Raw genomic sequence first — 115,343 nt, forward strand, 5'->3', positions numbered from 1 at the left:
AGCAGCGGCAAGAGGAAGTTCGGCTGCCATTCGAGCGATCAAGAAATCAGCAAACCACGGAATCTGATCCCGAGTCGTATCGAATCGAGGCCGTTTCCGTGGTTTGCCTGAGTATCGTTCACCCGGCTTTCGCTAGCGAGCCTAAGTGCGATATTCCGAATTGAATTTCACGTATTCCACCGTCAGGTCGCTCGACCAGTAGCGGAACTTCGTATCACCCTCGGTGAATCGCAGCGTCACGTCGGTTTCGAAGCTGTCTTTGATCGACTGGCTAACGGTCTTCTCGTCGAACTTCACCGGCGTACCCTTCTGGTACAACAGGTGACCATTGACGATCAGTTCCATCCCCATCGGATCGAAGTTCACGCCGGAGTAACCCGCCGCCGAAACGATTCGCCCCCAGTTCGGGTCGCCACCGGTGATTGCCGTTTTCACCAGAGCGCTATCGGCCACGGTCTTGGCAATTCGGAAGGCATCTTCCCGGTTGGCACACCCTTCGATGTTGATCTCGATCAGGTGGGTCGAACCTTCGCCGTCGGCCGGAATCTGCTTGGCCAGGTCTTCGCAAAGCTGCGTCAGTTCTGCCTTGAAGCTTTCCAGGGCAACTCCCGACAGTTCGCCGGTGCCTGCCTTACCACTGGCCAGCAGCAGTAGCGTATCGTTCGTACTGCGATGCCCATCGACGGTAATGCAGTTGAACGTGTCGTTGGCGACTTCCACCAGCAACTGCTTGGCCTGCTCGGGCGACAAAGTTGCATCGGTCAGTACGACTGACAACATGGTCGCCATATTCGGGGCGATCATGCCGGCACCTTTGCACATGCCAACCAGTTTGACCGGCTGTCCGTTCACTTCGCACTGACGCGAAGCGATCTTCTTGCCTTTGTCGGTCGTCATGATCCCGCGCGCCGCGGCATCGAAATGGGCGTCGTCGGTGCCAAGCCGTTGAAAGACTTCGTCCAAACCGGAACGAACCTTTTCCATGGGCAAGTGATGGCCGATGATGCCGGTCGACATGGTCAGCACCTGATCGGCCGAAACGCCGACCTTCTCAGCGACGATGCCCGCCATCTCGGCATTGTCTTTCACGCCTTGTTCCCCGGTGCACGCATTGGCGTTGCCCGAGTTCGTGATGACGGCGCGGATCTTGTTGGAAGGGGTACGCTCGCGATCCCAAACCACTGGGGCGGCAACCACCAGGTTCGTCGTATAGACGCCAGCGGCTACCGTATCTTCGTCACATACGATCAGCGAGAGATCTTCCTTGTTCGGATTTCGCTTGAGGCCACAGTGGAAGCCACCGAGTCGAAAACCAGCGGGAATGGGAGAAGTCATCCTTCGTCGTCCTTCAACATCCAATCAAAGCAAAGCGGTTGTTTCCGCGAATCCGTACATCAAATTGAAGTTCTGTACGGCCGCACCGGAGGCACCCTTAATCAGGTTATCAATACACGAAATCGTCAGCACGCGATCCTTCACACGACGCACAGTGATGTCGCAGAAGTTAGTTCCAGCCACGTGCTTGGTCGCTGGCAGGTCGGAACGGACACGCACGAATGGTTCATTGGCGTAGGTCTCTTCCAACAAGGCCAGCAACTCCTTTTCCGACGCGTCTTTATCCGGGATCGCGTAACAGGTACTCAAGATCCCGCGATCCATCGGCACCAGGTGGGGCGTGAAGATCACGCTGGCCGCCTTGCCGGAATAGACGCTCAGGTTTTGTTCGATCTCTGGCATATGACGATGCGTCCCAACGCCGTACGCCGCGAAGCTTTCGTTACATTCAGGATACAAGGTGCCAAGCTTTGGCGTGCGTCCTGCCCCGCTGACACCACTCTTGCAGTCGGCGATGATGCCATCGGGACGGATGAAACCATTCTTCAGCAGCGGCGCCAACGACAACGAAACACCGGTCGGATAGCAACCAGGGTTGGCAACCAGTTGGGCTTCGGCGATCCCTTCACGAAACAGTTCCGGCAGACCATAGATGGTGGTCTTCATTCGTTCCGCATCGGGATGATCGGCACCGTACCACTGAGCATAGACGGCGGGATCGTTGAGGCGGTAGTCCGCGCTCAGATCGACCACCTTCATGCCAGCTTCCAGCATTTCCGGAATCACCGAGGCAGAAGCGGCATGCGGCAAGCAGCCAAACACGCAGTCGCATCGCTCGGCCAGTTCGCTTGGCCCCAGATTCTCGAGATGCAGATCCAGCACCTTGTGGAACTGAGGATGCACGGAACTCACATGCGGACGATCTTCCTGCCGGGTCGTCAGCGCGGTGACTTCGACTTCAGGATGGTGAACGAGGATTTTCAGTAATTCCAGAGCCGTGTAACCCGTGGCTCCAAGAATGCCGACACGTACCGTCATGGCAATCAGCCCATTGTTTGGCGACAGAAATAGAGATCCGATCGGTTAGTATAAAGGACCACCCGCCTGCGAACATAGGGAGGTCCCACCGGTCGAGCTATCTCGGGGAACTGTTTCGAGTTGCAAGATGCATGCCCAACTTCGCGGAAGCATGCTTGATTGCGATTATTCGGCCGAACCGAGGACTTCCCCCAATTCGACCAACATACGGAGAGTGGCACCCCACACGCGCTGCCCAGAAACACTCAAATGAGGGGCAGAGAATTGAACGCGGCGGCGAGTGACCTGATGCATGCCGAAATTCCCAGGGTTCATCAAATGGCTGAGGGGGAGAAACAGTAAGCCAGCGACCTCTTTGGGGTCTGGGCTCCAGACTGGTATAGAGTGCTGCAAGGCGACAAAGGTTCGCACTTGATGGTTACTGGCCCACACATGCGTTGGAGGCAGCTCGCCGAGAACCTGTTTTTCAGCCACACGGTGACCGGTTTCTTCCCAAAACTCTCGTAAGGCGGTCTCGCGCGCCGTTTCGCCTGGCTCGCGTCGACCTCCTGGCAGTGCGATCTCGCCGGCATGGATTCCTTCGGTCTCGGCCCGAATCATCAGCGGTATCGTCCAGCGGCCTGCGTTATCCGGAAAAAGCAGAATCAAATTCGCGGCACGACGGGCACGTGATAAAGCAGGTCCTTTGTGGCGACCATACGACAGATTCGGTGACGAGTGCTTCAAGTGGGGAAAGTTACCACTTGGCATCGACAATGCCTGACGAAGCTTCTTCGCCCAGGCAATCGATCGTCGGTCTTTAAGGAGTGACTTCATAAACTTCGTAACTTGCCGTCTGGTCGTCGCCGGCAGGAAAGATCTTGGGGAAAGTCCAATCGAGGACTTTTCCATCTTTGCGGGCCAGGGCCTGATCGACAATCACATAGCGTACCTGATATTTGTCGGCGAGCTCGCGAATGTCGGCTTCGGTGAGCCCGGCCAGGCTCAAGGTTTCTTCGTTGTGAAAGCTTCGCCAGTGGACATCTCCGCGACGGGCTCGCCACTCGAGCAAATTTAAATCGTCTTGAGGGACATCCTTCGTCGTGACGACTTCTGCCCGTTGGGCATACCATTTGAACGATGACTGCAATCGCGGTGTCAAACAAATCGCATCGGCCGGCGTGTTATCGCGGACCCAATAACAGGTCGTTTCCCAGGCCGCCGGATCGCTGACCAACGAGCTTCGATCGGAAGGACTTGCCGTCGCGGTCCATCGATCGGTCGTACGAACCGCCATTCCGACCACTACTAACAATCCCATGCCGACCAGTACGCTTCGACTGATCACCGGGAACCGCTCGCGGTTGAGGTGGCACCACAACACCATGTTTACGGCCAGGGCCAACGGCACCATCACGTCAGCGATGCGATACCAATAGAGCCGCAAAAACTTGGCACCTGTTAACCAATCTTGCAGCACGATGAAGTACATCTGATCGATCACCACACCGATGACCACCAGGACAACGCTTCCCAGCACGACACCATTGAGGATTCGTGCCTTGTCGTGCGATCGTACCAGCCAGGCCGTCAATCCCCAGGCCAGAATGGCCAGCGTGAAGCGTACCTTGAACTCTGCTTGGAACGTATGCACCACGAGGTGATGCGAGAGCCGTTCGTAAACGTAGTAATAGCTGGCCCAATCCTTTTCCGCCGGCGAGGCATCCAGGTTCAGCAGTAAGAGCGGGACAACACCGATCGCCGAAATGGCTCCGCCAATGATCAGCCCAGGCAGAATAGAAACCAGCGTCGGGCGCAGTCGCGGGGTAACCAGCCAGCAAATCATCAGGCAAACGACCATCCAGCCGCCGACCAATACATGGAAGGCACTGGCGATGCCGAGCCAGATCCACGCTCGATTCCAGCGGTTGGAAAGAGCGTCGCCAATTCCCCAGAAGGCAAACGCATAGGCAATGCACTTCGCCTCGACGCCACCAACAAGCCATTCGCCGGCCATGTGCAGGTAATGAATCCCCATCAGGCCCGAGGCGATCGTGAGCAAACCGAACCAGGGGCGGCCGTCGATCTTGTTGATCATCCGCTGCCAAGCCAAGGCAATCGCTCCCCAGCAAAGGAAGCGACCAATCCATGCCGCCACCGGAAACGAAACCAGTGTCGTGACCCAGCCGAAACTCCAATAGAACACGCCATGCGCGTCAGCCGAGTTTAAGAAGTGATCGTCAGGACACCACGCCGGGTTCCAGTAGTGACGAGCCTTCGACAGATAGTGCGGCTCGTTGACCTCAGGTGTGAGCGGCCCCACGAACAGAAAGAACAACAGCACCACGAGTGCCCACTCTAGCCACCGAATCGAAGGCATTGACGACGAATCGGCGGCGTCGGTTGGCGAAGGCGTGGATGTCAGGTTCATACAAAGTCGACAGGTGCTGGTTCAAGAAAGCTAGTCCGCTTTCAATTTACCATATCGCACGCCGGTCGCTTGGGTCGGACGACGATAAATTCCGCCGCCACAGGTCGCATAAAACGTATCGAGCTTAGGACCGGCCAGAACGACATTCGTCATGAATGCCTGGGAAGGCTTGTGAATCACACCACTGATCCGAGCCGTCGAATCGAACATTTGCAGTCCGAGGTTCGTCGCCACATACAAACGACCAGCCGAATCGACCGTCATTCCATCCGCCTTGCTCGGCGTATCCTTCTCTTTCACGCGGCAGGTATAGACTGGGGCACCATAGATGAGCGTGCCGTCGTTCTCGACGCGATAGGCGAACAAGTTCTGCCCGGCCGAATCGGCAACGACGAGCGTTCCTTCACCCGGCCACAGGATGATCCCGTTCGGCGTCGTGATCCCGTCGGCAACGACTTGCTTCTGCCCATCGGGTCGAACGAGCCAAACCTTGTGCTGCGGAGAATCGGTGCAATAGATGTTGCCATTGCTGGCGACCACTAAATCGTTGGCTCCCAGATCGTCGGCAAGCACTTCCACCTTGCCGGCCGAATCGAACACGACGATGCGGCGATTCCCGTACTGACTTCCGTACAGCTTGCCATCCGGGCCAAACATCAAGCCGCTGGTGCCTCCCTGCCCTTCCGAGAACGTCGAAACATTCCCGGTGGCATGATCGATTTTCAGCACCCGTTGCTGGGCGACGTCCGAGAAGTAGACGTTCCCTTCCAGGTCCACCGCCGGACCATCGGCAAACTTGTAACCATCGGCGACCAGTTCCCAGTCCTGGCCATCGATCAACACGTCGGACAATGGCATGTCTTGCGACCACGCCAGTTGGCAACATGCCAGAAGCAAACACGTAGCAATCCAAATCCGCATGATGGCGTTCCTCAACGAAAGTGTGGTAATTGGAAAAGCGGGAGTTCGTCGAACCTTAGTTCTGGCTGACGACATCGCTCCATAACCAACGCATCGTGTCGGGGAAGATCGCTCCGCCGTGACGACCACTATGCTTGCCAACGCCATACTCGAACTTGTAGTCGTAGCCGGTGAACTTCAAAGCGGCAGCCATCTGCTGATTGGCCAGCGGCCAGTTGCCGTGCAGATTGTCGAGATCGTTTTCACCATCCTGCAGGAAGACCTTGATCGGCTTCTTTTCGGTCTTGCGAATGATGGCTGGATAAACGTGTCCACCCCGGATGTTGGTGAAGCTGCCAATGTGGCTGACCACTTTGCCGAACTGATCGGGGCGTTCCCAGGCTGCCGTGAACGCACAGATGCCACCGGAACTGTTCCCACAAATCGCCCTGTGCTTCGGATCGCTGCTAATGTCGTACGACTTGCCTACCTCGGCCAGAATCTCTTCGGTCAGAAAGCGGACGTACTGATCGCTGAGTGTGTCGTACTCGAAGCTACGATTCTTGCGTGGGTTCTGTCCTTCTTTCGCGGGCGGAATCACGCCTGGCTGAATGAACACACCGATCGTTACCGGCATCTCGCCTGCGTGGATCAGATTATCGAACACAATCGGCACGCGGGTATGCCCCTTGTCGGCAACGAACCCGGCCCCGTCTTGAAACACCATCAAGCAGGCAGGCTGCCCCTTCTGATATTGCTTCGGCACGTAAACCCAATAGTCACGCACGGTCCCTGGGTAGATCTCACTCTTATCCCAAACGTGCTTCGTGACGGTTCCCTGAGGAACGCCTTCTTTGCGTTCGGCATCGGGACCAGGCTGGTATTGTTCGTCTTGAGCGAACGAAACCGAGGCAAACAGACAGAACAACAGCGACAACGGGGCGAACGTTCGCAGCATGACAATGGTCACTTGTGCAGGGAGGATGGGATGGGGAAGGAGGCCAGACGTGCCCCATCAGCCTAATCGGTTCCCGCGCGCGACTCAAGCCAGCCGGCGTTACTTGGGGAACTCGACTTCGAGCTCCAGTTCCAGCATCCCACGCATGATACGCACCGGAATCTTTTCGCCCAGCGGGGCAGCCCGAACGATATCGCGCAGACGTTCGATCGATTGCACTTTCTGGCCGGCCCAACTCAGCAGCAAATCGCCACCACGCAGGCCGGCCACTTCGGCGACGCCTCCTTTGGTGACTTGAACGATTGGCAAACCACTGGTCGTCGGATCGCCGACGTTCACACCCAGGGCGCGACGTGTTTGTTCGGGGTCTTTCTTCTCGCCACCAGGCTTACCAAGCCCCAGCCCGCCCAGATAGATATCGAGCATCGAGCCTTCCGAGCCCACCACAGGATGGATCTCGTCGACAATCAAATGCTTGAGGATATCGATATTCATCGCCACGATCTTGCGAATGCCGGGCACATTGATGTGCTCGATATCGTCGCTGGGGCGATGGTACTGCGAATGGAACCCGGTGAAGTCATGCATGACCGGAATGCCGCGACCGTAGAACGAAGCATGATCGCTTGGCCCATACCCACCAGGAACCTTGGCCAAGGTGATTCCTTGTTTCTCAGCGGCCGCATCAACCCAGCCTTCGAATTCTTTGGCCGTATCGAAGCCGTAAAGTGTCAGCTTCTCTTTTCGTAGGCGACCCACCATGTCGTAGTTGAGCATCGCCTTGGTATTCTCGATGTCGAACAGCGGATGCCGCACATAATATTCGCTGCCGATCAAACCTTGTTCTTCCGCGGCGAATGCGATGAAGAGCATCGTTCGCTGGTCAGGGCCATCGAAGGCGACGCATTGCCGCACCGTTTCCAGCAGCGCGACCGTGCCGGAGGCGTTGTCGTCGGCACCGTTATGAATGTCTTTCGTCCAGGGAGCAAGCGAGCCTGAGCCACCACGGCCAAGGTGATCGTAGTGGGCACCGACAACGACCACTTCCGAGGCCAACTTCCCTCGGCCAGGCAACACGCCTAACACGTTCTTTTGCGTACGCTTGGAAGTTTCGACATCGATCTCGCCCCGGACTTGGACGCCAGCCAGGTCGAACGAGTCAGGCTTCAGATCTTGATCGACCTTCCGTTCCCACTCTGCCAGCGAAGGCTTACCGGCCTGCTTTAGCATGGCGTCGATCATCGAACGTTTGATATGCACCACCGGGATCTTCGACTCGAAATCGAGTGGCATCCGAATTTGAAACGACAGCAGCTTATCATCCCCACTTCCAGGTTTGCTCAGTGCGGCCTCGTCGGTCACGATCAAGATTGCCGCGGCATCGTGCTCGATCGCGTTGACGATCTTGGTCGACAGATAGGCAAATTTCGAGTTGCCGCTGCCAGCGAACTTTTGCGTCTTACCGGTTTGGTCTGGCTCGTGCCGCAGGACGACGACCGCCTTCCCTTTGGCATCGAAATTGGCGAAGTCGTCGTAGCCATCGCGCGGTGAAGTGATTCCGTAGCCGGCGAATGCCAGTGGCAAGTCGAACGTGCCAGTCGTGGTTGGCGAAAGAGGCTGATAGTCGCTCTGCGGAACTTCGATCGTTGTTCCATCCGCGGCGACAAGCTGCAATTGGTTTTGTTCGCCGAGATTGACTCGATCCCGTTTCGAGAAGACCTGAAACGGCTTGCCTTCGATCAAACGCGTATTCAGTCCGGCCAGTTCAAACTGTTCGGCAATGTACTGCGAAGCCTCTTCGAGGCCGTCGGAATAGGGGCCGCGACCTTCGCGTTCGTCCGACGCCAGGTAATCAAGATCGTCCGCAATGCGGGACTCGACCGCGGCATTGGCGACGTCGAAATGAACCGCCGGGCGAGGCTTCTCGACTGGTGCCGTTTCCGCAGAAGGAGCAGCGGCAGTTCGATCGGCGGCGGAGGTCTCTTGCTGCTGGCAACCGGTCAGGCAAGGAATCAGACCGAGGAGAAGCAGAAGCAAGTTCGCCGCAGAGATTTTCATCGTTTGAAAGCCTTCGACCAGTCGGTCTCGGTTAGAAACATTACGGCGCACAGCGGAAGATATCGACACGAATCAATCGGGCGTCGTCTTCGTCGCAATTAAAGTATGCCGTCGCCTTGGCACTAACGCCCCACGGTCCCAAATTAAACCCGCCGAGAGACTTCACGACACTTTCGACACCGATCGTGGCCTGGGTTCGGACGGCGAAGTAGTTTCCATTAACGCCACTTCCAATTTCAACCCAAGATTGTCCGTTATTTCCAGCAGAAGATGTGGGCGGGCAAGGTAGATCCATGATTGGCAGTTCGTGAGGAACAACATGTCGAAGGCCAAGTGCGTCCAATACTGGCCCCGCGTTATCGCGTTCCTCGGCTCGCTTTCGGCACTGGCCAGATGCTCCACCCGTAGTGTCGTCGATTAATGTCCCAACCTCAGGGTTCGAGGTATCGCCGTTGTAATAGACACGAATTTCGGCGATTCCCGCCAACCCGTCGCCATCGACTTGAGATGAACTTCCTAAACTAGCGCTTACAGCGGCACCAAAACGAAATCGCTCGCCGGGCTTCAATGCATCAACACCATCACTCCCTTGGAATTCCATTCGGAGAATATGATAAGGATTAGGTGGGGTGCCGGGGGTAATAGTGGCATGGTCATACGAGTAATTGACCACGACACTGCGGGACACAAAGGTCCCTCCGGAAGCCGAGGCGTAGAAGAAGTTATCGGGCTGCGTCAACGGAAGCGAACCGCCACTGTAAGTGATGGCATAGTTTCCAGTCGTCGCATTTGAAGTCTGTGCCGTGTTAAGCGGAAAGACGTATCCAGTCGATGAAACACCGTCATACCAGAGGGAAGGATCGACATCGATTTCGATCATAGTAATCCGCCGATTTCCGGAGATTGAGGATGCTGTCGCCCGATAAGAAATCCCCCATTGATTGCTATTACCACTCTTCAACTGACCACTACCAGAAGCATCGACGAGCACGCTTCCGTTGGAACAACTCGGCTCGACACCGGCGTTAAAGGTAACGGTATTTGGCGCCCCATCTAAGTTAGTAATCGCCCCGAAGACCATCACGCCAGGCTGTTCGAAGTCGTCGTAGTCGCTGATATCCGTGCAGTAGAAATTGTCGTTGATGTTGGCGGCGTTGTAATTGAGTTGATTTGTGCCGTTGGTGAACGCACTGTTCAAGGTCATGTCGGTCAGGCTCACCGGCACTCCGCGCACGGGATTATTGATCGAGAATTGATTTCCGAACTGTCGTGCGGCCAAAGTATCGCCACCACCAGTCTCCGCCCAGCGCTTCACAGCGGCCAGCGCATTCGCTTCGAGGCTTTGTTCCAGTTCCAAGCGAGCCAACCAGATGTTGCCGATTTCGACAGCGAACACCAGGAACAACAGCAATGCGGGAAAGGCGATCAGCAGCCACAACAACGAAACGCCACGGCGGGCGCGTTGCGAAAGAAAGCTGAGTCGTCGCTCGAAGTTCATCATGGGAGGTGGTTGGCTCAAGGAGTTTATCGCGACTCGACTGGTCCGTGCTCAGCCAGTGTTTTCAAAATATCAGGATGCTTGGCGGCCACATCGGTCTGCTCTTGCGGATCGTCCGGCAGATAGAACAACTGCGTGGTCGGCCCCATCACCACCTTCCATGGTCCCTGGCGAATGGCCACATGCTTCGGGTCACTCGGGTTCGACCAGCGAAAGACCCGTTGCGTTTGAATCGGCTCGCCATCCATCCATTTCAAAAGCGAGTGTCCATCGTTTCGAGGAACACGACTGCTGTCGACCGCATCACCCAGGGTCGGCAAGATATCGATCAGCCCAACTGGGGCATCGATGCTGGCGACGCCCTTGTGATGCGAGCGGTAGATCATCAAAGGAACTTGCAGGTTGTCTTCGGTGAGGGCCAACTGATCTTCAACTGGCGAAGCGTTGGCCGCAGGAAGCCCCACGACGACCATCATCATCTGGCGGCCATTGCGGGCTTCGTCCAAGGCATGGAAGAGTCGCCCGACCAGGCGATCGATCTCGGCAACCTCGGCGGCACGCTGCTTTTCATCCTTCGCCGTCAGCGTGAAATGGAACTCGATGAAGGTTGGCCGCTTGGAAGGTGTGTTGGCCAACAGTTCGCGGGCCTGTCCGAGCAGAAGCTTTGCGGCAGAAACGTCATCATTAGGGTCGTCATTCAGATTGGTGACAATCTTCGCTTCAGCACCATTAAAGCTGAGTTTCTCGGGCAGGCCACTTTCCGGATTCAGGGCCAGTTGGACCTGCTCGTCATAGTAAGGGAGATCCTGGACACTTAGCCAATCACTGCCATCCATCAACAAAGCTCGATAGCCCGAATTCCACATCATTTCAGCAATCAGGTTATTGCGGCTTCTTCCTGCGCTAAAACTGCTGCCGGAAAGAAGCATGTGTTGCGCGATTTCAGCGGTGGGTCCGGCGTAGCATGACTGAAAGACAGTTCCCTGTTCAGCGAGAGCTTCCAGGAGAGGGGTCTTTCCAGATTGCGCATAAAAACCGACGTCCTCCTTGGTTGCGCCTTCCAAAACCACCATCATGATCAGCGGCGAATTTTGGCCTGGGACACGCATCTGTCGATTCGCATTTCGAAGTGCACTGCGGATTTCGGACTTGATCCCCGAGAGACGTCGGTCGGCATCGACCAGTTGATCTCGCAGTCCACCTTCGGCGTCCTTAAAGACCTCGCCGTGCGAAGCGAGCATGCCATCGAGCGACCGTGTAAGACTGTTCTGCATGTTGGAGACATGCACGTCATCGTCACCAGAGAAGTCGTCGTCCGAACTGCCCAAACCGGTCGGATCGATTTGCAAATCGCCTTCGCCCGGTCCCGTCGCTTTCGCGGAAGTACCAGAGTCGGAACGTGCGAGATTCGACCAGAAGAATGCCCCGACAATGACGAGCACCGCAACCAGGACGATCGATCTACCTATCCAATACATCTGTATGAATTCTTCCGCTATTCGTTCGCTCTAAGGCACTAATTCGTGACGAAATAGGCTGGTTTCCGAGACGTATCGAGAAGAGAAGTCAACGCCGAAAGGAGCCATAGTATTCGGGGTTAAACGCGTTGCCGGCAAGCAAACGGTGACTTGAACAAACTGAGCGGTCAGGGTCGGCGGGGTCGGTGGATCACAACCCGTTCCGACAGAAGCAATGCCAGCGACATCCATCCCGGCGCCGTTGTCATAGACCAGGTATCTCAGGTGCACCGCACCGACTCCCTGGATCGTTTCGCCACTGTCGATCAAACCACTTTCTTGCAAAACTTCGTTGATCGCGGCGAGCACTTCCGGGGGTGGATCCGTATCACTAGGGTTGATGACTAATTCCGTCGCGGCGAGGGCGCCGGCGCGGCTGGCCATCTTCAGCGTTTGCTGATTTGCTTGCAGCAGCCCGAACTGAACCACGGCAAACAGTAAGATCAACAGCACAGGCAGCCCAAGGATAATTTCCAAGAGACTGGCGGCTCGTCGCTTCATTTTGCGCGTCTGCACCATTGAAGAATCCATTTCCCCCTAAGAACACGTGATTGAATACCTATAATTGCCAATCGCGCGTTTTCAAAACGAATTCCGGCATGAAGAGTGACGCCGGAACCTCTTTCCCAGATGCCCTATTTAGCGAAATCGCTCAGGCTGGTTCATTTTTTTCAAAATACCAGGGTTAGCCAGTTGAAACAAGGTTTTCCGCTTTTAAACTGAGACCTGTTCCATTCGTGTCGGTTAATCAGATTAATCTAACGCATTTGGGATCGTCTTGGGACTTTATGGGGATTTTTCTCAAGCCCCATCGGCAAACGTAACCTAAGACGGGCAGCAACCCTTCATGGCAGTAGGATCAACCATGAGTTGGATCAAACAAAAAATTCGGCAGCTGGCGGGCGATTGTCGGGGAAGTGTATTCGTCGAATACCTGCTCCTGCTCACGATTGTGGGGATCGGCGTTATCGCCGGATTGGCGACCGTTCGTGGATCGTTGTTGAACGAGCTTCTCGAACTTGCGGAAGCCATCACCAACTTGTCTCCGTAAGTCTTGCTTCAGCAAGACCTACAGATGAACGGTTTTCAGTCGTTTCGGGGGAGCGTACTGGTGCAGTCCTATCCACAATCCGGGCTCAAACAGCGCAGATCGGGCATCCAAGTGCTCGAAGTGTTGCTGCTGTTCCCTGTGTTGCTGATTGCCACACTCTCTTTCTTCGTGCTTGGCCCGACGGTAACCATCCGTCAGGCGGTTCAACATGCGGCTGAGGAAGCAGCTCGCGAAGTTGCCAAGAAGACCGGAACTCAGACGACCGACTTCATCGCCACCGACGTGGTGAACGAGAGTCTCTCTGTCCATGGCCTGGTGCTCGGTACAAACACTGGCGTCCTGGTCGTCGTAGAGGAAGACAATCTTGTGACCACCGTCGGAGATACCTCCCTGGCAACGGCACCCGCAGCGGTTCCTTTTGCCAACCCAGATCAGGTGATCGTGACGGTATATGTCTCGGTGGATGATGCACCGATTCCGAACGAGCTCAGCAATATGGGCTTCGATATTTCCGGTCGCCAGATCTCACACCGAACCACTGCCTTCCGGGACAGTTAAGCGTTCAAGCCAAGCCAGATTCGCACGGATTCGCGAATCCTTTCCTAGCACGGATGCCATCAGCAACCCACCTTGTTGTCTGTCGGCGCCTTGTCCACATTACGCGAAACAACCATCGATACCGACCAATATGAGCTGGAATCCCTGCTCAGTGATCGGTTCGTGCTCTCTTGGCGACAAATGTCCGTCGTCGGAGTGGTTTGCGCGTTGTTCTTGTTGATCAGCTTCACGCCTCTCACCTCGCACACGACTTGGTCGCTGGCGACGCGTGGCGAAGCGATCCTGGCAACCGGCTCGCTGCCAACAACCGATGTGACCCAGTCGCTGTCGCAAGGGTTGCCGGTTCATGAAACGGCCTGGCTGAGCTCGATCTTCTGGGCAATCATCGCTCGCCAATCGTTTGAGGCCATTACCTGGGCCACAACGATCCTGGCTTCGATCTCCTTAATCACGATCGCTGTATCCCTTTGGATGCGAACCCGCAACTCACTGTTCACCGGAACCGGGACCCTGTGGTTCGCGATTTTTGCCTGGGGATCGCTCGGACTCGGAAGTGCCACTTTGCTGGTACTGCCACTCTGGATCTCCTTAATCCTGCTCACCCTGAAGGATCGCTGGGCACCGTCGATCATGACCGCAATCGTCCAGGTCGCCGTGATCGTCTTATGGGCGAACTTCGACGCGTCGGTCTTCGTAGGTGTCGGTTTCCTGGTGTGTGTCGCGATTGGCAATGCAGTGCAATTGCTGGTCGAACATCACTTTCAGTCGAAGCCCCTGCTGACCGATCGCCGCTTCCAAATCAGTCTTATCACGGCCGAAACCGCCATCGTGGCGACACTGTTCACGCCACTGGGTACCGGTCTTTGGACCGACCTGTGGCAGAATTTCTCGGTGATGGGCACTCTGCTCGACTTCGTCACCCCTGTTGGTGTTTGCTGGGTCGTCTTGTTCGTCACGATCGGTATTTTGATCGCGAAACGAACGGACAATCGCGTGCTGGTCGAAGCTGGCGTGGTCGCAGTTTTCGGTCTTCTCGCACTGCTGGCGGCCGACATGATTGTTTGGCTCGGCCCGCTGACGGCGTTGGTTTTGATTCCTCGCCTGCAACAAGCATTGTCGATCGGGGTCGATCCAATCATTGCTCCGGCGATGGAAGAAGCGGATGGCAAGCCACCCGTTTTGCGATTCGCTTACAGCCTGGGTGCCGTGCTGCTGATCTGGATTGTCTTCGCCTTGTCTCCCCTCAGCGGTTCGCTGTTGGGTCGAGAACCACGGGCCATCGGCAATCTGTTCAAGCAAGAAGTGCCCCTCGCGGCGACCGCTTATCTCCGAAAGAATCCGGTGGAAGGACGCGTCTTCGCACCAGCGATTTGGGGCGACCTCCTTCGCAGCGATTATGGTGGCCAGGCCGATGTCTTCGCGACCAGCTCGATGAAAAACCTGCCGCAGCAGGCCAAGTACGACTACAACCGCATCACGCGAGGCGAATCGATCTGGCAGGAAGCATCGCAGCGATACAACATCGATGCACTGGTCGTCGACAAAACCACGCAAACCGCGATGCTCGAGACCGTTCGCGAACCGAACGAGAACTGGCACGTCGGCTTCGAAGATGACCGTTCCCTCGTACTACGGAGGAACGGTTCCTAATGTCGAACGCCCAACCAAAGCATGGCATGGCGAACGCCGTTTGGCTGTTCGCCCTTTCGCAGTTGTTGCTGATCACCGGCATTGGTGTGACGGCGGTTTATTCGCTGCCGACCGAACCAGTCAAGCTGCCGGAATTTCAGAACGAGCCGCGCAATGTCGTGCTGAAGTACGATTGGCCGCAGGTCATCACCGACGAGCAGTTGACCGCGACGATCACCAAGCTTCGTCCGCAATTGCGTCAGCCGCGTCCCAAGATCAACTATGTCGATCACGCACTTCGCTGCTGGGGTGTGAGTGCCACGTTCGAGGATCCGAATTGCCTGAGCGGCGCCGAGATGTTGGCGATACTGACCGATCAGAACGCCTTCCAAGAGACCTGGGGGGGCGAAACGGCTCCGCTGCTGCTGGAAGGCGAATTCGGTCCTGGCTTCCGTACTCGCGATGGCAATGCGACTTCCAGTCACGTCGACCACACGCTCGGTACGCTGGCCGAAATCGGCATCACGCTTGATGCCCTGATCGTTCTGGGCAAAGACTCGCGGAACTACACCGTTCGCGATTTGCTGGAAGCAGCGATGCTCGACTTCCGGATCAACCAGCAAGAGTACGAGTGGACCACGGTCGCCGCGGCGTCGTATGCCACCGGCCCGACCTCTTGGATTTCGCAAGATGGCGAACAGGTCACCTTCGACATTCTGGCTCGCCGCTTGATGCGACAACACTGGAATGAAGGCGTTTGCTACGGCAACCACCGGCTGTATTCGCTGGCGATGCTGCTGCAATTCGACGACCAGGTCGGACTGTTCCAAAACGAAGAAACCCGCGACCTGATTGTCGCGCACTTGAACGAAGCCACGACCCGTTTAATCCGCAGCCAATCGACTGAAGGCTATTGGGATCAAAACTGGCCAGATGCATCGATTCCTGCTCGAGAAGCGGAATTCGGCGACGTCACGATGCGTCGAACCCTGGCCACTGGCCATGCCCTGGAATGGTGGGCGATTGCTCCGGCCGAGGTCTTGCCACCTCGCGAAGTCATCGTTCGAGCAGCTCAGTGGCTGGTTGTGGAAGTCGATCAAATGGAGCCCAAGTCGGTGGACGAGAACTTCACGTTTCTCACCCACGTCTGCCGGGCCCTGTGCTTGTGGCGTGGCAAGTTCCCGCACGAGCTAACTCCCCTCGCAAGTCCATCCACCGGCGCGGAAGGATAACCGCCGGAACTTGATATTGAGATATAGGTAAAACCTCATGTTGAACGTGATGAAGAAACTTTGGAATGACGAACGTGGTTTCGTCAATTCCACAGAACTGATCCTGATCGCCACCTTGGCGGTGCTCGGCCTGATTGTTGGTCTGGCGTCGCTGCGTGACTCGGTCGTTCAGGAATTGGGTGATTCGGCAGCCGCCGTGGGTCAGGTCAATCAGTCCTACAGCGTCTTCGTCGACAGCAATGGCGCCGTAAGCGGCCCCATCATCACTGCCGCTGGTGCGAACGGCTTCGTGACCGTCGAACGCGACTTCACGATCAACGGTCAGCCCGGCGTCTCGGTGACCTCCCGTTTCCGCAACTATCAGTACACCGATCGCCGCGATATTGGTGATGGCCAAGATACCGCAGGCAACCCACCTCCGACGATCGTCAGCATCGGGCCGGATGCTCAAGAAGAGGGCGAAGCCCTGGGAGGCCCATAAATATGAACAGGAATCGCAACGCTAATTCGATTCGATCTCGGAACCTTAGAAAACGTCGTGGTAGTGCGAGCGTGATGGGCATCATTTTTATGATCGCACTCCTCGCGATTGGTGTCATCGTGGGAGCCGCTTCCCTACGTGACTCCATCGTCCAAGAGTTCGGCGACATCTCCGTGGCCCTGGACCGTTTGAACCAGACCTACAGCTATCGCATTGAACTCGATCCGGACGGTAACGGCCCAGCCGCTCCGCAAACCATCTGGTTCGCCAATTACACCGACCCGCTTCCAACCTTGGAAGACAATGTTGATGAACCACCCGCAGGGATAACCTTTGTCGAGCCTACCGGCGGCGAATCGCCGGTGACTCTCCCTGTTGGTTCGGTTCCATAACCAAATCACTTTTTGTTTGGAGTGAACCTTCTCGCCAAACCGGCAGCAAACGAATCGAGGCGGTCGATTCGGGGACACGTCAGCAGGTGAGAAGAACATTTTTTCGTGTGTGTTTTTTCCCTAGGAGAATGAGCTAATGAGCCTCATTAAGCGTTTGTGGAATGACGAAGCTGGTTTCGTCGTTTCCGCTGAATTGATCCTGATCTCGACCATCGCCGTTATCGGTCTGATCGTTGGTCTGGACTCGGTCCGTAATGCCGTCACCAGCGAACTGGCTGACGTTGCCGGCGCTATCCAGAACGTCAACCAGTCGTACGTCTGGAACTCGGTCACCGGTCACGCTTCGGCAGTTTCCGGTTCGGACTTCATCGACCAGACCGACTTCTGTGACGAAGGCGAAGACACCGCCACTTCGGACCTGGCTTGCATCGCCCACACCGTCGGTGCCTTCGAAGAAGGTGCTACTCAGGCTGTGCCAGTTCCTTAATTGCGACTTTGACATCGCATGACAAACTCGTCGTTGGCGATCGCAACATTGCCAACGACAACAACAAGGTGATGTTACTTGCCGGCTTGACGATTGGTTCAGGCCGGCAGTTTCACCTTGCCCCAGATTTGGCCTTAGGAATAACCGCCATTCCTTAGGTCAGCCTGTGTTGGACCCTTAAGAGATTTACATCACGGAGACTTAGCGTCGAACACAGCCTGACTTAAGGCGTGTGAAACGTCCGAATGTTATTTTTCGAGCATCCCAATTCCATGATTCCACAACTAATCGTCCTGCTTTGTGTCGCCGCGTATACCCTGATGGGCTGCGCGTGGGACCTGAAAACAAGACGCCTCCCCAACTGGTTAACCGTGACGTCTTTCTTCGCCGGATTGGTTTTCCACGGCGTAGTCGGCGCACTGTCTGACCAGGGTTTCCTGGGAGGGTTATTGTTTTCGCTGGCAGGTTTCGGCATGGGATTTGGCATTCTGTTCGTCATGTTCGCCATCGGCGGCGGAGCTGGCGGAGACGTCAAATTCATGGGAGCGCTCGGAGCATGGGTTGGCTGGAAAGCCATCCTGGTCATTTTCATCGGCAGCGGTCTGGTCGCAGCGATCAGTCTGGTTGTCGTGGCTGTTTGGGGACTGGCTTTCGGTTCACCAGAACCTAAAGAGGGGGAAAAGCGAGGTTCGACCCTCGCTAACCGCGTGGTCCCTTACGCAATTCCGGCAACCATTTCAGCCTGGCTCGTGCTGGGTGGGTTATTCACCTTGAAATGGGTAGCGATGTCGGGAACCCCAATTACACTGGAAAACTAAATCAAGAATTGTTGCGAGTGATTCGCACATACTCGGAGTAGACGAGAACATGAGGGTAAGTCCGGGAACACTGCTTTTGGGCGTCGTCGCAGTCATGTTTGGACTGTTAGGAGCGTACATCGTCCAGAAGAATATGCAGAAGCCACAAGTGGTGGCTGTGGATAACACAGTCAAAACTTACATCGTGCCGCGGTCCAGCATGGACCTGAAGGCAGGCCGCGAAATCACTTTGGGCGACATCGTCATTCATCAAATGACATCCAAGCAAATTCAGGATGCTGGTCTGCCACCGATGTTCATGGGTGATACCAGCAACATCATCGGCCGCACTCTGCGAGTCGATCTGCCACGCGGGTCGTCGTTCGATACGCATCTCTTCTTCCCAGAAGGGACCGGCCCGAGCATTGTCGAATCGCTCGATCCAGGCATGCGAGCCGTGACGATCAAGGTTGCCGCCGACGAAGCGGTTGAAGGCTTTGCTACGCCAGGTACCTGGGTCGACGTGCTCTTCCGCAGCGAAGAAGACGACGCAGCCGATCTGCCAGAAATGACTGTCAGCCTGTTGGAAGGCGTCAAGGTTCTGGCTGTGAACAGCACCACCACCGAAATGCGAACCATCCGTGGTCAACGTCAGGCCATGGATCGCACCTCGGTCACCTTGGCCGTTTCGCCAGACCAGGCCGTCGCTCTGCGAGTGGTGGAAGGTCGCGGCACGATGGCTTTGGCCCTGCGTCATCCAGACGACGTGAACCCAGACGGCCAGTTGGCAGGCATGACGATGGATCGCCTGTTGAACCGACCGATCTCGCGGGAACGCATCGAAGTCTATCGTGGTCACAACATTTCGCAGGTCGAGTTCCGTGAACGATTCCGTCACAACTTCGACCCGCAGCAACTAGCCAACCAGAATGTCAACAAGCAGGCCAAAGCCGATCCTCCGGCCGACGCCAATCGTGCGGACGCGGTGAAATAAGCTCCGCCGCCCTGTCGGTAGCCGCGGGTCCTTTTCGACGCGCGGCTTCGCTTCTCAAAGAATGGAATTGGCCCGGTTATGATTCGTTTCAAATCTGCTGCTAAGACGGAAGATTCGCCGCTGAGCGAAATTGAGTTCCAGCGTCTGAAGTCCGACATTCACGAGCAACTGGTCGAATCGCTCGACTTGTCGCTGGTCGCGCGGATCGACGACGAGCGGATGCGTAGCAACGTCCAGAACCTGGCCCAGGAAGTTATTCGCGATTATCGTCCGAAAGTCGCAAAAGACCTGCACGAGCGTCTACTGCATGAACTGCAGGACGAGGTCTTCGGCTTGGGTCCGCTCGAACCATTGATGAGCGATTCCACCATCAGCGATATCCTGGTGAACAATGCCCATGAAGTCTTCCTGGAACGTCATGGCCGTCTGGAAAAGTCGGACATCGTCTTCGCCGACGACGCTCACCTGGTGCGAATCATTCAACGAGTTGTGGCCCGCGTCGGTCGTCGCATCGACGAAGTAAGCCCAATGGTCGATGCTCGCCTTCCCGATGGTTCGCGTATCAATGCCGTGGTTCCGCCATTGGCTCTCAACGGACCGAAGCTTTCCATTCGTCGCTTTGGTGTCGAACATCTGCAGCTCGAGAAACTGCTTGAGAACGGATCGATCAGCCAGCCGATGGTTTCCTTCCTGGAAGCCGCGGTCCAAGGCCGAGTCAGCTTCATGATCTCGGGCGGTACCGGTGCCGGTAAGACGACTTTGCTCAATGCCCTCAGCAAGTCGATTCCGGACGACGAACGTATCGTCACGATCGAGGACTCGGCAGAACTGATGCTGCAACATGCTCACGTGGTTGGCATGGAAACCCGTCCTTCCAACTCCGAAGGCAACGGTGCTGTGACGCCTCGCGACCTGGTTCGCAACAGTCTGCGTATGCGACCTGACCGCATCCTGGTCGGTGAAGTTCGTGGTGCGGAAGCACTCGATATGCTGCAGGCCATGAACACCGGTCACGAAGGTTCGCTCACCACAATTCACGCCAACGACGCCGTCGACGCCCTGCACCGTTTGGAAATGATGGTCGCGATGGCTGGCTTTGAATTGCCGATCAGCGTGATTCGTCGCTACGTCGCCAGTGGTATCCGCGTGATCGTTCACGTTGCCCGTTTGAAGGGTGGTGTCCGTAAGGTGACGCGTATCGCCGAAATCGTCGGCACGGCCGATGGCGAATACCAACTACACGACATCTTCCGGTTCGAGCACCAGGGCCTCGACGAAAATGGCAACGCCAAGGGTCGCTTCGTGACGACCGGTTACCGTCCACGCTGCGTCGATCGTTTCCTGGAATCTGGCGTCGAAATCGACACGAACATTTTCCAGGCCGACGCCTAGTCGCCCCGATCAGAAAGAGTTCCCCCCGTGGATCAACTTGCTTTAGCCCTGAATGCCAACTCGCTGCCGATCTTCGTGTTCGGTGGGATTGCCGCGGCTTTGGGCGCGATGCTGATGGGCTTTCGCGATCTGTTCTCGTCGCGTGACTCGCGATTGATGGCATCGCCTATCCTGAAGAAACTGCCTGCCCGAATCGAAGCTGCTGACGAAACAGCGGTTGGCCGTTTCGATGTCTGGCTTGAACGTGCCGTCTATATGACTGGCATGAACACCAGCGTCACAATGGCATCGCTGTTGTTCCTGCTGATTGGTTCGACGCTCGGCATGGCGGTGTTTGTCTTCACCGAAGAAGTCAGCTACAGCGTGATCGCCGCCGTGATCGGAATCGTACTTTGCTTCGTCATCTTATCGATCACCTATCAACGGGTCATGAAGCAGTTTGAAGATCAGTTCCCAGGCGCACTCGACCTGTTGGCTCGTGCGGTTCGTGCTGGCGAAAGCCTCGATCAGGCGTTGGTCATGATCGGTGGCTCGGTCAACGATCCTGTCGCCGGAGAATTCCGCCGTATCGCCAAGCACCTGGAAATGGGCCTTTCCCTTTCCGCCGCGATGAAGAGCTTCGCGTACCGCGTCCCTACGATGGACGTTCGCATCTTTGCCTCGGCACTGAGCGTGCACCGCGAAGCAGGTGGTAACTTGCCGAAAACCCTGGAACGTCTCGCTGGCGTGATTCGCGACCGGATGAGCTATCAACGTCAATTGAAAACTGTCACCGGAGCAGGTCGCATCACCGCGACCATCATCTCGGCGCTCGGTCCACTGCTGTTCGTTTACCTGTTTGTCTTCCAGCCGGAATACAGCAGCAAGCTTTGGAACGACCCGACCGGGCGTATTGTTCTGATTGCCGCCGCCATCTCGCAAGTGATCGGCCTGGTGATCGTTTCCCGCATGCTCCGCAGCCGTTATTAAGCGAAAAGTAATCTCATGGATTTGAGCCTGGAAGTTGTCGGCGCGTTTCTCGGAATCAGCATCCTGCTGTTTCTCGGTGGCAGCCTGTTGCTGTGGCTGGGCAGGAACCGCGCGGAAGACTACCTCGAAGCATCCAGCGGTCGCTCGCTCGGTATTTTCACGAAGCTGTTCGCCTACATGGTTCCGATTGCCAACGAGAGTCGCGACAAGCTGCAAACCGAATTGGTTCAAGCCGGTCACTATGGCCGTTATGCCGCAGAAGACTATTTGGCATTGCGTAATGCCGCCGTTTTCGCCTGGCTGATCTTTATGGCAGTAGCCGCGGTGTTGACCATCGACGATGGTGCCGCCACGCAGCAAACCTACCTAATTGCGGGTGGGATCGTTTTGGCCATGATCTGGGGTCTTCCGCGTGTGATCCTGTCGACCACCGCTTCGGCCCGCGTGCGACGCATTCGCTACGGCCTGCCAGACGCGCTCGACATGATTACGATGACCGTTTCGGCAGGTATGCCGCTGCAGCGTGCCATCAAACATGTTAGCCGAGAGCTACATTCTTCGCATAACGATCTGGCCTGTGAACTGACCATCCTGGAAGGTCAAGCTTCGGCACGTTCGCTTGACTATGCCCTGAAAGAATTCGCCAAACGGGTCGACGAACCCGATGTGACTGCGTTGTCGACGCTGATTCATCACGCCGAGCGTCTGGGTGGAAATGTTGCCGCGGCGTTCCATGAGTTCGCCGACAGCATCCGCGAATCGCGACGTCAGCGTGCCGAAGAAGAAGGCAACCGCACCTCGGTCAAGCTGCTGTTCCCGGTGATCTTCTTTCTCACCCCGCCGATCTATGTCCTGCTGCTCGGTCCGGCACTGATGGAACTGCGAGACTTCTCGATGCGAGAAACGGCCCCAGGTGGTGCTTTGAATCAGACCGCAGCCGACGAAGCGGTTTCCGCAATGCGTGGCACTCCGTCAGCAACGGAACCAAGGCCGTAACTAAGCTTACTGCTGCGATGAAGCGGCAGTCTGCAAAGCACTGAGAACCTGGTTCGAGAAGTTCTGAGCGGAAGCGGAAGGGGTCGCGCCGATCGAGCTGGCGGCAGCTGCTGGCTTCTGAACGTTGCTGGCCGTTGGCTGATCCGAGATCTGGTAAACAGCCGGTGCCGTACCCAAGCTCTGCGTTGGAATCTTCAAGCCGCTAGACGGCTGCGAAAGCGTAGCCGAAGTCGCTGGCAAAGCCGAGCGTGTGTCCGCACTGTATTGCACCTGCTGAACACCCTGATTCGACGACTCGCTGAAACGCGAAGCGGACCGAAGTGGATTATTGCTCGAAGCAGTTTCCGCTGCCACGGTTGCAGGGGCCGGTGTGGCCGATGCCAGTGGCGACTGGTTCGCAATCATGCTGGCCGCGGTTGGAATCGTCGTTTGTGGAGCCGGCGATGCTTCGGCGACCAACTCAGGCTGAGCTTGTGGTTCGGCCGAAGGAATCACGTGTGGACGAACTTCCGGACGGTTCGAGACTTCGCCGGTGACCTGAGCAATCTGAACCAAGGCCTCGGCTGCTGGACGTAACCGCTTGTCGATGTCCAACGCACGAATGTAGTTCTTTTCGGCCAGTTCGATGTCGCCTCGTTGGCTTTGGATGTAAGCCAGGTTCGAGTACGCTTCCGCTTCGCTCGATACACGACGGAAGTGGTTCAACGCGACGTCGTACTGTCCCAACTCTGCGTACACGATACCCAGGTTCGATCGGGCCGCTTTGTAGTCCGGATCGGTCGCCAACGCTTTTTCAAGTGTGGCTTGGGCGAGTTCCTGGTTGTCTTGCAGATAGTAAACGTAACCCAGGTCCGACAGAAGCTCGGCCGAAGGATCACCGATAGTCGAAGCTTTGGTCAAATACTCAACCGAGGTTTCGTATTCCCCTTCGCGACCGGCAATCACCCCCATGCGATGCAGCGCCAATTGATGATTGGGCTGCTCGGCCAACACGTGGCGATAGAGCTTTTTCGCCGTCGGATAGGCACCATTGCGTTCCGAAAGACGAGCCAGGCTGATCTCCTGGGCGAATTGATTCTTCGGAGCGGACTCCGATTTGGCGAACATGGACCCTGCGCCGTTGCCGGTCGTGGCACATCCGATGGAGGCCAGACAGGTGGTGATCATGACGATGGAAAGAACAGTTCGGCAGTTCATTCGGCTCATCTTCTTCAAAGGGGGGCGCAAGATCCACTGATTACCGCGAGGGCGACTCTTCTTTAGAAGAAGCCGCCGCCAAATCCACCACCGTAGCCGCCGCCACCGAAACCACCGCCGCCATAGCCGCCCTGGCTTCCGTAACGCATGCCACGCTGATAAGCCGCAGCAGCTTCCGATCCGGACAAACCTTCCGAGAAGGCCGGAGCGACAACGACTCGCGATTCCGCATCGGCAACACCCATGGCCGTCAAAGCAGCCACGATGCAGCGACGTCGCTTTTCGTCCAGTTCGTCGTTGAAGTGAACCGGGTATTGGTGATCCTTGCCAGGTTCTGGCGAGGTCTGGCTGCGTTCGACAACCACCGGCAGTTCGTCGCCTCGCAGCAGGTTCGCTGCGATTTGCTTGACGTGATCTTCGCCGTAGTCGTTCAGCTTCCAGGCATTCTTCTCGCCCTTGCCTTCGATGAAGTTAGGCTCGAATTCATGCTGATAGATGACGTACTTGGCAGCTTCCGCATTCAGTTCCTGAGTGCGGTTCATCTCGTCGATCGACGCCCCAAGCGTGGTCGGAGGAGCCGGTTCGATTCGGCCGCCACTTTGGCATCCAACCAGGCCAGCCGTCACCAGGGCGAGCGTCAGGCCTCCAGCAGTACGATTGAATAGGGTCATCTTGGCTATCCTCAATGTGTTTTCGTCGCGGGAACGAAGTATGGGCTGGTCTGAACCACTGGGGTCGAGTTAGTTGGAAAAACCTTGCGGTCCAGAGATGTAGTAGTCTTCGCACTCGTGATAGTGCCGGCTTGCCTTGTGAGCATGCCGCTGGGCCTTCAGGACTTCATGGTTTTCCCGGTGGATCTGACGGCTCATTTGAGGCCAGACCGTGCTGCGGTAGTCGTAGCCAGGGCGACCTTCGATCTGCTGATGCCAGAAGAACTCTTTGTTGGTCGGGTCGGTAACTTCCTGGCCCGGCAGAAAGAGTGGCAACTGTTCGCGTTCCATTGGGTGGACCAGTTCAGGGCTCACCAGGACGACCAGTTCGGTTTCGACGCGGGTCGTGCTTTGACGACCGAAGGCGGCACCGACCAGAGGAATATCCCCCAGGCCAGGCAGGCGAACGCGGCTACCGGTCTGTTCGTCTTGGATCAAACCAGCGACAGCCAGCCATTGGCCTTCTCGCAGGTCGACCGTGGTTGTCACACCGCGAATGTCCAGACCTGGGATACCGTCAACCGAGTTGTTGTTGTTGATCGAGCTGAACGATGGAGCGACCTGCAGACGAATCTTGTCTTTGTCCAAGACGGTCGGCGTAAAGGCCAGCTGCGTACCGAATCCGCGGAAGGTGGTCGAGACCGCACCGATACCGCCGACACCGACAGCCGTTGGCACCGCGAATTCACCACCCGCGATGAAGTTGGCCGACTTGCCGCTGATGGTCACCAGGGTTGGTTCGGCCAAGATCTTGGCCATACCGTTGGCACTGGTGGCCTGCAGGAACAGTTCCACGTCACCACCATCGAGGATCGCGGACAGATTGCCTGCCCCGGCCCCGATGATGTGCGAGATGTCGTAGTTGTCGCCGCTGACGCTGAAGTCGAAACCAAGGTTACGAGCCGCATCGCGTTGCAGTTCCGCAATCCGAACTTTCAGCATCACTTGCTGTTCGCCAGGAACGTGCAGCAAGTCGATGACGCTGGTCGTTCGCAAGTCTTCCGCACCCGGAAGCATCGCGGCAGAGCCAAGGCTGGCCCCTAGCGAGAGGTTACCAGCCTGGTCGACCGACTGGCCACCAAGGACGGCGATGATTTGGGCAGCTTCATGAGCGTCGCGAGCCTGGCCGCGGACAATCAGCTTGTCGGCGATGGGAATCAGCTGAACGATGCTGTTTGGGAACAGCTCGTTAATGCGTGCTTCCAGTTTGCCGTATTCGATTTCCGCACGGCGTTGTTCTTCGCTGTTGGCAGCGACCTTCACCAGGTAACGCAGAACGGTGGTCGTTCCATCGGGAGCAGCGAACCAGATGGTCATCGTGGTTTCGCCAGCTTTCAAACCGATGACTTCGACTTCGGTCGTGCTGAACTCGTTGATTTCCACGATGTCAGGACTGGTAATCGCGACCCGGGTCATCGGCAGCTTGGTCCGAAGAATCTTCGAGCGCGAAGGTTCGACCCGGAAGATCAGTTCCGGTTCGAGCACCTCTTGAATCAGGCTCGATTCCTTCATCAGGACCGAGTCGCTCGGTTTTTCGATTCGCTGTTCGGCACGTGGGCTTGGCAGATCAGCGGCGATCTGGGCATCGGCAGTGGCGGGAATCATCGCCAGCATTCCGGCCATGGCCGCGGCAAGTGCCGAACGACCGCCATAAAGAACGGTGAGTTGGAAGAAGCTTTTCATGGATTATCTACCACCACATTCGCTGGTTGGGAACGGTCGTGATCGGCAAGATTGAATCGAAGTGAAGTCATTAGGTTCAGTGGGATCTCGCGATCGCACCGCCTGCGGATCATTTAAGGTTTCGGATATTCCGATTGTGTTAGTTGAGCCGTATTTGATCGTGGTCCTATTTGTTTCGGAATTGCCCCCCATCGTTAGTGACTACTACTTTTCCAACAGGGTGCGTGAGGGGTGTATATATAATGGTCAAATCCGGAACAGATTCATCACAATGGGCAATCTACATAAAGTCAGCCGGTGAAAACGATATTTTCGGAGATGTCCCCCTGAATTGGTCGACCTAACATCAGACGCAGCAATGTCTGCCCCAAACCCAACCAGAATTCCTCAAACCTCTCTCAAAGGTTGAGCCGACTATGACCAGCGTATTTGTGATTGCCGCGGTATTTCTCGGTGCCGAAGGCGAAAGCCTGCAACTCAAACAGCCCGTGATCGCACAACAGGCAGCTCCTGCCGTGGTCGTTCTCGATTCCTTGCGAGAAGAGGAAGCTTCGCCATCGGTCACGGGTGGGCTGATCAAACCAGTCGCTTACCAGTCGAAGCCATCGAAGGTGAACCTGGCCCCGGTCGCTAGCAAGGCGAGCTACTCCGTTCTACAGGACGAGTCCCCTTCAGACGCCATGCCGCAGCCAATGCAGGCCATGCCAACCCCACCGAAACCAGTCATGCCATCGGAAATTGGTGGGGCTGACCTGGGCGAACCTTACGTTGCTTCGGCCGACTACTCGCTAAGCTCGTGCGGTGCTACGACGGAAGGTGATTCATGCGGTTGCGAAAGTGCCCATGGATGCAACCTCGGTTGTGGTTGCGGCCACGGCGGATGTGGTCATGGTGGTTGTGGCTGCGGTCACGGTCATGGTGGCTTCTACGCTCACCACTGCCTGCCATCGCCATGGCATGCCCCCGGCAACATGGCACCACACCGCATGTACGACGCTCTCCCAAAGACGTACTACTACTTCCGTCCGTACAACATGCTGATGATTCCTGACCAGCAAGCTCAGGCCGCTGCCTGGGTCGAAAACCCACACCTGCCTTATTCCAACGGCGTCTTCCAGAAGGTCTACGCCGAACTGGAACCGGTTCTGAACGCTCCCGGCGAAATCATCTCGGCACCTCCGATCAACTAACGATCGTCGAGAACACCGAACAAAAAGGCTCGCTGCCAATCAGGTAGCGGGCCTTTTTTTGTTTCGAATCGCCCGAACCGTTGTTTGCTCGATTCGTGCTCCGCGATGGGCTAGAATGGCGACACACCACTCGTCATCCCCATTCCATCCATCCCTCCGCCGAAGAAGTTGCCCCATGCGAAACACGCTTTTGCTGGCCGTTGCGCTGGCCTGCTACGTTCCGTCGCCCCTGATGGCCGACGCCCCCAAGCAGCCGAACATTTTGTTCATCGCCATCGACGACCAGAACGACTGGATTGGTTGCCTCGGTGGACATCCTCAAGCGAAGACGCCCCATATCGATCGAATCGCCGAGCGTGGCACCGTGTTCCTGAATGCCCACTGCCAGGCCCCGCTTTGCAATCCTTCGCGAACGAGCCTGATGACAGGGCGTCGTCCATCGTCGACCGGCATCTATGGTTTGTCGCCCTGGTTTCGCGATGTTCCGGAACTCGCCAACCTGGTGACGTTGCCGCAACATCTCTCGGCCGGCGGCTACACGAACTATTCCACCGGCAAGATCTATCACGGCGGCTATGGCCGGAAGAAGAACGATGCGGAGTTCCAACATCTGGGACCACCAGCCGGCGTCGGAGCACGTCCAGCGAAGAAGTTGGTCAACACGCCCGCCGCGCATCCGCTGGTCGACTGGGGCGTGTTTCCTCATAAGGACGAAGACAAAGGAGACTACCAGGTCGCCTCTTGGGCGGTCGATACATTGAACAACAAGCCGCAAGAACCGTTCTGTTTGTCGGTCGGTTTCTTCCTGCCGCATGTCCCTTGCTATGCCACGCAGAAGTGGTTCGACCTTTATCCAGAAGACGAACTGCAACTGCCGGAGATCATCGAGAACGATCGTGACGACACCCCGCGATTCAGTTGGAATCTGCACTGGAAGCTGCCGGAACCTCGCTTGAAGTTCTTGAAGGATGACCACCAGTGGAAGAACCTCACCCGTAGCTACCTGGCATGCACCAGCTTTGTCGATGCCCAGATCGGCCGCGTGATGGACGCCTTAGAGAAGAACGGTTACGCCGACAACACGGTGATCGTGATCTGGTCGGATCATGGTTGGCACATCGGCGAAAAGGAAATCACCGGCAAGAACACCTTATGGGACGATGGTACCCGCGTGCCGCTGATCTTCGCTGGACCAGGGATCACCGGTGGTCAACGCTGCACGCAGCCGGCCGAACTACTTGACCTTTACCCGACCCTCAGCGACCTGGCTCAGCTCGAGCAGCCCGCAGGCTTGGAAGGTCATTCGTTGATTCCGCAGCTTCGCGATGCCAAGTCAAAGCGGGAGTTCCCGGCGATCACGACCCACAACCATGACAACCACGGCATCCGCACCGAGCGTTGGCGATTCATTCAGTACGCCGACGGTTCGCAAGAGCTGTACGACATGCAGGCCGATCCGAACGAATGGACGAACCTCGCGTCGAAGTCCGAGTATGCCGACGTAATCGAACGCCTGGCGAAGTTTCTTCCGGCCAAGAGTAAGATGCCGGCCCCCGGCAGTGCCCATCGTGTGTTGACGTACACCGATGGCGTTGCGATCTGGGAAGGAGAAGAGATCGATCCGAACGGACCGATCCCTGAGATTGACTAGTGCGGAAGTGACCGGGCCGAGTCAGTCCTCGGCCCGACTTCCATCACCGCACATTTTGACGATCTTCGGATCGAACTGCCCAACGATGTCGACCAGATCACTCTGAGCCGCCATCACTTCGTGGATGTCTTTGTAGACTCCTGGCACTTCGTCCGAACCGGCCGACAAGATGTGAACGCCTTGAGCCTTCAGTTCCTGTCGCGTGTTTTGAATGCGGAACGTATCGTTCGCCTTCTTACGCGACATGCACCGTCCGGCACCATGCGATGCCGAATCGAGGCTGCTGGCATTTCCCTTCCCGCGAACCACGAATCCCGGCGTTCCCATCGAACCTGGGATCACTCCCAGCACACCTTCGCCAGCCGGGGTCGCCCCCTTACGGTGCACGATCATCTCGCGACCATCGTGCGTTTCCTTCCAGGCGAAGTTATGGTGGTTCTCGACACCAGCAACGATTTCGCCGCCGACCAGGTCGCTTACCAGGCGATGGATCACTTCGTGATTCGCCGCCGCGTAGCGTCCCATCAAGTTCATCGCTTCCCAGTACTCTTGCCCTTCCTCGCTATCAAGCGACAACCAGGCCAGGTACTTGAGTTGCTCGTACTTCTTCGGCAACTTGGTGCGAGCGATATTGCTGTAGGTACTGCACACGGCAGCCCCGGGGCCACGGCTTCCGCTATGGCTTAACAGCGCAACGTATTCGCCCGGTGCCAGCGAGAACTTCTCGTCCGTCTTGTCTTCCTCGCGGATCGTCAACAAACCGAACTCGACGAAATGGTTCCCGGAACCAGACGTACCCAACTGTTGCCACGCCTTGTCTTTCGACTGACGCGTCACCTTGGTGATGTTCCAGTTCTCGTCCATCACGTCGTGCTGCTGTGGCTTCTGATGCGTCGAGCCAACACCGAATCGCGTACCCTTTTCCAGGGCACGACAACAAACGTCGAACTTCGACTCCAAAGCATCCAGCGGCAAATCGAGCACGCTTAGCTTCATACGGCAAGCGATATCCACGCCCACCGCATAAGGCACAACGACACCTTCCGTCGCCAACACGCCGCCGATCGGCAGCCCATATCCCACGTGCGCATCAGGCATCAACGCCGCACCCGAAGCGTTGGGCAGCTTGCAGGCCTCACGCATTTGCGAATGAGCCCCTTCGTCGATATCGCTTCCCCAGGTCTGGTACGTAACGTTCTCTTGCAGCGGCGGCAGCGTCTGATCTTCCATCAACGTTGCCGCGAACGCACCGAAGCAGACATCGTCAACGAACTGCCCTGGCGATTCCACGACTTGCTTAACCTGACGCTTCAAATCAGCACCGCGCATTCCATGCGTCGTCGCAGCACTCGAAACAGCCTTTACCGCTTCGACGAGTGCGTATTCTGGAACACCTAATTGCGTCAACTGACGACGATTCATTACTTCTCTCACTTATCTTTCGTTCTTATCGATCTATGAACGAAATAGTCCCATCCCAAGCAGGAAGGTTCGCCATCACGATGCTAAAACGTCGGCGGCCTGAGAAGCAATATGATTGCCAATGTTTAACGAAGAAGTCGCAGCCGGGCTCGGGGCATTCAAGACATGGATGAAATTGCCTTCCTTCTGGATAACAAAATCATCGACCAGGCTGCCATCCTTGCGCAGCGCTTGCGCACGCACGCCAGCCGGCGCAGGAATCAGATCTTTCCCTTGGACTGCCGGGATCAACCGCTGCAGGGACTTTAGGAATGCCGAGCGAAAATAAGATCGCCGCATTTCTCCAAGACCGACACGCCAGTACTTGGCGGCCATTCGCTGAAATCCACGATAGCCGACCGAGTCCCATAAGTCGGAGAAATCGATCGTCCACTTGGTGTACCCTTCGCGTGCGAATGCCAGCACTGCGTTCGGTCCGCATTCGACTGCGCCGCCGATCATCCGTGTGAAATGGACGCCGAGAAATGGAAAGGCCGGGTCTGGGACCGGGTAGATCAAATTGCGGCAAAGATGCTGGGCCGAGTCGGACAGCTCGAAGTACTCGCCCCGAAACGGAACGATCTTCACTTCTGGCTCATGCCCGCAAAGGGCTGCCACGCGGTCCGATTGCAGACCGGCACAGTTGATCAGCAGCGAAGTGCGGAGAGTTCCGGTCGTTGTCTCGACGATGATTTCATCCGAACGCTTGATCACTCCGGTCAGCCGGGTTGAAGTTCGGACTTCGCCCCCGAGGTCTTGGATCAATTCGCATAGCCGAAAGCAAACACGTCGATAGTCGACGATGCCCGCCTCTTTGACATGCACCGCTGCGATTCCATTGCAGTAGGGCTCGAGCGATCGCAGTTTGTCGGCATCGAGCTTCTCGCAGGCAACGTTGTTTTCGAGCCCGCGTCGATAGATATCGTCGAGCCGACCGAGTTCGTCTTCCCGCGTGGCGACAATTACTTTGCCGCAGATGTCGTGCGGAATTTCGTTCTCTTGGCAGAAGGCGACCATCGCAGTGCGACCTTCGCGGCAGTTGATCGCCTTGAGCGAGCCGGGTCGATAATAGATGCCCGAGTGCAACACGCCGGAATTATGCCCCGACTGATGCTGGGCGAGGACCTGTTCTTTCTCGAGAACGACAACCTGGCGATCGGGATAGCGCAGCGAGATCTGATAGGCGGCCGCCAATCCGACAATCCCGCCACCAATCACGACTACGTCGACTTCTGGAGAATCCTCGCCGAAAGACATCTTCTCTAAGGAGCTTTCTGATCAGGTCCAGCGTCCGAATCGATCGTCTTCAAAGGAACATCCACCTTGGTCAACACGCTGCTGACCTTGGACTCGAGTCTTCCCTGGTAACCTTTGCGATAGTCTAGCTTGGCCGTGCAGGTCACGCGGTCGCAATCTTTGGCCATCGCTTCCAGGCACTTCTGCAGAACCGCTAGCACCTGCTCGATCTCGCCTTCGATGATCGTTCCCATCGCATGCAAGCGGTAATCGAGGCCGCTAGCGGCAATGATTTTCAGGCTTCGAGCCACATATTCGCTGACAGAATCCCCTTTATTCAGCGGGGACATACTGAATTCCAACAGAACCATCTCGACCTTTTTCGTGTCTTGAATTACCGGCAACGGCTAATAGTTCACCAGTGCACTATTTTGATAAAAACTGATATTGGGTCCGACTACCGACGTCGCTACACTTCGCCGTCATCCTCGGTGCCCGATTATGCCGATAAGCATGATTATCGCGGATGTAACAAACAAAATGCTATCAGGTACTCCCCGCCTTGCGATGATACGACACGTTTGGACTGCTGCCCTGGTTCTCGTTGGTTGTCTTGCACTGCCGTTCACGGCGAGTGCCCAGACAGGCATGGGTTGGCCAGATCCAGCAAATATGTTCCCAGGTCAACGGCCACAATACCAACAGCCAATCCTGGATTTCCCCACCGACGAACCTTTGCCGGGCATGGCCGATGTTCGCGCGGTGGACTACCAGAGTCCGCTTGGTCAGCCATCGTTTCAAAACGACCTGACCGTCATGAGCCCGAGCGATCAAGTCGAATGGATCGAGCCTGACTACAACGCTCAGGTTCGCACTTATCGCGAACCTATCTACGATCGCCCCCTGACGAACGTTCCGAACGACGAACCATACGAATGGACCATGCTTCCCCAGGGAATGGTCTATAAATCGTATCTCGCCGGGCCCAAAGAATCGCGTCTGGCCGCTAACCTGATGAAAATTACCGACGATAACTGGATGCTCGACGGCACCCTGGGTGGTCGCTTCGGGGTGATGCGTTATGGTCGCGACTCGACGTTTCTTTCCGACGGTATCCAGTGGGATGTCGAAGGTGCGGCCCAAGTTCGTCTCGACATTCCAGAAGATGTTGACGTTCGCTCGGTCGACTTCCGTGCCGGTACGCAGCTTACCTGGAGCTATGCCTCGAACCCAAGACATCGCTCGAGATTCGGTTACTATCACCTCAGTTCGCACCTGGGTGATGAATTCCTGCTGAAGAACCCGACTTATCCTCGTTTAAACTATGCCCACGATGTGATCATTTTCGGTCACTCGTACTACTTTACCTCGCGACTGCGTGTTTACGGCGAAGTGGGCTGGGCATTCTACAATCTGGAATCGGATCCATGGGAATTCCAGTTTGGTATCGAATGGGCTCCGAACGAAAAGACCGGTTTCTGGGGCGAGCCGTTCCTGGCGATCGGTGCCCACCTGCGAGAAGAAGTGAATTATGGCGGTAGCTTCGTCGTGCAGACCGGCTGGGCCTGGGTTGGGGACGTTCCTGGCCGCACGCTCCGTGTTGGCTTACATTACCACAACGGCGATAGCACCCAGAATTCGTTCTACGACAACTGGGAGCAGCAGATTGGTTTCGGGATCTGGTACGACTTCTAATCGTCACCAGTTTCGATCCTTCAATTGCCGCAGATTTCTGGGGGTTCTATAATTTCCCCAGACCCATTCCTCGCGTCGGTTAATGGCCGACGCTTCGAGGAACCCGATTATCGCTCTTACGGAGGATCGATTTCCATGCCTTGGAAATATTCCGGAATCTACGCATTCGTGCTGCTGTTGCTTGTTTCTCACACCTTGGCAGCCGCGGAAGTTTCCCAAGGCGACGATCCTACCGATCCAGACAACGTCTACGCGAACGTCGACGAAGAGTACGTCGAACTGATCCAGCTCTTCGCCGACACCCTCGATCAGGTCGACCGCAACTACGTGAAAGACGTTGATCGGCGAGAGCTGATGGAAGCCGCCATTCGCGGGGTGATCTCGAAGCTTGATCCCTACTCGAATTACATCGCCCCGCAGGACCTGGAACAGTTCAAAACAGGCGTCGAAAGCGAATTCGGCGGCATTGGTATCCAGGTTTCGACTCGCGATGGCAACCTGGTCGTGACGAGTCCGCTGATCGATACCCCGGCCTACAAGGCTGGTATTATCGCTGGGGATCGTATCACCCACATTGAAGGGGAAAAGACCCAGGGCCTGTCGATCGACGATGCCATCAAGAAACTGAAAGGCCCGGTCGGCACCACGGTGACGATGACCGTTTACCACCCCAGCACTTTCAGCAGCGAAGAGGTCACCGTCCAACGCGAGATCGTCCAGATCGAAACGGTGATGGGGGACGAACGCCTGGAAGGGGGCGACTGGGACTACATGCTCGACCACGCCAACAAGATTGGTTACGTCCGCATTTCCGCCTTCAGCCGCCATACAGCCGACGACTTGCATCAGGCAATCACACGTCTGCTGGACGATGGCATGAAGGCCTTGATCCTTGATCTGCGATCCAACCCAGGTGGCCTGCTAACCTCGGCTGTCGAAATCTGCGATATGTTTATCGACGAAGGAAAGATCGTCAGCACCGAAGGCCGGAACTCGCCGAAGCGGGTCTGGACCGCCGAGAAAGAAGGCACACTGCCTGACTTCCCGATGGTGGTGCTGATCGACCATTACAGTGCCAGCGCGAGCGAGATTTTGTCGGCCTGCCTGCAAGATCATCAGCGAGCCACAATCGTCGGCGAACGAAGCTGGGGCAAGGGAAGCGTCCAGAACATCATTGAACTGGAAGAAGGAAAGAGCGCCCTGAAGCTGACTACCGCTGGCTACCAGCGACCAAGCGGCGAGAAAATCCACCGCTTTGAAGGGGACACCGAGAAAGACAAGTGGGGTGTCAGCCCCGACGACGGAATGGATGTGAGCATGTCGCGCGAGCAGAAAGTGGCTTACCACTCCTACCGTCGACGCCGAGATCAGGATACGATCATCCCACACCCGCCTGCCCCCCAAGAGGAGCTCTCGGAGATTGATCCGGTGCTGAGCAAGGGTCTCGAACACCTCAAGGCAGAGCTTTCTTCCTCCTGATCTGCACACCCAGCCGATGAAAATCCTTACGATCGAATCGACCTGCGACGAAACCGCCGCGGCCGTCATCACGGATGATCTGGAAGTCCTATCCTCTGTCGTCGCTTCGCAGGATGAACTGCACCAGCGTTTCGCGGGCGTCGTCCCTGAGATCGCTGCCCGGGCTCACCTCGAACGCTGTCTGCCGGTGATTGACGAAGCCGTTCGTAAAGCAGGAATCGAGCTCAGCGATATCGACGCCGTGGCCGTGGCGAACATGCCTGGCTTGGCCGGATCACTGCTGGTGGGCGTTACCGCAGCCAAATCATTGGCCTGGCTGCTGGATAAACCACTGATTGGCATCAATCACCTGCAGGGGCACATCTATGCCTGCCAGGTTGCCTTCCAAAAGCCGATCTTTCCCTGCATTGGCTTGATCATCAGTGGTGGCCACTCGACGATCTATCACTGCAAGAGTCCGTTCGAATTCGAGCCGCTGGGTGGCACGATTGACGATGCCGCCGGCGAATCGTTCGACAAGGTCGCCTCGATGCTGGGCCTGCCCTACCCTGGCGGTCCTTCGCTGTCGAAGTGTGCCCTGAACGGCGATCCTAAGAAGTTCGCCTTCCCGCGTCCATTTCTGAACGATCAGTCGCGTCTCGACTTCAGCTTCGCCGGCCTGAAAACGGCCGTGCGCTACGAGATCGCCGGTCCAGGTGCGGTCGACTTCAAGTCGCTGGTAATCGATGATCAGCGTAAGGCGGACATCGCCGCGAGCTTCGAGCAAGCAGTGGTCGATTGCCTGGTGGGCAAGACGATGCAGGCGATGAAGAAGACCGGCATCGAGCGGATCTGTGTTGGCGGCGGTGTCGCGGCCAATCGTCGTTTCCGTACAGCCCTGGAAGAACAAGTGGCTGCGGCTGGAGGCGAACTGATGATCGCCCCGATGCACCTTTGCACCGACAACGCGGTATTAGGTGCGATCGCGATTGAAAAAATAAAAGCGGGGCTGGTCGACGATCTTTCGCTCGACGCCGTGCCCGGCTTGATTCGTTCGTAACACGGTCCGTTGGTTTGAACGGACCGCGTTCTCTGTTTGCTTAAGCTTCCAACCGGTTAGTTGATACCGGTGTTGGTGCCCGTGGTGCCCGTCGTACCGGTGTTCGTACCCGAGAAGGTGTACGAGGTCACTTCGCCGATCGCCGAGAACAACGGCGTACCGTTGAAGCGGACGTAACGACGGTCAGCCGAGATCACCGCGAATGCCGAGAAGTTGGTACCTTCTGGCAGGGTCGTGATCACCGGGCGGTAACCCACCGAGTTGCGAACACGGCGAACAAAGTCGTCCGAACCGTTATTCACGCCGGTGACGTATTCTTCCGTGGCGGTCGAACCTTCTGAGGCGGAGCTGATCTTCGAGGCAACTAGTTCGCGGCCCATGGCAACCTGGGTTTCAACAGCAACTTTGACCTGCTGCTCGTCCAGGCTTTCGGTACGACGACCTTCTGGCACGGTGAAGGTGATGAAAGCACCATCCTTACCGAGATCCAACTGTTCACGTTCGTGACGCTGATCCTGGGTACCGTAGTTGGTGAAGATGTCGACCGTGATCTTGCCAGCGGTCACATCGCCCCAAACCTTGCGGACCAGCATCTTGTAGTCACCCTTGAACCCCTTAGGCACCACATAGACTTCGTAAGCACCGTCGGTGCCGGCATCGCCCAGCGACGAAGCTGCGTCACCCAGAAAGACACCGCCCGAGATGGTACGCGGGTTGTGCTGCGAGCAAACGCTGCCGCTCGGTTCTTCGACGATCAGATCGAGATCCGATTCGCCCGACCAGGTCACCTTCACGATGGCATCGCGAACGAGCGCTTCACGGATCTGGTCGTTGAAAGCCTTGGCATCGTCACTGCGGTTTTCAGCCATCAGTCGCTGCAGTTCCGCCTTGGCGGTGGTGAAGGCTTCGGTACGAATGTCGAGGCGATCCTTTGGCCATTCCTGCGACAGGATACCGACGCAAGCCCAGCGGATGGCTTCTTCATCGTCCAGACGCTTGGCCACGGCCAGACCCATCGAGTATGGTTCTGGGCGAAGTGGTTCGATTTGGGCGACGTCCTGATAGAGCTTCAAGGCTCGGTTATCGAGACCCATCTTCGACATCAGCAGGGCGACCATCAGGCGATGGTTTGGACCGGTGGTGAAGTCGACGGCACTCATCAGCGAGCGTTCGATGTCGGCTTTCGGTGCGTGATCGAGTTCCATCGACAACGCCATGGCTTCGTACATCCAAGGCTGCAGGTAACCATAACGGAGCGACATTTGGATCATGTCGGTCACGTCGCTGTAACGCTTGGCAGCCATCGAACGGCGAATTTCGGTTCGCAGAGCAGCGGCTGGAATACCTTCTTCATTCTGGAAAGCACGTTCCCAAGCTTGCAGACGGGTTTCGCCTTCGTTCACTTGTAGAACGTAAGGCTTGCCTTCTTCTTCCTGAGCCGACTGAGCGTCTTCTGCAGGAGCTTGAGCTGGGGCAGCGTCTTCGATCTTCGAGACAGCCTTTTCGTCAGCAACTGCAAACACGCCGCCGTTGTTGCCGAAGTTACCGCCACCGTTGTTGCCACCGTTACCATTGTTGCCGAAACCGCCACCCTGGTTGGAGCCGGTACCGCCACCACCGAGCGTACCGAGCTGAACCGAAACTGGCAGCACCAGGTCGGCCACTGGATACACCTTGGTGATCAGTTCACTTTCGGCTTCTTCCGGAGTAGTGATCATCAACACTTCGTTGGCAACGATGTAGGTCAGGTCCAGTTCCTTCAGCATCAAACGCAGAGCGGAACGGAGCGAAATACCTTCGATGTTGCGAGTCACTGGCGTGTCGGTCGAAAGACCGATTTCTTCCAGGGCACGGTTGTCGATCTGAATTTCAATGCCGTGCAACTGCTTCAGATAACCGACCACTTCTTCGAGAGGCGTGTCGATGAACTGAATCTTGGTTTCGGCATCCAACTGCTGGAAGATCTTCTGTTCGGCGTTGCCCGTTGCGGCAAGGTCGACCGAACCGTACTTCGCTTTACGATAGTAGATCTCTTCCCAGAATTCAGCGTCTGGATAGATGATCGGTGGTTCGTCTGGGAACGGCACCGACGACTTTTCCGATTCAAACAGCGTGTCGATCACGCGTTGATAACGAATTTCCTTCAGGGCGGTGTTCGCTTCGTAGTTACCAACCACTTCGGCAATCGAAACACCAGCAACGCCGGCCTGATTGTTCGGGTTGATCGAACGAACTTCCTGGGCACCGATCATGGCTTCGGTGTATTTGCCTTCGTCCATCAGGGCGTCGAACATCTCCATGATCACGCGAGCACGTTCTTCCGAGCGAACCAGTTGTTCGGTCAGAGCGATACGTTCACGAGCGATCGCTTCGCGTTCGGCCTGTTCGGCACGGCGAGCTTCGACTTCGACCGCACGCCCCGAAGCTTCACGGATCGCAGCAACGATCTGATTACGCAGACGGGTACGAGTATCAGGCGTCAGCTCTGGGCTGCGTTCGACCTTGTCCAACAGCAACTTCAAACCGTCGCGGGCTTGATCAGGATCGGTACGCATTTGTTCGCGAGCACGAGCCAGCGAGTTGGTGACGTCGACTTCGATGATTCGCGAGTTGAGAATCTGATCGGTCTGAACGTCGCGGAGGAAGTCACCGTCGTCGTCGCTTCCGAGCGAAAGCGAAGACGAAGCGTCATCCGAACCATCGTTCTGGAAGGCAACCAGTTGGAATGGGTTGCGACGGACGTTCGCAGCACCCTTGTTAACCGGAGCCTTTGGCTCGGCTGGCTGGGCGGCTTCTTGCTTGGCCTTTTCGGCAGCCTTCGAGACGGCCTGGGCACGTGGGTGATTTGGATCAATTTCCATGGCGGCCTGGGCCAATCGAGCGGCCCCGTCGACGTCGCCCGAGGCCAGAGCCTGGCTGCTCAGTCGAGCGTATTCTTCGGCCGATGCCATCAGGATCGAAGCCGTTTCACGCAGACCATCCGAGCCCAAGGTTGGCAAACGCAGACCATCGTCTTTGCGAGCCAGTTCGAGCAGTTGTGGCAGGTAAGCCTGATCGTCGTCCGAAGCTTCTGGCTTTGCGGTCCAGCTATTCGCGAAAGCACCGCTCCCCTTCACTTCAACCGTGATCGGACCTTCGTTGTTGACAACGCCAACCACGATCGTGTCGCGATCACCACGCATCGGTGGAAACTGCTTCGGGAAGACTTCTTCGACGTTGGCCGAATACTTGACCGAAGCTGGCCAGATGACTGGCGAGGTGGCACCAGCGGCCAGTTGAACACCAATTTGCTGAGCGACCACCGAACGACCGTCGATCAGCAGCATGCCGCCCGACTGGTTGGCCAGAACGGCCAGCGTTTCGATGTCACGTTGTGGACCAATCGCGAACGAGCTCAAAGCGACTTTGTTGTCGCGGAGCGTGGCGACCAGCTTCTCGAATTCTTCGTTCGACAGGAAGTTTGCGTGGCTGTTGCCGTCACCAATGTAAACCAGCGAGCGATTCAGTTTGCTTCCCTTGGTATAGGAAGCCACAGCGTCTTCCACCAGCGATGCCATGTCGGTCGCACCCAGCGGAGCTCGCTTTTCGAGCTGAGCGAAGGCGGCGTCGATTTCGCTACCCTGTGGAGCGACGAAACCCTTGGTCATCGGTACGGCCATCAGGTCGCCGGCGAACAATTGGACGCGGTTGTCGGCTGGCAGAGCGGCCATCATCGCTTTGGCGGCTTCGATCGAATCGGTGCGGTAAGGACCGGCCTGGCTGGCGGAGGTATCCACCATCACCACGATTTCCGATGGAAGAGCCTCAGGCTTCTCGTTGAGGGAGAGGCTCAGGGCGAAGTAGCGGGGCCCAGCGGCCTGCTGGTAAGTCGTTGCACGTGGGGCATCACCAGCAACGGCTGGCGCCACCATCAAAACGGCTAGCCCGATTGCCAAAAATGCCGAGAGACACTGCTCGAAGTGCTCACGCTTAGGCATAGTCGAAACTCCAAAATAGAAATCGTGAGAAGTGTTGTTCGATTGCGACTCTGTTCCGAAACAGCCGCAGGTGGGCTGGCTACTGCATTCGGCTCCGAAAAGACGAAAGCCATGGCCGGATTAGGATATCCGCGCAGGGATTGCGGCCCACTTTGAACCCCAATTCTATTTCCCTGGTGCAATTACTGCCACCAAAAAACCATGAATCCACCTAAGTTTAGCTGGATTAACATTTTGAGAAAATAGATGAAAGGGGTCATTCCTGCAGACCTCCCCTATTCGGGGAATTCTGCCGCTTCGGAAACGACTAAAGGGAGCCGGAGCTCCCTCGTCATAGCTATCATAAGTCACGGTTAGAAAGGGACTTGCTAAAAACGGAACAATTCCGGAAGTTGCGAGACCCGATGAACAGGCAGAAGCTCGCTTTGTTTTAGCGAAGCAATCGAGAAAGGAGCCGTCACGGTGCTCCAACCGGTCTGCAGCGAGGCTGCCAGTGGGCGGAAGTCGATTTCCCCAGCGAAAAGCGACCTAACATGTTCTCGCACAGCGACTTTGAACGCTTCCGGTACCTCTGGCGATGCGTTCTGCTCGGCCAGCATCACAGGATCGACTCGGCTCGGCAGGATGTCGCTGTTCTCGTAGACATAAACTACGGTCAGATCGTCGGTTGCAAAGACGAACCAGTCGTAAACCTCAGGCTCGAAATAGGCGTTGTATTCCGAATAACCGTAAGGATCGAGAGGGAAACCAGCGTCGTCCTGAGCAATCAGGGCCATCACCTCTTCGCCGGTATGGATCTGCGGCAGATCGTCCAGCGAAACCTCAGCAACTGCCAGATCTCCGGTATTAATCGTTGGCAGGTCATCCAGGCAGATCTCTTGGATCGGGGCCAACTCCCGTTCCGAGCTCACTTCGCAGGTCGCAACTTTCTTCCCCACCAGGCTCTGAGCCGCGAACTCGGCCCGGATGATCGATCGCAAATGCGACTTCACCGTCTCGGCAACGCTCATATGTGCTGGGCTTGCCAGCAAATGTTCCCATTCAGCAATCATTCGCTGTGCTATATGCTGGGATGGAGCTGGTTCGGCGACAGCGACCGGTCGGGCGACTTCGGCCAGGGTATGATCCTGAACCATGCTCCAATCGATGGGCGGACGCTTCAAAGCCTCGGCAATTCGGAACTCAACCTCCGGATGGAAGTCTGGGTTCATCGTCACACGCACCAGGGGACGACTCACATAGTCCGACATTTCCGAAGCTTTGGCACGGACTGTGCAAACGGTTGCCATGACAATGGCGATGAGGGTGGCAAACGTGCGACAACTCATGACTCTGTATCCTCCCAGAGATTATGCGAAAGAACGTGACCTGAACCGTTAGGCAATCCATGCGTCACGTGTTTGGTGGGCAAGTTAGGTAGAATAGGATATCGACGTCTTCAAAATGAACCCATTAGCAGGTTTGAGTAAGACAGCGAAATTGCGTCTACCTGGTGCCGTCACATTCCGTACCTTTTTTCACAGCCTCGAGCCGCTCAAACATCACCGTCTCCAATGCTGAGGGAAGGATTCCCTCGCCTTCGACCACCTTTCCATAACGACCACACCCCACTTTCAAGCCATGATGGCGGGCCAGTTCCACTGGCGACCAACGAATACTTATGGAACTCTTGCAAGCTGCTCATCCTTGGATTGCCATCGGCACGACCGTGGCAGTATTTCTGGCGATCCAGTTTGCTCGACGGGTTCCGGTCGACCTGCTGTTTTTGCTTGCCTTGTGCGCCGTCACCCTGCTGGGCCTGATCACTCCGACGATGGCGATCAGCGGGTTCTCGAGTCGCGCGGTGATTGCCATCAGCGCGCTGTTGGTCGTCTCGGCAGGGCTTCGTAAGACAGGGGTTCTCGATTGGATCGGTTCCAAGATCCTAGGCAACGCGAACAACGAACGCTCGGCCCTGATGCGGCTGACAGGCCCCATCGTCGTTTCAGCCGCCTTCGTGCTCAACACTGCCCTGGTCGCCATGATGATGCCGGTCATTCTTGACTGGTGCCGTCAGCGCAACCTTTCCCCTTCCAAACTGCTGCTTCCGCTAAGCTACCTGACCATACTCGGCGGCGTCTGCACCTTGATTGGCACAAGCACCACGCTGGTGGTGAATGAGAAACTACGCGACAGCGTGGCGATTGTCGAAGCGGAAATTGCTTCGCTCGAAACGCAGATCGCCAAAGCGACCGAAGAGCAACGTCCAGAACTCGAACTTCAACTCGCCAAACGTCGCCAGGTTCTGCCGAACGTTCAGCCAATGGGCTTTTTCGAGATTAGCTGGATCGGGGTTCCTTGCGCCTTGGTTGGCAGTTTGTACATGCTGCTCATCGGGCAACGCTTCCTGCCTGGCAAGCAGGACATCATGGAACAACTCGGGGATCAGCAGCGAGAGTACCTCGTCGAAATGCAGGTCCAGCCTGATTGCCCATTGATTGACAAAACGGTCGAGGCCGCTGGTCTACGTAATCTGCATGGCTTGTTTCTGATTGAAATCGATCGCGATGGCGACATCATCACGCCAGTTACCCCGCGCGACTTTGTTCGTGCCGGCGACCGCCTGGTGTTTACCGGGCTGGTGAATACGATCGTCGATCTCGAGAAGATCCCTGGGCTGATCCCGGCAGCCGATCGAACGTACGAGTTCCATCCGCAGTCGCGTGTTCAACGACACTTGACCGAAGTGGTGCTCTCCCCTTCTTCGCCGCTGATTGGTACCACGGTCCGCAAAGCGAACTTCCGTCAGCTTTACAACGCCGCAGTTGTCGCCGTGCATCGCAATGGCCAGCGTTTGCCGAACAAGATCGGTAACATTGTGCTGGAAATCGGGGACACGCTTCTGCTGCAAACTCGCAGCGACTTTATCGTTCAGCATCGCAACAATCGCGACTTCTATCTGGTCAGCAGTGTCGACGATGCCGAGCCACGTCGTCACGATCGAGCCTTGCTCTCGGGCGGGCTGATGATCGTTTTGATCGCGTGGCTCTGCTTGACCAGTTTGTTCTCCGGCTTCGAGTTCGCCGGAGGCTTCGGCAGTCCGGCGATTGCCGCCGTGACGATCGCGGCATTGATGATCCTGACGCAGTGCTTGTCGGCATCGGAAGCGCGAAGTGCTCTCGATATTCAAGTCATTGTGACCATCGCTGCCGCTCTTGGCCTGGGCAATGCCCTGTGGGAAAGTGGCGCGGCGCAGATGATCGCGGAAGCGCTGGTCTCTGCCGTCGGATCGAATCCATGGGTGCTGCTGGTGGTGATCTACTTGATGACGGTAATCTTCACCGAAACGATCACCAACACGGCGGTCGCCGCGCTGCTGCTTCCGATTGCCGTGGCCATTGGCCAGCAAGGCGATTTGAACCCTCGTCCTTTCATCATGGCGATCGCGATTGGGGCCTCGATGGCGTTCCTCACCCCGATCGGCTATCAGACCAACCTCATGGTGATGGGGCCTGGTGGTTATACGCCTCGAGACTATCTGAAGTCTGGTCTGCCGTTGGCGGTTCTGATCGCGATCACCGCAATGACACTGATCCCCCGCATCTGGTCGTTTTAGTTCTGCGATCCGGCCGCCTACCCTTGTATGGGCGGTTGCGGCTCGCTCGGACCGTAATCTGGAAATCCGTGCAGGCCGAGTAAATCTCGCTAATCAACCCCTACGGATTAACTCGTGGCAACGCTTGCCCTTCCCTCTGCGTAAGGGGGAGAGGCGGTCCATTAGTATGAGTAACCGATACTTTTATGGATTTTCACTAGCTGATATCTCGAGTTGTTGTTACAAAAAATTAGGAAGTGTAACGTCTCTGAGAATTCTTGTCCGCGGTCCGAACATCAGAGCTGCTTACCGATTCGCCCCATGAATCGCTCCCTACTCTTCATCATGCAGCCCTTGCGACCTCTATTCCAATTCATCCTCTGGAAGACGCTATGTATTCGAAGTCGAACCGCACCGGTTTTACGCTGGTGGAATTGCTCGTGGTTATTGCCATCATTGGTGTGTTGATCGCCCTGCTGTTGCCGGCTGTGCAGCAAGCCCGGGAAGCGGCTCGCCGGATGTCGTGCTCGAACAATCAAAAGCAATTGGGCCTGGCACTGCACAACTATCACGACACGCACGGCACCTTCCCGCCGATGATCATCCTGCCCGATCCAGCCACCGCACCCGCATGGGGCTGGAGTGCGTTAGTTCTGCCAATGCTCGAGCAAGGCAACGTCCACGAGTCGTTGCAGGTTGGGCGATTGTCGCTGAGCGCTTCTGCCGCCACGACCGAAGGGCAGACGATTTTGAATCAAAGCCTCGATGCGTTTAAGTGTCCTTCGGATGCTCGATCGGTCGAAGCTTCGCCCCGTTCGGTCTCTGGTGTTGCCTTAGGCCTGTCGAGCTATCCTGGCGTCAACGGAATCGGCCCGCGCGCTTACTACCGCGATCAAGGCAACCAGGTAAACGCTTCCGGTATCTTCAACGAACGCAACAAAGGGTGTGGCTTCCGCGACATCACCGACGGTTCATCCAACACCATGATGATCGGCGAACGCCACTACAAGCTGCCTTACAACACGAACGATACCTACACGCTGTGGGCCGGTACGACCAACGCCAGCATGCACGACAGCGGTTACTACGGCTCGATGGAAGTCGCCGGAACGACCGGCTATCCGATGAATGAAGTCGACGCCACCAACTGGCAGTATCGACACTGGTTCAGCAGTCTTCACCCAGGTGGAGCGATGTTTGCTTTTGGCGATGGCAGCGTTCATTTCCTCAGCGAAACGATCGACCAGACCACCTATCGCAATCTGGCCAATCGTTACGACGGCCAGACGCTAGGCGAATACTAAGACCGACGAGCTATCAGGAGCATTGTTGATGAAAAGCGTTTGCATTCCCCTGCTCTTCAGCCTGGTGGTTTTGTTGGGATGCTCGAGCGGAAAGCCGGACCTCGACTTTGGCGAGGTCCGCGGCACGGTGCAGCTACAAGGCACGCCGTTGCCGCACGCAACCGTTCGTTTTCAACCTTCCAGCGGCCGACCTTCGTACGGCAAGACGAACGAAGCAGGCGAGTTCACGCTGAAATTTATGGGGCGTGAATGGGGAGCGTTGGTGGGGGACCATCAAGTTGCGATCACGACCGAAGACCGCATCGAAGATCCCACCACCGGCGAGGCTCGCTGGCAGAAAGAAATCTTGCCAGCCAGGTACAATACCGAGACCACGCTGACCGCCACGGTCGAACCTGGCGACAACGTGTTTCAGTTTGAATTGGAAGAGATGAAGAAAGGTGCCCGCCGTTAAGGAATCTGCAGGCTGCCATCTTCGTTGAATTCAAAAGCACCGGAGGCGACTTCCCACAGGTAGCCGTCCAGGTCCGAAAAATAGCCGGAGTAACCACCCCAAAAGGTGTCTTGCCCCGGCTTTTCAATTTTCGCCCCAGCAGCTTCCGCAGCGGCCAAGACCTGATCGACCTCTTCCTTCGTCCGAACGTTATGAGCCAAGGTAATTCCGCCGAAACGAACCGGCGTACTTCCCTCGAACGCCTCACCGACGTCTTCAGCTAACTTGTCGAAGGGATACAAAGCCAAACTGGTTCCTTGGGTCTGGAAGAACACGACGCCCCGATCGCCGGTCCAAGTCGTCGGCAACCCGAGACCATCGCGATAAAACGCGAGCGAACGCGGCAAATCCTGCACACCCAACGTAATCAGACTGATTCGCGGTTCCATGATCCAAGGTTTCCTATCTGTCTAGATGCTTACCGTCGAGAAACGTGAAAAGACCACCCTAATGGCTCGATACGACGCAACGCAATCCGGGTTAACTTGGCCCGGCGGGTGGTCCGAAACTGGTCTTTTCTGAAGGTTCTGACATAGAATAGAGCTGCCGGCAACCATTGCGAGAAGCTCGTCCGAAAGAGAGTGCATGATCGATTACCAGATTTCCGTAGAACGACCGATCTATCTGGTGCTGCTCGCTCTGTTACCGATCATGTGGTGGATCTCCTGGGATGGTCTTTCCCTGGGCAATCGCGTCCGCTGGACGATCTCGAACGCCCTGCGCAGTTTGCTGTGCCTTTTGATCATTGGCGCACTCGCCGAAGTCGAACTGGTTCAAACCAACGATCGTTTGACGGTCATCTACCTGGTCGATCGTTCGCTCAGCATTCCGCCAGATCGCTTGGAAGAAGTGGTCGATTACGTTCGCTCGACCGCCAACGACTTTCGCCAGCCGGTCCCGGACGATCGCGTCGGCGTGATCAACTTCGGCGGCGACGCGGCAATTGAAATCCCACCTTGGTCAAGCGATCTCTTTCTGCGATCGCAGTCGGAATCACGCATCGATCCTCAGCAGACGAATCTTGAGGCCGCCTTGAAGTTGGCGCAAGCCGCCTTCCCGATCGATGCCGCTAAACGCATCGTGATCGTGACCGACGGCAAGCAAACGATGGGAGACGCCTTGGCCGCCGCCCGATCGCTGAGCGAGGCCGGCATCGGGATCGATGTGGTTCCGGTCACCAAGCAGGCCCGAGCCGAGGTTTCGGTTGAAAAGATCACGACACCGGCGACCAGCCGCGAAAAGTCTCCCTTCCAAGTTCAGGTGGTTCTGAACAACGATCCCGGTAATCACTGGGACGCCGAAGCGAAAAAGAAGCCTGTCCCAGGGAAGCTGCGCGTGGTTCGCTCGGGCAATGGGAACGAGCAAGTCGTCGTCGAACAAGCGATCGAGTTGCCCCCTGGCATTCGCGTCTTCTCGTTCCAGGACCAACTTCCTGATGGTGGCTTCTACTCCTACCAGGCCGAGTTCACTCCGGATGCCGCCGGCCTGGATGGGTTTACGCAAAATAACCGCGCAACATCGTTCACCCACATCGAGTCGACCGGTCAGGTTCTATTGATTGTCGATTCAACGCGTCCTGACGAGTTCGATGACTTCGCGAACATGCTGCGGGCCAACAACCTGAAGGTCACCATTCAGACCAGTGATCAGTTGTTCTCAAATCTGACCGACTTGCAGCCTTACGATGTCGTGGTGCTTGGCAACGTCGCCCGTAGCAGTGGCGACTCGCAATCGATTACCGCGTTCAGCGATGCCCAGATGCAGATCCTGGCGGACAACACTCGTAACCTGGGTGCCGGCCTGGTGATGCTGGGCGGCCCCGACAGCTTCGGTGCTGGCGGTTGGACCAACACGCCGATCGAAGAAGCGATGCCGCTCGACTTTCAGATTAAAGATGCCAAGGTTGTTCCGGTCGGCGCGTTGATGCTGGTGATGGACAAGTCAGGCTCGATGTCGGGCGAGAAGTTGCATTGGTGCAAAGCGGCGGCCCGGGAAGCCTTGCGAGCACTCGGCCCGCGCGACTACATCGGCGTGACCAGCTTCGACTCGGTCACCAGCCGAACGGTTCCGCTGCAGGAAGCGAAGAACCGTCCTTTCGTCACGCAGCTGATCAGTCGCCTGACAGCCGATGGGGGCACGAACTTGTTTCCGGCGATGGAAGATGCATTCCGCCAGATGCAAAGCAACGAAGCCGCCGTCAAACATATGATTGTGCTGACCGACGGGCAGACCCCTGCGGCAGACTTTGGCAACTTGACGCAACAGATCCGCAAGAGTGGCATCACCGTTTCTACCGTGGCGGTTGGTGCCGACGCCGACGTCGCCCTCCTCAACCGCGTCGCAGGTATTGGGTCTGGCAAGTTCTATCGCGTGACATCCCCCAAGGCGATTCCACGCATCTTCATGCAAGAGGCCCGTCGTGTGGCTCGGCCGCTCGTGTTCGAGAAGCCGGAAGGCATGGTGGCTGAAATTGTCGATCAGCATGAGATCTTGAAGGGCTTCGGTGGCAGCCTCCCAGCGTTCTCGGGCTACGTGATGACGACACCGAAAGACAGTCCGCTCGTCGATGTGCCGATCATCGCTCCGGAACCAGGCGGGCAAACCAACGCCCTGCTCGCAACATGGCAGTATGGTATTGGTCGATCGGTCTGCTGGACCTCGGACGTGGGGCAACGCTGGACGACCAATTGGACCGGCTGGGAAGGTCACGACAAACTGCTGCTGCAAATCATTCGCTGGAGCATGCGAAGCACGAGTCAGGCCAAGAACTACTTAGTCGCGACCGAGGTCAACGGTCAGCGGGTGAAGCTGATCTTGAACGCCCTGGACGACGACGGAAACTTCGTGAACTTCGCTTCGCCGCAGCTTAATGGCGTTGGCCCGAAGTCGGAGATGATCACTGCTGGTTTCCAACAAGTGGCACCAGGGCGATACGAGGCGGAATTTGAAGCCGAAAACGCTGGCCCACACTTCCTGGCGGTTTCTCCCGAAGCAGGCAAGTCGCCGGTTCGCATCGGGATCAATGTGCAAAACGCTCAAGAGTTCCGCGATCGGAGCGACAACTTGCCAATGCTCGGCCGTCTCGCCGCACTGACGCCGCCCGGTGGCAAGCCTGGCGAAGTCTTCAATCTGGATATGACGCCCGAGCAGTTGGCTAACATCGAGAGTACCCCGTTCCGTCATGACCTCCCTAAGGCCAGCAGTCAAAGTCCTATCTGGTTTTTGATTCTGGTCACTTCGGCAGCGCTGTTTGTTGTCGACATTGCCAATCGCCGCGTGCTGTGGGGATTCGCCTGGGCGAACTCATTGTGGGCGAGGCTCCTGCATCGCCCTCAACCAGAAGCCCCGGTCATCGCATCGCTGAACCGCTTGAAGGCCAAGAAAGAGAACCTCAGTCGCGAGTGGCTCAACACCTTCGAATCGCAGGTCGTCGACGAAACGCCATCGGCAACGACCACCGAAGATGCACCGACCGACGGGGCCCCCGCGACCACTGCCACATCGAAGCCGGAGCTGGGCACCGCGGATGAGAAGGGCTATCTCGATCGACTTTTAGACGCCAAACGTCAGTCGCGTCGTAAGGACGAAATCGATTAAGCCAATCCGCCCTGTCGATTGTCGCGACATGCCTGTCGTCCGGCGCGACATTCCCCCCAAGCCGCATCGAGAAAACGTTCGCCTGGCTACGGTGTTCAACGTATGGTTGCGTGGCAAAACCTAGCTGGCACGTCCTTTGCAAGCAAACTAAACGCGCGTTTGCAGGCAACATCCGAGGAGAGATCGTCGTGAAATTCCCCCGTCGTACCTTGTTGATCACTTCCCCCATTTTGCTTCTGGCATTTACGACGTTGGCCACCGCGGCCGACAGTCCGATTTCGAGCGATGCCCAAAAGAAGCTGGATGAGATTGTCACCAAGGGCATTCAATATCTCGAAAAGAACGGCCAGGCTGCCGATGGTACCTTCACCATCAAAGCCGGTCCTGGGCTAACCGCCCTGGCGATCACCGGTGCCCTGCGAAATGGCAAGACGGTCGACGATCCGGTCGTGGCCAAAGGCTTGAAGGCCCTTGAAGGCTTCGTGAAGCCTGACGGTGGTATCTATGGCAATGGGCGCCTTCGCAATTACGAAACCTGCGTGGCGATGCTCTGCTTCAAAGAAGCCAACAAGGATGGCCGCTACAACGAAACCTTGAAGAAGGCCCGAGCCTTTGTCACCGGTCTGCAGTATGGCGACGGCGAAGTCCCCAAGGATGACGTTTGGTTCGGCGGCGTTGGCTACGGTGGTGCTGGTCGCCCTGACCTGTCGAACACCGGGTTCCTGATCGAAGCCCTGATCGACACCGGTAGCGAAGCGGACGACGAAGCGATTCAACGAGCACTCGTGTTTGTTTCCCGCTGCCAGAACCTGGAAAGCAAGTTCAACACGACCGAATTCGCTGACAAGGTGAACGATGGTGGTTTCATCTACGAGATCCCACGCGAAAAGATCGATCCATCGACTTCGCCAGAACGCTACACCGAAAACGGTGGCATCCGTAGCTATGGTTCGATGACCTACGCCGGTCTGAAGAGCATGATCTACGCAGGCCTGACCAAGGACGACCCTCGCGTCAAAGCCGCGTCGGAATGGGCCAGCAAGAACTATAGCGTCGAAGAAAACCCAGGCATGGGTAGCGCTGGCTTGTTCTACTACTATCACACCTTCGCGGCTGGGCTTGGTACCGCTGGCATCGCCGAAGTGACCGATGCCGAAGGAAACAAGCACAACTGGCGGGAAGACCTGATCTTCGAGTTGGCTAAGCGTCAGAACGAAGATGGTTCATGGGCCAACGAAAATCGTCGTTGGTTTGAAGACGATAAAAACCTCGCAACCGCCTTCGCCTTGATGGCGTTGTCGTACTGCGATGCCGACGTCGCCGCCGCTCCCGCTGCCGACGCGAAGTAAGTCAAATCTCCGTGCGGCCGACCGGGCTCGCTCCGGTCGGCCTGGCGGATTTGGATTTCTGGAATGCACGCCCCTACTCCATCGCCACCGACTTCTGCTGACGAAGATCGGACTTCAGCTCAGCGAACCTGGCTGAATCTTCTGCATGTGGGGCGACATCCGTTAATAATCTGGCTGCTGAACGCCGCCGTGTTGATCTCGCTGGCGGGATGGATCATCTACGATGCTCGTGTCACCGCGACCTGGAATCAGTTGGAATTCGACCTCGGTCTGACATCCGACGTCGCCGCCCAGGACGATACCGCAAATTGGCTGCTCGTCCGTAGCAAAGTGGTCGTGCTGGCCACGATCGTCACGTTATCGATCATCAGCTTCGTCGTGATGGCGCTGGGCATGGTAGCCGGAAGCCGTGGCTACCGAACCCTAGCCTCGATGATGGTCGTTTTGTCGCTTACTTGCTGCTGGCTGGCTTTGGTCAGCAACTGGGAAGAGATGGTTTGGACTGGCCGCCGTCTGCGGATCGATACTCATATCGCGGCGTTCGAGCCGATTGTCGAATCGCTGCGGCAAGATTGGCCCAGTCAGGATGGCGACCGGGAAGAGCTTGGGCCGTTTATGGCGTACCCAGCCGACAAGCCAATGACGCTTCTATTGCTGACTACGCCTCCGATCGCGGACGATGGCCCGACCTTCAGCAGTGTCGAAAAGAGCCCCAGCGGAGCCATTCGCTTCCAGCTTTCCGGCAACGAGCGTGGTGTTTGGCTCGAATGGCACCCGACCGACGATGCCCCTGCGTCGTTTATTGGCGGTTTGCAGGAACCGCACCATCTTCAACGGGCAATCTCGCTCGGCGATGGCTGGTATCTGGCTCGCTACCAGCAAGCCGCCGTTTCCTCCTAATCAACTCAGCAGCGGCGATGCGCCGTAAATACGCGGATTGCGGAGGTTATTCTTGCATGGCTCCTGGCAACTCGCTACCATGCAAATATGAAAGTATTTTTTCTTATCATTTTTAACTTTCCAGATTCTCATCCGCAGCGATCGGTAGATCCTCTCTTCCTTTGATCCCCTCCTCTTTTCTGCCGTTGCAAGGAGTTATGCCATGGTTCGGCGAGGTTTCACGTTGGTTGAGTTGCTTGTGGTGATCGCCATTATTGGCGTCTTGATTGCCTTGCTTTTGCCCGCCGTGCAACAGGCCCGTGAGTCGGCCCGACGCATGACCTGCACCAATAATTTGAAGCAGTGGGGCATCGCCATGCACAACTATCACGACACGATTAATGTGCTGCCGTTTGGTGCGACCAACGACAGTAACGGCAAACGGCACACGTGGGTTGTCAGTCTGTGGCCCTACATCGAACAGAACAATCTGGCGGAAGCTTACGATTACAACGCAGCGTTTTATAACTCTCCGAATATCATCCAGAACACGTTCGACGGCGTCACCGCCAAGCCGGTCGACATGTACTATTGCCCCAGCATGAATGGCGGTCGGATGAACACTTCCGACGCCTACTGGCGCTGCCGCGTTCATTACGCCGTGAACTATGGGAACGTCACCATTCCGCATGGCAGCCCGACCGGGATCGAAGGTTTGAAGGCTCCATTCGGGTTCGATGGCGCCAGTGGTGCCTTAGGAGAAAAGCCTCGCACAAGCGACTTCTCCGGTTTCACCGATGGTCTTAGCAACACGATGCTAATGGCCGAACTGCGTGCCCACCCTGAAGATTCCGCCGCCGACCACCGGGGGGACTCGATCAACGACGACGCCGCAGGGGGCGGGTTCATGACCGTGCTGACGCCGAACTCTTCGGCCGCCGATGGCATGTCGTCGTCGTGGTGTCTCGATAAGCCAGAGATCGGACTGCCTTGCATTGGCGGTAACGAGCACCACGCCGCACGCAGCCTGCACCCTGGTGGCGTACAAACGTTGATGGCGGATGGTTCGGTTCACTTCATTGCGGAAACGATCGCGCTCGACGTCTGGCGAGCTGCTGGTTCGATGAACGGGAAAGAAACCTTGCCGCTGCCGTAATGACCAGCTGGTTTTCTCGTCGCATTTCTCCATCCATCGTAGGACGCGCGGTTTCGCTTAAATGCAGGTAGAACCATGAAGACTCAACGCCATCTGGCACTCTCGCTGGGCCTTGCTTTCGTCTTGCTGGCCACCGTTGGCTGTGGCGGCGGGCGGACCGATCTGATTCCGGTCCAGGGCAAAGTCACGCTCGACAATCAGCCGCTCGAAAAAGGAAAGATCACCCTCGAAGCCACCGACGGACGCGGCGGTGTCGAAGGGGGCGACATCATCAACGGCGAGTATTCGCTGAAGACCACCGCCGGTAGCAAAGCGGTGAAGATCCATGCTGAAAAGGTCGTCGGTCAGAAAAAGACCTACAACACCAAAGACAGTGCGGTCGAAGATGTCGCCGTCGAAGCGATCCCGCCTCGCTACAACCGCAACACCGAACTGGCGATCGAAGTCAGCACGACTGAGACCGAGCACAGTTTCGAGCTGACTTCCAAGAAGTAGCTTAGCCCGACTCCGGGAACATGCTGCGAACGGTCTCGATGAACAACGACTCGATGGAAGTGTCGCTCTGGATCGACTCTTCCAGACGGGGATGGACGAAGATCCGCACCTTCTTCACGAAGTCGTCAAACTGCCGCTTGGCCAGCGTTTCGACCATCGGCGAAACGTCGCCCAGGCTTCGATACTTGCCTGACTTCTGGTCGAGGACGTCGATGTTGAATTGCACTTCTAACTTGACCGGCGGTGCGTCGATCAAGATCTCGTGCGGAGCGACGCGCCGCGACAGATGCCGCGACAAAGCGGTCGCGAACTGATCGCTCAACTGTACCAACCAGTCGTATGGCTGGTGGGCGATCTGATGAAACAGTTCTGGATGGTCGAACTGCGAGTACTCGAAGAACCGCTTATAGAGCCGCCGCATCGGTCCGAACAAGCCATCCATCAAATCGCGGGCCGGCCCGTTGCCAGCCGCTTCCAGCATTGCCTCGATCATCGGACGTTCGGTCAAACGAAACAGCGAGTCGAGTTCCAATTGAGGCCGCAGCATGAAGAACGCTCGCTGCAGCATCGCGGTCGCACTGCGCACGGCATGATGCCAATAGACTTCGCTGAACATCACATAGCGGGCAAACACCATCATCTCGGCGGCGGTGTGCCCCTTGCCGGTCAGCGCGAGCTTGTCGCCTGCCTCGCTGACGCACAAACTGGCGATCAAACGCTGCTGGTCGAAGTTACGACCATAAGGCACTCCGGCGTGCAGACTATCGCGTTGCAGGTAATCGAGCTTATCGACATCGATCGGCCCCGAGATGACGCTTTGCATCAGCTTCATTTTGCTGGTGCGTCCTTTCTCGGATAAGAAGCTGACCACGTCTCGCGGGTTGATTCCCCAGTCGTCGCGTAGGCAATCGGCGATTTCCCCTTCCAGCAGAAAGCTGTTGGCGAATAGTTCGTGCTGCGGCACCCCCGCCAGACGCATGTCTTCGATCGGATGGCAGAAGGGCCAATGCCCCAGATCGTGCAGCAACGCCGCCACGATCATCAACTCGGCATCTTTCACCTCGATCACTTCGGTGAATGCCGGGACGTGGGCCAGACGCTGCAAATAAAGCAGCATCGTCCGGTAAACTCCCAGGCTGTGCTCGAACCGACTGTGATGGGCAGCCGGGAAAACGAGCGACACCAAACCCAACTGGCTGATATGCACCAGGCGGCGAAATTCGGCCGTATCGACTAGGTGGCGAACCCGCGGCGTCAGCGGGACGTCCTGATCGGGAGGGATACGAATCACGTCGGAACGTGATAGAAGGCCGACCACTTCGGGGATTTCAAGGAGTTCACTCATGAGCGCCGGTATACCCGAACCAGAGACCGGAGAAAAGGCGGTCCGGAGAATCGTTACGTTTTGCCAGATTAGATACCCGGCCCGATCGAATTCAGACCGGGTCTGAGCCCAATCTAGGCACTACGCCTTCGGCGGTCTAAAATACTCGATTTCCCCTTCACTTTTTGACGCTGTCCTACCATCTGCGAGGAACAGAACCTTGTATCGCACACACACTTGCGGCGAATTACGCAAATCCGACGTCGGCCAAACAGTCACCCTGGCCGGGTGGGTCGATACCTACCGCGACCATGGCGGCGGGTTGTTCGTCGATCTTCGCGACCGCTACGGCAAGACGCAGTTGGTGTTCAGCAGCGACAGTGGGGCCGAAACGCAGACGCTCTCTCGCTCGCTCCGCAACGAAGACGTGATCCAGGTCATCGGCAAGATCGAACCACGTCCTGATGGCACGGTGAACCCGAAGCTGTCGACCGGCGAGATCGAACTGAAGGTCGAAAAGCTGACCATCTTGAACAAGTGCAAGACGCCACCGTTCTTCCCCAGCCAGCTCGACATGCCCGGCGAAGACCTTCGCTTGAAGCATCGCTATCTCGACCTGCGTCGTCAGCAAATGCAGCAGACGCTGTTGCTGCGTAGCAAGATCATCAAGCTGATGCGGGACTACTTCGAAGAACACAAGTTCATCGATGTCGAAACGCCGATCCTCGGCCGTAGCACTCCGGAAGGTGCACGCGATTACCTGGTGCCAAGCCGTGTGCACCATGGCGAGTTCTACGCATTGCCTCAGTCGCCACAGCTTTACAAGCAGATCCTGATGATGGCTGGTTACGACCGCTATGTTCAGGTCGCCCGCTGTTTCCGCGACGAAGACCTGCGAGCCGACCGTCAGCCCGAGTTCACTCAGCTCGACTTGGAAATGGCGTTCTGCGAAATGGACGACGTCATCGGTATCATCGATGGCCTGGTCGAGAAGGTCGCCAAGGAAGTTCTGGACATCGAAGTCAGCGGTCCGCTGCCACGCATGACCTATGACGAAGCCATGGAACGCTTCGGTCACGACGCCCCCGACCTGCGATTTGGTCTGGAAATCGTCGATGCGACCGACCTGGCTGCTGAAGCCGAGTTCCGCGTCTTCAAGGCGGTGGCTGACGCTGGCAATCGTGTCCGTGGTATTTGTGCCAAGGGTGCTGCCGATCAGTACTCGCGTCGCTTGATCGACGACATGACCTCGATGGTTCAAGACGACTTCGGTGCCAAGGGGCTTGCCTGGTTCAAGGTCGAAGCGGACGGCACGCTGGCCTCGCCGATCGCCAAGAACTTCACGCCAGAGCTGCTGGCGAAGTTCAAGGAACGTTTCTCGGCCGAGCCGGGCGACTTGATCCTGATCGTGGCCGACAAGTTCGAGGTGACCTGCAAGGCTTTGTACGGCCTGCGTAAGAAGCTGGGTGCCGAACTGAAGTTGTACGATCCCGAAGCGATGCACTTCAGCTGGATCGTCGAGTTCCCGATGTTCGACTACGACGAAGAGGAAGGTCGCTGGGTTGCCATGCATCATCCTTTCACCGCTCCACGTCCGCAAGACCTCGAACTGCTCGACAGCGATCCGGGCAAGTGCCGTGCCCTGGCCTACGACCTGGTGATCAACGGCAGCGAAGCAGGTGGTGGAACGATTCGTATCCACGACAACGTCACCCAGCAAAAGGTGTTCGGCCTGCTGGGGATGAGCGAAGAAGACGCCAAAGAACGTTTCGGCTTCCTGCTGGAAGCGCTTCAGTTTGGTGCTCCTCCGCACGGCGGTATCGCTTTGGGTATCGACCGCTGGGTGATGCTGTTTGGTCACCTGGACAACATTCGCGACTGCATCGCGTTCCCCAAGACGCAGCGTGCTGCCGACTTGATGACCGACGCTCCGAGCACGGTCGATCGCAAGCAGTTGGAAGACCTGGCGATCCGGGTTTTACGGCTCGACGAACTGAAGAAGTAGTCGCGACGCTGGCTAGTCTTCCAGCTCGAAAGTAAACACGTTCTCACCGCCGTCGACCACTTCGGCGGTGAGTTCGCTGGTTTCTGCCTTGCTGTATTTCTTCGGCAGCAAGTGCGTTGGGCCTTGGCTCAATGAACGATTCATCGCGTTGACTCTCCGCGAGTACTCTTCCGGACTGACCGTCTCCGGATCTGGTACGGACATCACTTCCAGTTTGCGAATCGCAACGCTGTAGGTCCCTGGGATCACGCCATCGCCTGGCTGGTAGGTCCAAAGTTGGATCTCGCCGTTCTTGTCGGTATTGCCGACCGCCCCGCGAATCTCGGCATCGCCAAAGATCACGGTGGCCCGTTCGACGGGCTGACCTTGGTATTTCACGATGACTTTGGTCGGGACTCGCTTGGGCAGATTCGGATCGTCCGAAGATGCGCAGCCGCTGACTATGGTCGCCAGCAGCATCGCCAGCGGAATCATTCGATACATGATAAGGACTTCTTGTCGGTGGGAAGTTTAAGGAAGGGTTACCGTTTCGCCGCCGTTGATCGAACCAAGAGCACCCCAAACTCCGTAAGGGCTGCGTCCTGTGGTCACTTCCGTTGACGTCGGATCGCCAGCATCGATCGTTTCTGCGATGAACTGCGTCGAACCATCGGCTCGACCGCAAACCACGCCGCCGGGATGAAAACTGCTGGGGGTCCAGATGCCCCAGCTACCGTCGGTATCGGCGACCGAACAGCGAGGTGAATTCGGTGGAAGCACAGTACTGAATCCCGTGAAGAAGACACGACCCTCAGCCCAGCGACTGCCTGGAGCTCGATGGACATACGATTCGGCCGTGACCGAAACCGCCGCGTCGATCTGACCATTCACGCCTCGAGCCGCCCAGCAGTCAGCCGGGCTCGAAGGACTGGCGTTGATGCCCGGCGTCACGGCGACGTTCCCTTTCATCGTTCGCGTTACCGAGTTCGGCCCGACCACCACTTCGCTTAAGGCGAGCGTGTTGCTCGCCCCATCCACCAGATCACGGAACGCCATGTTCACCTCGGGAGCAAACATCCCTCGCTTCGACGAGGTGGTCGTGTGGTTGTTGCGGATACTGTCGCCAACGCAGAAGTGATAACTCCGCGGCTTCCGTCCATTCACGCCGGCCCGCGAGCCGAGGTAAGGATCGGACGGGCAGAACAGTTCAGAGATCGACGTGTTCTGCTCGGCAGGGTTCCAGTCGGCAGTGCCAAAGGGCGTGCTCGCTGACTTGGCTCGTTCGTAAACGGCGTATTGTTCGATATAAGGAAGCAGCGCGACGAAGCCACTGGGGCGACTCGGCAGAACTTGCATCTGCTGAGCGGGGAAGGCTCCGAAACTGTCGTGATAGTTGTGCATCGCCAGCCCGACCTGCTTCATACGATTCGAGCACTGCATCCGTCGAGCTGATTCGCGAGCCTGCTGCACGGCCGGCAAGAGCAAGGCAATTAAGACGCCAATGATGGCAATCACGACCAGCAATTCGACCAGCGTAAATGCCAGCCGGCGCATGCTTCGGCGGGAAGGTCCGGACATAATCGCACTCTCGTATTCCAGGATGAGATGAATGGAAAAGCGGCGAGATCGAAGGGAGCAGGATGGGGGTGAAAAGGGTGCTTCGCAGGTCGACAAAGCATTTATTGATTATTCGTGTGTATTTCATTTGACACTGAGGGTCAAGGAATTTGCCGGCGGAAAACCAAGATCGAAACCGCACAACAACCATGGCAAATCCTCGGTAAAACCAGGGTTTTCGAGCATTAGGTGTTAGTTCCGTTGCCCCGCTTGCGTCGCCCTCATATCACCTCGACTTGTATGCCGCCGCCGTGCGTACCGGCATCTTGTGGGATATTGATTCCCGTTAATTGTTGTGCGAACAATTAACTACGCACCGCAGGGATTCGCGGTCTCGATTTTCAAACCCTTAGACCTGGAGAATTCTGCTATGCGTGCGATCGCTACCTCGCTGGCCATGTTGCTGTTCACGGTTTCCCTGGCCCAGGCGGAAGTGAAAACGAAGACCATCGAATACCGCGTTGGCGACAAGACCTTCGACGGCTACCTCGCCTACGACGACTCGGTGGAAGGTCCACGACCTGGCATCGTGGTCTTTCATGAATGGTGGGGCCTGAACGAATACGCCAAAGAGCGAACCCGGATGCTGGCCGAACAGGGCTACGTGGCATTCGCGGCCGACATGTATGGCGACGGCCAGTTCGTCGAGCATCCGAAAGACGCTGGTGCGATGGCCGGTAAGGTGCGTGCCAACGTCGACGAGTGGCAAAAGCGTGCCGTCGTCGCGCTCGACATTCTGAAGGCTCAGCCGCAGTGCAATCCGAAGAAGCTCGCCGCCATTGGCTACTGCTTCGGTGGTTCAACCGCACTGCAACTTGGCTACACCGGTGCCGATCTCGATGCGATCGCCACTTTCCATGCTGCCTTGCCGACGCCAACGGAAGAACAAGCCAAGGCGATCAAAGCGGATGTGCTGGTCTGCAACGGAGCCGACGACAGCTTCATTTCGCAGGAATCGATCGAAGCTTTCCAGGGCAAGCTAAAGGATGCGAACGTCTCGTTGAACTTCGTCAACTTCCCAGGCGCCGTGCATAGCTTCACCGTCGAAGACGCCGGCAAGCATGGCAACCCAGGCATGCAGTACAACAAGGCGGCCGACGAAAAGTCGTGGACGCTGCTGTTGGATCTGCTGAAGAAAGACTTGGGCGGAAAATAAATAGGCACCCAGATAATTGCGAAGCGATTTTCGCTTGCTAAATCGCATCAGGGGGAAAGAGGCTGCTCGACGGAGGTCTCTTTCCCCTTTCTGTTTTCTTGCATCCGAAAACCAGCAACCGCAAATTTGCCTCCGAAATATCCCAACAAGAGCAGCCACAGGGTGTGCCCAGCCACATGAAACGTTTGCCAATTGGGATAAGCCACACGTGTTACTATCGTACTACTAAATAAACTGGCTTGTGAGCCGAGCATTCCCAATTTATTACCATGACGATCGAAAACTCGGCCAACCCGATCAACGGTAGGCCCAGACGCAGGGTCCACCAGTTTTCCCTCGACGAAATACTCGTACCGGACGATTCCTTCGTAGACTTTGTCCCAAACCAACTGCGAAGGGAGTCGAGGTCCAATGTCCATCTGACTGGCCAGCAAAGAAAAGAGCAAGGTCGTTGCCACGTAGCCATACGCGAAAACCAAAAATCCAATCAGGAAAGACTTTCTTTCACCATCGACAATCCAGACCAGCGCTGTCATACCCATCAAAGCAACCCAAACGCAAGTCAGCAGAATTTGATCCCCTGGCGAGGGGGACCAAATCGAGCCCAGGACGACAAATCCCACGGAAACGACCACGAGAAATTCTACTAACGAGAATTGAACGATTGCCTTCGATCGACTCATGAACGTCCTACCTCTCGAAGTTCTCATGACGTTGAAAAAGGTTTAAGACGTCCATTTTAGAACGACCAACGATTCAGGCGAGTGTTTTGGCATTCATGGTGTCTGCCCAGAAGTCAACTCCCGATAGGTTTCAAGCCATTTCGCGACGATCGCTCCTGAGATCTCGCCCGACGATTGATTTTCTTCGATCGTCTTTCCCCAATAGAAACTGGTCAGGCCATCACTCACGGGCCTGGCCTTGTCGATGAAGTCTTTCGCTTCTTCCAGCGAGCACTTCAAGGGAAAGAACTCTTCGATTACCAGTGGTTTGCCAATGTCGTAAATCTTCAAGGCGGTGATCGCCTTGTCGACTTCCCCCGCAACGGGATAGAAGTGAACGCTGGCGAAGTCGAGGTGCTTCGAGACCGGCTCGCTATAGAACAGCGGCTTCGCGTTGGGCCAAACATGGGCCCACGGAATCACGCCGATCGTGATCAGCGTTTGGGAATCTTCCGAACGGATGGCTTCCGTCAGCTTCTGCACCCACGCGGCGGCGATTTCCTGGTTGCTTCGTCCGTTGAGATCGCCGGCCCGGGCAATTCGCTGGACGAAATACTTGCCGCCCAACGCTTCCCCTACCAGCCACTCATCGCTGGGGCCGCCGCCACTGACAACCGGTTCGTTCATCAAGTCGTAGCAGAAAACTGCCGGCTGATCGCGACATGCATGAGCGATTGCTTTCCAGAAGTTGGATTGCACCTGCCAACGCTGCTCTAACGGTAGCCCGTCATACCAGGCCGGAATGTCCGCTTTGTGGTAACACCCGAGGCCCGTGAGATTAAGATACAGCCCGGTCTTTTCAGCCAATTCGGCCAACTGGACTAGCTTACGAAGGTTCGCTTCGTTCGGCTGGTCAGCCGTGGTCATGAATTTGCCCAACTGCAGATGCACCCGGACGACGTTGGCGCCGAGCGATTTAATTTCGGCGAAGTCTTCTTCCACGGTCGACCACTGGGCATCCCAGTAGTCTTCGATCAGCCGGCCGTCGCCATCGTGATCATAGTTGACGCCCCAGACGAAGAAGGACTGATCGGTTCCGGCAAGTGCAAAGTCTTGGCCGTTCTCTGCAATCTGCACCTTTCGCAGCGTTTGACCATGGGCAATGGCGGTCAGCCCCAGATGGCAGACCAGCATCAAGGCAACTAGGCGAAGACCCATGACGATCACTCCATAAAAAAATGGCAGCTCGTTTCCAAGCCGCCATTTTAAGGTTTTCCCGAGGGGGTCGCGAATCGTTACCGGGAGGCAACGTAGATTCGCACGCTTCGTTCTGGCATGACGAACTTGCCCGAAGCGGGTGGGCGTGGCCCATTGAGGTCTGGGTAAACGTCGCTTGGCGAGGTTGCTGCCGTGTCGACAAACATTCGCCAGCTCGTTCCCTTGGCAACTGGCGGCAGAATGAACTGCTGCGGCGAAGCACTACCGTTCATCAGCAACAGGACGTCGCGACCGAATTGCTCTGGGTCGGTATCCTTGCTTGGTGCTGCAAACAAACAGGTCAGCATCGAGTCGCCACTGTCCCAATCGACGGCGGTGCCGAGATTGTTGTACCAGTTCACGTCGAACAGACCACGTCGACCGGTGGGGAAACCACCGAGGAAGTGCTTCTGGCGGACGGTTGGCTGGTCGCGACGGAAGGCGATCAAGGCTCGGACGAAGCGACGCATTTCGTCGTTCTTCTTCACCAACTTCCAGTCGAGCCACGAAATTTCGTTGTCCTGGCAGTAGGCATTGTTATTGCCGTGCTGCGTACGACGAACTTCGTCACCCATCAGGATCATCGGAACGCCCTGCGACATCAGCAACGTGCAGAACATATTCTTGATCTGCTGGTTGCGGATCTTTTCCGTGCTGGCCCGCTTGGTCGGACCTTCCACACCGTAGTTGTAACTCAGGTTGTGGTTGTCACCGTCGCGGTTCCCTTCGCCGTTGGCCTCGTTGTGCTTGTGGTTGTACGAGACCAGGTCGTTCATCGGGAAGCCGTCGTGCGACGTGATGAAGTTAATGCTGTGGTATGGCTGACGACCACCCGCCTGGTAAAGGTCGCTCGAACCGGCCAAGCGAGTTGCCAAGGCCCCCAGCTTGAATGGTTCACCCTTCCAGAAGCTACGGATGTCGTCGCGGTACCGGCCGTTCCATTCTGCCCAACGCAAGTTGGCGAACGATCCGACCTGGTACGCACCGGCGGCGTCCCAAGCTTCGGCGATGATCTTCGTATCGGCCAGCATCGGGTCTTCAGCAATCGCTTCGACCAGCGGCGGATTGGCCACCAGGTTGCCGTTGCGATCGCGACTCAAGATCGATGCCAGGTCGAAACGGAAACCGTCGACGTGGTAGTTATGCACCCAGTGACGCAGGCTGTTAAAGATCATCTCGCGAACGATCGGGTGGTTACCGTTGACCGTGTTACCGCAACCGGAGTAGTTCTTATACTCGCGGCCGCCGTTGGCCAACATGTAATAGACCTGGTTCTCGAGCCCCTTGAAGCTGAGGATCGGTCCCTTCTCGTTCCCTTCACAGGTGTGGTTGTAAACCACGTCGAGAATCACTTCGATGCCGGCCTGGTGCAAGGCCTTGACCATCTCTTTGAATTCGCGGACCTGACCACCAGGCGTTTTGCTGGCGGCGTATCCACGGTGCGGCGCGAAGAAGGCCATGGAGTCGTAACCCCAATAGTTGCCTCGCGTCGGCGTTTTGCCCGTGACCATGTCCATGATCGGGAACTCGTGGATCGGCATCAGCTCGACCGCGGTCACCCCGAGGGACTTCAGGTACGGAATTTTTTCAATCACCCCCAGGTAGGTGCCTGGGTTCTTCACGTCGCTCGACTCGTGTGCCGTGAAACCTTTCACGTGCATTTCGTAGATGATCGACTCACTGAGGTCCCGCTTGAGATGGCGGTCCCCTTCCCAGTTGAAGCTTTCATCCACGACAACGCACTTGGGCGGACGGATGATACCGTCGTCCGATGGTTGGAACGTCCCGGCCAAAGCTTTGGCGTAAGGATCGATCAACCGTGCGCGACCGTCGAACAGCATACCTTCGTCAGGGTTGTACGGTCCTTCGGCTTGGAAGTGATAAAGCTGTCCAGCCGAGAGCCCTGGAATAAAAATACTCCAGATGTCTCCCCAACGATCGGTTTCGCGATCGAAGTCGATGATTTCGCTTGGCTCGCGATCGTCGACGTTTTTATAAAGTAGGAGTCGCATCGCCGTGGCGGAACGGCTGAATACAACAAACCGAACGCCGCGTTCGTGCAGGATTGCTCCATAAGGAAGCACGTGACTAAATTGCAGCTCCGGATGCGGATGAACCATAAGCATAGGCGACTATCCCGATCTAACCTCCAAAGGTCTCGATGAATGCGTGTGCTAGAACACTACCACCCATTTCGCAGAAGACCGGGTAAGACTCCCCTCCTAAATCCAAATTTTTGACTTCAATACGCGTGATGCATCATCTGGCGAAATAATAGCTTAGGGCTAAGGAGTAGGTCCTGCGGAGAGTTTGCCGGTTCAACCGAATGAACCCGGGATGTTCCTGCCTGAGGGACCAATCCTCGTGCCCTCACCAGGGAATGCCCTGGGTCGCCCGAGTCTGTTGCAATCGTCGGGCCATTGGGGGAGTGTGCGACGCGCCGCCTAGGAGCAAATTTCCCATTTCGCCGATTTTGCCGTTTCATTTTAATCATTCCGACCCCAGTAATAGAACCTGGGCCCCCCAAATACGTGCTAGGCCGATCGGCAGTGGTGCCTATTCCGTTGGCGAGCCCTCCCCCCGAAAGAATTTCCGCAATTTTCACGAAGTTGTCCTCCGTCAGCCATTCTGCGGTGCGTTGACAATATCGGCGGTGGGTTCGAAAATCGGGCTCTCTGGTCGCACACCCTTGCCCCCATAGAAATAACTAATGGCAAAAGCCACCTACAAAGATGCCGGCGTCGATTTAGACGTATACGCAGAATCGATGTCCCGACTGCCGCGATTGGTGAAACGAACCTTCTCGCCTCGGGTTATGCAGTTGGATGGCGGCTTTGCCGGGCTGTTCAAGCTTGACTTCGATAACGCCCTGTTCGCCCGCAAGTACGAAGACCCTGTTCTGATCTCTTGCACGGATGGTGTCGGTACCAAGATCAAGCTGGCGATCGATAGCGGCAAACACGACACCGTGGGGATCGACCTGGTCGCCATGTGCGTCAACGATGCCATCTGCTGCGGGGCCGAACCCCTCTTCTTTCTGGATTACGTTGCCATGGGCAAAGACGATCCAGAACTGCTCGAACAATTGGTCACCGGGATCACCAACGGCTGTATCGACAGCGACTGTGCGTTGATCGGTGGCGAAACAGCCATCATGCCCGACTTGTACAAAGTGGGGGACTACGACATGGCTGGCTTCTGTGTCGGGGTTGCCGACCGTAAGAATCTGATCGACGGCAAAGCGATTGCCGATGGCGACGTGGTGCTTGGTATCTCGTCCAGCGGCGTCCATTCCAATGGATTCAGCCTGGTCCGGAAAGTGGTCTTCGATATCGCCGGCCTCCAGTTGGACGACCATATCGAAGCCCTTGGTGGCACCGTGGGCGAAACCTTGCTGACGCCAACCAAGGTCTACGTTCGTCCGGTTCGCCAGGTCTTGGCGCACTATAAGATCAAGAATGTCGTGCATGGCATCGCCCACATCACGGGGGGTGGCCTGCAAGAGAACCTCGAGCGTATTCTGCCGAAGAATGTCGACGTCGAGATCAAAAAGGGAAGCTGGCCCCAGCTGCCAGTCTTCCCGTGGCTGCAGGAACTGGGCGAAATCGAAGACGCCGAAATGGGACGCGTCTTCAACATGGGTATCGGCCTGGTGGTGATCGTCAGCAGCTACTATGCGGCCAGCGTTCAAAAGATGCTGGACGAAGGTGGCTGCGATGTCTTCGAGATCGGCAAAGTCACCTCAGGCAGTGGCAAGGTCGAGATTGTCTAGCCCGGCCTCCAGGTCCCAAAGTCTTGGCTGGCCAGCCAACATAGTGGTCAGCACGTCGGGACAATCGCTTCCCACGGCAAACGCAGCAACGCGAGCCTGATAGCCCGGTTCGATCGTGCCGTAGCGTTCTTCCAGACCTAACGCGTACGCGGCATCCCGCGTAACCATCGTCAAGAGCTGCTCGGCCGGAATATCGGGGAACGTGTGATGGACGTGCTGAACTTCCGCCCACAGATTTAAATCAGGGCTCGATGCCCGCGAATCGGTCCCCAGCACGACGCGAATCCCCTGCCCTAACATCTCTTCGATTGGATGCTTCGGATGATGGAAATAAGCGTGCGTTCGCGGGCAATAGCAGACGGTCAGCTTATCGGGAAACTGCTGCAAGACCTCGTAACTCGCTTCCGCCAGATAATTGCCATGCACAATCAAGGCCCGATAGGCCGAGGTCAGATGCTGGATGTAATCCGAGACCTTCCGACCGCCTGGGAAGTCTTCCGCTTGGAACAGTCCCATGTTTTCGAGCATCACTCGAAATGGCCCGGTCCCTTTTTCGAGAAGCTCTAGCTCTTCCAGCGACTCGCCCAGGTGCATCGCCAGCGGCAACTGATGCTTTTGTGAAAGCTTCGCACACTGATCGACAATTTCCATCTGCACCGTGTACGGAGCATGGGGACTGATCCCTGGCGTCACCAACTTGCTGGACCAAGGATACCCTGCATGGGTCTCGGCCTGGACGATCCTTTCGGCCGCCCGTTCCGGATCGAGCCCGAGAACTTCCAGCATCGAGACCACGTGAACCTGGGATCGATCGTACGATGCTTCCAACAGCGGAAGCGTGGCGATCTCGCCCACGACACCCACGCCGAAACTTGCCGACTGCTGTAAGCCGTTGCGAATTGCATGAGCCCGTTCGACCGCCAGATCTTCGCCAAAACCCTGACGATAACGAACCACTTCCGTAATCCACTGCGGAAAAGGCATCGCTTCGGTACCGAGCGGAGCTTCAAGATTGCTGAACTCGAGATGGGTGTGGGCATTTACCAGCGCCGGCATAATCGCCCACGAACGCAGGTCGACCGCATCGGGCCAGATTCCATTTTCTTCGATCGCGACGATCCTGCCATCTTCGACGGAAACCGTGGCGTCTTGGATGGGCGCTCCACTGATGGTGAATAGCCAGCCGACACGATACCTGCGAATCATGGTTGAATCTCCCTACTGCTTTGACGAGCCAGTTCCTGCCAGGCTTCGTTTTCTAACCATGCCGATGACAATGGTGCCACGACATCGACCTGTTCTTCAACCATCGGGTGCCGGAATTGCAGCCGCCGAGCGTGCAAGGCAATATGCTGCTGCCGCGGATCTTCGACGATCGGGCCAAAGGCCTGCTGAGCACCATACAGCGAATCGCCGAGAATGGGAAACTGCCGGGAAGCACATTGCAGGCGGATTTGATGGTATCGACCGGTTCCCAGCTCGATCTCCAGCAGGGAATGCGTCGAAGTCCGCGCTAGCACCTCGAACGAAAGCTCCGCCGGCCGGGCATCGTCGCTGCCAGCCGCGACCACTTCGCCTTGGGCGACATCGGGGATCTTACGAACGTGATCGGTCCACTCCCCCGAATCTTCCGGCACGACACCTTCGACGATCGCCCAATATGTCTTTCGTACACTTCGCTCGCGAAATTGGGCCGAGAGTCGCTGGGCTGCCCGCACATTGCGGCAAAACACAATCGCTCCCGAAACGGGGCGATCAAGCCGATGGATGATCGCCAGGTAGATTTTGCCGGTCTTACCGTCACGCCGCTTGCAGAACTCGCGCACCTGAAGTTCCAGGTTGTCGATTCCGGGGGGCGCTTGCGTGAGCAACCCGGCCTGCTTCAGCACGCAGATGCAGGGACCTTTTTCGTATAAGACTTCAAATGGTGGCGTCACAGGCGAGTTCATGCCCGCCATTATATCGCGCGACGATTCTTCGATTAGGGATGGTCCGCACGGCTCCCCTTGCCAAGAAACAGAAAACGCCAGGCGACATGCACCTGGCGTTCTCTGATTTGAAATGGGCAAGTCGGCTTAGACTTTGCCTTCCGCTGGAACTTCGAAGCCCTTGCGGTAGTTGCGAGTCAGATAACCGTCGGCTTCCTTGTTGTCGACGAAGGTTTCGGTCTTCGGATCGAATGGCAGCATCGGGCCGAGCGTGACACCTTCTTTCACGATGTCGACACCGTTGTCGCGGAGGTGATCCTGGACACGTTCCATGGTCGCACGAACGTTTTCGGTCGTCTTGATGTCTTCCATCCGTTCCAGGCATTCTTCTGGAGAAACCTGTTCACCCATCTGGTACGAGATGAGCCCGGTATGGCACAGAGCACTCGAGAGGTGACCTTCCAGGATGTCGCCGTTGAGGTGGTCAACGTCGCGGCTACGAACGGCTTCCACGAAGTTGTTGTAGTGGTTCTGGTCGCCACCACCGTTGAAGTCGCGGATCTTGTTGCCATCTTTGTCGAAGGCCGAACCGGAGTGGTAGGTGGTCATGACAACATAGCCATCGGTACCTTCAAAGATCACGCCGATCTTCGAGCCCTTGTAGCTGACCGAGCTTTCCTTCAACTTCTTGTCGTAGACCAGGCCACGCACTTCGAAGACCAGCGACTTGTCGCCGTAGTCGTGAACGACGACCTGGGTGTTGGGCGTGGTGCCGGCATCTTCGTAACCGAAGCGACCGCCGTAGCTGATCACCGCCTTGCTCAGTTCGTTGACGTTCAAGCCCCAGCGAGCCAGGTCCATCTGATGGATACCTTGGTTGCCCAAGTCACCGTTGCCGAAAGGCATCTGCCAATGCCAGTCGTAGTGGAACTGAGGACGGGTTACTTCCTGCATCTGTGCTGGGCCAAGCCACAGGCTGTAGTCCACGGTCTTTGGCGGCTGATAAACGCCCTTCGGACCGATGCTCTTACGAGGCTTGTAGCACAGACCACGAGCAACCTTCACGTCGCCGATCTTGCCGCTGTGAACGAACTCGATCGCTTCGATCATGCCGGGGTTCGAGCGGCTTTGGGTACCGGCCTGGCAGATACGGTTGTACTTGCGTGCCGCTTCGACAGCGCGACGGCCTTCGCTGACGTTGTGACTGACTGGCTTTTCGACGTAGACGTCTTTGCCGGCCTGCAATGCCCAAATGGCCTGGAGCGAGTGCTGATGGTTTGGGGTCGCGATGCTGACGATATCGACCGATGGGTCATCCAGTACGCGGCGAAGGTCGGTCTCAAACTTTGGCTTGTGACCATCCTGACGCTTGGCGACACCTTCGACTTTGCTTTCGTGGAACTTCGAGTCGACATCGCACAGGTGGGTAATGATCACGTCGTCGCGATTGGTGAAGCCACCGATGTGGGCGTTACCGCGGCCATTCAAACCGATCACCGCAACATGCAGCTTTTCGTTGGGGCTTTTGCTTTGCTTTTCTTCTGCGGCCAGCAGCGAAGTCGGAGCCGCGAAAGCAGCGGCCGCGGCGGCGGCAAACATGGAATCTTCCAGGAACTCGCGGCGAGACTTGCGAATCGTCATGGCGGTAGCCTTTTTGATGAAATTGATTTGACGGGCTTGATGGCAGGTAGGTAGTGCCCAGGCTGGAATCCAACGATAGGAGCATGACGGGGGTCGAGCTCGCAGAATCGCCCCCAAACAGGGAGTCACTGAGCAATAATAAGAATAACTGTTCTTATAGCTTCTGACAACTATTTCGGGCTCGAACCTGCACGGCAAAATTGCCACCCACAAGGTCGCCATCAAGGGAGAGGCGGTTTGGAAAACAGGGCCCCAGTTAGAGTCTGCGGCAGACAACGTTTCCGCCCAGATTTTCCGAGCCAGGCCACGTTTTTGACCAATCAAAACAAGGGCAAGTTTTTGACTAATCAAACATAGCCAAACTTCGCCACGGCCCAGTCCGCCAGAGATGGACAGAGCCGATCGAGCAGAACCATCGCGAAACCCGTTTTACTGGGGATGATTTCGTGCCGACCCAGGCGAATCGCTCGCAGGGCCGCGATGGCCACACTGTGGGGCGTTCGGACGAACTTTCCTTGGGCCGGAACCCTGCCCCGCTTCTCGATCACCGCGGCGGCAAACTCGCTGCTGGTGGTGCTGGGGCTGACCAAAATCACATCTATTCCCTTACTCGACACTTCCGCCCGTAGGGCATCACTGAAACCATGCAACGCGAACTTGCTAGCACAGTATTCGCTCTTCCCAGGGACCGCTCGATGCGCCAGAACCGACGAGATATTACAGACCGCCGACGTGGTCCCTTTTTCCAGAATCGGGAGCATCAAACGGGTCAATTCGACCGGGGCGAAGAAGTTGACTTCCATCAGCGTTCGCAGCCGCTCGGGCGTAGCATCTTCAAAGCTTCCATACGCCCCGACGCCCGCATTATTGACCAGCACATCGAGCCCTCGAAAGTCGCTTTCCGCTCGCTCAACCAGATGCTGCCGATGGGCTGGATCGGTTACGTCGCCGACAACATAGCGAGCATCACAACCCTTGGCATGCAGCACACCAAGAAGCTCTTCCAGACGGTCTTCGCGGCGGGCTGTTAGCAGCAGCTTTGCCCCTGCCTCGGCCGCCAGAATTGCCATCGAACGGCCAATGCCTGAGGACGCCCCCGTGATGAGCATCCGCAGGCCATCGAGTTTTCTCCGCATCAGGCCACATCCCCCACGGCGTCCGATTCCGCAGGATCGAAATCCTGAGCGTAGGGACGAATGACAACGCCGGGGTTTTGGTTTTCGATACGCCCCAAATGAGCCGTCGGAATCCGGCAATGCACGAAGAGCTTCTCGTTGCCATATCGCTTGGAAACGATCTCGCCATGGGTCGCACAATAGGCGACCAATTTGCCGTTCTCGACCGGGGCTTCGATCTCGACATCCGAGAACGATTTACTGAGCGCGTCACTCACGGCGATCGCCAGCTTATCGAGCCCTTCGCCCGAGTAGGCACTCACGGGAACCGCATGTGGGAACCTGGCCTGAAGCTGCTCTAACTGCCGAGAATCTTCGATCCGATCGATTTTATTCAGGACCAGCAGCGTATCTTTCTGTTCGATGCCGATTTCCTCGAGAACCTCGTAAACCGCAGCGATTTGCTGCTCGGCTTCCGGATTACTGGCATCGGCCACGTGCAGCAGCAAATCGGCCTGATTGGCTTCTTCCAGAGTCGCTTTAAACGAAGCAATCAAACGGTGAGGCAGGTCGCGAATAAACCCAACCGTATCACTCAACAGAACCGGTCCCCAGTGTGGCAATCGCCAACGTCGAGTCCGAGTATCGAGCGTGGCGAAAAGCATGTCAGCCGACAGCACCTGGGCGTCGGTCAACTTGTTCATCAGCGTGCTTTTTCCGGCGTTGGTATAGCCCACCAGACTGATGGTCATCGACTCTTTACGGGCGGCCACCTGGCGTTCGCGACGCTTGGCGACTTTCTCCAGGTCGTCCTTCAAATCGCGGATCCGCTTTTCGACCAATCGGCGGTCAACTTCCAGCTGCTTTTCACCAGGACCACGCATACCCACGCCCATCTTGATACGGTCCAAGTGAGACCACATCCGCTTGAGGCGTGGAAGCGAATATTCCAGCTGCGCCAGCTCGACCGCCAGACGCGATTCGAGGGTCTGAGCATGGGTGGCGAAGATATCCAGAATCAACTCAGTCCGGTCGATCACCTTCCGTTCGGTTTCGCGTTCCAGATTACGCGTTTGACCAGGCGAAAGCTCGTTATCGAAGATGATCACATCGGCCGACGAGGCATCAGCGCACAGCTTCAATTCTTCGATCTTTCCTTTTCCCAGGTAGGTCCCCGGATCAGGCCTTTCACGTCGCTGAGTTAACTTGCCCACCACGGTCGTTCCAGCGGTGGTCGCCAGCCCATCCAATTCGTCGAGGGGGTCGTTTGGATACTCGACACCAGGGTCCAAAAGCTTAACTAGAATGGCGTTTTCTTGAGCGACGCTCTGTTTGCGATCTCGTTCTGTCACAAGCGGTGCCTGCTATTCCTTTCTATTGACCTGCGTCTGGTTCCAACGAACCATTCGCGAGAGCCACTTTGAGACTGCTGAAACCGGGTCAGCAACTTCCATTTCAATTTTAACCCGCTCAGGCCATACAGCGAAGGTGCAATCACACCCCCTGTGGGTAAGAATTTATGGCCTGGGTGCCCAATTTTTCCCCCGAAATAGCCCCGGGAATAGCGGCAGGATAATCCGTCTTCTAAACTAAACTGGAGACGAAACCTCGCGAAAAGTTCGCTAATCTCACGTAATTACCTACCAAGGAACACCCAATGCCCATGCAACTTGGCCGTCGCCAGTTTCTTCATTCGATGGCTGCCGCTGGCGCCAGCCTGTCCCTAGGCTCATCGCTTTTGGCTGCTGAATCGGAAAAGAAGGCCCCCTTCAAAATCTCGCTAGCCCAGTGGTCACTGCACCGTACCATCCGCAGCGGCAAGCTCGACAACCTCGATTTCGCCAAGACCGCCAAAGAACAGTGCGGAATTGAGGCCATCGAGTATGTGAATCAGTTCTTCAAAGATAAGGCCAAGGACGAAAAGTACCTGGCTGAAATGAACATGCGAGCCAACGACCTGGGCGTGAAGCAGCTGTTGATCATGGTCGACGGCGAAGGCGCCCTGGGCGATGCCGACGACGCGAAGCGCAAGAAAGCAGTCGAAAACCACTATAAATGGGCCGAAGCCGCCAAAACCCTGGGTGGCCACTCGATCCGCGTGAATGCCCAGAGCAGCGGTAGCTACGAAGAACAGATCAAGCGAGCCGCCGATGGCCTGGCTCAATTGAGCGAGTTCGCGAAGGGCCTGGGCCTGAACGTGATCGTCGAAAACCATGGCGGCCTTTCGTCCAACGGCGCCTGGCTAGCCGAAGTGATGAAGACCGTCGACATGGAAAACTGCGGCACGCTGCCAGACTTCGGCAACTTCCGTGTCAGCAAAGACGAAATGTACGATCGCTATAAGGGTGTCAACGAACTGATGCCATACGCCAAGGCGGTCAGTGCCAAGTCGCACAACTTCAACGCCGAAGGCCTGGAAACCAACACCGACTACTTCAAGATGATGGACATCGTCGTGAACAAGCATGGCTATCACGGCTATGTCGGTGTCGAATGGGAAGGTGGCAGTCCGGATGAGATCGAAGGGATCATCCTGACCCGCAAGCTGCTGGAACGTTGCGCCGAAAAGCTATCGGCCTAGTGCCAGCATTGCCTGGACACCCAGGCGAACTCACACAACCCGACGAACCCGAAACCCCGGTGCTATCACGCTCCGGGGTTTCTTTATGCGCATTTCCCCCGGAAAACTGCTATCAGAGCAACTATTTGGAACTATTTTCGGAAAAATGAAGGGCCCTTGGACAAACATCTTCCCTCATGCGACTTTCGGCCGTGCACAACTTTTAAGCAGAGACACCCCTGCCCAAAAAAGTCGCTCGACTGCAAGCAGATTGCGCATGCATTGCTGATACGCGTAAGTGCTTGCATTGCAGTCACTTCTACGCTGCTCTTGACTCGAAACACAGGATTCTGGCATACCGTTACACATCGCATGTCACACCAAGGCATGACGGTGCAAAAAGTCCTCAGTCGTTTCCAGGAAGGAGCCTCGCTAATGTCGCAGTTCAACCCAGGCACTAACTCGTACCCGCAGCCACAGCCAGCACCGCGACCGGTTTATCCGAACACCACGTTCCCGCCGCAGCAGCACAGCCAGCCGCAGTACCACGCTCCGCAGCCAGCAGCTACCGAAGGCATTTACGCGACCTCGCGTCCGACCTTCACTGGTTCGCCGCAAGCACCGGTTCAGCCAGCTGCCCCTGCCGGCCCGGCCATGAACGTTGCCCCAACTGCCACCTTCGACGAAAAGAAGGGTGAAGCCCTCCGTATCGCTCGCGATTTCTTCCGTGGCGTTCCGGATTGGGTTACCTACTTCCGTGAAATCCTGGGCGTGGAAGGCATCGTGCATCGCCTCTTCCCACAGCCAGAAGAATTCACCAAGTTCGAGCAGTCGGAAGAGTACGGCGAAATCCAGCTGATGATCGTCAAGCTGCGTGAACGCACCAACACTCAGAACGAATCGAAAGAACCTACCCGGGTTATCACCGTTCGTCTGCCGAAGAGCCTGCACGAATCGCTGCGTGTCGAAGCCCACTCGCGTCGCACCAGCATGAACAAGCTTTGCATCTCGAAACTGCTGCAGGTCATCGACGATTCGATGATCCCGAACGACTAAGGATCCGAGCCGCCCAGGGACGCCGCCACGTGCGATGGTCGATCCCGGCTCGATTCGAGAAACACAGAAGACCGGACCAATCAGGCTCCAAGCACCACGCGGAACCAACACCCCATCCGGCAACCTTCGCGCTTCCACGCGCGACCCGCTAGCGATCCGTTCGCTGGTCAGGTCGCCGCGCACTTGAATTCGATTGCGGCTGAGGACGAAAAGGGTCTGGCAGCATCGCCCAGCGATCTGCCGGCCCTTTTTTCGTTTCTTGCTGGCAATTGTTCCCCAAAAATTGGTTTGGCGGCGAAGGAATTCGTTATTACAACTGAAAAGAGTGCGATCCAGTTCCTTTCAACATGGCGTTCCAAGAGAGAATGAGCAGCGAAGATACCGTTGTCGCCACCCCAGAATCGATCGTCGAGAACAAACCTCGACGCCAGCCCCCCTATGGCGTGATTCTGCATAACGATCACATCAACACGATCGAGTTCGTGGTCGAGACCCTCCGAAAGGTATTCGGATACGATCTCGAAAAGTGCTTTCTGCTGACCCTTGAAGCCCACGACCACGGCCGCAGCCTGGTCTGGTGCGGAACACTGGAAGGCGCCGAGCTGAAGCGTGAACTGATCCTTTCGCGCGGTGCCGATCCGGAAATGAAGGGCCGCGGCGCCCTTCCGCTGAAGGTCACCCTGGAAGAAATGCCGCAATAGCGCCCCTGACTTGGCGGTCCCCCGTTTGCGAAAATGGACGTCTTACCGATAATTTGCGGTATGAATACGACCACTGCTCTGCCCGACGCCGGGCCCGTTCTGAACATTTCTTCGTACCTGTTCGCATCGCTGAGCGACTTGAAGCCGCTGCGCGACTCGCTTCGCCGGCTTTGTCGTCGCTTAGACCTGCGCGGAACGATTCTGCTGAGCACCGAAGGGATCAACCTCTTCGTCGCCGGACCGGCCGAGAGCATCGAGAAGTTGTTGGCCGCCCTCCGCAAAGTCCCCGGCCTGGAAAAGCTGGAAGCGAAAGAAAGCTTCACCAGCTACCAGCCATTCCGCCGTATGCTGGTGAAGATCAAGAAAGAGATCATCGCCTTCGGTATCGATGGCATCGAACCCGCCACGCGGACTGCTCCCAAGCTTCCGCCTCAGCAACTCAAGCAGTGGCTCGACGAAGGCAAGCCGCTGATGCTGTACGACGTCCGTAACGACTACGAAGTCAAAGTCGGGACGTTCACCAATGCGGTGCCGGCCGGGATCGATACCTTCCGTGATTTTCCGGAAGCGGTCGCTAATTTGCCAGAAGAGAGCAAACAAACTCCGGTCGTCATGTTCTGCACCGGTGGAATTCGCTGCGAGAAGGCTGGCCCCTTCATGCAGAAGGCAGGCTTCCAGGAAGTTTATCAACTGGAAGGTGGCATCCTGAAGTACTTTGAACTCGTCGGTGGCGATCACTACCAGGGAGATTGTTTCGTCTTCGATCAACGGGTCGCCGTCGATCCGCGATTGCAAGAGTCGGCTGTGGCTCAGTGCTTTGTCTGCCAGACACCGCTGACGACCGAAGAACAAAATTCGCCGTTGTATGTCCCTGGCGAGTCGTGCCCGCACTGCTTCAAGTCGGCTCAGGAAGCGATGACGTCCGTGATCGCCAAGCGACATGCAAAGCTGAAGGAAGTCACCTCGCCCCTGCCAGGCAGCATCCCTTACACCAACACGCGCCGCATTTACGTTTCGTCGGAACAAAAGGGTAAGACGATCTACGAAGTGATGGCCGAGAAAGTCCCGGCTGCCTCGCAAGGCTTTTGGGAAAAGATGGTCCGCGAGCGTTTGATGGTCGAGATCATCGAACACCAGGACGAACGCCTGGTCGAATACCGCGCCGTCGATCCAAACGCCCCCCTGGAAGCAGGCCAGCTCTTCGAACAACGCTACCCAGGCACCATCGAACCGGACGTCAGCACCGACATTCAGATTTTGTACGAAGACACCGGCCTGATTGTTGTCAGCAAGCCGGCCCCACTGCCCATGCATCCATGTGGTCGGTTCAATAAGAACTCGCTGGTCAACTTCCTCGAACGGGTCTATCACCCTCAGAAGCTTCGCATCGCGCATCGCCTCGATGCCAACACGACCGGCGTGGCCGTGTTGTCGCGAACCAGCGCTGTCGCGCGTCAGGTTCAGCCGCAGTTCGAGCAAGGCAAAGTCGAGAAGCGTTATCTCGCTCTGGTCCATGGCCATCCGACCGAAAACGAATTCATCTGCGAAGAACCGATTGGCACTTCGCGTGTCACCGGTGGTGGTCGCCGCGTGGAAGAAGGTGGCCAGCCAGCCCGAACCGATTTCATCGTTCGCGAGCGATTCGATAACGGCACCGCTCTGATGGAAGTTTCGCCGAAGACAGGTCGCACGAATCAAATTCGTTTGCACCTGTGGCATCTCGGCTTCCCGATCGTCGGGGATCCGATGTACCAGCAAAACAACGTCATGCAGCAGAAGCAGACGCTAGGCGTGGAAGAACCGCCGATGTGTTTGCATGCGTGGGAAGTTCGCTTCCGTCATCCGCAGACAACCGAGATGGTTACGTTCCAGGCCCCCGCACCGAGCTGGGCCGAAGGCGTTTCAGCAGAATAGCGTCTTCGTCCGTCGATCACGTACTAAGTCGACGGGCTACCATCTTCACGCTTCGGGGCCGACGCTCGGTAGGTCCCTTGATGGCTGAGTGCCATTTGGCGACGCTCTTCCACGGAAAGTTCCGCGGGCATGCGAGCAATAACGCCGACAATGACCACGGCGCCCAGGGCGGCAATGGCAACCAGAAACGGGTTGTAGCCCGCCTCGCCTGGCATATCACTCACCCACCACACCAGCCCGTTGAGCCAAGGATGCTCTTCCATGGTCTCGGCCGTGATCACACCGTGGGCGAACACCAGGCTGTTATGCACCATGTGGAAAGCGATCGCCGGGAACAAGCTTCGGCACTGAACAGCAACAAAGCCGATCATCAGGCCAAAGATCGCGGCAGGGATCGACTGCTGCAAAATGCCATGCAACATTCCAAAGAAGATCGCCGAGATCGAAATGGCGGCCCATTTATGACCGAGGTGCCGCATGCCTGACAGAATAAACCCGCGGCAGGCAAACTCTTCGCAGATCGCCGGCAAGACTGCAAACATTGCGAAGATCGCCCAGATCGGCAGATCGGCCGTGCCCCCCAGCATACTCGCCAAACGTTCCTGTAAATCTTGCGACATCGGAATCGATTTCTGAATCAGCATCCGCAGGTACAACGCGAACGGATGCAGACAAATGGCCAGAGCGATTGCCAATGGAATTCCCAGCAACGCCTGGCGATCGGCCAGCCGAAGCTGAAACGTCTTGGTCACACTGCGCGTGAAAATCAACGCGGCAACCACCACCGGCAACAAGATTAAACCGATCTGGTTGGTCAGCATATAGCGGACAAGCTGCGGAGCTTCGAGCTGCCCATCGCCATTCAACTCTGGCTGAATGTAGCCACTCAGGGCGTGCGGAAGGGCCAGCAACACAATTCCCATCACGAACGCTCCGGCCGGGGATGGCGTTGTCTGACGATCTCGCCAAACTTTTCGCAGCCAGGCTTTCAGATTGAAACGTTCGCTTTCGCGGAACAAAACCGACTCGTTATTGAATTGATCAATCGCCCAGCGAATCGCAATCCAGATACAGAATGCCGTCACCGCCAAGACCGGCACGAAATAGGTCGCGGCCCGGGCATAATCCCCTTCCATCAACGTTTTCAGCAGGAACGACATTCCGCTGACGGGAATCAACGACGTACCGAAGCTCAGCTCGGTATCCGGCAGCACCGGCAGCACCACCAACGGCAAGTTCAGCATCAACAGCGGCAGCAGGTAATATTGTCCTTCCTTGCTACTGCGAGCCATCGTCGCGATCGCCAATGCCAACGCACTGAAAAGAGCCGCCATCGGAATCAACGCAAGGAACAACCAGCCCAGCGACCAGATCGGAGGAGGACCGAAGTTCAACTTACCGGCCATCTCGCCACCGACTTGCCCCATCACGAACGTGGCAGTGAAACCCATGCTCATGAGATTCAAGACACTCGTCGCGATACTAAACGTCATAATCGCTAACAGCTTGCCTGCGACAATTTCGGATCGCAACGCAGGACTGGAAAGCAACGTCTCGAGCGTGCCTCGTTCTTTTTCACCGGCACATAAGTCGATCGCCGGGTAAAACGCCCCCGTCAACGCCCAGATCACCACAATGAACGGGAAGATCTTCGCCCACAGATACGACGACGTATCGAGCGGTTTGTCGGAAAGATCGAGCGTCCCGATACTGAACGGGTCGGTGATTTGCGAAGGAACGTCATTCGCTTCCAGGTTGAACTGAATGAGGTTCTCTCGCCATGAGTGCAAGATTTGCTTGAGCCGGTTCTCGGCCAGCTTCGATCGCTCGTCGGAAGACTTGGTAATCAGTTGCGGCGCTGGTAGCCCCTCGGCCGATTCTTCCTGATTGTTCCGGGCGTTCTGAAAACTCTCCATCCGCTCGCGAAAGCCGGGCGGGAAATAGATGATCGCATCCAGCTTCTCGGCCTCCAGCGTTTCGCGAGCCGTCTTCTCGACGACGGCCGCATCGACCGAAGCTTCAGAAACTTCAATATTAAACCGGCTGGTCACCCCAGCACTCTTCAGCAGTTCTTCCGCGAACTGGTAGGTGGTTGTTTCGGTGTCGTCGTCGTTTTTCTCGACCGACGATTCAAAGAGCTGCGGCGTGCTGGGAAGTTCGGTGAGGCCAATCACCCGCAAGCGAGTTGGATGGGCCTGGCGAAACTGCATGACATTCAGCACCATCAATCCCATCAAGGGATACAGCAGCACCGGCAAACCGACAACCGAGAACAACGTACGGCGATCCCGCGCCTGGTCGCGCAGTTCACGCTTCAAAATCAGTTTGACGTTGTCCCAGTTCATGCCCTGATCTCGCTGCCCTTAATTGGCGATTCCATCCGGCTCGCCAATCAAGTGGAAGAAAAGTTCTTCCAGGTCAGGCTGCCCGTACTGTGTACGAAGTTCGTCGATCGTACCTTCCGCCAGAATCTTCCCGCGATTCATGATGGCGACTTTGTCACACAGCTTCTCGACTTCCCGCATGATGTGCGACGAAAAGATGATGCACTTCCCTTGATCGCGAAGTTCGGCGATCAGTTGAACTAGTGCCCGAGCCACGAACACATCGAGGCCCAGCGTTGGTTCGTCGAAGATCAAAACCGGAGGATCATGCACCAAGGCACGCGCGATCGAAACCTTCTGCTTCATGCCGGTCGACATCTTCGCGCCGAGCACGTCACGGATTTCTCGCATGCCAAGCCGATGGAATAGCTCTTCCATTCGCTCGTGCAGTTCTTCGTCCGGCAGGCCGTAGAGTCGACCGAAGTACTCGACCATTTCCCAGGCCGTCATCCGGTCGTAAACCGCCGTGTTGGCCGACATAAATCCGATGCGATGCCGCACCATGGCTGGCTCGGTGGTAACGTCGTAACCGGAGATCTTCACCGTGCCAGAAGTGGGTTCGAGAACCGTGCTCAAGATTCGCAGCGCGGTGGTCTTCCCGGCACCGTTGGGACCGAGCAAGCCGAAGATTTCGCCCGGCATCGCGTAAAAGCTGATGTGATCCACTGCCGTGAATTTGCCGAGTTGCAGATCGTCGTACGATTTGACGAGATCACGAACGTGAATCATACGGCAGCCAGTGTCCGATGGCTAAAAAGGTTGCTGGGAACTTGAGTTCGTCGTTGCAGTGAATTCTATCTGACGACGGACAAGCGATGGCCTTGGGCAGGCAGTTCGCGTCACAGTTCGCCATATCCGAAGTGGCATGGCGCGGTTGTAACGATTTTCAGCAGGACCCCACGACGAACTAGGGGTCGTCGAATTTCAGGTCGTCTTCGCTCAAAACCTTGAAATTGCGGGCCAGCAGGGTGTCCATCGCAATATCGGCGTTGTCGACCATCAAGGCGACTGCCGCTCGGTTGTTGGGCGTGTAGAGAAGCGGATAGGCCTGAACGATATTCACTTCCGATTGCAGCAGCGCGGTGCATACCCGCAGCAGTGGCTGCTTCTCGGCAGGAAGTTCCACACCGATCAAATCAGATTCAATCAGCGCGAGGCCTGCTCGCTCGAGGATTTCGCGTCCCCCTTCGGGATCGCTTAAAAGAAACCGAACGAAACAACATTCGGTCGCATCGTTAATCGAGAGAGCGACGATGCGAACATTGCTCCCCTCGAACCGTCGCACGATTTCGAGCAATTGCCCGACGCGGTTTTCCAAAAAGACCGTGAACTGGCGCAGCGATGGATAGTCGCGGCCACGCATCGTGCTGAAGTTCGTACCGGAGCCGGCTCCCGTACTCATAGAGCCCCAATCATGCTAAAACGAAACTGGCGGATAACATTCGCAACTATAAAACAGCCCTAGGGTTCGGTCAATCATCGCCCCAATTGGTGGGAAGCGCTCGCCAACGCGGGCCGATCACAGATCAAACCCAATATCGGCCACTGCCAGGTCCCCAAGGACGAGAAGATGCTGACGGAACATACCATTGAGGTCCGCGTTCGCTATCAGGAAACGGACGCCCAAGGCCGAGTTCATCACGCCAACTATATAACCTATTTCGAGTTGGCACGAACAGAAATGCTGCGAGCCGGCGGATTTAATTACAAACGGATGGAAGCAGAAGGCCTGCTGCTGGTCGTCCGTGATGTCGAAGTCCGCTACCACCTGCCTGCCGAATTCGACGATTTGCTGCTGGTGACGGTCAAAACCCTCAAAGCGAAGGGTGCCCGGATCGAGCTCGTTTACGAGATTCGCCGTGACGACGAGTTGGTGGTCGAAGGGCGGACGATCCTGGCTTGTATCTCTCGCGAGGGGAAGCCAACTCGAATCCCAGAAGTACTACGCGTCGATTAGTCGCTCGCCGACGATCTGCATGATCTGCGAGGCGACCTCACCCTTCGAGCCGTCGATGGTCGCGACCACGCTGCCATCTTTGGCCAGCACTTCGACGTGGTTTTCTTCGCTGTTCATCGCCTCGGGGCCGTTCAAAACCATCAGATCGCAGCTTTTCTTTTCGAGCTTCACAAGCGCTCGGAAGCGGCGATCTTCGGTTTCCAGGGCGAACCCGACGACCCAGCGGTCTTTCTTTTCAGCCCCCAGCGTCGCCACGATGTCGGGCGTTTCGATCAGCTGCAGGACGAGTGGCTGGCCGGTTTTGGCGATCTTCTGGTCCTGAACGAACTCCGGCCGATAGTCGCACGGAGCGGCCACGCCGATCAAACCATCGCACTGAGCGAACTGCTCGCGAGCCGCCGCCAGCATCTCGTCGGTGGTATTGACCCATACCACGGTGGCCTGCTCTGGATAGGTCACGGTGACCGGGCCCGAGACGATGATTACTTCGTGACCGGCAGCCACGGCGGCTTCGGCCAGGCTACACCCCATCCGCCCGCTCGAGGCGTTGGTCAGGTAACGAACCGGATCGATGTACTGTCGGGTTGGTCCCGAGGTCAGAAGAATGCGGGCCATAGATCACAAGGCAAGGTTGGGGGCATGAAGCAAACCCCATCTATCCTACTGCGAACGGCGGCGGGTGCTACCAGGGCATGCTGGCAAACCATGGGTTGAATTCACCTTGACCCATCTACGGGGGCTTCGTAATGTTGCCGCGCTTCAGATTTTGCCCCACCTGTGCGCTGCCGTTTCGTCGGTTTCGCACGAGAAATCTTGGCTCTCGATCCTTATCGGCAAAGGACACCACCCATGGCGAAAACGCTGGCTTTCTGCCTGATCGTGACGATTGTGGCATGGACCACCAGTCCGGATTTCGCCCTGGGCCAAGGATTGCTGTCGGCTGCCTCGAGCGAGAGCCGAGCTGACGACCCTGATCCGCCGAAACCCCAAAAGAAGAAAAAACACCATCATTACGATGATGATTGCGACGACGACGATTCGTTCGGCGACGTCCTGGCCGAGGCCGCATTCGCTGCCATCCTTGGCTCGATGTTCCCGAAACGAACGACGACCACGGTCTATACGACCGAGTCCGGGCCGACCGTCAGCCGAGAGATCATCGCACTGCCGGGCTACTTTTCCGATTACCCCTACCAGCACGAGTTTGGCTACATGCTGATGGGCGACGAGTGGTACGGCATTGGAAAGACATCCTCGATTCGCGCCTCGGTCGAACATGGCAACGACTTCCAAGACCTGACGCGGATCGGCACGAAGCTGCTGGTCGAAGGGACCTCGAAATGGGGCCTCGATATGCAGTGGGACGAATACTTCGAGAACCTATCGACCGGTGGCACCGATCAACTGTCGATGGGCGATATCAACCTGATGTACCGGTTTGGTCAGGGGTATCACAACCAGCTCCGTTTCGGGCTGGGTGCCAATTACCTGCACGACCGACACGGCTCCGAATACGGGCTCAACTTTACCGGCGGATACGATGCCTACCTGGGCAAGCCTTGGATCTGGTCGACCGAATTCGATCTGGGCAAAGTAGGTTCGGCTGACCTGTTTCGCTTTCGGACCACCCTTGGTCTGCAATGGAAACGGGCGGAAGTGTTCGCGGGGTATCAATACACCAACTTGGAGGGCATCGAATTGGATGGATTCCTTTCGGGCCTGAGAATTTGGTTTTAACCAGTTTTCCCGGGTGGAAATCACTCGGTTACCACGGCATGATGGGTCGTGTGAAACTGGTTCAATTGTGACGAATAAATCGACTGAGTGGACTTCCATGCGTCATATCGCGTTCGCCTTGATGACTATCCTTTTCGCCAGCCCAGCCTGGTGTGCCGACATCTTCGTGGACAATATCAGCGGAGATGATCGCAACACCGGCAGCGCTGCTGCGCTCAAGGAAGGAAGCACCGGCCCCATCTTCACGATCGCCAAAGCCTTGCGAATTGCCCGTAAAGGGGATCGCATTGTTTTGAAGAATACCGGCGTTCCGTATCGCGAATCGATCACGCTGCAAGGTGCCAACAACAGCGGCCTGCAGTATCTCCCCTTCATTATTGAAGGCAACGGCGCGGTTCTCGATGGCCGTGCGAACATTCCACTCGACGGCTGGAAGCATGCGACCGGCGACATCTATTGCTTCGCCCCAACCTACAAGTCGTACCAGCAGCTTTACATCGAAGACCGTCCGGCCGAACGTGCCCAGATTGATAACGTGGCGGATATCATCAAGCTGCAGCCTCTGCAGTGGAGCCTGGTCGATGGCATGATCTTCTTCCGTGCGGAAAAGGATCACGGCCCTGGTAGCTACAACCTGACCTATTCGGCCCAACGTACCGGCATCACGCTTTACGAAGTGCGGCACGTGAAGATCGTCGATCTGACCGTCCAAGGCTTTCAGCTTGATGGCATCAACGTCCACAGCAACTGCTACCACACCGACCTGATCGCGGTCACGTCGCGTGGTAACGGCCGCAGTGGTGTTTCGGTGGGTGGTGCCTCGCGGGCGACGATTTCCAAGTCGCTTCTGGGTGACAACGGAACCGTGCAGCTCCGTGGCGAAGGATTCTCGAAGACGACTGTCATCGATTGCACGCTTCTTGATAACACCGCACCAGCGACTTTCCAGAAAGACGCCAAGATCGAAATCGACGGCAAGCCAATTAGCGAGCCTCAGGCTCCTCAGACGGCTCGAACTCCTCGCCCGCTGTCTCAGCCAGGTGCTCCAGGTTCTCCTCTTCAGCGGTAGCCTCTGCCATCGACCGATCGACCGAAGCACGATTGGTCCAATAGAACACGGCTCCGATAAATGCCAGGCCGATCGTCAAGGCGCGAAAGCCAAGTGCCACGGTAATCGCACTGGCCTTCGACATCTCTTCTTCCGGAACGGTCACGTACAACTCGGTGATCGCTAGTTCCAACGTTCCCATCCCGCCAGGGGAAAGAGGAATCGCCGCGAACACCATCGCCAGCGGCGTGATCACCATCATTTCGAGCAGCGTCGGATGGTGCTCAAACAAGCCTGAAGCCAGAAAGTAAGCCGCGACCGAAAACAGGGAATGCACTCCCAGGCTCAAGACTGCGATCACCACGAGATAGCGCGGATAGCGACGATACATGCGGACCGAAGCAAAGATCCGTTTGAAGATATGCCCGAGCTTCGGAATCCCTTCCAGAAAGTCGCGCAGCGATCCCTTCGCAAAACCCGGCAGAAGTGCCAATGACATCCCAAACAATCCGGCGATCGATACCGAATGGACGACGTAGGCCATCGTGCGAATGGCAGGCTTGGCGGTTTCCAGATCGATGGTTGACGCAGCGGCCGACGTCACCACGAACAACGCGTACAGCCCGATCAACCGATCCATGATGATTGTCGAAACTGCTTCGGGACGTTTCTCGGGATTGTCTTTCGCCAGCATGTACCCTTTAAACAGGTCGCCCCCCACGCCGCCGAGCCCGACGAAGTTCAACAGATAGCCCAGGAAACCAAGCCGGAACGCATCTTTCAAATGGAAAGGAATGCCGACCGAGATCACCAGCAGATACCAACGAATGAACGTGAGCGATAACGCACTCAACGCAAAGCCGAAAGCGAGCGCCACCATTCCCCAGCGTGTTCGTGAACTGAAAATCTGGCGAACCGCTTCGACGTTTTCAGGGTCCCTAGCAATAGTCCAAATCAAATAGACCAGAATGGCCGCCGGCACGAGGATCCGCAGAAGAGTCAACAGATGCTTTTTCACGCGTTTCCTTAGAAGCTTAAAGGTGAGGGTCGCCCCCTTAGCGATACTGATGCCCGCACGTAATCGGGCGGAAATCGTAGGTGTAGTGTAACTTAGTAAAAAGTTCCGCGACCAGTCATTGACACCCTTGGCGGGGATTGGTAATTTTAACCCTTTACTTGACGGCCTCTGAGGCCGATAAGGTAAACTAAAGGTTGTTGCGGGATGCAAAAGCCCCAAAACAACGACCCAGTACGGGGGATTAGCTCAGCTGGGAGAGCGCTTGCATGGCATGCAAGAGGTCATCGGTTCGATCCCGTTATCCTCCACTTCAAAAAGCCGCAGACCAATTTGCTTTGCGGCTTTTTTTATGCGCTGTTGCAAGGACACCGCTACTTATCAGCGCATGAAAAAGCCCGCCTGGCAATTCGCCGGACGGGCTTTGAATGATCGGGATCGGTAAGGCGACTAAGGTTTTCCCAGTGCCGAGTCGGTCAGCTTCTTCACCTTCGGACGACGCTGCTTGATCACCTTTTCTGGGATCATGCCGCGCATCGCGTCGAGCTTGCCGAAGCAGAGCAGACGGTCTCCCGGTTCGAGGGTTCGCTTAAGGCGTGGGTTCGGAATCACCGAGGTCCCGCGGTAAAGCGTCAGCACGTTGATATCGAGATCGGGCAGCCCCGATTCGTCGATCGTCTTGCCGCAGTATTCCGATCCTTCCGGGATACGCAGTTCGGTCACGCCGTAGCCTCGGCTAACCGTCAGACGCTGACGGATGTCGATTTCAGGGAAGTCGACCTGAGCAGCGATGTAGTCGACGATCGCACCAGCGATATCGAGCTTGGTACAGCGTTCGATCCCTTCCAGGCCAGGGGAAGAATTCACTTCCATGACCTGCGGCCCGCTTTCGCTTTCCAGCATATCGACACCAGCAACGCGAAGTCCCATGATCTGGGCGGCGCGGACGGCCGTTTCTCGGTAGCGTTCGTCCAGTTCGACAGGCTCCGTCGTGCCCCCGCGATGAACGTTGCTGCGGAACTCGGTTCCTTGGGCAACGCGGCGCATCGCAGCGACGACCTGATCGCCGACGACGAAGGCTCGCACGTCACGGCCACGGCTCTCGGAGACAAACTTCTGCACCAGCACGTTCTGACGGGTGCTGTGCAGGGTTTCGATGATCGCTTCGGCAATCTTGACCGAATCGGCCAGGATGACACCAACCCCCTGGGTTCCTTCAATGAGCTTGATTACGACCGGTGCCCCACCCACGCGTTCGATTGCCGGCAGAATATCGGCTCGATCGCGAACGAATGTCGTTTGCGGGATGCCAATATGATGGCGACTGAGGATTTGCAGGCTGCGCAGCTTGTCACGCGAGTTGGTGATGCCCGACGAACTGTTGGCCGGGAAGACATCCATTTGCTCGAACTGCCGCACCACGGCCGTACCGAAGTAGGTAATCGACGCGCCGATCCGGGGGAGCACAGCGTCGTACGGGCTGAGTTGCTTCGACCGAAAGTAAAGGTCGGGCTCACCCTTCTCGAGATCGATCGCGAACTTGAGCGTGTTAAGCACTTTGACTTCGTGCCCACGCTCGACCGCGGCGTCGCGTAAGCGACGAGTGCTGTAGCAATACCGATTGCAGGAAAGAATTCCTAACTTCATTACGTCGCGTTTCCATCTCGACAGGGATTTATTAAGACACCGCGGCGAGGCGGCCAGACGCGAGGGAGCGGTCTCCCCTTTTGCGTCATCGTAAAGACATTTTGACGTGAGGCAACCGAATTGCTAGGTGGCATCCTGCTGCGGCTGGGCGGACGTCGTTTTTCCAGGTAAGACCTTGGGTTTACGGGCGATCTTCAATCGCTTAGGGACGCCCGAGAGGAACGAAGCCCCAGAGTCGACCAGCAATCGGCCTCGAATCGCTTCACGCCCCAGCAGCATCCGGAAGCCCATGGCGTCGCGATTGGCGAGAGTTATCTCAATTTGCCAGATTCCGCCCAAGATATCGACATTCGTCAATATAACTGGACGCTTGGTGACCTGACCGTTCGAACTGCGGACCTTGCGGAACTCAAGGACCGGTGCCTCGGCAACGATTGGGCCAGAAGAACTGCGTTGACGAGGATGGACTTTGAAACGGACCCAATCCTGACCATCCCGCTGCTCGTATTTCAGGTCGTACGCATGCAGCGAAGAAGACCGGGCCCCGGTGTCAATCTTCGCCTTGATCTTGGCGATCCCCAACTGGGGAAGCTGAACCCATTCGCGCCAGCCGATAATCGGCAGCTTAACCGGATGTGCTTTCGAGGCCATGCCTGACTCGTGGTAGTGATCTCTAGTTTGTGAAACAAGAGGAGCACATCGCGCCACCTCAACCGAGCCTGGATTGTAGGCGACTTGCAGGCCTAATAGTAGTCGGGTTCGTTCCAGGGACGAACGGTTCCGACACCAATGCGATACCGCATTAAGACCGACTGCGTATCCTGCAGCGTGTTCCGCTTCACGGTCCGACGCAGATACTGGCAGTACAAATCCCATGTCACATTCTTGGCCATCGACTCGAAGTCGGCAAAGAGATTTTTGGCATCTTCGTCCAGCGTGAAGATCCCTGGCGCGTTCTCTCGGGCAGCATTCTGAAAGCGGGCTGATTCGCAAGGATGCGAGTCAAACAAACCGCTCCGCCCGGAGGTGGTTTCTTTTTGAATCTGTTCGATGATCGCATCCGACATGCTGGCGATGTGGTGACGAACCAGCAGTGCGACATCGTCGATCAGGATGTCACGTTCGGCCAACTGCGAGATCTGCGACTGGGCGTGCAGCCAGGCATATCCGGCCAATTGAATTCGCCAACTAGTCCTGGCAAACTCGTCGCTGCCAGCCACGCGAGCTTCGTAACGATCGGCATCGTATTCCATCTCTCGCAGCAGAAAACCGCCCACCAACCGGCCAATGTTCATCAATAACCGCAGCAGCTGCCGCGAAAGCCAAACGCAAGATCGGGCCGGCCAGGTAATCACCGCCAACGGTAGAAATTCAGGGCCGCACAGCATGTCGAGAGACTTATCCCACTGATCGCGTTCAAACACGACACGTGCGAACCAGTCGTTGATGGCGCGGATGATGAAGGTCAGCCGCATGCCGGTTCCCTGGCTGAAGTGCCCGAACTCGTGCGCCAGCACGCCCGCGAACTGCCGCATCGTCAATGCGCCGACCAGTGGCACCCCGATCGTCAGCACCAGGTCATTGCCGCGCAGCAAACTCGAGAGCCCGGAACGGAAGCTCGCGGAAGCGTTGACGTCGTACGTCACATCGATACGTGTCGGGAATGGCGAACCGACCACGTCGCATACGCGAGAGACGAAGGCGAACAACATCGGATCACTTTGCGGCGTGATGCTTCTCGTGCGAGCGACATTCGCCGGTGCGGCAAAGATCGGCTTCAGCAGGAAGAAGACCACCACGCAGCTAATCACCCCAATCGCCGAACCGACGAAGTAAGGGAGCGGCCCAACCATGCTGGGAAACAGCTGGTACTGGGCATGCGCGTAATACCAATAGGTCGCATAGCAGATACTGCCGACGAACAGGAAATAGATCATCGGCAGCGTGATCATCACCAGCGCGACGATCGCGACGGCAATCTTGTAAGCCCACGTCGGCTCGGTCTTTTCAATCGGTCGGCCGAACGCCTTCAGAATCCGCAGACCATCGGCGGGGAATTCCGGCGCATACAGCGGCGAAGTTCGCTCGAAATGTTCAGCTCGCTGAGAAGGAAGCCGTAGCGAACGTTGAACCGGAGACTTCCAGTTTTCGGACGAGGAAGTCGAGTCCTTCAGGGATTCGCGGTGCTGCGTCGCCCCGACCGGGTCGGGATTGGGCTGGGCCGGAGGCGTTGGGACAACAAGTTCTTCCAGGCAGCGCGGACACTTTTGTCGAGTACCCGCGGCAGAGGCTGAGATTGTCAGCTTCTGATGGCAATGCCGGCAGCGAAATCCAATTTTCATCCGCTTGCGAACCTTCGCTGTGACAGGTCAGGGATTGCCCTGATACCCCCTAGATAAGACGCTACTAGTTCGATCTGACCTTCTGTCAGGCGACTTCCTGACCTATCCACCCTGATTCGGTGGATGCCTTGCCTTTTATTTCGTTGGGGAATAATCGACCGGACGCAGGACCTGGCTTTCGACCTTGATCACGATTTTGCCATCCTTCGTCGACTTTTCCCATAATTGTTGCCACTCTTCGTCGGCTCGGAAACCGTCCCACGATTTCTTCATCGCGTCGGCATCTTTATGGGCGACCACATAAATCAACGTATTCGGCATATCGACCGGGACAAAATAAGCGATGTTGGTCATTCCCTGTTTCTCGAACAGTTTCAACTCGCCATCGCGGAAACGCTGGAGGAGGGCTGGCAGGCGACCTTCGGCGGTGGTGTACTTCCGCAGTTCGAACAGGCGCGGTTCTTCAGCCGACTCGAAATTCTGCGGCGAGAAGTCGGTCGCAGTCATATAGACCGCATCAGGACGTGCCGACAAGATCTTGCCATCCTTTTCCGATTCGGCGGCGACCTTCTGCCACTCGGCATCTTCGCGAAAGCCTTTCCAACTGGCCTGCGCGGCCTCTTTATCTTCGTGCGAGATGATGTAAACGAGCGTGTTGTCCGCCCCTTCGCCATCGACTGGAACCCAGTAAATCAGGTTCTTCATGCCATGCTTGGCAAACAGACCGACGGTGTGATCGCGGAAACGGGTATGCAGGTTCTCGAGCTTGCCTTCGTTAGTAACGTAGGTCCGCAGCTCGAAAAGTTGGTCTTCAGCAGAGACAGCAGTTACCGACATGGCAAACAGAAACAGGCAACTAAGCCCCAGCAAAGGCAGGCGAAAGCGCATCGTGCTATAGGTCCCGAGAAAAGGAGGAAGAAAGAGGTGGGTCCGAAGTCTTCATTCTAGTGAACTTGGAAAATAGTTTCGCGGGTATTTTTGCGAGATGGGGGAACTTTTTCCCCCAATCCCCACCCTAAGGCGAACGCCTCCTTTCAGGGGTACGTATCCAATCTGGGACGGTTCACCTATGCTTAACCATTGCCCAAGTGGATCAGATAGTCGCCGGCTGAGGGTGTTACACCACCAGCGGGAGGAAAGTCCGGGCTCCACAGGACAGGGTGGTCGATAACGTCGACCGGTCGTGAGATTAGGGAAAGTGCCGCAGAAAACATACCGCCTAAGTCCCCTCGGGGGCCGGTAAGGGTGAAAAGGTGCGGTAAGAGCGCACCAGCAGCCAGGGTGACCTGGTTGGCTTGGTAAACCCCACCCGGAGCAAGGCAAACAGGCGGAACGGGGTCTGGCAACAGACTACCACGGGCTCGTCCGGCCCGTCACTTCCGCCGGGTACGCTGCTTGAGACGCCGAGCAATCGTCGTCCTAGAGGAATGGCTATCCCCGCTTTTTGCGGGACAGAACCCGGCTTACCGATCCACTCGGGCTTCTTTTATGCGCCGATCGAAGCGTCGGTGTTCCCTCGAATCCGCCTCAAGCGGTCGGACAGAACTTCCCTTGCCAGGTATCGCGGCAAACCAGCTCGTCGTCGATCGCCCTCAGCACAGCCGACTTGTCGAGACACCAGCTTGGCCCCACGAAATAGTCAGGCGGGGCGTCGCCAATCGTTCGTTCGACCAGCACATTCGCCGGAATGCGCTCGAGGAAATCGACCAGCGTGTTGATGTAATCTTGCCGCTCCATCAACATCACTTCGCCTGAAGCAACCTGATCGGCCATCTTCGTGTTCTTGACGCAGTACAAGTTGTGGATCTTCACCGCATCGATGTTCAGCCGTGCAACTTCGGCGGCGGTCGCCATCATGTCTTCGTGCGTTTCTCCCGGTAAACCGAGGATAACGTGCAGACAGATCTCGAATCCCCGGCCTCGGCTCCGCTCGATGGCGTCGACGGTTGCATCGTGATGATGACCACGATTCATCCAGTCGAGCGAACGATCGTGAATCGTTTGCATGCCGTACTCGACCGTCAAATAGGTCCGCCCGGCAAACTCTTCCAGCAGGTCCATCACGTCAGGACCGACACAGTCTGGTCGGGTACCGATGCTCAGCCCGACCACCTTGTCGTGGTCGATGGCCTGATCGTAGAGAGGACGCAGACGATCGACGGCCGCATAGGTATTGGTCGCTGGCTGGAAGTAAGCAATGAAGCGTTCGACCTTATAGCGACGCTTCAATCGCATCATGCCGTTTTCCAACTGGTCCGTCACATCACGAATTGGCTCGCGACGACTCGGACTGAAGCTACGGTTGTCACAGAACGTACAGCCCCCCTTCGCGACCGTGCCATCCACGTTCGGGCAGGTGAACTTGGCATCGAGGCTTACCTTCTGGATTCGTTCGCCAAAACGCTGCCTCAGATACCAGCTATAGGCATAATATCGGAGCCCGGCTTCGCGCCATCCGTTGTCGACCGTCGCGGACAAATCAACCTCTACTGATGCGTGTTGACTGATGTTAAGGAATTGGTACAGTGGATCATGCCCTATTCTTATCGATATTAGGCTTATCATCTAGGCACTACGGAACGAGGCACTTGTAATGTCCCAGAAATTTGGGGAGCTGGTCCCCGTCGGCGGGGGAGATCCCATTCCTCTGCTTAAGAAGACACTTTTAGTGGGTCGTCGCGAAACCAATGATGTGGTTCTTCGCTTCGCCAACGTATCGAGCAACCACTGTCAGCTCTACGTGAAGCAGGGCTACTGGTTTGTCGAAGACCAGAACAGCCGCAACGGCACGAAAGTGAACGGCAAGCGCGTGACCGATACCGACAAGCGGATCGATCCCGGCAAGATCATTGCCATTGCCAAGCACGAATACGAACTGCATTATGACCCGATCGAATTGGGTGCGACCGGACCACCACCGTCTGAAACCGACATGACCGAAGAAATCCTCGGCAAGTCGCTGTTGGAACGGGCCGGCATCGGCAACGCGCGTCGTCGCTCCGAATAACGCAGTCGTCGATTCGATCAAATAAACTCGAAAGGCCACGGTCACATGCCGTGGCCTTTTTCGTGCCCCTGCGTTGTGGGGCGGAGGGTGTCTGGTTAAATTGCACTGCTTCAATCGAACCCACCAAACATGCCCTTGGAAGACGACAGCCAGCCATGGAAAACCTGACGCAAATTGCCCACAACGTTTACTTCACGCTGAAAGACAAGTCGCCAGAAGCCCAGCAGAAGTTGGTCGAAGCTTGTCACAAGTATCTTTCGGGTCACCCAGGCTGTGTCTTCTTTGCCGCCGGTGTGCTGACCGAAGAACTCGATCGCCCAGTCAACGATCGTGCGTTCCAGGTGGCGTTGCACGTCGTTTTCGATTCGCTCGAATCGCAAAACGCATATCAGGTTGCTGAACGCCACGTGCAGTTCATCGAAGAGAACAAAGAATCCTGGGAATCGGTTCGCGTCTTCGATTCGACCGTCGCCAGCTAACTCGGGCGATCGCCAACGTGGTCGACCTGGAACAATTACGATCCCGCAAAGGTGCCGTTCGACGGAGCGAAATCCCGTCGAACGTCGTCACGGCGCTCAACCGTGGCGAACTCGAAACGGTCAACCTGGTCGAGTTTCTAATCGTCGATCACATCAAACTCTTTCGCGCGGTCCGTTCTTCGCTGAATCTCGACGACCGCGCCGCCAAGCAAGTTGCCGCCACGCTCAAACGACTGGCGGACGAAGGGGTCATGCAGCGGCTCGTGCAAACTGGTATTGCCTTCCATGAAGCCTTGCCGGATGTCGATCAGAGGGAAGTGGTCTATCAACAGTTAGCTGGCCACACCAGCGACACGCTGCGGAACTGGGCCGCTTACATGGATGCGGCTGATGCGGGGATGACCTTCAGCCAGCGGCTGAAGCGAGTCCGCCCGTTCGCTCTCGACCCGAACATGGGCGTTCGCGAGATCGCCTGGATGTGCGTCCGCTTGCCAGCCGCGAAAGAGATCGTCACGCAGATCGAAAAGCTGGTTCCCTGGGCGAAGCAAAAACATCATTACGCCCGACGCTTTGCAATTGAGCTCTCGCGACCATGCGGCGTATGGACGAAGCACATTACCGAGCTGAAGCAGCGTCCGGAAGTCGCGGAAACATTGCTCGAGACCTGTTGCACCGACGAATCGAAATACGTGCAAGACTCGGTCGCGAACTGGCTGAACGATGCCAGTAAGACGCGTCCCGACTTCGTTCAATCGATTTGCGATCGCTGGCTGGCCGAATATGATTCTCCCCATACGCAGCGAATCGCTCATCGTGCTTTGCGTACGCTTCGCAAGAAAAGCGGCGGCAAGTGACGCCTGGCCCGGCATCCATCCGCGCATGAAAAAGGCCCCGGCAATCGATGCCGAGGCCTCTTTTTGTTGGCAGGATCCGTTTCGCTTAGAACGTAACGTCCAGCTTTGGATTGGCTTCCTTCAGCTTTTCGACGCCGTCTTCGTAGATCTGCGTGAAGTTCAGCGTCAGCTTCTTCAGGTTGGTCAGCGTCAACAGAACCGGAATCGATTCGTCGCTGATGCTGCTGTTTTCTTTCAGCGAGAGGATTTGCAGGCTGGTCATCCCTTCAAGGTACTTCACCCCTTCATCCGAGAGGGCACAGTTCTGCAGGTCGAGTTCCTTCAAGTTTTTCAGGTTCTTGATTGGCTCGAGCCCGGCGTCGGTGATGAACGTGTTCCAGAGGTTCAGCGATTCGAGGCTCTCGAAGGTCGAAACCGTGGCGACCCCTTCATCGACGAACGAGGTTTCGCTGACGTCCAGATCCTTCAGCTTCTTCATGTTCTTCAAGGCATCCATCTTCAAGCCACGGATCTTGGCCGACTGACGCAGCTTCAGGTCGACCATTTCGGTCATGCCGCTCAGGTACTGCAGGCCATCGTCGCTCACCTTGGTACGGAACAAGTGTAGCTTCTTCAGCTTGGTGCAATCTTTGATATGGGCCAGACCTTCGTCGGTGCATGGCACTTCGTTCAGTTCCAGCGTTTCCAGATTCTTCATCCCGGTCAGGTACGACATACCCTTGTCGGTAATCTTCTTGTCACGCAGATTCAGAAAACGCATCTTGGTCAGGTCGGCGATGTACGACAAACCTTCGTCGCTAATCAGCGTGCCTTCGGTTCGCAGCACTTCCATGTTCTTCATTTTGCCAACCGACTTCATCCCTTCGTCGTCGATATTGCAGTAGCGAATATCGAGATAACGGGTCTTCGGGAAGGTGGCGATGGTGGCCATCGACTTGTTCGAGATGTTCGTACGACGCAGACCGAATGCACCGAGGTTCTTGGACGCCTTCAGGTTCTCGATACCGGTGTCGGTGATGACGGTGTTCTCGAACGAAACGTCACGCAGTTCGGTCAGTCCCTTCAGGTACTCGGTTACCTGGTCGGTCACTTCCGCCCCATAGAACTTGACCACCTGAAGCTGCTTCAGCTTCGAGACAGGTTCGAAGACCTTGTCGTCTTCAATCAGAACCTTCGAGAGGTCGGCACGAATGACGTTGCCATTGGCATCTTTGGTCAGTTCTCCACCCAGCTTTTCCAGGGCCGCGACCGCTTCCGCATCGTCCGCTTCTGGTTTCGCAGCCGAGGCATTGCCACCTTTACCCTCGGGGGAGTCGGTAGGGGTACTGGAGGGGCAGCCGACAAACAAGGGAAGTGCGAGCAGAACAAGTCCGAGAGTCCAGAGACGGGTCATGGAGAACGATTTCCTAAAGGGGACAATTTAGCGAGGCTAGGGGGAAATTTTCAAACAGTTTAGGCTACAGCACATCCCAAAACTTCGCAACCAACGATTAAAGGCCCGCAGCGTTTGACGCCCGGGCCTTTGCGTTATTCTCGGAGTTATCCAAGGGGTCGGCTTATTTATGCACGTCGTGGCAAGCCTTGCAGTTGGCAGCCTTCTTCAGCTTATCTCCAGCCCCTTCTTTACCATCAATGGTGGCTTTCGCGGCGTCGATCAGAGCGGTGGTCTTTTCCTTCCAGCTCTCTTCGCTGCCTTTGTGCGGTGGATTCTTGGCCAGCGATTCCAACATTTCCATCGCCAACTTCTTTTCTTCGTCGTCGGCTTCGCCCTTGGCAACCTTAGCGATCAGGCCCCCTTTGAAGCCCTTCTTCATGATCTCTTCGGTGCTAAACTTGGAATCTTCCCCTTTATCAGCCATCGCAATGTTGCCAAGCAACACGACAGCCAGTAGCCCGGTCGCAACGAGCAAACCTTTCTTCATCACAATATCTCCAGCAGAGGCAGGTCAAACAGGAAGCCGCAAAATCGAATGACTTTGCACAACTCGCCTCATCGTACAGTTCTCCCTAACCAATTTCCTTAGGCAATGCTCCAAAATTGCCCAGATCCCCCTGATTGAGACATCCTCTCAATAATTTGTTGCCTGCCACTTTCAGGAACGTGACATAGGCTAGAAAAACGGGCTCCAACACCACCAGATTTGATGCCGAAAACGATCGACCAATGTTCAACTATTACGAATACTGGAGCGGGAAAGATCCGAGACGCCAGGTCGGCAGTATCGACGTCAACACGCAGTACATCGCTCAGCGGTCATGGGGCGTGATCCTGGTGAAAGCTTTCGCGGCGGTGATCGTCGCTGGCTTTCTCTTCTGGTTGCTATTTCACTTTCTCCCGCTCGTCGGCTGGCAACGCATTGCGGTCGCTGCCGGCGGTGTATTGATCTATACCGGGCTCGCCTTCTTCGTGGTCCCTCGTCCCAATACCGACAACATGGGTTGGTGCGGGGGCATGATCAACAATCCGTTCACTTACACCGACGACTGCAACCAGTGGCTGTTCTGTTTCTATGCGGTCCTGGGGCCTGGTCGTTTGATCTCGGGAGCATTACTGGACGTGGCCTGTGAATTGGGTTTCGCTCAAAGCGACACGATGCCAGAACCAGACACGTCGTTCGTCGATTACTATCGGACCGAGAATCAATATTCGAATGATTCTGTTTCCACCTTCGATGGTTACGAATCCTCGGAACATTCGAAGCCCCGATTCATATTGAACGACGACGAGTAGTCTCACGCCGCTAGCCCAAGCGACTTCGATTGCTTGACACTGTCATAGTGAGCCTCGATATTGGGGGCGAACCCATTTTGCAGCGGCTGCCTGCCCCGCAATATCGCCCCACTCTCGCTGATAGAAATCGGAGTTCGCGTGCAATCGTTCACATACCATGCGCCTCGAACTATTCCCGAGGCGGTCGCACTGCTTACCGAGTCGGATGGAAAGTCGGTCTTGCTGGCCGGCGGCACCGATATCTTGGTGCAGCTTCGCGAAAACCTGCGTCATGCCGACCACGTCATCGACATCAAGCAGATCCAGGATCTCACTCGCCTGGATGGCAATGCGAAACAAGGGATGTATCTGGGCTCGGCCGTGACCTGTTCGCAGCTTCTGCGAAGCAAGATCACCCAGCCGTATGCCGCACTGCGTGACTCAGCCCAGATCATCGGTGGCTGGCAAATTCAATCGCGAGCGACCATCGGCGGTAACCTCTGCAATTCGTCGCCGGCGGCCGACTCGATTCCCTCGCTGATGGTTCATCGTGCGGTCGCGGAAGTGATCAACGAAGATGGCCACCAGAACATACCGGTCAGCCATTTCTGCACCGGCCCCGGGAAGAATGCCCTGGCAGGAAATGGTTTGCTGCTGGGGCTCGCGATTCCCGAAGTCGGCACGATCAGTGGATCGGCCTACCAGCGTTTTATTCCTCGGTATGAAATGGATATCGCCGTTGCCAGTGCGGCTTCGTACGTCGAACTGCTGGAAGATGGTACGGTCGCCACCGCGACCATCGCCCTGGGCGCCGTTGGCCCCACGCCCTTTTTGGCCAGTGATGCTGCCGACATGCTTGTCGGTGAAACGCCGGAAGAAGCGTTGATCGAAAAAGTCGCCCAAGAGGCCGCCAATATTGCCACGCCGATCACTGACATGCGTGGCACGATCGAGTTTCGCAAACACCTCGCCTCGGTGTTGGTGAAACGAACTTTGCAAACGGCAATCCGCCGCGCCACTGGCGAAGTGGTTGTCTCTCATCCGCACGTTTAACGAGCCGAAAGTGAACTCGATGCCAGGCAACACCCCAGCAAAAGTGGCGGTCTCGACCACGATCAACGGACAATCGCACGAATTCCTTTGTCAGCCACGACAAAGCTTGTTGGAGGTTTTACGCGACACGCTACAACTGACCGGAGCGAAAGAGGGCTGCAACAACGGCAATTGCGGAGCATGCACCGTCTTAATGGATGGCGAGCCGGTCAACAGTTGCCTTGTGTTGGCGGTCGAAGTCGAAGGCAAGCAGCTGACGACCGTCGAAGGCCTGGCCAACAAAGGTGTGCTGCATCCTTTGCAGCAATGCTTCCTCGAAGGTGCGGCCCTGCAATGCGGGATCTGCACGCCCGGCTTCCTGGTAGCCGCGAAGGCGCTGCTCGATAAGAAGCCCAACCCGACCGAAGAAGAGATTCGCTTTTCGCTGGCAGGCAACCTTTGCCGCTGCACTGGATACGACAAAATCGTTCGGGCCGTGCAAGCTGCCGCCGACCAGCTTCAAGCGGCAGAGGCTCCCCTCCCCTCTTCCGCCAATCAGCAACAAGCCCAGCAACAGCAATAGGAAACCAAGCGATGCAAGGATCACCCATTTCCTACAGCGATAAGAAGTATCAGGTTCTGGGCACGCGACCGATCCGTCACGACGGAAACGATAAAGTCACCGGCCGAGCGATCTACACCAACGACGTCCACTTCCCCGACATGGTGCATGGCAAGATTTTGCGCAGCCCAGTCGCTCATGCCCGGATCAAGTCGATCGATACTTCCGCGGCGGAAGCCCTCGACGGCGTCGTGGCCGTCGTCACGGTCAAAGATTGGCCTGACCTGAAAGACAAGATGGCCGACCTGGGGGAAGGTGCCGTGAACCTTGCCGAACTGGGTGCCAACTGCATGGCCCACGACAAAGTGCTGTACAAAGGGCACGCCGTCGCTGCCGTAGCGGCCCGCAATGTTCACGTCGCGGAAGAAGCGTTGGCTTTGATTCGCGTCGAATACGAAGAACTGCCGTCGGTGCTCTGGGTGCAAGATGCGATGCACGAGAACGCTCCGATTCTGCATCCCAATCTTCGCACCGATCACATGGGCAAGCCGGGCGATCACCCCACGAACATCGCCAAGCATCTCCACTTCGAGACCGGCGATGTCGACGCGGCGTTTGAATCGGCCGATGTCGTCGTTGAACGCGAGTTCAAAACGGCGACCGTACACCAAGGCTACATCGAGCCTCACAATTCGGTCGCCCTTTGGAACGAAGATGGCAAGCTGAAGATTTGGACCGCGACTCAGGGTTCGTTCACCTGTCGTCATCAGGTCGCTGAACTGCTGCAGATTCCGATTTCCAACGTGACGGTCACGCCATGCGAGATCGGCGGCGGATTCGGCGGCAAGATCGCGGTCTATTTGGAACCAGTCGCGGCCCTGCTCAGCCGCAAGAGTGGCCGCCCGGTGAAGATGGTCATGCAGCGTGACGAAGTCTTCGAGGCAACCGGCCCGACGCCTGGCTCGTACGTGAAGGTGAAGCTCGGAGCGACCCGCGACGGCAAGCTGATCGCCGGCGACGCGACGCTGGCCTACGATGCCGGTGCCTTCCCCGATGGCGTGATCGGTCCTGGCTGCATGTGTGTGTTCAGCTGCGTCGAACTTCCGAATGCCCGCGTGCATGGCTACGACGTTTGCTTGAACAAACCGAAAACGCAGGCCTATCGCGCACCTGGGGCGACTCAGGCCGCATTCGCGTTCGAGTCGGTCATGAACGAACTGGCCGAGTCGCTTGGGATCTGCCCGCTTGAGTTACGACTGAAGAACGCAGCGAAAGAAGGAACCCGTCGCGTCGACGGCCCAGTCTATCCTCGGGTCGGCCTGATGGAATGCCTCGAAGCTGCCAGGAACAGCCCTCACTGGAACACGCCGCTGGAAGGTCCGAATCAGGGACGTGGGATCGCGGAGGGGTTCTGGTTCAACATCGGCTTGAAGTCGTCGGTGACCGCCACGGTTAATCATGACGGCACGGTGAACCTGCTGGAAGGCTCGACCGACATCGGCGGGACGCGGACTTCGATCGCGATGCAATTGGCCGAAACGCTGGGTATCCCTGCCGAAGCCGTGCATCCGAAGGTGGTTGATACCGATAGCGTGGGCTACACCGATGTCACCGGCGGAAGCCGAACGACGTTTGCCACCGGACTGGCAGCGTATGAAGTTGGACTCGACCTGCGGAAGCAGCTTTGCCAACGCGCGGCGATGCTGTGGGAATGCGATCCGAGCGAAGTGACGTTCCACGAGGGCACCTTCGTCCATCAGGATAAGTCGCTGACGTTTCAGCAGTTGGCGGCTCAACTTCCAGAGACCGGCGAACCGGTCGTCGGCCGGGCCTCGATCTCCAAAGATGTTTCGACCAATGGCTTCGGCGTACATCTCTGCGACGTGGAAGTTGACCCTGAGACCGGTAAGGTTCGCGTGCTGCGGTACACGGCCATTCAAGATGCCGGCAAAGCGATTCACCCCAGCTACGTCGAAGGGCAACTGCAAGGGGGCGCGGTCCAGGGAATCGGCTGGGCTTTGAACGAAGAGTATTACTATCGCGACAACGCCACCATGGCGAACGCGTCGTTCCTCGACTATCGCATTCCGACCTGCTACGACTTGCCGATGATCGATACGATCATTGTCGAGGTTCCGAACCCAGACCATCCGTACGGGGTTCGTGGCGTGGGGGAAACGCCGATTGTCGCTCCCCCTGCCGCGGTTGCCGCCGCCATCTACGAAGCGACCAGCGTTCGCATGTTCGAGCTACCAATGTCGCCCCCTAAGCTTTGGAAGGCGATTTCCGAGAAGAACGCTTAGAGCTTCGGAATTTGAACCGGTGGTGGTGCCGGGCCATTGCCGACCGGACGAGGTCGATTGATACGGCGAGTATCGAAGAAGACCGGCTCCAACTTAACGCCGAAGCCACGTTTGATTTCCCACGTGGCTCGCGTCGCCCATGGCGTCCCCTCGTGTTCCTCGCGAATGTATTGCAATATTTCGCGTGAGAGGGAAATGTCGGCTTCGGTTTTCTCTGGGGCCGACAACTCGTCGGTCGTCGCCAATCGCCAACCGCGAAACTCCATATACGGAGGCATCTGCGGCGGAGCCGGTGGGTTCTCGGCAAACTTCGTCAGGTAAGCTCCGTACTCGAAGGCCCGGGCGCGGTAGGCCAACAGCTGGCCATACAACAGGTCGTAGTTCGCACTCCAGCGAAGGGACGTCGAGTCGTCTCTCAAATCACGATTCTTCTCCGCCACTTCGATCGCGCGGTCGAGGTACGTGATATAGGTGATCATCTTCGCCTGTTGCTGGCGAACTTGCTGGCGGAACATTCGCAGGTCAGGGCTGAACGACTGCTGAATCTCGATCACGTCCGCCACGCTCTCTTGATAGGGATTCAGATCGTAGATGATCTTGGTCACCAGCGTTTTGAGCGGATCTTTCTTCACCTCGCCAACTTGTTCCAGACGCGACCGCAAATCAGGGCGATACATGTCCATCGTCTTCGGTTCGTACCGACGATCGATGGCGTTGTTCACGTTCGATTCTTCCCCAGGCAGCATGAAGAAGATACCGCCGGTCTCTTTGGCCAGGCGAACCTGCTCGAACGGTCCGAATCCACTGGCCAAGGCGTCGGTTCGTTTACCGAAACCATCGGTTTGAAGTTGCTCGATGATGGCGGCCTCGGGACCGCGATCGACCGGTAGCAAGTGATCGGTGCCGTTTTCAGGATGGGTCCAGCGAACGTGAGCGTAGGGATAGCCGAACACTGCTTCGCGTCCCAGGACAAAAACCCGAGCGTCGGTTGCCTTGGCAATCCCGATCGAAGTTTCCAGCCGGCTTTCGTTGTCGGCGCTGTTGCCACTTTCGTCGGTCACCACAATTAAGGCGATCTTTCGATCGGCGATCTTCGCGTAACGGCGATGTCTTGTGAGGACCTCGGCGACAGCCGAACTGAACATCTCCTCGCCAGAAGGATCGACCGGAACGGCCGCGATGGCCTGATCGACTTCGGCCGGGTCGTTTGTGGGTGCCTTGGTATGCATCAGAAAGCCCTGCCCGAAACTAGCGACCGCCGTGGTCAACGCGTCACCGCGGGCATGTTCGCTGAGGCCGACTTCGGCGTAGATACGATGAATGCGACGACGGATATCTTCCTGGTCGTCCTTCATGCTTTCCGACTGATCGAACAGCCAGATCACCAGCACCTTGTTGTGCGAGAGCATCCAGATCAGTTCCTGCGAGATCTGATCCATCGCTTCCTGATAATCACCAACGACCGCTTGGACCGAGCCAACAGTCCCTAGCGGCATGTCTTCGATCAGCGAGTCGGTGTCTTTCGTCAGCAGGGCGTCCGCTTCCAGCGAAACGAGCGGAGCGTTGTCGAACTCCGTCGGCGGCATCTCGAGCTGCGGCGCGGTGAGCGAAGCCTCGACCATTCCCTGGAGCCCTTGCTCGGTGGTGGTCAGATTGGCGATCGTCATTTCCTCGGCGATCTTTTCTGACTCGTCGAGTTCAATTTCGAGCGGCTTGATATGCTCTTCCAGTTCGGGCTCAATCACCACCAGCTCGATCTGCTTGGTGGGAGGTTCCAGAATCGTGTACATCGCCAGCACGACCACCAGGCCGAAGTGGAACATGAACGAGATCAGGAACGACGCCGAGTTATGGATACTCTCGACACGCAGCCACGACCGACGAGGCGCACCTTCCGTGGTCGGTGCTAGCGGTGTAGCGCCGTTATCTGGTCCAGGGGGAGACCAGTTTGCGGTGGGTGCAGGTTGGTGCATGCTTACCGGTCAATCAAGGAGGGAATTGTGTGGGGATGTTTCTTCAATCGTAGAAGAAATTAGCTATTGGTGCCATGCATTTTTACGCAAAGGGCCAGTTGGTTCGGTCATTACGACCGAATCTCCCCCAACTGGCCTGGAACTGCTTCGGCATTTTTGATAAAGCACGACCAACTTGCGCAATTATTTTCGAGAAACTCGCTCCAGCCGAGGATACCGTGTCCGTTTTCCGAAATCTGTTGATCGTGGGACTTCTGATCTGTGTAGCCTACAACGGCTACGTCATTTACCGCAATCAATTGGCTTCATCTCCTACCGAAGCGACCGCTCCGGAAGAGACTGCTCCATTGTTTTCGGCCGAGGCCTTCACGGAACTCGCCGAGAATCGGAGCCAAGTCACCGTCAAAGAAGTTCCTACGGTAATCACCCCTGCACAGCCGGCGCAAACCGACGCGGTCGTCGCCAATCCGGTGCTGGAGTCGTCGGTCGAAAAGACCGAAGTCCTGCCAGTTTCGGCCGAAGTGCCAGCCAATCCACGTGGCAGCCGCTTCTCGGAAACGGCAACTGTAGCCACGGAACCAGTCGAACCTGCTGAGGTAGCTGAAGCCCCCCAGACCGATGTCGTGATGGCACCGCTGGGCGATATCACGCCCAAGGTCCTTTCGTTTGAAGATGCCTGGACGCAAATCGAAATGTCGGAAGCGGCATTTACCTGGGCGATTGCCTTGCGACAGATTCAGCAGTTGATTCAGCGTGACGATCTCACCAACGCCCAGCGCGAACAAGTTCTCGCCAAGGGTGACGAGCTCGCCGAAACGGTGATCTTCGCCAGCAACAAACATCTGGCCCAGCCAGCCCTTACCTATTTGCCAGGCACCAACGTCGTTGAAATCGCCAAGACGCACGAGATCCCGGTCTCGTTCCTCCGTCAAATCAACGGCTGGGACGAACAGTTCCAGCCAACGCCAGGCGACTCGGTCAAAGTCCTTCAAGGTCCAATCACCCTGGTGATCGACTTGCCGGCGAAGACCATGCGAATGACGGTGGGCGATCTTTACGCGGGTCGCATGTCGATTGGCAAAGCGGACGTGACCGTTCCGGCCGAAAGTATCTTGAATGTCGAAATGGTCGAAGAAGTGGAACGCCTTTCGATCGGTTCGGTCGCTGTCGTGATCGACCAAGAGAACATCGCGCCAGAACCGAACTCGCTGCTGGTGACCGCCGACGACTGGAAGCTGCTGCATGCCCTGACCGGCAGTCACGTCGACATTCGCTGGATTGAAGAGAAAGCCCCGGTCGAGACTGTTGTTGCCGCTCCAACCACTCCCGAGCCCGAGATGCCGGTCCCCGTCGAGCCGATGACCAGCCAGCCAGTCGATGCGTTGAAGATGGAAGTCTTCGCCCCGGCTGTCGCCGTGCTGCAAGGCAAGCCAGCTCGCTATGGAATTGAAATCACCAACATGAGCGACAAGCCAAGCGATCTGGTTCAGGTCGTGGTGAACTTGTCGGAAGGGATCGAACCGATCAAGGTCGAAGGCCAGCCAGGGCGTATCGCCCCAGGTCAGGCAATGTTCGATCCGATGACGATCGAAGCGGGCGAAAGCGTTCGCCTGGTGGTGACCATTGAAACCAAGACCCCGGGTCAGTTCCTGGTTCGCCCTGAGCTTCAATGCGCTCAACCGGCGACCCGCTACGCGACGGAAATCCAGTTGAAGGTCGCCGCCGCCGAATCGATCTCGGCGGAAGTGCAAAAGCAGGAAGCAGAGTCGCCGCTCCCCGAAAAGGCGATGGCAGAGGCTCCGCAGAATCCTGCCAAAGAAATCCGCTAGAACGGCAAGTCGACGCCCAGCTCTGGATTTCGGGCGGCAAGTTCCAAGAACTTCGTTCCCAGAGCCACGTCCTGTATGGCAAGGCCGACAGTCTTATAGATGACAATGCTATCGGCGTTGTTTCGACCAATCGACTGACCGGCAATCACGTCTGCCAGCGAAACCGATTTATCCCAGTCGAAGTAACCTTCTTCGGCGGCCAAGACATAATCGCCTGCTTCTCCGCGACAAGCCTCGATCGAATCGCACACCCAGTTATCGGCCCGGCGAATCGCGACGACATCGAGCTCTCGCTTGAACGTCCAGTTTGATCCCATCGCGCAGACCAGTGCCCCTTCGGCCAAAAGGTTGCCGTCGAAAACAGGATGTTTGCTGGTTGTGGCGGTGACGACCAATGGCAGGTCTTCCACCGCATCTTTCGGATCGTGTACCGGAACGATTTCGATCTGCAGCTTCTTGCCCATGCGTTCGGCGAACGACTCTCGCTTTTCCTGATCGCGGGAATAGATGAATGCCTGGGTGATGGGTAATTCCGTGGCGAGTGCTTCGAGCTGAGACTCGGCCTGCCAACCACTTCCAAAGATGCCTAGCTGCGAGATCGGCTTACGGGCCAGGTACCGCGCGCCGACGGCCGAAGAAGCAGCCGTACGAATCTGGCCGAGCTTATCGGCCTCGATCAGGGCCTTCATCTGGCCGCTATCGATGTCGTACAGACCAACATGAAACCTCGCCTTGATCCGGGTAGTGCTGTACATTTTCCAGCCCGCCACTCCCAGGTACTCGGCGGCGGCGTGCATGCCATGCAGCGCGAAGCCCGGGGCCTGGGCACGCTGACGAGGGATGTTCTCGGCCCCGCCGGTGCCCAGTTGCCGAAAGCTCTCGTCCACCACATCAATGGCGGTCGCCATATCGAGTAGCGAAGCTACTTCTTCTTCGCCATAGAATCGGCACGTCATGTCGCCTCCCTTTCCGCCAGGGATCAGTCGTCAAGCCGCCCCAGCTTTTTGAAATCGTCTTTCAGTGATCGATACAGATCTTGATAGACCGGGAAGGCCCGATCGTAATACTTCTTGGCCGTGCGATCTGGAGTCGTTTCGCTCACTTCGCGAATCGTCGCCGCACATGCTTCCTGAATGTTTTTGTACGCTCCGGCACCTGTGGCTGCCAACAGGGCGACCCCATAGGCAGGGCCCTGTTCGGCGTTCAGTGTCACGACCTTCTTGCCGAAAACATCGGACTGCATCTGTCGCCACAGGGGCGACTTGGCCCCGCCACCGCCGGCACGCACCTGGCGAACCGGAATGTTCATCTCGTTCAGCACTTCCAGGCTTTCTCGCAGCGAGTAAGTCACCCCTTCCATGATCGCACGCGTCACGTGGGCTCGCTCATGCTTCAACGTCACCCCAATAAAACAGCCGCGAGCATCCGGGTCGGCATGCGGAGTCCGTTCGCCGGCCAGGTATGGCAGGACCATCAGACCTTCGCTACCGGCCGGAACCGAGGCAGCTTCTTTCATCAGCGTCGCGTAGGGATCGACCTTTCCCTTGGGACCCTTCATGTCGCTGCATAGTTTCTGGACGAACCATTCCAGCGTACCGGCAGCACAAAGAGTAACTCCCATCATATGCCACTTGCCACGAACTGCGTGACAGAAAGTGTGCAAACGGCCCTTCGGATCGGCGGCCATTTCGTCGCTGTGGACGAACATCACCCCGCTGGTTCCGAGCGAACTGGCGAGAATCCCCTTCTTCACCACGCCATTGCCCAGTGCGTTGGCGGCGCAGTCCCCTGCCCCGCCCACCACAACACATTCAGTGGTCAAGCCAAGTTGACGAGCCGCCTTCTTGGTCAGGGTGCCGGTGACATCTTCCGACTCGTAAACCTTGCCCAGCAAGTCGCGATCGAGTTCCAGCTTCGACAACAAGTCGAGCGACCAGTCACGTTTGGCGACATCCAGAAGCAGCATGCCGCTCGCATCGCTCACTTCGGTGGCGTATTCGCCCGTCAAGCGGCGACGGATTTCGTCTTTGGGCAGCAGCACCTTTGCCAGACGCGCGAAGTTCTTCGGTTCGTTGTTGCGGAGCCACAAGATCTTGGGAGCCGTAAAACCAGTCAGAGCCGGGTTGGCAACCATCTTGATCAGCTTAGCCCGGCCGCCAGCACGCGATTCGATCTCTTCGCATTCGGCAACCGTTCGTTGATCGTTCCAGAGCAGTGCCGGACGAATGACTTCGTCGTTTTTGTCGAGGAACACCGAGCCATGCATCTGCCCGGAAAGCCCGATCCCTTTCACGTCCTCCGGTTTGGCCTTTGCTAGCTGCACCACCTTTTTGACGGTCTTGATGGTTGCCTTCCACCAGAGCTCAGGATCTTGTTCGCTCCACAGAGGCTTCGGATGCGAAACACCATAGCTAGCAGAAGCGTCTGCCAGAATCGATCCATCTTCGGCCATCGCGATGGTCTTGGTTCCAGACGTACCGATATCGATTCCCAGGTAGATATTCACCAGGTTAGGTCCTCAAATGGGGGCAAGCGGGGCGACAACTGCGAGGGTAAGGATGAGTTGAATTGACTATTCTGATCTATTTCCGCTAGAGAACCAAGCATCCCCAGGCCCCAAGAACGCCTATCTTGTTAACTTGTTACGATTGTTGTCATGCCGCAGCAAAAACTCCGGGTCTTACGGCCGGCAGTTTTAATGGTTCAGATCTCTATTTCCCACGGTCGATGAAATCGGTACTCTCTGGGCGTCGGCGGGGGATTTGCTCCAAGTCGTTTGAGGGCTAAGGATTCTTCCCAGTCAGACTATCGGCCATCTACTCGATTTTCAGCCTGAGCATGGCTAGGGATTCTAGTTGGCTTCGATCCTGAAATTAAACTACATGCACAATCCACCACCACGAGTTGTTCTCGATCTCGAGAAGTCACGGAACCGCTGTTCCGGACTCGGGCAATTTGCCTGTCAACTTGGTCATGCGCTGTTGAGCGAAATGACCAGTCGTGGCCTGGTGCCGATTCCGTTCGTGTCGCCCAACAACAGCGATGAATTCGGTACACCGGAATCGTTGGTCGCGAAGCTGTGGCGGAAAGAGATCTTTCAGCGGTGGTATCGCTGGACTCAAACGGGCCGCAAACCACCGTATGCCTTGTGGCACGCTACGCACCAGCAGGTCAAGTTCCTGCCATTAAATACGAAGACACGCGTGGTGCTGACCATTCACGACTTGAATTACTTGCGTGAAAAGAACGGCTCGAAGATCGAACGCGAACATCGCCGCATCGCCCGGCTCATCCGCCGCTGCGATGCCGTGACGGTGATCTCGAAGTTTGTCGCCGGCGAGGTGCAATCGCACTTTGACCTGCAAGGCAAACCGCTGCATGTGATCTACAACGGTCGGCCCGACATTTCACAGTACGAATCGGTCCAGCCAGGTTGGCTGCAAAACTCGCGACCATTTCTGTTCACCATTGGCATCGTTGATCGAAAGAAGAACTTTCACGTTCTGCTCGATCTGATAGAGAACCTGGGCGACCATCAGTTGGTGATCGCCGGTCAGAATGACTCGGAGTATGCTTCCGAAATTCGCCGCAGCGTAGAGCAGCGTGGGCTGGCCGATCGCGTGATCTTGTCTGGCCCCGTGAGCGATCACGAGCGTCAGTGGCTGTACGAAAATTGCGAATCGTTCGTGTTCCCTTCGTTGACCGAAGGCTTTGGACTTCCGCCTATCGAAGCGATGACCTGCGGAAAGCCAGTCTTCCTGGCCCGCCGTACCAGCCTGCCGGAAATCGGCGGTAACAAGGCCTTTTATTGGGATGAGTTCACCAAGGATCACATGGTGACTATCTATCGCAACGGGATGCAGACGTACGCAAGCAGCCCGACCTATCCCGCAGAACTGCAACAAGCAGCGGCCCGCTTCTGCTGGCAAGACTCTGCCAAGCAATACGTCGATCTCTATCGCGACGTGCTCGAGATGCCGGTGGAAGAGGCCTTCCAGCCGCGACTCGCTGCTGCTTAGCAGGCGAAACAACTCTATCTTAAACTGCGATAATTAAATTTACTGGCAGTTTTACATTGACTCGATAGAGGGATACGCCTACGCTAATGCGAAGTATTCGATAGAGACTCGTCGCATCGGCAATTTTCCCTGCTTCCGAGCAAGGAGCGATTGCTGATGACATCGCGATAAGCTCAGCAGAATCTGTTCCCATTACCTACAGCGAACTTCTTCCCGGGGCAGGACACCGCCAGGTGTCGGCAGGAAGTTTGGTTGCATCGCGATCGTAGGCAATGGGAACTTTTTCTCTTTCTTGGCCTCCCATTCTGCTGTGGGGAAATTCTGCCTGCCAAATCGGCGCAATCATTAAAGTCGGCCTGCCAGCATTCCCGATAGAAAGAAACACACAGGACTCGGTTTCTTTCTTCTCGCAGGAAGCGAAAGCGAAATGAACATCACATCCGCCATACCATTGGGCATCGGTGCTGCGTCACTCGCCGCTGGAGCTGCATCGCAGCTTTCTCAGGGTGTGTTTTCGCTGTTCAACGGAACGGAAGCAGAAGCCGACGCGGGTTCGTCCGACCAAGGTTCCATCGCAGGCTCGACGCTGGAAGCGTTTCTCTCTCAAGCCGGTGAACTGGGTGCCCAGAAAGACGAACTGGAACAACAGCTTCAAAGTTCGCTGGAAGAACTGGAAGGGATCCTTCGTCGCACCGCCCATCAATCGGGACAAGAGCTTCCCGATGCATTCCAACTGAGCATTAATGCCGACGGCGAAGTGGCCCTGCAATCGTCCGACCCACTAAGTAAGCAAACCGAAAGCTTGCTGGGTCAGGCGGAAGAAGCCCAACGGATTCTAAATCAGATCGCCGCCCAAACGGCCGCCATCAAAGCTGCCACTGAACAAGAGGCCTACGCCAAACAGTTCAACGAAGATCCGATTGCGGCGGCCGATGCCTTAGAGAAAGCTCGCAGCAAACAAGCTGAGCTCAACGTCACCTTCGTCGGTGGCGAGATCTCTGGCTTCCAGCTTGGTTCGGCCTAGCTTCTAGCGATTGTCTGCCGAAGCTTCCACATTCGCTGCGGAAAGATACTCGATCACTTTGGTCGCCGCCTGTTCACCGCTTTGAACACATTGCGGAACGCCCACTCCGCGGTATGCATTGCCTGCCAACTCGAAGCCGGGCAATTGAGCCGCTTCGTTTTCTAGTTCCGCGACTCGATCGAGATGCCCGAGGTGATATTGCGGCATCTTCCCCATCCACCGCGTGACCAGAAACTTCTCCGGCTCACCTTCCAATCCAATCAATTCGCGAAGCTCGGTTTGGACGATCTCTTTCATCTGGTCGTCGGTCAGGTTCGCCAGTTCCGGATGACAAGCACCACCCACAAACACGCGAATGATCACCTTCCCATCGGGCGCTCGTCCTGGGAACTTGGCACTCGAAAAGCTCCCAGCGAGGATCTTCCGGTTTTCAATCTCAGGCACAACAAACCCAAACCCAGCAACAGGTCGCCGAATTTGCTTCTGGTCAACCGCCAAGATCGCGACACTGCAGCCGGCGTAAGGAATCGTCTCGAGACCCGCCGCCAACTTCGGAAACTCGGTCAGCACCTTCGCCGCATGAGGTGCCGGTAAGGCCATGACGACGGCGTCGAAAGTTTGCTGCGCGTCGGCTGTCTCAACGATCCATCCTTCAGCCGATTGACGGACCGACTCGACCGGCGTGTTCAAATGAATCGACTGGCCGGCAAGCCGCTCGGTCAATCGCTGGACGATGTCTCCCATGCCATGCTTCGGTGCGACAAACATCGAATACCGAGCACCACTGTCCCCCCTCTTCGACTCGGCCGCCTCGCGGGTTCGCATCCCTTTGATGAGACTGCCATGCTTCTTTTCCATTTCGACGAACTGCCGCAGCGTGGCCTGAACGCTGAGCTTCAGCGGATCGGCGGTGTAGATCCCACCGATCAACGGCTGCACCAAACGATCGTAAACTTCCTGACCCATTCGCCGAGTTACGAATGATTGAAGCGATTCGTCGGTGGCATCTTCACGTTTGGGAACGAAGTATTCCTGAGCGAGTCGCAGCTTGCCGCTCCACGAAAGAATAGGAGTCGTCAGGACCGACCACATCTTGCTCGGAGCCATTAACACGAAGCCTTCCGGCACCGGATGCAGTCGACTCTTGCGGACTACAAACGCCTTCCGCAGCAACTCGTTGGTCGGCAGCAACTCTTCTTCCATCCCTAGCCGGCGGCACAGATTCAGCGCGAAAGGGATGTTCGTAATGAAGTTGTCGGCGCTGTTTTCCAGCAGATAGCCATCGTCGGTGTGGGTCGTTTGCAGAACGCCCCCCAGTTTGTCGTCAGCTTCATATAGATGAATCTCGCACGACGGATCGAGTTCTTGCAAACGGTACGCGGCAGACAGCCCGGAAATACCTCCCCCGATGACGGCAACGCGGCGGGAAGGTGTCGAGGTTTCGCTCATGGAACGTGTGGCTTCATCTAGGCAGGAACGAGGCAGACTCTTTCTATTGTAGATCAGCCGCCCAGATATGGTTACCCATGCTGCGGCTGGGCGGGGTTGGCAGTGCCCTGGTCACGGGGGAAGATAGAGATTCGATTGGCTCGATCTTTCAACGGGAAACGGCTCTGTGCAACTCGGAAATACGCAAATTGTCGATACGTTCGCCGAAGCGTTCGGGATGGTCTACACACGTTTGATCATTACCGCTTTCGACGATCACTGGCTGATGGCCGCCGCCAACGAACTGTGTGGCTATGGCAGTAGCGTGATTGCCTGTGATGCGGAAGTTGGGATCGAGCACTTTCTGACTGCCGACCAATCGCCAGATGGCAGGCCGGCGGTTTCGATCCTGGCATTCGGCTTTTCGGCCGATGCCCTCACCAAAGCGGTCAGCAACCGGGTTGGTCAGTGCGTGATGACCTGTGCTTCGACGGCCGTCTTCGACGGATTGCCAGCCGCGGAGAAACGACTGCCGCTCGGCAAATCGCTACGGTACTTTGGCGACGGGTTCCAGAAGAGCAAGGTCGTAGGCGGCACAAGGTACTGGCGGATCCCGGTCATGGATGGCGAGTTCTTCTGCGTCGAGTCGCTGGGGATCGAAAAAGGGGTCGCCGGCGGAAACATCATCTTTCAAGCTGTCGACCAGGCAACCGCCCTTATGGCTGCTCGGAAAGCGATCGATGCCCTGGCACCGCAGCCGGAGGTGATCGCTCCCTTCCCAGGCGGCGTGGCGCGAAGCGGCAGTAAAGTTGGCTCTCGATATAAGACCTTACGGGCCTCGACTTCTGATACGAACTGCCCAACCTTGCGGGGCCGAGTCGAATCGCAAGTGGTCGAAGGTGCCAACTGCGTGCTTGAAATCGTTCTGGATGGCACCAGCGAAGAAGCGGTCGCCGCCGGCATGAAAACAGCCCTCCATGCCGCTGCAATTGAAGGCGTTCTGGCGATCTCGGCCGGAAACTACGGCGGTAAGCTCGGGAAATTCCATTTCCACCTGAAAGATCTGGTTTAACGCTGGACTAGCCGGCAGGTTGGTTTCCATCACGCGAACGTGCATAAAAATGCCCCAAGCCTGAACGGATCAAGCTTGGGGCACGGGGAAACACTGATCGGGAGAAGCGCGATTGGCGGTGGCTAGTCTCGCAGAGCACTAACGATCGAATCGCACGAAATTCGCCGTTCGGCGATTTGGCCCAGGTCGTTCAGCGAACGACGTTGACCGACGTTGTTCCACGCATTGATTTCTGCCAGTTCTGGCATCAGGTCGGTCAGTTGATCGACCAGCACTTCCGCCAGGATACCGATATTGGCCTCCTGGGTACGCTCCGAGATTGCCTTGACGGTCTTCATGATACGAACCAGCTTGGCACGTTCACGAATCGGAGACGAGAGATTGTTTTGTGGCTCTTCCAGTAGATCGGCGATGGGCACGTCTAAGATATCGGCCCACTGCGAAAGTTGAGAAACGAGAAGATCCGAACCGGGCTTCTCTTCTTCGCGGACCTGAGAAGCGGGCATGCCCAACTTCCGAGATGCGGTGCGAAGCGATACACCCTGCTGTTTACGAAGCTCGCGGATGCGATGCAACTTACGAGGGGACTTATTGCCCGTCCCGGAAGGCGCATACGCGTATACCGCGTGGTCCATGGTAAATGGAACCGTTGCCATGAGAAGTCCTCCCTATTCCGGAGACTCAACCGACTGCCAAATGACCCCTGGTCGGTAGCAACGAAAAGACGGCACGACAGCAAACACACACCCAAAGCGCGCGGGCACCTAAGGAGAGAGAGTTTGTCGGAATGCTTCTTGACTGTTCCGTTGTAATCGATCGAAGGCCAATTAGCGTGGGGTGCCTAATCCCGTCTGCTAAGCCTGATGTTTGGAATTTGATGCCGTCCCCGAAAAGAACCAGGACTTCATCGAACTCCGTGAAAAGTGTGCCTGAAAACGCTCCAAGCATCGGAATGATTCCGAAGCTGCCGTTGGGGTCACTTCTCAACCCTTAGGAATGAAAAGATCACCTGGAAGGGAAAATGAGGGATATAGCGCCTGAAACGTCTTATCAGCAATGGCCGATTCTATCGAATCCATTTCGACGAATCAAGAGTTTGCAATATTTATTGGAAAATACTTCGCCGCAACTTTGACAGTAAGGGGCACCATCTTGACGAACGGAAAACTCTTCGCAAATTGCCCGTTATTCACCGGTGGCGAAGTCGTGTAAACGACGGAGGAAGCGTGGCATTTTCAGGCGAGGAGCCGGAGGCTGAACCACTTCGGTAGGCTGCTTGTCTGATTCCATTTCGTAATGCAGTTGCTCCAGTGCCTCGTTCAGCGATTCGAGTTCGCTGATGTCAGCGCCCCAACTGGCCAGGCGACGCAAGAGATCGTCGTTGAGTGGTTGCGGATCGTTTGGCAGCACGGGGAAGCCCGGCCGATTGATGGCCGGTTCTGTCTGGCGAACCGGTTGGGCCGTCGCGGCATCAATGTGCATAGCCCACAGCGAGTGGATATCGTCGCTGGTAAGTTGGCGTTCCTGATCTTGGATCATCACCACTTCCCCGGAAGCCGCCGCCAGGCCGAGATCGATGGCAGTGGCTTTGCCCTGGCGTGGTGTGTAACGACGCGAGCGGACTTGCGGATATCGGCAAGTGATTTCGTACAGTACTTCTTCGGTACCGTCGGTCGAGCCATCGTCGACGATCATCACCTCGAAATCGTTGGTCAGATCCGAAACGATATCGAGCAAACGCTCTACTTCCCCACCGATGCTCGACTGAACATTGTGAACCGGCATGATAATACTGAGCGACTTCTTCACGACGGAACCTCGTGCATTCTGGGGGAATTATCGAAGGAAGCTGGCGATTGCTAGTCCTTTGCAGCGCGAAAGCGGCCTGACAAACTCAGATTCGGCAATCTGCTTCCAGTGACTACACCGCTAGCGGCTTTGGTCCGGATTTGCGGTGTCTGCGGGCAACACGGAATGCCCCTCGCAAGCCACGTATGACGTTTGACCGGCCCGCCAGGTTGAGGGGGCGTCCGCAGTGCGCTCACCCGGTTGCCGATTGCGGCCCAGACGGTCACACTAAACCGAATTGGTTTCCCGATTTCCTGCCCATTTACTAGAGATTCCCCAGCGATGACGATTTCTCTCCCCCGCGAGCCGGACTTCGACAAGGCTGGTGGTTTGGTGCCGGCGATCGCCCAGGATGCTGATAACGGCGATGTCCTCATGATGGCATGGATGAATCGCGAAGCCTTCGCTGAAACGCTGGCCACCGGCAAAGCGGTCTATTTCAGCCGCAGCCGGAACAAGCTGTGGCGAAAGGGCGAAGAGAGCGGGCATCAACAAACGGTCCGTCAGATTCTGGTCGACTGCGATGCCGATACCGTGCTGCTGAAAGTCGAGCAAGTCGGAGCGGCCTGTCACGAAGGCTTCCGAACCTGCTTCTTCCGCGAGATCGATTCCAGCGAAACCAAGATTGTCGAAACACGTCTGGTCAACCCAGACGATGTCTATAAGAAGTAAGAACTAATCGAACGAGAGAGCGAGCAATGAGCTTCGACGCAAACCTGGCAGCCCTGAACGTAGAACTTCCACCGGCCCCCAAGGCCATGGGCTTGTACAAGCCAGCCGTCACCGTCGGTAACCTGGTTTACCTGTCGGGTCACGGTCCTTTGAGCACCGACGGTACGCTGCAATTGGGCAAGATCGGTCAAGACCTCGATCAGGAACAAGGCTACGCCGCAGCTCGCCAGACCGGTCTGGCCATGCTGGCTACGTTGAAGGCTCACCTCGGCAGCCTCGACAAGATCAAGCGTCTGGTAAAGACCTTTGGTCTGGTCAACTGTGTCGATGGTTTCTCGCAGCAGCCAGCCGTGATCAACGGATTCAGCGAACTGATGAAGGAAGTGTTCGGCGAAGATTGTGGCATTGCCGCCCGTAGCGCTGTCGGCGTGAACGCTCTGCCAGCCAACATGTGCGTGGAAGTCGAAGCGATCTTCGAGCTGAACGACTAAGTCGCATCGCATCTCAGGCCAGAGCGTCGCCGCGTGCCACGTTCTGGCCATTTGCTTTTCGATCTCACCCTGTCTTTGATTTGCAAGCCTCTTTCAGGTTTACCATGGAACGCGAGTTTTACGACCGTGCCGAATCGATCCGCGAGCGACTCCTACAGCTAAAGGACTCTCTTTGACTACGCTGCCAAACAGAAACAGTTGAAGAGTATCGAAGAGCGCATGGCCGCTGCCGATTTCTGGGATAACCAGGAACGCGCCCAGGAAACCGTCGGCCAAATGAAGTCGCTCCGTGCGCTGGTCGAACCGCTGGATGAATGCCTGGCGGGAATCGAAGACCTGGACGTGATGCTCGAGATGGCCGAAGAAGATGACTCGCTGGCCGCGGAAGTTCCAGGCACGCTCGAGACGCTGGAAACAACGCTCGAAGCGCTGGAACTGAAGGCATTGCTCGACGGGCCCTACGATAATTGCGGAGCGATCGTCACAATTAATGCTCGCGACGGCGGGACCGACGCCAACGATTGGGCCGAGATGTTGCTGATCATGTATGGCCGCTGGGCGGACCAGAATGAATACAACGTCGAACTGCTCGATCGAACCGATAACGAAGAAGCAGGCATCAACAACGCTACGTTCGTCGTTCGCGGTCCGATGGCTTACGGCTACCTGAAAGGGGAAACGGGCATGCATCGCCTGGTGCGTATCAGCCCGTTCAACTCGGAAGGGAAACGCCAGACCAGCTTCGCGGCGGTCGATGTTTCTCCTGAAATCCCCGATTCGGAAGAAGTCGACATCGACGAAGAAGATGTGCGAACCGACACCTTCCGGGCCAGCGGTGCCGGCGGTCAGCATGTCAACAAAACCGACAGCGCGATTCGCTTGACCCACATTCCGACTGGGATCGTGGTGCAGTGCCAGCAAGAGCGAAGTCAGCATAAGAACCGGGCCCAGGCCTGGAAGATGCTTCGTTCGCGACTGGCTCGTGTTGAAGAAGAACGTCGCGAAAACGAGCAAGCCGCCAAGTACAAGACGCAGGCGAAAGTTGGTTTCGGATCGCAGATTCGCAACTACTTCCTGCACCCCGATCAACGCGTGAAAGATGCCCGAACTGGTTTTTATATGGGCAGTTTCCACAGCGTGATGAATGGTGAGATTCAAGGGTTTCTCGATGCCTACTTGCGTTGGCGAGTCGGACAGGAAACTCCAGACAACTAAGCCTTAACGCCCCCTCCATCATCAGGAGCCAGAGACGTGTCTCAAAACCCCGCGGAAGCCAACGAGTATATTGTCGAATCGATTCGTGAAGACGGTGTCGGCTTGTTCGTACATTTCGTCAAGCAGAAGGATCGCTTCGGTCATGTCCTCGCCCTGGTTCAGGGCGAAGAGTGCACGCCGCTGTTCGCTTCCATCGAAGGGACCGACGAAGAAGATTGGCCCGATAGCCCACCTTATCAAGAGGTCCACATGGAAGAACGGGGCGATTCGAGTGTCGCTTTGTTGGTGGGCAAGGCAGGTCATAGCCACTGGTCTGCCGCGGTCGAGCCGACCAGTAAGCCCGGCGGTCTGCAGTATGCGGTTGCCTGCCGCATGCAAGATTATCCACGCTGCATGTGCAGCCGATACGGGTCGGTGATGCCGACGCCTGTCGAACCGAAGTTGGAACGAGATGGACCTTGGGTCTGGAGCGTCAACGGCGTGGAAGTTTGCGTCGAGGTGATCGCCCAGGAACAATTTCCGACGCCTGAGTTGCCGGCCTCAGCGACCGGTTTCGAGGTGAACGCATCGCTCGATCACGAACCGTTCCCAAAAACGATTCAGTGGCGTTACCAGATCTGGGTGCGTTGATCTTAGACTTCGTAAGATTCGAGGATCGAATCCAAGTGCATCGCTCCGCCACCTTCGCCGACCGATGCCAATAGTTCGTTCAACAGTTCTTGCATCTGCGAGACCGAACCAATCACCATGGCAGCATGATCCTCTTCCGAAACGTGATCGACATCGTCGCTCAGCTTGCGAGACGCGTGGGCCAACAGCCTGGCGGCCGTCTCGATGCGTTGTGGCGTGCTAACGGGTGCTACCCCGCCACCTTCAACTGGCGTGGAATTCTTCCACACCGAGTTCGCCAGCCAGCGTAAGATGCTCTGCCGGCTGATGATTCCCAGTGTCTTGCCATTCTGGCTGATAAACAGCGAACGGATCGAAACGCGATTGAGAAACTCCCAGACGACCCGCAAGGGGATGTCGGGGGGATAGCAAATCGGATTACGACGCATGACCTGATCGATCGTCGTCGTATAGGGATCGGGTTGGCTGGCAACCGCCAGCAAGTCTTTATCAGAGACGACACCGACCAGGATGCCGTCTTT

99 protein-coding genes, 1 tRNA gene and 1 other RNA gene (1 of these 101 running past the window's edge) are annotated in these 115,343 nt (G+C 56.7%); 52 read left to right on the plus strand and 49 right to left on the minus strand.

The annotated features are described in order from the left end of the window. Positions 1-141: 141 nt before the first annotated feature. The 10 genes from argJ to AB1L30_RS26310 all read right to left on the minus strand — a co-directional run bounded on the left by argJ (position 142) and on the right by AB1L30_RS26310 (position 12,233). On the minus strand, positions 142-1,335 hold the full coding sequence (argJ, locus tag AB1L30_RS26265) for a bifunctional glutamate N-acetyltransferase/amino-acid acetyltransferase ArgJ (RefSeq protein ID WP_367017474.1): 1,194 nt from the start codon (positions 1,333-1,335) through the stop codon (positions 142-144). A 24-nt stretch (positions 1,336-1,359) separates the two neighbouring features. Further along, the gene (argC, locus tag AB1L30_RS26270; RefSeq protein WP_367017892.1) at positions 1,360-2,382 is read right to left on the minus strand and encodes an N-acetyl-gamma-glutamyl-phosphate reductase; all 1,023 of its coding nucleotides are present in this window, start codon (positions 2,380-2,382) and stop codon (positions 1,360-1,362) included. Positions 2,383-2,538: 156 nt separating this feature from the next. Further along, complete coding sequence (locus AB1L30_RS26275; protein WP_367017475.1) at positions 2,539-3,189, minus strand: CoA pyrophosphatase; 651 nt, start codon at positions 3,187-3,189, stop codon at positions 2,539-2,541. Further along, a complete protein-coding gene (locus AB1L30_RS26280) occupies positions 3,173-4,783 on the minus strand; it encodes a DUF6798 domain-containing protein (RefSeq protein WP_367017476.1) in 1,611 nt (536 codons plus the stop codon). The genes AB1L30_RS26275 and AB1L30_RS26280 overlap by 17 nt, the downstream gene beginning before the upstream one ends. Positions 4,784-4,813: 30 nt before the next feature. After that, positions 4,814-5,704, minus strand: a complete 891-nt coding sequence (locus AB1L30_RS26285; RefSeq protein WP_367017478.1) for an SMP-30/gluconolactonase/LRE family protein — start codon at positions 5,702-5,704, stop codon at positions 4,814-4,816. 55 nt (positions 5,705-5,759) lie between these two features. Further along, a complete protein-coding gene (locus AB1L30_RS26290) occupies positions 5,760-6,638 on the minus strand; it encodes an alpha/beta hydrolase-fold protein (protein WP_367017894.1) in 879 nt (292 codons plus the stop codon). A 102-nt stretch (positions 6,639-6,740) separates the two neighbouring features. Continuing rightward, positions 6,741-8,699 (minus strand): M20/M25/M40 family metallo-hydrolase, encoded by a 1,959-nt coding sequence (locus AB1L30_RS26295; RefSeq protein WP_367017479.1) that lies wholly within the window; start codon positions 8,697-8,699, stop codon positions 6,741-6,743. Positions 8,700-8,739: 40 nt separating this feature from the next. Beyond that, the gene (locus AB1L30_RS26300; protein WP_367017481.1) at positions 8,740-10,200 is read right to left on the minus strand and encodes a hypothetical protein; all 1,461 of its coding nucleotides are present in this window, start codon (positions 10,198-10,200) and stop codon (positions 8,740-8,742) included. Positions 10,201-10,223: 23 nt separating this feature from the next. Beyond that, entirely contained in the window at positions 10,224-11,675 is a 1,452-nt protein-coding gene (locus AB1L30_RS26305) for a sulfatase-like hydrolase/transferase (RefSeq protein WP_367017483.1), read from the minus strand. A gap of 30 nt (positions 11,676-11,705) precedes the next feature. Beyond that, the gene (locus AB1L30_RS26310; protein WP_367017485.1) at positions 11,706-12,233 is read right to left on the minus strand and encodes a TadE/TadG family type IV pilus assembly protein; all 528 of its coding nucleotides are present in this window, start codon (positions 12,231-12,233) and stop codon (positions 11,706-11,708) included. 346 nt (positions 12,234-12,579) lie between these two features. Here AB1L30_RS26310 and AB1L30_RS26315 point away from each other — a divergent pair, with 346 nt between their 5' ends. From AB1L30_RS26315 to AB1L30_RS26370, 12 genes are all read left to right on the plus strand, one after another. Further along, positions 12,580-12,765, plus strand: coding sequence for a hypothetical protein (locus AB1L30_RS26315; RefSeq protein WP_367017486.1), 186 nt, complete (start codon positions 12,580-12,582; stop codon positions 12,763-12,765). Positions 12,766-12,789: 24 nt separating this feature from the next. After that, a complete protein-coding gene (locus tag AB1L30_RS26320) occupies positions 12,790-13,323 on the plus strand; it encodes a hypothetical protein (RefSeq protein WP_367017488.1) in 534 nt (177 codons plus the stop codon). A gap of 180 nt (positions 13,324-13,503) precedes the next feature. Continuing rightward, positions 13,504-14,973 carry a hypothetical protein gene (locus AB1L30_RS26325; RefSeq protein ID WP_367017489.1) on the plus strand — a complete coding sequence of 490 codons (1,470 nt, stop codon included), beginning with the start codon at positions 13,504-13,506 and terminating at the stop codon, positions 14,971-14,973. Further along, entirely contained in the window at positions 14,973-16,184 is a 1,212-nt protein-coding gene (locus AB1L30_RS26330; protein WP_367017491.1) for a hypothetical protein, read from the plus strand. The genes AB1L30_RS26325 and AB1L30_RS26330 overlap by 1 nt, the downstream gene beginning before the upstream one ends. A 37-nt stretch (positions 16,185-16,221) precedes the next feature. Continuing rightward, positions 16,222-16,665 (plus strand): hypothetical protein, encoded by a 444-nt coding sequence (locus tag AB1L30_RS26335; RefSeq protein ID WP_367017493.1) that lies wholly within the window; start codon positions 16,222-16,224, stop codon positions 16,663-16,665. Between the two features lie 89 nt (positions 16,666-16,754). Beyond that, positions 16,755-17,057: a hypothetical protein gene (locus tag AB1L30_RS26340; protein WP_367017495.1), complete on the plus strand. Its 303-nt coding sequence runs from the start codon at positions 16,755-16,757 to the stop codon at positions 17,055-17,057. Between the two features lie 136 nt (positions 17,058-17,193). After that, positions 17,194-17,544 carry a hypothetical protein gene (locus AB1L30_RS26345; protein ID WP_367017496.1) on the plus strand — a complete coding sequence of 117 codons (351 nt, stop codon included), beginning with the start codon at positions 17,194-17,196 and terminating at the stop codon, positions 17,542-17,544. Positions 17,545-17,789: 245 nt separating this feature from the next. After that, positions 17,790-18,362 carry an A24 family peptidase gene (locus AB1L30_RS26350; protein WP_367017498.1) on the plus strand — a complete coding sequence of 191 codons (573 nt, stop codon included), beginning with the start codon at positions 17,790-17,792 and terminating at the stop codon, positions 18,360-18,362. A gap of 49 nt (positions 18,363-18,411) precedes the next feature. Beyond that, the gene (gene cpaB, locus AB1L30_RS26355) at positions 18,412-19,335 is read left to right on the plus strand and encodes a Flp pilus assembly protein CpaB (protein WP_367017499.1); all 924 of its coding nucleotides are present in this window, start codon (positions 18,412-18,414) and stop codon (positions 19,333-19,335) included. A 78-nt stretch (positions 19,336-19,413) separates the two neighbouring features. Then, positions 19,414-20,727: a CpaF family protein gene (locus AB1L30_RS26360; protein WP_367017501.1), complete on the plus strand. Its 1,314-nt coding sequence runs from the start codon at positions 19,414-19,416 to the stop codon at positions 20,725-20,727. Between the two features lie 27 nt (positions 20,728-20,754). Then, on the plus strand, positions 20,755-21,696 hold the full coding sequence (locus AB1L30_RS26365; RefSeq protein WP_367017503.1) for a type II secretion system F family protein: 942 nt from the start codon (positions 20,755-20,757) through the stop codon (positions 21,694-21,696). A gap of 15 nt (positions 21,697-21,711) precedes the next feature. Then, on the plus strand, positions 21,712-22,692 hold the full coding sequence (locus AB1L30_RS26370) for a type II secretion system F family protein (protein ID WP_367017505.1): 981 nt from the start codon (positions 21,712-21,714) through the stop codon (positions 22,690-22,692). A gap of 6 nt (positions 22,693-22,698) precedes the next feature. Here the strand turns inward: AB1L30_RS26370 and AB1L30_RS26375 are convergent, their stop codons facing one another. The 3 genes from AB1L30_RS26375 to AB1L30_RS26385 all read right to left on the minus strand — a co-directional run bounded on the left by AB1L30_RS26375 (position 22,699) and on the right by AB1L30_RS26385 (position 26,282). Further along, positions 22,699-23,889 (minus strand): tetratricopeptide repeat protein, encoded by a 1,191-nt coding sequence (locus AB1L30_RS26375; RefSeq protein WP_367017507.1) that lies wholly within the window; start codon positions 23,887-23,889, stop codon positions 22,699-22,701. A gap of 62 nt (positions 23,890-23,951) precedes the next feature. Further along, the gene (locus AB1L30_RS26380) at positions 23,952-24,560 is read right to left on the minus strand and encodes a hypothetical protein (protein WP_367017508.1); all 609 of its coding nucleotides are present in this window, start codon (positions 24,558-24,560) and stop codon (positions 23,952-23,954) included. 69 nt (positions 24,561-24,629) lie between these two features. Next, complete coding sequence (locus tag AB1L30_RS26385; RefSeq protein ID WP_367017510.1) at positions 24,630-26,282, minus strand: pilus assembly protein N-terminal domain-containing protein; 1,653 nt, start codon at positions 26,280-26,282, stop codon at positions 24,630-24,632. A gap of 416 nt (positions 26,283-26,698) precedes the next feature. Between AB1L30_RS26385 and AB1L30_RS26390 the strand changes: the two genes are divergently transcribed. Together AB1L30_RS26390 and AB1L30_RS26395 are read left to right on the plus strand one after the other, a co-directional pair. Next, the gene (locus AB1L30_RS26390) at positions 26,699-27,472 is read left to right on the plus strand and encodes a hypothetical protein (RefSeq protein WP_367017511.1); all 774 of its coding nucleotides are present in this window, start codon (positions 26,699-26,701) and stop codon (positions 27,470-27,472) included. Between the two features lie 175 nt (positions 27,473-27,647). Further along, entirely contained in the window at positions 27,648-29,123 is a 1,476-nt protein-coding gene (locus AB1L30_RS26395; protein ID WP_367017513.1) for a sulfatase, read from the plus strand. A gap of 21 nt (positions 29,124-29,144) precedes the next feature. Here AB1L30_RS26395 and AB1L30_RS26400 read toward each other — a convergent pair whose 3' ends face one another. The 3 genes from AB1L30_RS26400 to AB1L30_RS26410 all read right to left on the minus strand — a co-directional run bounded on the left by AB1L30_RS26400 (position 29,145) and on the right by AB1L30_RS26410 (position 32,191). Then, on the minus strand, positions 29,145-30,557 hold the full coding sequence (locus AB1L30_RS26400; RefSeq protein ID WP_367017515.1) for an RtcB family protein: 1,413 nt from the start codon (positions 30,555-30,557) through the stop codon (positions 29,145-29,147). A gap of 63 nt (positions 30,558-30,620) precedes the next feature. Next, positions 30,621-31,841, minus strand: a complete 1,221-nt coding sequence (gene lhgO / locus AB1L30_RS26405) for an L-2-hydroxyglutarate oxidase (protein WP_367017517.1) — start codon at positions 31,839-31,841, stop codon at positions 30,621-30,623. Positions 31,842-31,846: 5 nt separating this feature from the next. Next, positions 31,847-32,191 carry an MTH1187 family thiamine-binding protein gene (locus tag AB1L30_RS26410; protein ID WP_367017518.1) on the minus strand — a complete coding sequence of 115 codons (345 nt, stop codon included), beginning with the start codon at positions 32,189-32,191 and terminating at the stop codon, positions 31,847-31,849. A gap of 196 nt (positions 32,192-32,387) precedes the next feature. On the opposite strand from AB1L30_RS26410, the gene AB1L30_RS26415 reads away from it, so the two are divergent. From AB1L30_RS26415 to tsaD, 3 genes are all read left to right on the plus strand, one after another. Further along, positions 32,388-33,515 (plus strand): DUF1207 domain-containing protein, encoded by a 1,128-nt coding sequence (locus tag AB1L30_RS26415; RefSeq protein WP_367017520.1) that lies wholly within the window; start codon positions 32,388-32,390, stop codon positions 33,513-33,515. Between the two features lie 135 nt (positions 33,516-33,650). Further along, positions 33,651-34,994 (plus strand): S41 family peptidase, encoded by a 1,344-nt coding sequence (locus AB1L30_RS26420; protein WP_367017521.1) that lies wholly within the window; start codon positions 33,651-33,653, stop codon positions 34,992-34,994. A 16-nt stretch (positions 34,995-35,010) separates the two neighbouring features. After that, positions 35,011-36,033 carry a tRNA (adenosine(37)-N6)-threonylcarbamoyltransferase complex transferase subunit TsaD gene (gene tsaD, locus AB1L30_RS26425; RefSeq protein WP_367017523.1) on the plus strand — a complete coding sequence of 341 codons (1,023 nt, stop codon included), beginning with the start codon at positions 35,011-35,013 and terminating at the stop codon, positions 36,031-36,033. A 56-nt stretch (positions 36,034-36,089) separates the two neighbouring features. Here the strand turns inward: tsaD and AB1L30_RS26430 are convergent, their stop codons facing one another. Continuing rightward, positions 36,090-40,010, minus strand: a complete 3,921-nt coding sequence (locus tag AB1L30_RS26430) for a hypothetical protein (protein WP_367017525.1) — start codon at positions 40,008-40,010, stop codon at positions 36,090-36,092. Positions 40,011-40,378: 368 nt separating this feature from the next. After that, positions 40,379-41,338, minus strand: coding sequence for a hypothetical protein (locus AB1L30_RS26435; RefSeq protein WP_367017527.1), 960 nt, complete (start codon positions 41,336-41,338; stop codon positions 40,379-40,381). 332 nt (positions 41,339-41,670) lie between these two features. On the opposite strand from AB1L30_RS26435, the gene AB1L30_RS26440 reads away from it, so the two are divergent. The 3 genes from AB1L30_RS26440 to AB1L30_RS26450 all read left to right on the plus strand — a co-directional run bounded on the left by AB1L30_RS26440 (position 41,671) and on the right by AB1L30_RS26450 (position 45,342). Further along, positions 41,671-43,605: an SLC13 family permease gene (locus tag AB1L30_RS26440; RefSeq protein WP_367017529.1), complete on the plus strand. Its 1,935-nt coding sequence runs from the start codon at positions 41,671-41,673 to the stop codon at positions 43,603-43,605. 371 nt (positions 43,606-43,976) lie between these two features. Next, the gene (locus AB1L30_RS26445) at positions 43,977-44,888 is read left to right on the plus strand and encodes a DUF1559 domain-containing protein (RefSeq protein WP_367017531.1); all 912 of its coding nucleotides are present in this window, start codon (positions 43,977-43,979) and stop codon (positions 44,886-44,888) included. A gap of 28 nt (positions 44,889-44,916) precedes the next feature. After that, the gene (locus AB1L30_RS26450) at positions 44,917-45,342 is read left to right on the plus strand and encodes a carboxypeptidase regulatory-like domain-containing protein (RefSeq protein WP_367017533.1); all 426 of its coding nucleotides are present in this window, start codon (positions 44,917-44,919) and stop codon (positions 45,340-45,342) included. On the opposite strand, the gene AB1L30_RS26455 is transcribed toward AB1L30_RS26450, so the two are convergent. Beyond that, positions 45,339-45,770, minus strand: coding sequence for a VOC family protein (locus AB1L30_RS26455; RefSeq protein WP_367017535.1), 432 nt, complete (start codon positions 45,768-45,770; stop codon positions 45,339-45,341). The two genes, AB1L30_RS26450 and AB1L30_RS26455, sit on opposite strands and share 4 nt — an antisense overlap. Before the next feature lie 196 nt (positions 45,771-45,966). Between AB1L30_RS26455 and AB1L30_RS26460 the strand changes: the two genes are divergently transcribed. The 5 genes from AB1L30_RS26460 (at position 45,967) to AB1L30_RS26480 (ending at position 52,857) form a co-directional block, all read left to right on the plus strand. Continuing rightward, entirely contained in the window at positions 45,967-48,978 is a 3,012-nt protein-coding gene (locus tag AB1L30_RS26460) for a VWA domain-containing protein (protein ID WP_367017537.1), read from the plus strand. 251 nt (positions 48,979-49,229) lie between these two features. After that, on the plus strand, positions 49,230-50,327 hold the full coding sequence (locus tag AB1L30_RS26465; RefSeq protein ID WP_367017896.1) for a prenyltransferase/squalene oxidase repeat-containing protein: 1,098 nt from the start codon (positions 49,230-49,232) through the stop codon (positions 50,325-50,327). A 63-nt stretch (positions 50,328-50,390) separates the two neighbouring features. Beyond that, positions 50,391-51,227, plus strand: a complete 837-nt coding sequence (locus tag AB1L30_RS26470; protein ID WP_367017539.1) for a hypothetical protein — start codon at positions 50,391-50,393, stop codon at positions 51,225-51,227. Between the two features lie 202 nt (positions 51,228-51,429). Further along, positions 51,430-52,362, plus strand: a complete 933-nt coding sequence (locus AB1L30_RS26475; RefSeq protein WP_367017541.1) for a DUF1559 domain-containing protein — start codon at positions 51,430-51,432, stop codon at positions 52,360-52,362. A 75-nt stretch (positions 52,363-52,437) separates the two neighbouring features. After that, entirely contained in the window at positions 52,438-52,857 is a 420-nt protein-coding gene (locus AB1L30_RS26480; RefSeq protein WP_367017542.1) for a hypothetical protein, read from the plus strand. A 1-nt stretch (position 52,858) separates the two neighbouring features. On the opposite strand, the gene AB1L30_RS26485 is transcribed toward AB1L30_RS26480, so the two are convergent. Then, entirely contained in the window at positions 52,859-54,202 is a 1,344-nt protein-coding gene (locus AB1L30_RS26485; RefSeq protein WP_345094347.1) for an HD domain-containing protein, read from the minus strand. A 199-nt stretch (positions 54,203-54,401) separates the two neighbouring features. Here AB1L30_RS26485 and aspS point away from each other — a divergent pair, with 199 nt between their 5' ends. Further along, entirely contained in the window at positions 54,402-56,186 is a 1,785-nt protein-coding gene (gene aspS / locus AB1L30_RS26490; RefSeq protein WP_345094349.1) for an aspartate--tRNA ligase, read from the plus strand. Between the two features lie 12 nt (positions 56,187-56,198). On the opposite strand, the gene AB1L30_RS26495 is transcribed toward aspS, so the two are convergent. After that, positions 56,199-56,669, minus strand: coding sequence for a hypothetical protein (locus AB1L30_RS26495; protein ID WP_367017544.1), 471 nt, complete (start codon positions 56,667-56,669; stop codon positions 56,199-56,201). Between the two features lie 27 nt (positions 56,670-56,696). Continuing rightward, positions 56,697-57,743 (minus strand): DUF1559 domain-containing protein, encoded by a 1,047-nt coding sequence (locus AB1L30_RS26500; RefSeq protein ID WP_367017546.1) that lies wholly within the window; start codon positions 57,741-57,743, stop codon positions 56,697-56,699. A 409-nt stretch (positions 57,744-58,152) separates the two neighbouring features. On the opposite strand from AB1L30_RS26500, the gene AB1L30_RS26505 reads away from it, so the two are divergent. Next, on the plus strand, positions 58,153-58,938 hold the full coding sequence (locus AB1L30_RS26505; protein ID WP_367017548.1) for a dienelactone hydrolase family protein: 786 nt from the start codon (positions 58,153-58,155) through the stop codon (positions 58,936-58,938). A 47-nt stretch (positions 58,939-58,985) separates the two neighbouring features. Here AB1L30_RS26505 and AB1L30_RS26510 read toward each other — a convergent pair whose 3' ends face one another. From AB1L30_RS26510 to glgX, 3 genes are all read right to left on the minus strand, one after another. Then, positions 58,986-59,621: a hypothetical protein gene (locus AB1L30_RS26510; protein WP_367017550.1), complete on the minus strand. Its 636-nt coding sequence runs from the start codon at positions 59,619-59,621 to the stop codon at positions 58,986-58,988. A 93-nt stretch (positions 59,622-59,714) separates the two neighbouring features. After that, positions 59,715-60,818 carry a cellulase family glycosylhydrolase gene (locus tag AB1L30_RS26515; RefSeq protein ID WP_367017552.1) on the minus strand — a complete coding sequence of 368 codons (1,104 nt, stop codon included), beginning with the start codon at positions 60,816-60,818 and terminating at the stop codon, positions 59,715-59,717. 77 nt (positions 60,819-60,895) lie between these two features. After that, complete coding sequence (gene glgX, locus AB1L30_RS26520; RefSeq protein ID WP_367017554.1) at positions 60,896-62,983, minus strand: glycogen debranching protein GlgX; 2,088 nt, start codon at positions 62,981-62,983, stop codon at positions 60,896-60,898. Positions 62,984-63,567: 584 nt separating this feature from the next. Here glgX and purM point away from each other — a divergent pair. Further along, complete coding sequence (gene purM, locus AB1L30_RS26525; protein ID WP_367017556.1) at positions 63,568-64,629, plus strand: phosphoribosylformylglycinamidine cyclo-ligase; 1,062 nt, start codon at positions 63,568-63,570, stop codon at positions 64,627-64,629. Here the strand turns inward: purM and AB1L30_RS26530 are convergent. From AB1L30_RS26530 to hflX, 5 genes are all read right to left on the minus strand, one after another. After that, positions 64,600-65,835 (minus strand): amidohydrolase family protein, encoded by a 1,236-nt coding sequence (locus AB1L30_RS26530; protein WP_367017558.1) that lies wholly within the window; start codon positions 65,833-65,835, stop codon positions 64,600-64,602. The two genes, purM and AB1L30_RS26530, sit on opposite strands and share 30 nt — an antisense overlap. Further along, entirely contained in the window at positions 65,832-66,578 is a 747-nt protein-coding gene (locus AB1L30_RS26535; protein WP_367017559.1) for an RNA pseudouridine synthase, read from the minus strand. The genes AB1L30_RS26530 and AB1L30_RS26535 overlap by 4 nt, the downstream gene beginning before the upstream one ends. 126 nt (positions 66,579-66,704) lie before the next feature. Next, positions 66,705-68,198 (minus strand): Gfo/Idh/MocA family oxidoreductase, encoded by a 1,494-nt coding sequence (locus AB1L30_RS26540; protein ID WP_367017560.1) that lies wholly within the window; start codon positions 68,196-68,198, stop codon positions 66,705-66,707. A gap of 347 nt (positions 68,199-68,545) precedes the next feature. After that, positions 68,546-69,334: an SDR family NAD(P)-dependent oxidoreductase gene (locus tag AB1L30_RS26545; protein ID WP_367017562.1), complete on the minus strand. Its 789-nt coding sequence runs from the start codon at positions 69,332-69,334 to the stop codon at positions 68,546-68,548. Then, a complete protein-coding gene (hflX, locus tag AB1L30_RS26550) occupies positions 69,334-70,620 on the minus strand; it encodes a GTPase HflX (RefSeq protein ID WP_367017898.1) in 1,287 nt (428 codons plus the stop codon). The genes AB1L30_RS26545 and hflX overlap by 1 nt, the downstream gene beginning before the upstream one ends. Before the next feature lie 350 nt (positions 70,621-70,970). Between hflX and AB1L30_RS26555 the strand changes: the two genes are divergently transcribed. The 4 genes from AB1L30_RS26555 (at position 70,971) to AB1L30_RS26570 (ending at position 75,544) form a co-directional block, all read left to right on the plus strand. After that, positions 70,971-71,894, plus strand: a complete 924-nt coding sequence (locus AB1L30_RS26555; protein ID WP_367017563.1) for a sugar phosphate isomerase/epimerase family protein — start codon at positions 70,971-70,973, stop codon at positions 71,892-71,894. 414 nt (positions 71,895-72,308) lie between these two features. Further along, positions 72,309-72,929, plus strand: a complete 621-nt coding sequence (locus AB1L30_RS26560) for a toxin-antitoxin system HicB family antitoxin (RefSeq protein WP_367017565.1) — start codon at positions 72,309-72,311, stop codon at positions 72,927-72,929. 365 nt (positions 72,930-73,294) lie between these two features. Further along, positions 73,295-73,630: an ATP-dependent Clp protease adaptor ClpS gene (locus tag AB1L30_RS26565; protein WP_367017566.1), complete on the plus strand. Its 336-nt coding sequence runs from the start codon at positions 73,295-73,297 to the stop codon at positions 73,628-73,630. A gap of 60 nt (positions 73,631-73,690) precedes the next feature. Next, a complete protein-coding gene (locus tag AB1L30_RS26570; RefSeq protein WP_367017568.1) occupies positions 73,691-75,544 on the plus strand; it encodes a sulfurtransferase in 1,854 nt (617 codons plus the stop codon). Between the two features lie 23 nt (positions 75,545-75,567). On the opposite strand, the gene AB1L30_RS26575 is transcribed toward AB1L30_RS26570, so the two are convergent. From AB1L30_RS26575 to AB1L30_RS26585, 3 genes are all read right to left on the minus strand, one after another. Next, a complete protein-coding gene (locus AB1L30_RS26575; protein ID WP_367017570.1) occupies positions 75,568-77,889 on the minus strand; it encodes an ABC transporter permease subunit/CPBP intramembrane protease in 2,322 nt (773 codons plus the stop codon). 18 nt (positions 77,890-77,907) lie between these two features. Continuing rightward, entirely contained in the window at positions 77,908-78,657 is a 750-nt protein-coding gene (locus AB1L30_RS26580) for an ATP-binding cassette domain-containing protein (RefSeq protein WP_345094380.1), read from the minus strand. A 178-nt stretch (positions 78,658-78,835) separates the two neighbouring features. Continuing rightward, the gene (locus tag AB1L30_RS26585; RefSeq protein ID WP_345094382.1) at positions 78,836-79,330 is read right to left on the minus strand and encodes an acetolactate synthase; all 495 of its coding nucleotides are present in this window, start codon (positions 79,328-79,330) and stop codon (positions 78,836-78,838) included. A gap of 168 nt (positions 79,331-79,498) precedes the next feature. Between AB1L30_RS26585 and AB1L30_RS26590 the strand changes: the two genes are divergently transcribed. Beyond that, entirely contained in the window at positions 79,499-79,885 is a 387-nt protein-coding gene (locus AB1L30_RS26590; RefSeq protein ID WP_367017572.1) for a thioesterase family protein, read from the plus strand. Here the strand turns inward: AB1L30_RS26590 and AB1L30_RS26595 are convergent. Then, on the minus strand, positions 79,871-80,500 hold the full coding sequence (locus AB1L30_RS26595) for a phosphopantothenoylcysteine decarboxylase (RefSeq protein WP_367017574.1): 630 nt from the start codon (positions 80,498-80,500) through the stop codon (positions 79,871-79,873). The two genes, AB1L30_RS26590 and AB1L30_RS26595, sit on opposite strands and share 15 nt — an antisense overlap. A 234-nt stretch (positions 80,501-80,734) precedes the next feature. Here AB1L30_RS26595 and AB1L30_RS26600 point away from each other — a divergent pair, with 234 nt between their 5' ends. Both AB1L30_RS26600 and AB1L30_RS26605 read left to right on the plus strand, forming a co-directional pair. After that, positions 80,735-81,622 (plus strand): hypothetical protein, encoded by an 888-nt coding sequence (locus tag AB1L30_RS26600; protein ID WP_367017576.1) that lies wholly within the window; start codon positions 80,735-80,737, stop codon positions 81,620-81,622. Between the two features lie 121 nt (positions 81,623-81,743). Beyond that, positions 81,744-82,691: a right-handed parallel beta-helix repeat-containing protein gene (locus tag AB1L30_RS26605; RefSeq protein ID WP_367017578.1), complete on the plus strand. Its 948-nt coding sequence runs from the start codon at positions 81,744-81,746 to the stop codon at positions 82,689-82,691. Here the strand turns inward: AB1L30_RS26605 and AB1L30_RS26610 are convergent. Next, positions 82,606-83,688, minus strand: coding sequence for a lysylphosphatidylglycerol synthase transmembrane domain-containing protein (locus AB1L30_RS26610; RefSeq protein WP_367017580.1), 1,083 nt, complete (start codon positions 83,686-83,688; stop codon positions 82,606-82,608). The two genes, AB1L30_RS26605 and AB1L30_RS26610, sit on opposite strands and share 86 nt — an antisense overlap. Before the next feature lie 235 nt (positions 83,689-83,923). Here AB1L30_RS26610 and AB1L30_RS26615 point away from each other — a divergent pair. Next, a tRNA-Ala gene (locus AB1L30_RS26615) sits at positions 83,924-83,996 on the plus strand. 139 nt (positions 83,997-84,135) lie between these two features. On the opposite strand, the gene AB1L30_RS26620 is transcribed toward AB1L30_RS26615, so the two are convergent. The 4 genes from AB1L30_RS26620 to AB1L30_RS26635 form a co-directional block, all read right to left on the minus strand. After that, positions 84,136-85,332, minus strand: coding sequence for a RimK family alpha-L-glutamate ligase (locus tag AB1L30_RS26620; protein ID WP_367017581.1), 1,197 nt, complete (start codon positions 85,330-85,332; stop codon positions 84,136-84,138). Positions 85,333-85,455: 123 nt separating this feature from the next. After that, positions 85,456-85,983, minus strand: a complete 528-nt coding sequence (locus AB1L30_RS26625; protein WP_367017583.1) for an ATP-dependent zinc protease — start codon at positions 85,981-85,983, stop codon at positions 85,456-85,458. Between the two features lie 92 nt (positions 85,984-86,075). Then, positions 86,076-87,674 carry a M48 family metalloprotease gene (locus AB1L30_RS26630; protein WP_367017584.1) on the minus strand — a complete coding sequence of 533 codons (1,599 nt, stop codon included), beginning with the start codon at positions 87,672-87,674 and terminating at the stop codon, positions 86,076-86,078. A gap of 135 nt (positions 87,675-87,809) precedes the next feature. Next, positions 87,810-88,562 carry an NIPSNAP family protein gene (locus tag AB1L30_RS26635; RefSeq protein ID WP_367017586.1) on the minus strand — a complete coding sequence of 251 codons (753 nt, stop codon included), beginning with the start codon at positions 88,560-88,562 and terminating at the stop codon, positions 87,810-87,812. Positions 88,563-88,759: 197 nt separating this feature from the next. Here AB1L30_RS26635 and rnpB point away from each other — a divergent pair. After that, positions 88,760-89,156, plus strand: an RNA gene (gene rnpB / locus AB1L30_RS26640) — RNase P RNA component class A. A 45-nt stretch (positions 89,157-89,201) separates the two neighbouring features. Here rnpB and AB1L30_RS26645 read toward each other — a convergent pair. After that, positions 89,202-90,152 carry a TIGR01212 family radical SAM protein gene (locus AB1L30_RS26645; protein WP_367017588.1) on the minus strand — a complete coding sequence of 317 codons (951 nt, stop codon included), beginning with the start codon at positions 90,150-90,152 and terminating at the stop codon, positions 89,202-89,204. 115 nt (positions 90,153-90,267) lie between these two features. Here AB1L30_RS26645 and AB1L30_RS26650 point away from each other — a divergent pair, with 115 nt between their 5' ends. The 3 genes from AB1L30_RS26650 (at position 90,268) to AB1L30_RS26660 (ending at position 92,014) form a co-directional block, all read left to right on the plus strand. Beyond that, entirely contained in the window at positions 90,268-90,681 is a 414-nt protein-coding gene (locus tag AB1L30_RS26650; RefSeq protein WP_367017590.1) for an FHA domain-containing protein, read from the plus strand. A gap of 155 nt (positions 90,682-90,836) precedes the next feature. Continuing rightward, positions 90,837-91,160, plus strand: coding sequence for a Dabb family protein (locus AB1L30_RS26655; protein WP_367017592.1), 324 nt, complete (start codon positions 90,837-90,839; stop codon positions 91,158-91,160). Between the two features lie 17 nt (positions 91,161-91,177). After that, complete coding sequence (locus tag AB1L30_RS26660) at positions 91,178-92,014, plus strand: DNA alkylation repair protein (protein ID WP_367017594.1); 837 nt, start codon at positions 91,178-91,180, stop codon at positions 92,012-92,014. A gap of 85 nt (positions 92,015-92,099) precedes the next feature. Here the strand turns inward: AB1L30_RS26660 and AB1L30_RS26665 are convergent, their stop codons facing one another. Then, positions 92,100-93,407, minus strand: coding sequence for a leucine-rich repeat domain-containing protein (locus tag AB1L30_RS26665; RefSeq protein ID WP_367017596.1), 1,308 nt, complete (start codon positions 93,405-93,407; stop codon positions 92,100-92,102). A gap of 163 nt (positions 93,408-93,570) precedes the next feature. Next, complete coding sequence (locus AB1L30_RS26670) at positions 93,571-93,936, minus strand: hypothetical protein (RefSeq protein WP_367017598.1); 366 nt, start codon at positions 93,934-93,936, stop codon at positions 93,571-93,573. 242 nt (positions 93,937-94,178) lie between these two features. Here AB1L30_RS26670 and AB1L30_RS26675 point away from each other — a divergent pair, with 242 nt between their 5' ends. The 4 genes from AB1L30_RS26675 (at position 94,179) to AB1L30_RS26690 (ending at position 98,621) form a co-directional block, all read left to right on the plus strand. Further along, a complete protein-coding gene (locus tag AB1L30_RS26675) occupies positions 94,179-94,745 on the plus strand; it encodes a hypothetical protein (RefSeq protein ID WP_367017600.1) in 567 nt (188 codons plus the stop codon). Between the two features lie 138 nt (positions 94,746-94,883). Beyond that, entirely contained in the window at positions 94,884-95,777 is an 894-nt protein-coding gene (locus tag AB1L30_RS26680) for an FAD binding domain-containing protein (protein ID WP_367017602.1), read from the plus strand. Positions 95,778-95,796: 19 nt separating this feature from the next. After that, the gene (locus AB1L30_RS26685) at positions 95,797-96,339 is read left to right on the plus strand and encodes a (2Fe-2S)-binding protein (protein WP_367017900.1); all 543 of its coding nucleotides are present in this window, start codon (positions 95,797-95,799) and stop codon (positions 96,337-96,339) included. Between the two features lie 11 nt (positions 96,340-96,350). Next, entirely contained in the window at positions 96,351-98,621 is a 2,271-nt protein-coding gene (locus AB1L30_RS26690; protein WP_367017604.1) for a xanthine dehydrogenase family protein molybdopterin-binding subunit, read from the plus strand. On the opposite strand, the gene AB1L30_RS26695 is transcribed toward AB1L30_RS26690, so the two are convergent. After that, positions 98,618-100,594 (minus strand): vWA domain-containing protein, encoded by a 1,977-nt coding sequence (locus tag AB1L30_RS26695; RefSeq protein ID WP_367017606.1) that lies wholly within the window; start codon positions 100,592-100,594, stop codon positions 98,618-98,620. The genes AB1L30_RS26690 and AB1L30_RS26695 overlap by 4 nt on opposite strands. A gap of 218 nt (positions 100,595-100,812) precedes the next feature. Here AB1L30_RS26695 and AB1L30_RS26700 point away from each other — a divergent pair, with 218 nt between their 5' ends. Continuing rightward, the gene (locus tag AB1L30_RS26700) at positions 100,813-102,423 is read left to right on the plus strand and encodes a hypothetical protein (RefSeq protein WP_367017608.1); all 1,611 of its coding nucleotides are present in this window, start codon (positions 100,813-100,815) and stop codon (positions 102,421-102,423) included. On the opposite strand, the gene AB1L30_RS26705 is transcribed toward AB1L30_RS26700, so the two are convergent. After that, a complete protein-coding gene (locus AB1L30_RS26705) occupies positions 102,420-103,379 on the minus strand; it encodes an ornithine cyclodeaminase family protein (protein WP_367017610.1) in 960 nt (319 codons plus the stop codon). The two genes, AB1L30_RS26700 and AB1L30_RS26705, sit on opposite strands and share 4 nt — an antisense overlap. A 23-nt stretch (positions 103,380-103,402) precedes the next feature. Further along, positions 103,403-104,929 carry a xylulokinase gene (xylB, locus tag AB1L30_RS26710; protein WP_367017612.1) on the minus strand — a complete coding sequence of 509 codons (1,527 nt, stop codon included), beginning with the start codon at positions 104,927-104,929 and terminating at the stop codon, positions 103,403-103,405. A 349-nt stretch (positions 104,930-105,278) separates the two neighbouring features. Here xylB and AB1L30_RS26715 point away from each other — a divergent pair, with 349 nt between their 5' ends. Together AB1L30_RS26715 and AB1L30_RS26720 are read left to right on the plus strand one after the other, a co-directional pair. Further along, a complete protein-coding gene (locus tag AB1L30_RS26715; RefSeq protein WP_367017614.1) occupies positions 105,279-106,442 on the plus strand; it encodes a glycosyltransferase family 1 protein in 1,164 nt (387 codons plus the stop codon). 427 nt (positions 106,443-106,869) lie between these two features. After that, complete coding sequence (locus AB1L30_RS26720) at positions 106,870-107,466, plus strand: hypothetical protein (protein ID WP_367017616.1); 597 nt, start codon at positions 106,870-106,872, stop codon at positions 107,464-107,466. A 3-nt stretch (positions 107,467-107,469) separates the two neighbouring features. Here AB1L30_RS26720 and hemG read toward each other — a convergent pair whose 3' ends face one another. After that, entirely contained in the window at positions 107,470-108,915 is a 1,446-nt protein-coding gene (gene hemG / locus AB1L30_RS26725; protein WP_367017618.1) for a protoporphyrinogen oxidase, read from the minus strand. Positions 108,916-109,081: 166 nt separating this feature from the next. Between hemG and fhcD the strand changes: the two genes are divergently transcribed. Further along, positions 109,082-109,966, plus strand: a complete 885-nt coding sequence (gene fhcD / locus AB1L30_RS26730) for a formylmethanofuran--tetrahydromethanopterin N-formyltransferase (protein ID WP_367017620.1) — start codon at positions 109,082-109,084, stop codon at positions 109,964-109,966. A 122-nt stretch (positions 109,967-110,088) separates the two neighbouring features. Here the strand turns inward: fhcD and AB1L30_RS26735 are convergent, their stop codons facing one another. Next, the gene (locus AB1L30_RS26735; RefSeq protein ID WP_367017622.1) at positions 110,089-110,472 is read right to left on the minus strand and encodes a hypothetical protein; all 384 of its coding nucleotides are present in this window, start codon (positions 110,470-110,472) and stop codon (positions 110,089-110,091) included. A 679-nt stretch (positions 110,473-111,151) separates the two neighbouring features. Next, positions 111,152-111,775, minus strand: coding sequence for a glycosyltransferase (locus AB1L30_RS26740; RefSeq protein ID WP_367017624.1), 624 nt, complete (start codon positions 111,773-111,775; stop codon positions 111,152-111,154). Positions 111,776-112,096: 321 nt separating this feature from the next. Here AB1L30_RS26740 and hisI point away from each other — a divergent pair, with 321 nt between their 5' ends. From hisI to AB1L30_RS26760, 4 genes are all read left to right on the plus strand, one after another. Beyond that, the gene (hisI, locus tag AB1L30_RS26745) at positions 112,097-112,486 is read left to right on the plus strand and encodes a phosphoribosyl-AMP cyclohydrolase (protein WP_345094442.1); all 390 of its coding nucleotides are present in this window, start codon (positions 112,097-112,099) and stop codon (positions 112,484-112,486) included. A gap of 26 nt (positions 112,487-112,512) precedes the next feature. Continuing rightward, positions 112,513-112,977, plus strand: coding sequence for a RidA family protein (locus tag AB1L30_RS26750; RefSeq protein WP_367017626.1), 465 nt, complete (start codon positions 112,513-112,515; stop codon positions 112,975-112,977). Positions 112,978-113,081: 104 nt separating this feature from the next. Then, a protein-coding gene (prfB, locus tag AB1L30_RS26755; protein WP_367017628.1) for a peptide chain release factor 2 occupies positions 113,082-114,192 on the plus strand; the annotation gives its coding sequence in 2 pieces (ribosomal slippage) (positions 113,082-113,150 and positions 113,152-114,192; 1,110 coding nt in all). A 36-nt stretch (positions 114,193-114,228) separates the two neighbouring features. Beyond that, positions 114,229-114,822 (plus strand): hypothetical protein, encoded by a 594-nt coding sequence (locus AB1L30_RS26760; RefSeq protein ID WP_367017630.1) that lies wholly within the window; start codon positions 114,229-114,231, stop codon positions 114,820-114,822. A gap of 2 nt (positions 114,823-114,824) precedes the next feature. Here AB1L30_RS26760 and AB1L30_RS26765 read toward each other — a convergent pair whose 3' ends face one another. After that, positions 114,825-115,343: the 3' end of a diguanylate cyclase gene (locus tag AB1L30_RS26765; RefSeq protein ID WP_367017632.1), read on the minus strand. The gene runs 1,137 nt beyond the window's last position; 519 of the gene's 1,656 nt are visible here — the last part of the coding sequence; the start codon falls outside the window, past its right edge — the gene reads right to left on this strand; its stop codon occupies positions 114,825-114,827.

Origin of the sequence: Bremerella sp. JC817, assembly GCF_040718835.1 — a bacterium.
Classification (GTDB): Bacteria; Planctomycetota; Planctomycetia; order Pirellulales; family Pirellulaceae; genus Bremerella.

Coding starts and splice junctions, on each gene's coding strand:
- argJ (WP_367017474.1), bottom strand. CDS start 1,335: ATGACTTCTCCCATTCCCGCTGGTTTTCGACTCGGTGGCTTCCACTGT.
- AB1L30_RS26275 (WP_367017475.1), bottom strand. CDS start 3,189: ATGAAGTCACTCCTTAAAGACCGACGATCGATTGCCTGGGCGAAGAAG.
- AB1L30_RS26280 (WP_367017476.1), bottom strand. CDS start 4,783: ATGAACCTGACATCCACGCCTTCGCCAACCGACGCCGCCGATTCGTCG.
- AB1L30_RS26285 (WP_367017478.1), bottom strand. CDS start 5,704: ATGCGGATTTGGATTGCTACGTGTTTGCTTCTGGCATGTTGCCAACTG.
- AB1L30_RS26295 (WP_367017479.1), bottom strand. CDS start 8,699: ATGAAAATCTCTGCGGCGAACTTGCTTCTGCTTCTCCTCGGTCTGATT.
- AB1L30_RS26300 (WP_367017481.1), bottom strand. CDS start 10,200: ATGATGAACTTCGAGCGACGACTCAGCTTTCTTTCGCAACGCGCCCGC.
- AB1L30_RS26305 (WP_367017483.1), bottom strand. CDS start 11,675: ATGTATTGGATAGGTAGATCGATCGTCCTGGTTGCGGTGCTCGTCATT.
- AB1L30_RS26310 (WP_367017485.1), bottom strand. CDS start 12,233: ATGGTGCAGACGCGCAAAATGAAGCGACGAGCCGCCAGTCTCTTGGAA.
- AB1L30_RS26315 (WP_367017486.1), top strand. CDS start 12,580: ATGAGTTGGATCAAACAAAAAATTCGGCAGCTGGCGGGCGATTGTCGG.
- AB1L30_RS26320 (WP_367017488.1), top strand. CDS start 12,790: ATGAACGGTTTTCAGTCGTTTCGGGGGAGCGTACTGGTGCAGTCCTAT.
- AB1L30_RS26325 (WP_367017489.1), top strand. CDS start 13,504: ATGTCCGTCGTCGGAGTGGTTTGCGCGTTGTTCTTGTTGATCAGCTTC.
- AB1L30_RS26330 (WP_367017491.1), top strand. CDS start 14,973: ATGTCGAACGCCCAACCAAAGCATGGCATGGCGAACGCCGTTTGGCTG.
- AB1L30_RS26335 (WP_367017493.1), top strand. CDS start 16,222: ATGTTGAACGTGATGAAGAAACTTTGGAATGACGAACGTGGTTTCGTC.
- AB1L30_RS26340 (WP_367017495.1), top strand. CDS start 16,755: ATGATCGCACTCCTCGCGATTGGTGTCATCGTGGGAGCCGCTTCCCTA.
- AB1L30_RS26345 (WP_367017496.1), top strand. CDS start 17,194: ATGAGCCTCATTAAGCGTTTGTGGAATGACGAAGCTGGTTTCGTCGTT.
- AB1L30_RS26350 (WP_367017498.1), top strand. CDS start 17,790: ATGTTATTTTTCGAGCATCCCAATTCCATGATTCCACAACTAATCGTC.
- cpaB (WP_367017499.1), top strand. CDS start 18,412: ATGAGGGTAAGTCCGGGAACACTGCTTTTGGGCGTCGTCGCAGTCATG.
- AB1L30_RS26360 (WP_367017501.1), top strand. CDS start 19,414: ATGATTCGTTTCAAATCTGCTGCTAAGACGGAAGATTCGCCGCTGAGC.
- AB1L30_RS26370 (WP_367017505.1), top strand. CDS start 21,712: ATGGATTTGAGCCTGGAAGTTGTCGGCGCGTTTCTCGGAATCAGCATC.
- AB1L30_RS26375 (WP_367017507.1), bottom strand. CDS start 23,889: ATGAACTGCCGAACTGTTCTTTCCATCGTCATGATCACCACCTGTCTG.
- AB1L30_RS26380 (WP_367017508.1), bottom strand. CDS start 24,560: ATGACCCTATTCAATCGTACTGCTGGAGGCCTGACGCTCGCCCTGGTG.
- AB1L30_RS26385 (WP_367017510.1), bottom strand. CDS start 26,282: ATGAAAAGCTTCTTCCAACTCACCGTTCTTTATGGCGGTCGTTCGGCA.
- AB1L30_RS26390 (WP_367017511.1), top strand. CDS start 26,699: ATGACCAGCGTATTTGTGATTGCCGCGGTATTTCTCGGTGCCGAAGGC.
- AB1L30_RS26395 (WP_367017513.1), top strand. CDS start 27,648: ATGCGAAACACGCTTTTGCTGGCCGTTGCGCTGGCCTGCTACGTTCCG.
- lhgO (WP_367017517.1), bottom strand. CDS start 31,841: ATGTCTTTCGGCGAGGATTCTCCAGAAGTCGACGTAGTCGTGATTGGT.
- AB1L30_RS26410 (WP_367017518.1), bottom strand. CDS start 32,191: ATGGTTCTGTTGGAATTCAGTATGTCCCCGCTGAATAAAGGGGATTCT.
- AB1L30_RS26415 (WP_367017520.1), top strand. CDS start 32,388: ATGATACGACACGTTTGGACTGCTGCCCTGGTTCTCGTTGGTTGTCTT.
- AB1L30_RS26420 (WP_367017521.1), top strand. CDS start 33,651: ATGCCTTGGAAATATTCCGGAATCTACGCATTCGTGCTGCTGTTGCTT.
- tsaD (WP_367017523.1), top strand. CDS start 35,011: ATGAAAATCCTTACGATCGAATCGACCTGCGACGAAACCGCCGCGGCC.
- AB1L30_RS26430 (WP_367017525.1), bottom strand. CDS start 40,010: ATGCCTAAGCGTGAGCACTTCGAGCAGTGTCTCTCGGCATTTTTGGCA.
- AB1L30_RS26435 (WP_367017527.1), bottom strand. CDS start 41,338: ATGAGTTGTCGCACGTTTGCCACCCTCATCGCCATTGTCATGGCAACC.
- AB1L30_RS26440 (WP_367017529.1), top strand. CDS start 41,671: ATGGAACTCTTGCAAGCTGCTCATCCTTGGATTGCCATCGGCACGACC.
- AB1L30_RS26445 (WP_367017531.1), top strand. CDS start 43,977: ATGTATTCGAAGTCGAACCGCACCGGTTTTACGCTGGTGGAATTGCTC.
- AB1L30_RS26450 (WP_367017533.1), top strand. CDS start 44,917: ATGAAAAGCGTTTGCATTCCCCTGCTCTTCAGCCTGGTGGTTTTGTTG.
- AB1L30_RS26455 (WP_367017535.1), bottom strand. CDS start 45,770: ATGGAACCGCGAATCAGTCTGATTACGTTGGGTGTGCAGGATTTGCCG.
- AB1L30_RS26460 (WP_367017537.1), top strand. CDS start 45,967: ATGATCGATTACCAGATTTCCGTAGAACGACCGATCTATCTGGTGCTG.
- AB1L30_RS26470 (WP_367017539.1), top strand. CDS start 50,391: ATGCACGCCCCTACTCCATCGCCACCGACTTCTGCTGACGAAGATCGG.
- AB1L30_RS26475 (WP_367017541.1), top strand. CDS start 51,430: ATGGTTCGGCGAGGTTTCACGTTGGTTGAGTTGCTTGTGGTGATCGCC.
- AB1L30_RS26480 (WP_367017542.1), top strand. CDS start 52,438: ATGAAGACTCAACGCCATCTGGCACTCTCGCTGGGCCTTGCTTTCGTC.
- AB1L30_RS26485 (WP_345094347.1), bottom strand. CDS start 54,202: ATGAGTGAACTCCTTGAAATCCCCGAAGTGGTCGGCCTTCTATCACGT.
- AB1L30_RS26495 (WP_367017544.1), bottom strand. CDS start 56,669: ATGTATCGAATGATTCCGCTGGCGATGCTGCTGGCGACCATAGTCAGC.
- AB1L30_RS26500 (WP_367017546.1), bottom strand. CDS start 57,743: ATGTCCGGACCTTCCCGCCGAAGCATGCGCCGGCTGGCATTTACGCTG.
- AB1L30_RS26505 (WP_367017548.1), top strand. CDS start 58,153: ATGCGTGCGATCGCTACCTCGCTGGCCATGTTGCTGTTCACGGTTTCC.
- AB1L30_RS26510 (WP_367017550.1), bottom strand. CDS start 59,621: ATGAGTCGATCGAAGGCAATCGTTCAATTCTCGTTAGTAGAATTTCTC.
- AB1L30_RS26515 (WP_367017552.1), bottom strand. CDS start 60,818: ATGGGTCTTCGCCTAGTTGCCTTGATGCTGGTCTGCCATCTGGGGCTG.
- glgX (WP_367017554.1), bottom strand. CDS start 62,983: ATGCTTATGGTTCATCCGCATCCGGAGCTGCAATTTAGTCACGTGCTT.
- purM (WP_367017556.1), top strand. CDS start 63,568: ATGGCAAAAGCCACCTACAAAGATGCCGGCGTCGATTTAGACGTATAC.
- AB1L30_RS26530 (WP_367017558.1), bottom strand. CDS start 65,835: ATGATTCGCAGGTATCGTGTCGGCTGGCTATTCACCATCAGTGGAGCG.
- AB1L30_RS26535 (WP_367017559.1), bottom strand. CDS start 66,578: ATGAACTCGCCTGTGACGCCACCATTTGAAGTCTTATACGAAAAAGGT.
- AB1L30_RS26540 (WP_367017560.1), bottom strand. CDS start 68,198: ATGACGATTCGCAAGTCTCGCCGCGAGTTCCTGGAAGATTCCATGTTT.
- AB1L30_RS26545 (WP_367017562.1), bottom strand. CDS start 69,334: ATGCGGAGAAAACTCGATGGCCTGCGGATGCTCATCACGGGGGCGTCC.
- AB1L30_RS26555 (WP_367017563.1), top strand. CDS start 70,971: ATGCCCATGCAACTTGGCCGTCGCCAGTTTCTTCATTCGATGGCTGCC.
- AB1L30_RS26560 (WP_367017565.1), top strand. CDS start 72,309: ATGTCGCAGTTCAACCCAGGCACTAACTCGTACCCGCAGCCACAGCCA.
- AB1L30_RS26565 (WP_367017566.1), top strand. CDS start 73,295: ATGAGCAGCGAAGATACCGTTGTCGCCACCCCAGAATCGATCGTCGAG.
- AB1L30_RS26570 (WP_367017568.1), top strand. CDS start 73,691: ATGAATACGACCACTGCTCTGCCCGACGCCGGGCCCGTTCTGAACATT.
- AB1L30_RS26575 (WP_367017570.1), bottom strand. CDS start 77,889: ATGAACTGGGACAACGTCAAACTGATTTTGAAGCGTGAACTGCGCGAC.
- AB1L30_RS26580 (WP_345094380.1), bottom strand. CDS start 78,657: ATGATTCACGTTCGTGATCTCGTCAAATCGTACGACGATCTGCAACTC.
- AB1L30_RS26585 (WP_345094382.1), bottom strand. CDS start 79,330: ATGAGTACGGGAGCCGGCTCCGGTACGAACTTCAGCACGATGCGTGGC.
- AB1L30_RS26590 (WP_367017572.1), top strand. CDS start 79,499: ATGCTGACGGAACATACCATTGAGGTCCGCGTTCGCTATCAGGAAACG.
- AB1L30_RS26595 (WP_367017574.1), bottom strand. CDS start 80,500: ATGGCCCGCATTCTTCTGACCTCGGGACCAACCCGACAGTACATCGAT.
- AB1L30_RS26600 (WP_367017576.1), top strand. CDS start 80,735: ATGGCGAAAACGCTGGCTTTCTGCCTGATCGTGACGATTGTGGCATGG.
- AB1L30_RS26605 (WP_367017578.1), top strand. CDS start 81,744: ATGACTATCCTTTTCGCCAGCCCAGCCTGGTGTGCCGACATCTTCGTG.
- AB1L30_RS26620 (WP_367017581.1), bottom strand. CDS start 85,332: ATGAAGTTAGGAATTCTTTCCTGCAATCGGTATTGCTACAGCACTCGT.
- AB1L30_RS26625 (WP_367017583.1), bottom strand. CDS start 85,983: ATGGCCTCGAAAGCACATCCGGTTAAGCTGCCGATTATCGGCTGGCGC.
- AB1L30_RS26630 (WP_367017584.1), bottom strand. CDS start 87,674: ATGAAAATTGGATTTCGCTGCCGGCATTGCCATCAGAAGCTGACAATC.
- AB1L30_RS26635 (WP_367017586.1), bottom strand. CDS start 88,562: ATGCGCTTTCGCCTGCCTTTGCTGGGGCTTAGTTGCCTGTTTCTGTTT.
- AB1L30_RS26650 (WP_367017590.1), top strand. CDS start 90,268: ATGTCCCAGAAATTTGGGGAGCTGGTCCCCGTCGGCGGGGGAGATCCC.
- AB1L30_RS26655 (WP_367017592.1), top strand. CDS start 90,837: ATGGAAAACCTGACGCAAATTGCCCACAACGTTTACTTCACGCTGAAA.
- AB1L30_RS26665 (WP_367017596.1), bottom strand. CDS start 93,407: ATGACCCGTCTCTGGACTCTCGGACTTGTTCTGCTCGCACTTCCCTTG.
- AB1L30_RS26670 (WP_367017598.1), bottom strand. CDS start 93,936: ATGAAGAAAGGTTTGCTCGTTGCGACCGGGCTACTGGCTGTCGTGTTG.
- AB1L30_RS26675 (WP_367017600.1), top strand. CDS start 94,179: ATGTTCAACTATTACGAATACTGGAGCGGGAAAGATCCGAGACGCCAG.
- AB1L30_RS26685 (WP_367017900.1), top strand. CDS start 95,797: ATGCCAGGCAACACCCCAGCAAAAGTGGCGGTCTCGACCACGATCAAC.
- AB1L30_RS26690 (WP_367017604.1), top strand. CDS start 96,351: ATGCAAGGATCACCCATTTCCTACAGCGATAAGAAGTATCAGGTTCTG.
- AB1L30_RS26695 (WP_367017606.1), bottom strand. CDS start 100,594: ATGCACCAACCTGCACCCACCGCAAACTGGTCTCCCCCTGGACCAGAT.
- AB1L30_RS26705 (WP_367017610.1), bottom strand. CDS start 103,379: ATGACGTGCCGATTCTATGGCGAAGAAGAAGTAGCTTCGCTACTCGAT.
- AB1L30_RS26720 (WP_367017616.1), top strand. CDS start 106,870: ATGAACATCACATCCGCCATACCATTGGGCATCGGTGCTGCGTCACTC.
- hemG (WP_367017618.1), bottom strand. CDS start 108,915: ATGAGCGAAACCTCGACACCTTCCCGCCGCGTTGCCGTCATCGGGGGA.
- AB1L30_RS26735 (WP_367017622.1), bottom strand. CDS start 110,472: ATGCCCGCTTCTCAGGTCCGCGAAGAAGAGAAGCCCGGTTCGGATCTT.
- hisI (WP_345094442.1), top strand. CDS start 112,097: ATGACGATTTCTCTCCCCCGCGAGCCGGACTTCGACAAGGCTGGTGGT.
- AB1L30_RS26750 (WP_367017626.1), top strand. CDS start 112,513: ATGAGCTTCGACGCAAACCTGGCAGCCCTGAACGTAGAACTTCCACCG.